The organism is Runella sp. SP2 (genome assembly GCF_003711225.1).
GTDB lineage: Bacteria > Bacteroidota > Bacteroidia > Cytophagales > Spirosomataceae > Runella.
Genome location: NZ_CP031030.1, coordinates 5,875,172 through 5,990,514 on the forward strand (window position 1 = coordinate 5,875,172; position 115,343 = coordinate 5,990,514).

The following is a 115,343-nucleotide window of genomic DNA, read 5'->3' on the forward strand; positions in this document are numbered from 1 at the left end:
GGGATTAAATCGGCGTCCATTCAGATAGATGGGCCACAAGCCTATGGTTATTTGCAATCAGAAAACGGCGTTCACCGTTTGGTGCGTATTTCGCCGTTTGATTCCAACGCCCGCCGCCACACTTCGTTTGCTTCGGTGTATGCGTATCCGTTGATTGACGACAGCATCGAAATCGAAGTAAACCCTGCGGATATTGAATGGGATACGTATCGTTCAGGAGGCGCTGGTGGACAGAACGTCAACAAAGTGGAAACGGCCGTTCGGCTTCGTCACAAACCTTCGGGCTTGATGATTGAGTGTCAACAAGAACGGAGTCAGCACCTCAACCGCGATTTGGCCATGCGATTGTTGAAATCGAAATTGTACCAGATTGAGGTTGAAAAACGAAACGCTGCCCGCGCCGAGGTGGAAGCTTCTAAAAAGAAAATCGAGTGGGGTTCTCAGATTCGTAACTACGTTATGCACCCTTACAAATTGGTAAAAGACGTCCGAACAGGCGTAGAAACCTCTGATGTTCAGGGTGTAATGGATGGCGACTTGGACGAGTTTATCAAAGCCTATTTGATGTTGCAGTAGTGGAGTAGTTACTCGGAATAGCACAGAAAAGCCCTGATGATGAGTCAGGGCTTTTCTGTGTAGAGGGTTGCTCACAACCCGACGACTCTCCCACTAAATAGCAGGGTCGGCAGGCGTGTTGGCGCGGTTATTATCTTTCTCAATCAACGGATATGGATAAAACGTGCGGGTGCGCTCTACTTGCGAAGCGGCATTGCCCGCCACAGGAGCCAAACGATTAAAACGACGGCTATCTTCCAATTTTAATCCCGATAAAAACAACTCAATACAACGCTGACGGTAGATTTCGGTCAGTAGTGCATCGGCGGTGTTTGCTCCTGAATAAGCAGGAAGCCCCGCTCCTATTCCCCACGCATCGGTTGTTTTGGTTAAAACAGCATTCAAAGCCGTAGTTGCGCCTACCAAATCGTTGGTACGGGCACTTGCTTCGGCTCTAATCAACTGAATTTCACCTGGTAAATACACAGGAATCGCGGCATTGTTGGCAGTAAAGAAACTGGCACGGCCTAAGTTAATACCTCCACTAGCAACCCCCGCTGGATTTGACAAGTAAAATGCCAAGCGCTTGTCGGCAGCAATAGGGCGAAGCGCTTCGGGTAAACCTAGCGTGGCGTTGACAGGCTCAGTCACGTTACGGTTCCCAAAGGTGTTGAAGAATAAGGGGTTCTGAGTGGCATCGTCAAAGTTAAATGACGATTTTTTGGTCAAATCTACCCTGTTTGCTGCGGCCAAGGCTTTTGCATTGTCGCCTACCATGAGGCTATAACGTGCAATCAACGCTTGAATGGTATTGGCCAAGTCTATCCCCGCCACAATCCGTGTAGTGAAAGTAGAAGAAACGGGCGTAGCAGTAAGCGTAGTAGCGGCGGTTTCGAGTGTGCGAATGGCTTCTTTTAAGGCTTCATCCCGCGTCACAAACACTGCATTATCGCCTGTGGCAACGGGGAGCTTTTCCCAGAATTGAGCGATAGTTCCCAACGCCAGTGCCCTAAAAATAGAAGCGTAGGCCGTAATGCCACTTTTGGTACCTGCATCTCCAGCGACCGTAGCTACGCTTTTTAAAACAAGGTCGGCATTGGCTTTTACCAATTGATTTTGTGCCCAAAGGTTACGCAAAATACCGTTGTTGGGCGTAACGTTGGCACCGCCAATCCGAAGCTGCTCCTCGTCGCCGTTACCCGCATTCAGCACCGTAAGTTCTTTGGTGGTAAGCCCACTTGCCGTAATGGCAGTGTAAAGAACCCCCGCGCGGGTGCTTGAGTAGCGGTATTGGAGCCCGTTGCAGAGGGTAATGAGCCCATTGATGTCGGTTGTTACTTGGGTTTCGCTGGCGGCGCTTGGGTTGAGGTATTCTTGGTCGCAGGAAGTGGCCGTCAGCATTGTCCCCGCCAAAAGTGTATATAAAATCGTCTTTTTCATTGGATTACAGGTTTCACGTTAGAAAGATAAGTTCAACTGGAGCTGGTACGTGCGTGGAATGGGGACGTTACCGAAGTCCACCCCGCGCAAAATGTCGCTGTTGTTACCTGCGTTTGTTTCAGGGTCAAAACCGTTGTATTTATCCCACGAAATCAAGTTACGACCCACGAGAGAAACACTCCAATTGCTGATTCCTTTGAATTTAGGAAGCTGATACGTAAGGGCTAATTCGCGTAATTTGGTAAAACCACCTTCATCGACGCGGTATTCTTCGATGTTGACTAATGAGAACACATAGCCACGTGGTAGTGTACCCAACATTTCGGCTTCGGCAATGTCGCCAATTCCTACGTTGTTGCGCGTACGCTTGTCAGCATTGAACACTTGGAAACCTTGAACGGCATCCAACAAGAAACGAAAACCAAGTTTTTTGTACGTCAAATTACCACTGAATGAGCCAGTCCATTTTGGGTTGGGATTGCCAATCACGGTACGAACAAATGCCCCCGAAGGTTGTCCATCAGCAGCTCGGCTAATGGTATATTTAGTAGGGTCGTTAGCATCTTGTGTTCCACGTTCGCGTTGAGGAAGGTTTTGCGACGTCAGGAGTAAACTTCCATCTGCATTTCTAGCATAAGGGAAACCATAGAAAACGCTCGCAGGTTGACCTTCAATCAAGAATACTGGCGCGCCTGCTGAGTTGCCGATGGTCAGTGTTGAAACCAACGGATTCCCTTGGTCAATGTCTAATACTTTGTTACGGTTTTGGTTGTAAAGAACGGTGAAATCGGCCGAGAAGTCTTTTTTCTTTACTGCTAAGGCGTTGAGGCTGATTTCAAAACCTTTGTTTTCCATCGTTCCTACGTTGTTCACAATTCCCGTTCCACCCGTAGAAGGAGCCAATTCGCGGTTGACAACCAAGTCTTTGATTTGTTGGTTATAGACCGAAATTCCCAAATTGAGTCGGCTTTTTAAGAAAGAAAGGTCGGCTCCCACTTCGATTTCGTCCATGCGTTCAGGACGAACGCGAGGGTTGGCCAAGGTAGCGCCAGGAATGATGGTGTTTTTGCCAAGGAAAGGAACAGGGCTAAACTGCCAGAAACGGCTGTAACTTCCAATTCCCGTCAAGTTACCCGCTTGTCCGTAGGACGCACGTACTTTAAAACCGTCCCAAATGTTGGCCAAGCTGCTATTTTTCCAAATATCAAGGTCTGAAACCACAAAACTACCGCTCAATTTAGGATAGGTTTGGTTGGTTTCGCTCGGAGAAAACTTCGACGAACGGTCGCGACGAACGGCAGCCGTAACGAAGGCTAAGTTTTTGTAACCCAAGGTCGCTTGTACAAAAAATCCACTCAAATTGTAACGGTCGAGGCCATAACCTGCCGTAACGGTCGTACTTGCCGTACCGCTTACGGTTTCGATGAAAGGCGCGGTGTTCAAACCACTGGCACGGGTAAAATCCGACTGGTAGAACTGGTAGTTGAAACCAGCAGCGGCGTTTAATTTGAGTGAACTGCTAAGTTCGGTTTCGTAGGTAGCGTTGATGTCGCTGTTAAACTGCGTGACGTTGTTGTTGGCGTTGGCCGCAAAACCATCGGGATAACGCTCCGCAGGAAGCCCCGCCACGGCTTGGTAAGGGTACGGCGGAATGTAGTTTTTACCCAATTGCCCGTACGTGTCCACCCCAACAACCCAGTCGATGCCAAGACCTTTGATAGGCGTAAGGTTCAATTGAGCATCAGCAATGGTGCGGCTGACGGCCTGCGTAAACTTCATGGTTTCCACGGTTGTGAGTGGGTTGACGCGGGTAGGCTCAACCGCCAACAAGTTGCCTGCGGCGTCGCGCTGGGTGATGTCGTAGATGTTGTTGGTGATAGTTACCGAGTTTATCGGGCTATAAAACACGTTTCCGTTGGCTTTTTCGTTGGAAAAGCTATTTGAATAATTCAAGCCCGCCGATAGTTTTGCCCAATTGTTAAGACGTTGGTCAACGCGCGCCCGCAAACTCGCCCGCCGAAAATCGACGCCCTTGACAATCCCTTCGTTTTTCATGTAAGAAGCCGACACAAAATACTGCGTACGGTCAGTTCCGCCCGAAATCGAAAGCGTATTGTCGTTGCCAAAACCCGTACGGAAGATTTGGTCGAAATAATTGTAGCGAGTTACGTCCACTAGGTTAGAGGCCAACAAAGAAGTGGCTCCATCGCGAACGATGCCCGTAGTCGTCATGGTAGGGTTGGCGGCACTTTGAGCTGCGCTAATTACCCCGATGGTGTGAAGACGCAAGTCTTTGAAACCAAATTGTTTACCCAAGGTAGAAATGAAAACGCCTTTGCGAAGCTCGTTGGAAGAAAAACTGGTCGTAAAGTTGATTTTTGGCGCGCCCGATTTCCCGCGTTTGGTCGTGATAATAACCACCCCGTTGGCAGCTCGTGAACCGTATTGAGCGGCGGCGGCGGCACCGTTGATAACGTTTAAAGACTCAATGTCACTGGGGTTAATATCGGCCAAACGGTTGGTACCGAGCGCAGTACTTGGCGCTTGGTTGCCGAGCGAAAGGGCCAACTGAGAAGCAGGCGACGTTTCGTTGTTAATGATTACACCGTCAATGACATACAGCGGGTCAGAACTTCCTTGAATGGATTTTACCCCGCGCAAACGCACCGTAATCCCTCCTGCGGGGTCGCCTGAGTTTTGGGTGATTTGTGCACCTGGGATTTTCCCTTGCAGGGCGCTCACGAGGTTGGGTGAGCCTGTTTTTTCAAGGTTATCCGCCTTAATGGTCGTAATTGCGTTACCGAGTTGTCGGCGCTCGGCCCGAATGGTAGAACCCGTCACGACGACTTCGTCGAGGTTCATTTGGTCTTCTCGAAGCGAAACATTGACAATCGACTGGCTCGAAGAAACCTCCCGTGTAACTGTGCTGTAGCCTACCGCGCTGAACGTGATTTTGACATTACCACTTACATTAAGCGAAAAATCTCCTTCTACATTGGCAGTTGTCCCGAGCGAAGTTCCTGCTACTTGTACCGTAGCGCCAGGGATTGGCTGACCATTGTTGTCAGTTACTTTCCCTTTGACGGCGTACGATTGGGCCCATCCATTGAGCGAAAAACAAATCGCTACAATTGCCACAATCGTCCGCATGAGTTCAGAACGAAAACGGTTCTGAATGATTTGGCCGTAATTGTTGTGAAGCATAAGTTATTAATTAAATGTTTATTTTTAAAATCGGCATAAAACCGCAATAAATAAACAATAAAAACAGCAAACTCCGTCATTTGTTTGGTGAAAAATATTTGTATCAGTAGAATAAAATGAAAAAATTTTAAGATTTTGGCGAAAATTTGAGCTGAATCAAAAAATGTCTCTAATTTTATTGCAACTTTTTGCGGATTTGATTTTATATTTTTTTGAACCATTATGCACCCAATTCAAACCCAAATGCTAAAGCGAGAACGACAGGCATTCATTATGAAACAAATCAATCTTCACAATCGGATATTGTCTGCCGATTTGGGATTGATGTTGAACGTTTCGGAGGATACCATCCGCCGTGACCTTAATGAACTGGCGGAGGCGGGCGAACTGGTGAAGGTTCACGGTGGAGCTTTGTCAAAATCGTACCATTACGATTATGCCCCGAGTACAACGTATGCTTTATCGGAAAAAACGGTCATCGCGCAAAAAGCCGCTACCCTCATCGAAGACGGAATGTTTGTTATTCTAGGTGGAGGAACGACCGTTAGGGAGTTGGCGAGGTTATTGCCTGTCGATTTAAAAGCTACTTTTTTTACCATAAGCCTGACAACCGCCCTTCAGTTGTGCGACCACCCGACGATTGACGTAATATTTTTGGGGGGAACGCTGGTCAAAAATTCGCAGATTAGCGTGGGAGGCGAAGTCATTAGCCGTCTCAATGAAATCAAGGCTGATTTGTGCATCATGGGTACCAATGCCATTGATACCGAATGTATTACGGATACGGATTTAGAGGCAGTTCAGGTGAAAAAAGCCATGATAAAAGCGTCTAAACGAAGTGCGGTGGTGACCATTAGTGAAAAACTGGGCAGTACCCAAAAACTTCAAGTGTGTGAGTTATCGGACATTGATTATTTGGTGACTGATTTGCCTGCCGATGCACCGCAGTTTTTAGGCTACCGCCGTGAAGGTCTGGTTATATTGTAGAATTTTGCCAAGATGCTCAGAGCCCTATTAATACATATTCGAGACTTTTGTTATCACTATTCTAAGAAACAAGGAGGCGAAAAGTTTGCGGAAGAAAATTACAAGTTACGTCTTTTGGGCTTTGTATTTATCTATTACATAGGTATTTTAGTCGTGTTAGGGAATATTGCCCACCACTATAATAAGATGCCTATCAACAAAAATTCCTCCTTTTCAGGGCGAATTTTCTTCTCACTGTTTTTCTTCCTCCTTCCTTCTTGGCTTCTACTAAAATGGATTTTAAAAACAGTGGAAGATTCCCCCATCAAAATTGATGTTTCGTTGGATGAGTACAGAAAAATACGAAATCGTGGTCTTTTTATTCTGGGATTTGGTTGTGTTTTTTGCTTGTCTTGCTTAGTACTACCCACTTATATTCGAGGGGGAAAAATACATGTTGGAAATTATGTAATTCAGAGAAAGTAAAGTAAATGCCTTCATTTTACGCTTTAGACGTATGCTATTCAAAGAAAAAAAGCGGAGGTTAATCCCTCCGCTTTCTTCGTTCTTCCCTTCGTGATTTGTTGAGTTGGCTAATGGCGTCTTTGGCTTCTTTGACTTGGCTCGATTTTTTCTCCCCTCGGTCTATCACCGTTTTGTAATACTCCCTCGCCGCTTCGTAGTCTTTTTCAGTTTCCGACATTTTTCCCAAGGCAATCAACGACGACAAATAATAGCCCGACGTAAACGCTTTGGCTTGAATTGAATAATTGACAGCCTGCAAGTAATACTCCTTGGCTTTTGGAATATCGCGGTGATAGTTGTTGTAATAATACGCCAAAACGTAGGCCGCATTTCGCCCGCTTACGGCTTCATATCCCGCCATCCCTTTGTCTATTTTGGTCAAAATACTCCTTGCGGCTTTTTCCGCTTCGGCGGTATTTCCCCGCACAAAAGCTGAGCGGAGGTAATAGCGTTCAAAATAGGGGTTGTCGGGGTAGGTTTCCCACGAGTATTTGGCCAAATCATACGCTTTGGCGTATTGATTTTCGTAGCTGTAAATCTGCAGTAAGAAATACCGTGCTTCGGTTCGGGTGTAAAAAGCGTTGTTTCCTACTTTTTCAAGTTGCTGAATACCAAGCTGTTTGTTGCCTTTAGGGAAAAGCCAAAGGATAGGTTTAAGCAACGGATAGTTGTCTGGAATCCATTGGGCAAAGTAATTGAACAACCCATCTCCAAACAGTAATTCGGGACTCAATTCACTTTTTCCTTCACATTTTTCCATGTATTTCAAGGCATTCTTCCCCGCAAAAGTCGCCCGCGACCAGTGTTTCCGTTCCGAGTGAATCCGTCCTTTGAACGCATACGCTGCGGCTAAGAAGAACGAAGGCTCGATTTTGTTTTCGCGCGCATCATACAGTTTTTCTGCCAACGTAATGCAAGTATCCATCAAGGCCAAGCAGCGGTCGTCGTAGCGAGTGTCTTCGGTGTTGGGCACAATTTTCCACCACTCGGCCAACCCCATCAAAAAATAGGGCATGGGGTGGTAGGGATAGCGGTAACGCAACCAACGAAATTCGGCGTCGGCTTCGGCAAATTTGAAGTTATAAAGTTTGTTAATGGCCTCAGTAGCTTCGATTTGTACGCCTGGATTGGAGAGCAACATATCGTACTTGCCATCAAAGTCGGAGGAGGCATAAAGTTGGGCATTGGCGGTAGTCGTACCTAAAAGTACCCAGCCAATGATACCGAATATCCAATATTTTAAGATGTTCTTTTTCATGGTCTATTATCTTTGCTGTGGATATTAACGTACAACTTCTCGTTACAGTTTATTCGTAGCGCCATTTTTTAAGTTTTTTTTAATATTTTTTTATCATGCTGACGGTCAAAGACAAAAAGTTTGTTCCATTTATCGAAAAACAACCACTCGAAGAGCGAATTGCGGAACTGGGGCGCGAAATTAACGAAGATTACCGAGACAAGAACCCTCTTTTTGTGGTCGTCCTCAATGGTGCTTTTATGTTTGCAGCCGAACTAATGAAAAGTGTGACCATTCCGTGCGAAATAACCTTTGTGCGCGTCTCTTCCTACTCCAAAACGCAATCAACGGGCGAAGTGACGGAGGTTCTTGGACTGAAAGAACCCATTCGCGACCGCCACGTGATTATCGTCGAGGATATTGTCGATACGGGACTTACGATGAACAAGCTTCTTTTTCAACTTTCGGCCCAGCGCCCCGAGTCGATTCAGGTAGCCACGATGCTCTTCAAACCCAAAGCCCTCAAAACGCCGCTGAGCGTCAAGTACGCTGCTTTTGAAATCGAAAACCGTTTTGTACTTGGCTACGGTCTTGATTATGAGGGTTATGGTCGAAATGTGGACGGCGTTTACGTATTGGCACCATAGCCTTTTTTCACTAAAAAACAGTTTCTTTATCAACACCTAACCAACCATTTTCTTCATGTCTGATTTCCAAATTTACCTTGGATTGGGGTTTGACCACATCACCGACCCCAATGGCTACGACCACATTTTATTTGTAGTAGCCTTGTGCGCTATTTATGCTTTTCGCGATTGGAAAAAAGTATTAGTACTTATTACTGCATTTACGCTGGGTCACTCGGTAACGTTGGCATTGGCAACGTTAAAGCTGATTACGTACCGTTCCGATATTATTGAATTGCTGATTCCCATCACAATTTTTGCCACCGCAGTTGCTAATTTTTCAGATACCAGCACAGGTGAATCAAAATCCCCCAAATTGCGGTACATCTTCGCGGCTTGTTTTGGCTTAATTCACGGCATGGGATTTTCCAACTATTTACGAAGCTTATTGGGTGAACAAGAAAGCATCGTTATGCCCTTGTTTTCGTTCAACGTGGGCTTGGAGTTGGGGCAATTGGTCATCGTGGCCATTGCATTGGGGATTGCCTCTTTGTTTATCGAAATCATTAAGTTGAAACGACTCACGTGGAATCACCTGATTTCGGGAATTGTGGCGGGAATGGCTTTGTCGTTGATTCTCAACAATGAGCTATTTCGTACACTGATGGGGCTTCCAGTGGAATAATGTCGCAAAAAAGGCCGTACGCGTCTATGCCTTGACCTAATTTTGATTGATTTACCTTATTTTTACTATTCAACTAACAACCAAGTACCAATGAGAAAACAGTTTATTTTTTACTGGCTTATGCTCAGTACGGGCTTACTATTTGCTCAGCCCCCTGCTGCGAACTACCATGCCAATTCGCGTTTTGAGCAATTAGGCGCTCAACTCCCTACTCCAAATACGACCCGTACGGCTTCGGGAGCACCTGGAAAAGATTTTTGGCAACAGCGTGCCGACTACGACATCAAAGCGGAATTGGACGATGAGCAACGCAAAATCACGGGAACCGAAACCATTACGTACCACAACTATTCACCCGATGAGTTGAAATTTGTTTGGTTGCAGCTTGATCAAAACTTATTTGCCAAAGGCTCAATCAATGCCCTTTCGCAGCACAATAGCATCCAGCCACAAATGTCGTCAAACGCTGTGCGTGGTTTAAATGCCCCAAGTTCAGTACGGACGAGCATTACTGGTGACAAAGAATATGATTTCAAAATCACAGCCGTGAAGGATGCAAAAACGGGTAAGCCGTTGGCATATACCATCAACAACACCATGATGCGCGTTGAGTTGCCTGCGAGCATCAAAACAGGCCAATCGTACGCGTTTTCGGTTGATTGGAATTACTTTATCAACGAATACTACGGCCGTGCGGGTTACGAGTTTTTTCCAAAAGATGGAAACTCTAACTACTTCATTGCGCACTGGTTTCCGCGTATGTGCGTCTATGACGACGTAAACGGTTGGCAACACAAGCAGTTTTTGGGCCAAGGTGAATTTACCTTGACATTTGGTAATTACAAAGTGGCTTTGACAGTGCCTAACGACCATATCGTAGGAGCTACGGGAGAATTGCAAAACGCGGCTCAGGTCTTGACTTCGGAGCAACAAAAGCGTTTGGAACAAGCTAAAACAGCTACTCGTCCTGTGTTGATTGTGAGCCAAGAAGAAGCTGAAAAAGCAGAAAAAGGAAAGCCAACGGGTAAGAAAACGTGGGTTTTTAAGGCCGATAACGTTCGTGATTTTGCGTTTTCTACGAGCCGCAAATTCATTTGGGATGCGATGCAAATCGACCAAGCGGGTAAGAAAGTAATGTGTATGTCGCTTTATTCAAAAGAAGGAAACCCGCTTTGGGGTAAATATTCTACCATGGTGGTAGCGCATACGATTAAGTCGTACTCAAAATATACAATTGACTACCCTTATCCAGTAGCCTACTCATGCCACGCGAGCGGCGGCGGGATGGAGTATCCGATGATTTCGTTCAACGGTGGCCGCCCAGACCCCGATGGTACGTATTCGGAAGGTGTTAAGTATGGTATGATTGGCGTAATTATTCACGAAGTAGGCCACAACTTTTTCCCAATGATTGTCAACTCTGATGAGCGTCAGTGGGGATGGATGGACGAAGGTTTGAATACATTCGTGCAGTATTTGACTGAAAAAGAATGGGACAAAGACTATCCAACGCGTCGCGGTGAGCCTCAGTACATTACTGATTACATGAAGCAAGGAACCGAAAACTTGGTACCAATCATGACGAGCTCGGACAACATCATGCAATATGGCCCTAACGCCTACGCAAAACCTGCGACGGGCTTAAATATCTTGCGTGAAACCGTCATGGGTCGTGAGCTATTTGATTATGCGTTCAAAGAATACGCGCGTCGTTGGGCGTTTAAAAACCCGACTCCTGCCGATTTCTTCCGTACGATGGAAGATGCCTCAGGTGTGGATTTGGATTGGTTTTGGAAAGGCTGGTTCTACGGCGTTGAGCCTGTTGACCAAGATTTAGTGGAAGTTGAATGGTTTGCCCTAGACACGCAAAACCCTGAAATTACCAAAGCAAGCGCCAAAAAAGAAGCGGAAGACAAACGTAATACCGTGGCTCGTCAGCGTGACAAAGATTTTATCAAAGAATCGGTGGTAGAGAAAAATCCTGACATGAAGGATTTCTACAACTCGTACGACCCATACAAAGTGACGGACGCCGACAAGAAGAAATACGAAAGCTACTTGGCAAGCTTAACGGCCGACGAGCGTAAATTGGTAGAGTCTGGCATGAACTTCTATACGTTGAAAGTGAAGAACAAAGGTGGTTTACCAATGCCTGTGATTGTAAAAATGCAGTTTGAAGACGGCACGGATTCGGTAGCGCGCTTCCCAGCGGAAATCTGGCGTTTGAACGACCAACAAGTATCTAAAGTCGTAACGACGAAGAAAAAAGTGGTTCAGTGGACATTAGATCCATTCCGTGAGATTGCCGACATCGACGAAGAGAGCAACAGCTTCCCACGTCAGCCAGCACAACCAACTCGTTTCCAGATGTTTAAAGGCGGAGGTTTTCAACGTGGTGGTTCTAACCCAATGCGTGAAGCGCAACAAGCTCAGCCGCCCAAAGCAGGTCAGCAAGGCGGCGCTAAAAACGACTAATATTTTTCAGATCTTAGACCTTCCAAGTTTTTGAAACTTGGAAGGTCTGGCCGAAAAAACTTGGAAAGTCTAGTCAAACTCAAGCGGGGAATAACGGGTTTTCAATAACCTGTTGTTCCCCGCTTTTTTGTGGCACAACATTTGCCCTGTTTTTTCAAAACTCAAAAATATGCCGAATAAACGCTGGATTCTTTGTGCTTGTATTGTCATTCTGGCAAGTTGGAAACCTTCTTTTGCTCAAAAAAAACTACGAATTGAAGCTAAAATAGTCAATGTAAAACCAATGCGGCTGATTTTGGCGCAGTATTTTGCAGGACAACAAATGCCCGTAGATACCGCTATTTTGGGAGCCGATGGCCGTGTAGTGTGGCAAACCGATGCCATTCCCGAAGGCGTTTGTCGGATTGTCGGATTAGGTCGAGGGCTTGATATTTTTGTGACAGGCTCGCAACAGTTTTCCTTTGAAGCCGATTATAAAGACCTGATTGCTAGTATTCGTTTCAAAAACTCCCCCGAAAATACCCTGTTTTTTGATTACCAACGAGAACTACGGCGGCGCTACCAAGCGGCATTGGCAGAGCGTCAGCGGATGGGGATAAAAGAGGACTCCGACCCGCGTTGGAAAAACCGTTTTCAAGAACTCAATCAACAAGTGAAAGATTTTGTTGACTCATTGTATCAAAAACACCCTACCTACTTGAGTACGCGTTTTTTGAAAAGTTATCAAGAACCTAACTTGCCTATTTTGCCCGTTCAGAAATTATCGGCCAAAGATTCTCTGTATTTGCGAAACTACGCTTGGGAGCATTTTTTTGATAATTCTTTTCTTTCGGATGAACGAATGGTTTATACATCGACCGTTCCTGCCCGCTTCGAACGCTTTTTGAAGGCGCTTCCTCAATTTGAAAAAGAACACCGCCGTAAGTTAGTAGAGGGGCTTATTGAGAAAACAAAAGGAACGACTGAGCTCCGCAAATACATCGTCGGTGGGCTTGCCCAAAAGGTTGAATTAACATCTAATCCAGATTTTGACCAGCTTTTTGAACAAATTGTGGATAACTATGTGGAAAACGATACAAAATTGTGGGATGCGAGCACTTTGCAGCGATTAAAAGAACTAAAATCCATAAAAGCCAATGTTGCTGTTGGTAACGCTTTTCCTAAAATTTCCCTTTCAACTTTGGATGGGAAGGCGCTTCATTGGGAAGATGTCCACAGTGACTACACTTTATTATTCTTTTATGACCCAGGTTGTACACATTGCCGAGAGGCTACGCCAGCGTTGGTGACAATGGCCAAACAATACGCCAATAAAATGAATGTAGTAGCCATTACGCTAGACCCCAACGAGGCGCAATGGAAAACCTTTATTAACGAATTTCAAACGGAAAGCTTCCTCAACGTGAGAGATGCAAGTCGTTCGATTGAGTTTCATAAACTAGGGGTCATAGAATACCCCACCATTTATCTGCTCGACCGAGACAAAAAAATAGTGGGGCGTTGGTTGAAAGTAGAAGAGCTTCCGTCTTATCTGGTCAGTCGGTAAGAAGCCGTGAGTTGAAGGCCGCTAAAACGCTGTTGGAAACGGCTATCTCGCAATTGTGCTTCTCCAGGCACAGCATACGCAATGTACATATCGCTCACGCCTTGAATGCTGGCCAAATAACGTACGCCAATCGAAAGTTTGTTCAGATTGAGCGCAACCCCTGCATGATAGCCAAACGCATAGCTGCGATAGGGTGAAAAAGTAAGTGGCGTTGAAGAATATTGCGACAAGAAATTTTTGAGGTTGCTGTCGTCAAACAATTGCAACGAAATGAGCGGCCCGCCCGTAAATTCCAAACGTTTGTGCTTGTAGCCTAACGAAAGCGGAATATCCAACTGTCCGTATTGGATGGAAGTTTTATTCGTGCTTCCTGTCGATTCTATTTCACCTCCTTTAATAGAAAGTAAAGCCTCTGCTTGTAAAAAGACATCCTCTGTGCTACGTACATACGCACCTACTACGTAGCCTGCTTTGCTACTTCCTTGGGTGGTTATGGTTTCGGGTGTAGCCGAGCTTGACGTCGCTCGACGCCCAAGAAAATCATCTCCTCTGAGCTGCGAAATCTGTAATCCCGCTTTTAATCCCCACTCTGCTCGTTGGGCGTTTGCCCCCAAGGCCGTCAAAACACAAAAAGCGGCAAGTAATCGTTTCATAAAACTCCTTTTTATAGTTTTAAAATAGATAAGTAATTTTCTAGTTTCAAAGTTCACTATCTTTTGCCCATAAATCCAACAAACGAATGAAAAAACACCTATTGGTCTTACTTAGCGTTCTTATTCAGTGTGCGTATCAAAGCCATGCGCAAGAAGTAGATATCTGTGTATATGGCGGAACTTCGGCGGGCGTCATTGCCGCTTATACTGCGGCCAAATCAGGAAAAAAAGTCCTTTTAATTGAGCCTAGTCGGCATTTAGGCGGCCTTAGTTCGGGTGGACTGGGTCAAACCGATATCGGAAATAAGTACGCAATTACGGGCGTGGCCCGCGATTTTTACCGTAAAATAGGCCAGCACTATGGTAAGTTTGAGCAATGGACGTTTGAGCCACACGTGGCCGAGCAGTTATTTAATGACTATATCAAAAGCGCTAACGTACCCGTTTGGCTCGAACATCGTTTAGTAAGAGTTCAAAAACAAGGAGAAAAAATTCAGGCCATTGAAGTAACTGCTTCCGAATCAAAAGGGGAAAAAGTACGTCTCGTAAAAGCTAAAATGTTTATCGACTGTACCTATGAGGGCGATTTGATGGCCCAAGCTGGAGTTAGTTACATCGTTGGACGTGAAGCCAATAGCCAATACAACGAAACCTGGAATGGGGTACAAATGCACGACAAGCACCAATTCCCTGAAGGCATTGACCCGTACAAAACTCCTGGTGATCCTTCAAGCGGATTGCTTTGGGGAATTTCTACGGAAGCACTAGCCCCAACAGGTTCGGGTGATAAGCTATTGCAAGCCTATAATTTTCGGTTGTGTTTGACCAAAGACCCTGTCAATCGAATTCCGATTACCAAGCCAGCGCGCTATGATTCAACGATGTATGAATTGTTGTTGCGACAAGTGGCCGTCGAGAAACCTGCGCACATCAACTGGGGGGTATTGCACATTGCTGATATGCCCAATTCAAAGACGGATATTAACAACAAAGGAGGTCTTTCAACGGATATGATTGGTATGAATCATTCGTTTGCCGAAGCGGATTTCCAAACCCGAAAAAAAATTATCAAAGAGCACGAAGACTACACCAAGGGATTTTTGTATTTCGTGGGTCACGACCCCAGAATGCCACAACATTTGCGTCAACAAATGCTCGAATGGGGATACCCCAAAGATGAGTACCTCGACAATAACCACTTTTCGCACCAAATCTACGTCCGTGAGGCGCGCCGAATGGTGGGAGATTACGTGATGACGCAGCATAATTGTGAAGGCCGAGAAATTGTGAAAGATGGTATCGGAATGGCGGCCTATACGATGGATTCACACAACTGCCAGCGGATACTTTTTAAAAACCCTACCACGGGAAAAATGGAGGTTCGTAACGAGGGCGATGTACAAGTGGGCGGTTTCCCCCCCTACCCGATTAGCTATCGATCCTTAATTCCTCGCAAATCGGAATGTCAAAACTTGTTTGTCCCCGTATGCTTGTCAGCGACGCACATTGCTTATGGCTCTATTCGGATGGAACCTGTATTTATGGCACTTGGGCAAGCGTCGGCGATGGCGGCAGTTCAGGCCATCAACAGTAAAAAGGCTATTCAAGAAATAGATGTAGAAACACTTCAAAGAACGCTAAAAACCAATCCACTTGTAGATGGTAGCCAGCCCGAAATTTTATTGGACAACGACGTCACTCCTACAAATATCCAAGTCGTTGGTGATTGGCAAACCCTGAAAACGGGAAGTAAGTATGCTGCTACGCAGTTGACAGACAACTCCCTTGGGAAAACAGTAAAATCAGTTCGGTTTACGCCCGAAATTCCCCAAAACGGAGAATACGAACTCTATATATACAACCCCAATCCAACGGGGGGCGGTGGCAACCCAGGCGATGCCCAAAATCAATCCAAAGCAAGCAAAACAAAGCTAAAAGTAAAGGCCGCGAACCAAGAGCGAGAATTGGTCATTTCGACCCGAGAACAAGTGAGCGATTGGATTCGAGTAGGGAGTTTTTCACTGGCCAAAGGGAACGGTAACTTTGTCGAAATAACCAACCAAGATACAGATGGTATCGTTGTCGCAGATGCGGTACTGTTTGTTCCGCAGCGCACAGTCAGACGATAGTCAGACTGTGCGATTCCTGCGTATCTGGTCTGACTATCGCCTGACCAAGATGGAAGCAGTCAGACTGTGCAATTCTTGCGTATCCGGTCTGACTATCGTCTGACCAAGGTGAAAGCAGTCAGACTGTGCAATTCTAATTCTTGCGTATCTGGTCTGACTATCGTCTGACCAAGGTTAAGACGGATCCAGCATTTTGCCCATAAACAAAATGGTATTAGACGTTTTTTCACTGATGACAAACATAAACGGACGGTCGGCGTGGTAGTAATTATTAGGCCCTACGGAGGTCAGTTCTATGCCAATCGTAGTGACAGCGGCAGCTTCCGTACCTTTTTCATCGACGGCCACAAAAGTATTTTGTTTTACAAATCCGACGTTTAAGCCACCCTTAGAACTAATTTTGGTCAAATCAGCGACACCAGGGATAAAAGCCGTCGGCATTCCCATGGTTTGAAGAACACTGTTTAGCTTTACTTCGTACTCTAAAGTAAACTTGGGTAATCCAATTTTAGCTTTTGGAATCTCTTTCATTGATTCTTGTAATTGTGTCCATTCGTTGGCCGAAAAATTGGCAATCAAATTAGCCACTTGATTGCCATCTTTAGGAACAATCACCGTCATGGTATATTGGCCATTGCCGTACGGAAGTTCATACGCAAAGTAAGTAGCACGAGTACCTACCCTGACATTGTCTTCCAAAAACATCATTTTCACGTTTTTCGTTTGGGTATCGGTCAGTTGGAACGGATAATCCGATGTTAGTTTTTCGGAGAAACTGGTTTTCCAATCACCCTTAAAATAGAGGGCATTCATCAAAAACATCACCATTTGTGGTTCGATGTTGTCCAGTACTTTTTTTATCTTTCCGTTTGTCTTGTCGCTGGCCCATTGGTTGAGTGGAGAAGCATCACTCCCTGTGTAAGAAGTGACGTCTGCTTTGAACCAAGATTTCATGGTATTTAGGAAATCTGTTTCTGGCTGAAACGTATTTCGATACCACACCGAATTGGCCAAGCCAAGCGTCACTTTAGGGTCGGCTTGTGGCAATGCTTCCATCAGTTTTTGGTAAATTTGGTTGGCCTCGGTCGTTGATATTCCGCTGAGTTTGAGCGTTTGCTGGATTTCGTCGGCCGTTTTTCCGTTGGCACCATTGAGTAGCATTCCGAGGGCTGTGTGCAAGCTCAAGGGAGACACAAAAACGTTTTTGCTTTTTTGAGCGGTTTCGTTGTTTAATGTTTTGAAAAACTCAAATGCAAATTCGTTGGTTTGGCTAGAAAACTTCGATGGGATGCCGATGGGAGTCACTTCATCAGAATTACTCGAAGAGGTGCAACCTAAGGCTGCCCAAAGTAAAAAAAGCGTGGCCGCAATGACCATGACACTTTGGAAAAAAGAAGGCGATTTCATGTTTGTTTCAGGGCTTAAGGCTCTCGTCATAGCAGTAGATTTTTTTGGTAAAAACTAGGACTATGACGCTGTTGAGGTAATAACGGTTGTAACCCCAAAAAAATTTTCAAACCCCGTGCAACCTTTCTATTTGTTTTTTGCATCTACCCATTGAAACAGCCTAAACATGGTGAAAATATTACAACTATTCACAAACGAGAGCCAATTGGTCAAAGCCTTACAAAAAGGCGATCCCAAGGCGCAGCGGTATTTCTACGAGAAGTACTCCGCTCGAATGTTGGCAGTTTGTGTACGTTACCTGACCGATCAGATGGAAGCTGAGGATGTAATGATAGAGGGATTTATGAAGGTTTTTGAACGAATTGACCAATATAAGGGAGAAGGGAGTTTTGAGGGGTGGATGCGTCGCCTTATTACCAACGAAGCTTTGATGCGTTTGAGAACGCGGCGCCACATTGAAATCGACATTGACGCCCCCGAAGTACACCAGCAGGTTCACTTTGAAGGTATTGAAAACAATCTAGAAGTGGAAGACTTGATGGCCATCTTGGCAAAGTTGCCTACGGGTTATCGGACGGTTTTCAACTTGTATGCCATTGAAGGGTATTCTCATGCTGAGATTGCTGAACAGTTAGGGATAAATGAAAGTACCTCAAAGTCCCAGTTGCACCGTGCAAGGGCTTTGTTGCAGCAAATGGTTTCTGAAGTAGAAGGTTTAAAATGGAAAGCTTAAAACACTAAAAATATGAAAAAGCATCCAGTTGATGAGTTGTTCTCGCGCAAACTTCGCGACGCTGAAATAACCCCTCGCGATGAAGCTTTTCAAAAGTTTCAACAAAGGTTACAAACCAAAGAGCGCCGAATAGGCTGGTGGCAACAAGGCCCTTGGCTGGCGGCGGCTGGCGTTAGCTTATTGCTTATGGCAGGCGGCGGCTGGTGGCTGATGAGCCAGCAGCCGAGTGAGTCAGATACGGTGGCATTGTCAAAGACACCTTCCCCAAAAATAGTTGCTCCTAACTCTAGCCAACACAGTGAGTCAAAAGTGATTATTGTACCGCCCACCGATGAATTGGCCAGTCTAGAAAAAAAGGTCAAAGCGGGAAGTCGTTCAGAAAGCCAAGTTTCTACTTTTTCGTCGGCAACGATACCTACCACGCCCAAGCGTGATATGAAGGCAAAAGAAGTAGTACAGCCGTTGGTGCAAGAAACACAAGTCGCGCAAGTGGTTGAAACAACGCCTGCTAGTGAGCCTGTAAAACAAATGAAAGTTGAAGAACCTACCAAAACTGTAGCATTGGCAAATGCCGTAACGGCTAAGCCAACTGAAAAAACGGTCGTTCTTCAACTTCCTGAATTGGAAAAAACACTCGTTGCAGCCAATGACCCACAAACCAACGTTGCGGCACCGAATACTGCAATGACCGATAATGATGTATTAGACAAACCTCGTAAATCGACAAGAATGGCGAAAGTCTGGCAACAGCTTAAAAATGCCAAAAACGGAGAAAAAGTCGATTGGGATGAGGTTGGTTTTCATCCAAACAAGCTCGTTGCCAAAGCAATAGGTAAATAACCCAGTAACAATATCAGACCGTAATGACAACTTCAATAATTAATATAGCCATGAAAAATGTAATAACAGCCATCGTTTTAACCGTAGTGACTAGCATTGCTGCCTACGCCGAAAAGTACACCGTTCAGGGAGATACGCTCATTGTTCAGTTTGGGAACAATACCCGACTCATTGTTCAAGCCAAAGACAAGTCGGAGATTCGTAACCTAAAACAGTACGACCTCAATAAAATCATTCGCGATTTGGGAGCTACGCTTGATTCCAGCGGTAAGGAAACTTACATTTATATCAACGGAGAAAACGGTCGTAAGTACTTAAAAGATACCGTTTTGGTAATCAGCCGTAAAGACGGAGAAGTGAAAATTTCGATTAATGACTCTTCGGCAGAAAAGAAGGAAGAAAAGTACGAAAAAGACAATGATGCGTCGTCTAGTCACGATGATGGTAAAATTACGAGAAGCGTCACTCGGCGCTACAAAAGCCCACGAAATGGGTTTGATGTACTCGTCGGACTGAACACCTACGCCCAAAATACGCCGCTTGCTTACAACAAGGAAGATTATGACTTGTTACCTTGGGGGTCGCGATTTGTAAGCTTGAGTTGGGTAAGAGGTGCGGCTATCAGCCGAGGAAGAGATGCCTCACTGGGGCTTGATCTGGGGGTAGATGTAGCGTGGTATAATTTGATGTTTGACGGAAACAATACCGTTCGTAAAGACGCCAATGCCATTAGCTTTCCAACGGCCTCAAATGACCTGCATAAGTCCAAACTCACGGCGGCTTACATCAACCTATCCTTGATGCCAACGCTGGCGATTCACCGAGGCCCTATTTCTTATTTGAGCGTTGGAATGTATGGAGGTTATCGACTCGATAGCTACACCAAAACCCAAGAGACTAGAAAAGGACGCTCGGAGCGAATTCACTCTAATTATTACCTTAATAATTTCCGATATGGTTTCGGTGCTGAGTTAGGCATTCGCCATTTTCCTGACCTTTTTATGCAGTATGACTTAGGTGAACTGTTTCAAACTAACAAAGGGCCTGAGGTGCGAATGATTAGTTTCGGTATTCGTTTATAGTGTTAAAAATTAGGTAATTACGATGCTTTTAAAGGTAATTTAGAAGCATCGTAATTATTTTTCTTGAAAAAAAGTTTGTTTTTTTTTGCCTAAAAATTTGAAGTGAATTAAAAATCGCATACATTTGCGACTCCAAAAACGACAACAAAGTCTTTTGGAAGTTTTTTGAAAATAAGAAGGGGGTGTACCAGAGTGGCCAAATGGGGCAGACTGTAAATCTGCTGACGTACGTCTTCGGTGGTTCGAATCCATCCGCCCCCACCTTTTTACATATAATACTAGCGGGAGTAGCTCATTTGGTAGAGCGGTAGCCTTCCAAGCTTCAGGTGGCGGGTTCGAGCCCCGTCTCCCGCTCAAAATGGAGTCGTAACTTGAAAAGTTGCAAACATTTACCTCACAGGATTTTGTCGCTCCATAGCAAGTTAATTGTTACTTGTTAATTGTTAATTGGAAGTTTTAACTACAAATAACTGTTAACGAATAACGATTAACTTTTTTGTTGAAAAGCCGTTATAGCTCAGGGGTAGAGCACTTCCTTGGTAAGGAAGAGGCCCGGGGTTCAAATCCCCGTAACGGCTCTGGCAGAAAAAATAGTTAACAATTAGGAGTTCTTTTCGCGGTAGTAGTGATAGCTATGGTCGTCATTTACCGTAAAACTCTGGACACTCAAGTTTTCTCTGTAAATCCATAATTAATACAAAACCAAATTTTAGTTAATAAAACAATGGCAAAAGAACAATTCGACCGGAGTAAACCTCACGTAAACGTAGGTACAATCGGTCACGTTGACCACGGTAAAACTACTTTGACTGCTGCTATCACCAAAGTTCTTTCAGAAAAAGGTTTGGCAGAAAAGAAAGATTTCTCGTCGATTGACTCCGCTCCAGAAGAAAAAGAGCGCGGTATCACTATCAACACTGCGCACGTAGAATATCAAACAGTAAACCGTCACTATGCTCACGTTGACTGCCCAGGTCACGCTGACTACGTGAAAAACATGGTTACTGGTGCTGCCCAAATGGACGGTGCCATCCTTGTAGTAGCTGCTACTGACGGTCCAATGCCACAAACTCGTGAGCACATCCTTCTTGCTCGTCAGGTAGGTGTACCTCAGTTGGTTGTTTTCATGAACAAAGTTGACATGGTTGACGATCCAGAGTTGTTGGAACTTGTTGAAATGGAAATCCGTGAGTTGTTGTCATTCTACGAATTCGACGGCGATAACATTCCAGTTATTCAAGGTTCAGCTCTTGGTGGTTTGAACGGTGACGCGAAATGGGTTGCTACTATCGATGCTTTGATGGAAGCTGTAGATAGCTTTATCCCAACTCCTGCTCGTGATACAGATAAGCCATTCTTGATGCCAGTTGAAGACGTGTTCACGATCACTGGTCGTGGTACTGTAGCAACAGGCCGTATCGAGCGTGGTATCATCAACTCTGGTGAGCCTGTAGAAATCTTGGGTATGGGAGCTGAAAACCTTAAGTCAACTGTGACTGGGGTTGAAATGTTCCGTAAAATCCTTGACCGTGGTGAAGCTGGTGACAACGTAGGTTTGCTCCTCCGTGGTATTGAAAAATCAGATATCCGTCGTGGTATGGTTATCTGTAAGCCAGGTTCGGTTAAGCCTCACGACAAATTCAAAGCTGAGGTTTATATCTTGTCAAAGGAAGAAGGTGGTCGTCACACGCCATTCTTTAACAACTACCGTCCGCAGTTCTATTTCCGTACAACTGACGTAACAGGTATCATCACTTTGCCAGCTGGCGTTGAGATGGTTATGCCTGGTGATAACTTAACAATCACTGTTGAGCTTATCAACTCAATTGCAATGGAAAAAGGTCTTCGTTTCGCGATTCGCGAAGGTGGACGTACGGTAGGTGCTGGTCAGGTAACTGAAATCCTTTAATCTAAAAGGGATACACCAACTATAAAAAAGGGAAGCTCGTATGGGCTTCCCTTTTTATTTTGTGATTAACTGAGTACATTGGCGTTCGTTTTCTCGGGTCAAATGATACCATTAAGGCTAGTTGTTATTGGGATACTATTGGGGTGGATGTGTACGATTACCGTTCGGGCACAAGTTCCTGTATTACATCTTACTGATAAAATGATAGATACAGAGCTGTGGAAGCATCCTGCGCTTCAGTATTTGGCCGATACTTCTCAAAAATTGACAGTTCAACAGCTACGAAAAGACACCTCTGTTTTCTTCAAAAGCCCACTGGGCATTTCTGCTGATTTAGGTTTTAGAGACCAAGATGTTTGGCTACGTTTTAAGGTAAAAAAACAAACAGATAGACAGATTCATTGGGTAATTTCAAATGATTATCCAATGGTGGAAGAGCTTGATGTGTTTGTTTTTAACGAACAAACGGGAGAAGTGAATCACCAAACCTTAAAAGAAGCTATCCCAGGCTATCAGCGAAATATCAATGTGCATCAGTGTGCCATTCCTTTAGAACTTGCTCCGAGGGTGTTGTATTCTGTTTATATCAAGTTACGTACAGGAGACGCAAAGAAAATTCAGTTTAGAGTTGCCGAAACGTATCATTTTTACGAGACCTATCTCGATGAACTCTGGTTTTGGAGCGGGCATTTAGGGTTTGTAATTTGCATGATTGTCGTGCAATTGGTATTTCTACTGGTAACCAAAGAGCGAAACTTCTTGCTTTATCTCCTCTTTTTAATGGGATATTTATTGGTGGCCATTGTAGGAGGATACGGAATCATCGACCAGCTATTGTGGCCAAATCACGTTTGGTTGAAAGGCTATAGTATTGTGATTGCCGTCGTCATCAGCAATTTTTTAGGGGTGTTGTTTTACGCCCATGCACTTCATTTGCGCGTATTAGCCCCTACCCTCTACAAGTTGATGCGAATAGATGCGATTGCGTCGGTGGTACTAAGCATTTGGATTTTCTTTTTTGAAGGACTTATCAGCCCCAATGTTTATTCGTGCGCTATAATCATTGTCTTTTTCTGTTTGGTCTCTATTTCCTGCATTGTGAGTTATCGACGAGGTAATCCTTCGGCGATTTATTACCTTTTCGGGACGCTTTCTTATTTTATTGGGGTAATAGTTGTCTTGCTTTGGACTTTGGCTTACTTGACACCCAATCTGTTTGTTATCAACGCCATGCACATTGGCAGTATGTTTGAAATGGTGTTTTTTATGTGGGCATTGGCGGATGATTATCGTCGAACGCGTGAAGAGCGAGAACAATCCCAAAAAGAGCTAATTCATACGCTACGAACCCAAAACGAGGAAATCTCGAAAGCTCAAATTAAAGGACAAACCCTTGAAAGAAAGCGGGTTGCTGCTGATTTGCATGACTCGCTTGGTGGGACGCTCTCGGCAATTCGTTGGACATTATCATCAATCAACTCTGAAAGTTTGACAGAGCAGGAAAAACATGTGTATGAGTCACTAGTAGAAATGACCAATGAAGCGCAGCAGCGGGTTCGGTTTTTGAGTCATAACCTCGTGCCCGAAAATTTAGAAGCAGATGGGCTAGCAATAAGCGTGGAGAAACTGACAGAAAAGCTTAACCGAAATAATAAAACGCGATTTAAAACCGAGATAAACCTCGATAAAAAGTACGATAAACAAGTCGAGTTTGAGCTATACAGCATTTCGTTGGAGTTGATTAATAACATTATCAAGCATTCAAGAGCGAAAGAAGCAGTGGTCCGTCTTTATGAACAAGACAATCACTTACACCTTGACATTGAGGACGATGGAGTAGGAATGCAGGATTACAATCACCAAGGAAAAGGCTTAGGAAATATTCAAGAAAGGATTTCGTCGCTCAGAGGCACGTGGCAGATTGAATCCAACGGAAAAGGAACTCATGCGTCGGCGCAAGTGCCAATCTCCTGATTTTTTGCTACTTTTGTACCTTTGCTGTCCCCTTATATGGCTGAAAAACGCAACTCTGCCCTTTTATTTATCTTTATAACGTTACTGATTGACGTAACAGGTATTGGGATAATTATTCCCGTCTTTCCTAAATTGATTACCGAGCTCATTCATGGTGATTTGTCCCAAGCCTCTCTATACGGTGGCTGGCTCACGTTTGCGTATTCGGTGATGCAGTTTATATTTTCCCCAATTTTGGGCGGTTTAAGCGACCAATACGGGCGTCGGCCTGTGTTATTAGCCTCTCTTTTCGGATTTGGAATAGATTACATCTTCTTGGGTTTTGCCCCGAGTATAGGATGGTTGTTTGTAGGACGCCTCATTGCTGGCGTTTTGGGGGCAAGTTTCACCACAGCAGGGGCGTACATTGCGGATGTGAGCCCACCTGAAAAAAGAGCCCAAAATTTTGGATTGATTGGCGCAGCTTTTGGTTTAGGGTTTATCATCGGCCCCATGCTTGGGGGGCTTCTTGGCCAGTATGGCGCCCGCGTTCCCTTTTTTGTATCGGCAGGCTTGGCACTATTAAACTGGCTATACGGGTATTTTGTACTACCAGAATCACTGCTTCCCGAAAACCGCCGTCCTTTTGATTGGAAGCGAGCCAATCCAGTGGGTTCATTGCGTCATTTAAAAAAGTATCCCATTATTTTTGGTTTGGTTATTCCACTGGTATTGATTTACATTGCAGGCTATGCTACGCAGAGTACCTGGACTTACTTTACCATGGAAAGATTTGGCTGGGATGAAAAATGGGTGGGGTATTCACTGGCATTTGTAGGAGTAATGGCTGCTCTTGTACAAGGTGGTTTAACCCGCACGATTATCCCCCGTTTGGGCAATACAAAATCCATTTATTGGGGATTAAGCGCCTACGGTATCAGCTTTTTTATGTACGCCTTTGCCAACCAAGGTTGGATGCTGTTTGCCATTACTATTTTGGCGGCATTAGGAGGAATTGCAACACCTGCGCTTCAAGCCATTATGTCAAATGAGGTGCCTGCCAATGAGCAAGGAGAGCTCAGGGGAGCGCTTACGAGTTTGATGAGCTTAACGGCCGTTGTAGGGCCAGTCATGATGACAAGCTTGTTTGCGTACTTTACCACTTCGGCTGCTCCTATTATTTTCCCAGGTGCGCCGTTTGCAATGGGTGGTGTTTTGACGCTCCTAAGTTTGATTTTAGTGAAACAAATTTTATCGCGTAAATGATTTTTTCTAAAAAAGATTGCAATTGAAAATTTTGTTTCATACTTTTGCAGTCCGATTTCAAGAAGTATTATATACACGGGCATAGTTTAAAGGTAGAACTAAGGTCTCCAAAACCTTCGGTCTGGGTTCGAGTCCTGGTGCCCGTGCAACTTTTGCGCAAAATGAACTCAATTGTAGAATTTGTAAAAGCCTCATGGGACGAGGTTCGGCACAATGTCACTTGGCCCAAGCTTAATGACCTTCAATCTAGTACAACACTTGTACTCCTCGGCTCGCTTATTTTTGCGGCAGTGGTAGGTCTCATGGACTTCCTATTTGAGAACGCTCTCAATTTCATTTATCAGTCATTCTAGGGCTTTGCCCCGGTTATCCAAACGTTGAGCAGGTATGAGTAATCTGAATTGGTACGTTATCCGGGCTGTGTCTGGTCAAGAAAAGAAGATTAAATCTTATCTTGAAAATGAAATCGTCAGACAGGGCCTTCAAGAAGCTATCCCCGAAATTTTAATTCCGACGGAAAAAATTGTCGAAATGCGTAACGGTAAGAAACGCATTCGTGAGAAGAACTTTTTTCCTGGTTATATCATTATTTCGGCCGATTTGGCAAAAGGAGAAACACATCACCTTATTACGACAATGCCAGGTGTATTGGGTTTTTTGGGAAATACCAGTGGTAACTCAAAAATACCAGTGCCGTTGCGTCAGTCGGAAATCAATCGGATTTTAGGTAAGGTCGAAGATGCGGTAGAGGAAGTTGAAGCGCCGAAAGTAAGTTTCTTGAAAGGCGAGAGTGTTAAAATTACCGATGGACCTTTCAGTGGGTTTATTGGGACAGTAGAAGAAATTTTTGACGACAAGAAGAAGCTCAATGTCGTTGTGAAAATATTCGGGCGTAGTACGCCCGTGGAGTTGGGTTACGCACAAGTCGAAAAAGAAAGCTGATTTTTCAGAATGTTGCCGGGAGTACGAGACAAAAAGCTTCCACGTTGTCTATCAGCCGTACGTCCGAACCGGTAACGCCAATTTAAACGTTTTAAAACGATGGCGAAAGAAGTAGCAGGTTACGTCAAACTGCAAGTGAAAGGTGGCCAAGCCAATCCTTCCCCCCCAATTGGACCAGCACTTGGTTCGAAGGGTTTGAACATCATGGAGTTCTGCAAGCAATTTAACGGTCGTACGCAGGACAAAATGGGTGTAATCTTACCCGTTGTAATTACGTACTACAAAGACAAATCATTTGAATTTGTTATCAAAACTCCACCAGCACCAATCTTGCTTTTGGAGGCTGCAAAAGTGAAAGTTGGTTCTGCTCAACCTAACCGTAAGAAAGTTGGTTCAGTGAGCTGGGATCAAGTAAAAACGATTGCTGAAACAAAGATGCCAGATTTGAACTGCTTTACGATAGAATCCGCAATGAAGATGATTGCAGGTACAGCACGTAGTATGGGGATTACAGTATCAGGTACAGCCCCTTGGGATAACTAATCACGAAGCGGACGTAAAGACATTTTGAACAATGGCAAAGTTGACTAAAAAAAGAAAAGAAGCTTTAGCGAAATACGATGCTAAAATCGAGTACTCGTTCGAGAAAGCTGCAGAAATTCTGAAAGACATCACTTATACGAAGTTTGATGCTTCAGTAGATATTGATGTTCGTTTGGGTGTTGACCCCCGCAAAGCAGACCAGATGGTTCGTGGCGTGGTGGCTTTACCACACGGTACAGGTCGTGAAGTACGTGTATTGGTACTTTGTTCGCCTGATAAAGAAGCCGAAGCAAAAGAAGCTGGTGCTGACTTCGTTGGTTTGGATGAGTTTATTCAGAAAATCGAAAAAGGATGGACTGACGTGGACGTAATCATCACAATGCCAACTGTAATGGCTAAAATTGGTCGTTTGGGTAAAATTTTGGGTCCTCGTGGCTTGATGCCTAACCCTAAGTCGGGTACAGTAACGTTGGAAGTTGGTAAAGCAGTAAAAGAGGTAAAAGCAGGTAAAATTGACTTCAAGGTTGACAAGTTTGGTATTATCCACGCTAGCATCGGCCGTGTATCTTTTGGTCCTGATAAAATTGCCCAAAATGCTCAAGAGTTGATTGCGACTTTAATGAAGCTTAAACCTTCTTCGGCTAAAGGTACTTACGTAAAAAGCGTACACCTCTCAAGCACAATGAGTCCAGGTGTCATCATCGATAAAAGCACGATTGCAGGAATATAATTATGACACGCGAAGAAAAAGCCGTTATCATAGAGGAACTCAGCGAAAAGTTCAAGGCGATTCCTTACTTCTATATTGTTGATGCCGCAGGCATGACAGTTGGAGAAACAAACAACTTACGCCGTAAGTGTTTTAACCAAGGAGTAGAATATCGCGTTGTTAAAAACACGCTGATTGCAAAGGCACTTGAAACACTAGATACCGATTATACGCCATTCAACGAAAGCGTTTTGACTGGTTTTTCTGGTATCATGTTTCACCCAGAGTCAGGCAAAGTAGCTGCTAAATTGATCAAAGAATTCCGTAAAGAATCAGGCAACGACAAATTGAAGCTTAAAGGTGCTTCGGTTGAGTATAGCCTATTCATCGGCGAAAATCAATTAGATACGCTATTGACCCTGAAGTCAAGACAAGAATTAATCGGGGAAATCGTTGGCTTGTTGCAATCTCCTGCGAAAAATGTCGTATCGGCATTGCAAAGCGGAGGCGGCAAATTGGCTGGTATCCTCAAAACCCTTTCAGAACGCGAAGGGTAATTCAAGTACTACATTTGAAAATTTGAGAATTAGTCAATGGACATTTTCAAATCTTCAGATTACTAAATTTTCAAATTCAAAAAAACTCGTAACAAATTTTAACATTACAATAAAATGGCAGATTTGAAAGCATTCGCAGAACAGCTTGTTAATCTTACAGTAAAGGAAGTAAATGAACTTGCTGCAATCTTGAAAGATGAGTACGGTATCGAACCAGCAGCAGCAGCTCCAGTAATGGTAGCAGCAGGTGGCGGTGGTGATGCAGCTCCAGTTGTAGAAGAAAAAACAGCTTTTGATGTAATCTTGAAATCAGGCGGTGCTGCTAAATTGCAAGTTGTTAAACTTGTAAAAGACTTGACAGGTCTTGGCTTGAAAGAAGCTAAAGAATTGGTTGACGGCGCTCCAAAACCATTGAAAGAAGGTATTGCTAAAGACGAAGCAGAAGCTTTGAAAAAGCAATTGGAAGAAGCTGGTGCTGAAGTAGAAATTAAGTAATTTCTGCGCTTAGCGCTCCCAAAACAAACGGAAATAGGCCTGACCTTGTGTCAGGTCTTTTCCTGTTTAAGTAAGTACCGCTGTTTTGGCTATTGAAAACAGCAACAGTTAGTCGAAAATCAGAATAAATGCAGTTAATCTGACATCTATCCACAATAGCGTTTCTTCTTTAATGAGTTTCTGCCTGAAACACTTCGCTACTCGTAGGGGCGATGCAAAGGGGCGAAATTCTAAAATCTACGAGGCAAGCTAAGTTTTTTGCAAACTAACTATTTGAGTCCCCGCGTTCAGTATCTTTAGAACGTCGCCTGGTTCTTATCCACCAAAAACTTGTAAAGCCTTGGTAACCAAACAAACTCCACGTAGAAGTTTTGCCCGGATTAAACCTGTTATTGATTATCCGGACTTCCTTGACGTACAGCTTCGCTCGTATCGCGAATTCGTTAATTTAGATACCGCAGCCGAAGAACGTCACAAAGAAGGGTTGTACAAAGTATTCCAAGAGAACTTCCCAATCTCTGATTCACGTGAAAACTTTGTCCTTGAATTCGTTGACTATGCACTAGATCCACCAAAATACTCTGTTAATGAGTGTATTTCACGTGGACTTACGTATTCGGTGCCATTAAAGGCAAAACTACGCCTAAAATGTAATGACGCCGATAACGAAGATTTTGAAACAATTGAGCAAGAAGTGTTCTTGGGAGCTATCCCATACATGACCGAAAAAGGCTCTTTTGTAATTAATGGAGCTGAACGCGTTATCGTTTCTCAGCTACACCGCTCGCCAGGGGTGTTTTTCTCAATGAGCAAGCACACCAACGGTACTAAATTGTACTCGGCACGGATTATTCCTTTTAAAGGGTCTTGGATTGAATTTTCTACGGACGTTAATAACGTGATGTATGCGTACATCGATCGTAAGAAAAAGTTTCCAGTAACTACCCTTCTACGGGCGATTGGCTTCGGTTCTGACAAAGAAATTCTTGATTTGTTTGAACTTTCAGAAGAAATCCCTGCTACTTCTGCCAGCTTGAAAAAAGCCGTAGGCCGCCGCCTAGCTGCGCGGGTACTACGTACATGGACAGAAGACTTCGTGGATGAAGATACTGGTGAAGTAGTATCAATCAGCCGTAACGAAGTGTTGCTTGAGCGTGACTCTCTTATCACGGCCGGTGACTTAGACGTGATCCTTGATTCGGGGCAGAAATCAATTATTATGCACCGTGAGGACATGAACATGGCCGATTATAATATCATTTATAACACTTTGCAAAAAGACAGCTCTAACTCAGAAAAAGAGGCTGTTGAGCAAATCTACCGCCAATTGCGTAACGCAGAAGCACCTGACGAACAAACCGCTCGTGAAGTAATTCAGAGCTTGTTCTTCTCAGATAAGCGTTATGACTTGGGTGATGTAGGTCGCTACCGTGTCAATAAAAAATTGCAATTGGATATTGCGATGTCAACGAAAGTATTGACGACGCAAGACATCGTTTCCATTGTAAAATACCTTATCGGTCTTATCAATGCCAAAGCCGTAGTCGATGATATCGACCACTTGTCAAACCGCCGTGTTCGTACGGTAGGTGAGCAATTGTGGGCACAATTTGGTGTTGGTTTGGCACGTATGTCTCGTACCATCAAAGAACGTATGAACGTTCGTGATAACGAAGACTTCAAACCAATCGACTTGATTAATGCACGTACGTTGTCGTCAGTAATCAACTCGTTCTTTGGAACCAACCAGCTTTCGCAGTTTATGGACCAAACGAACCCATTGGCTGAAATCACGCACAAGCGTCGTATGTCAGCTCTTGGGCCAGGTGGTTTGAGCCGCGAACGTGCAGGTTTTGAGGTTCGTGACGTTCACTACACGCACTACGGCCGTCTTTGTACGATTGAAACGCCTGAAGGACCAAACATCGGTTTGATTTCTTCGCTTTGCGTTTATGCAAAAACCAACAGCATGGGCTTCATCGAAACACCTTACCGCGTTATTAATGATGGTAAGTTGTCGAATGAACTTGTGTACTTGACCGCAGAAGAAGAAGATTCTAAATACATCGCCCAAGCCAACGCGTCGGTGGATGATAACGGAACCTTCTTGGTTGATAAAATCAAGACACGTTTTGAAGGTGACTTCCCAATGGTAGAGCCTGCGCAGGTGTCTTTGATGGATATTGCAGCAAATCAGATTGTATCGGTAGCGGCTTCGATGATTCCGTTCTTGGAGCACGATGACGCCAACCGTGCCTTGATGGGTTCAAACATGCAACGTCAGGCGGTGCCATTGCTCCGTCCACAGGCGCCAATTGTAGGTACAGGTTTGGAAGGCCGCGTAGCTCGCGACTCACGTGCTTTGGTAGTAGCCGAAGGCAACGGGATAGTTGAGTTTGTGGATGCAACTAAGATTGTCATTCGTTACGAACGTTCGTACGAGCAGCGTTTGGTAAGCTTTGATAGCGACATTGTAACGTATGATTTGATTAAGTTCCGTCGTACTAACCAAGATACTTGTATCAACCTTAAACCGATGGTTTTGAAAGGCCAACCGGTAGAGAAAGGTCAAATCTTGAGCGAAGGATACGCGACAGAAGGTGGTGAATTGGCACTTGGACGTAACCTCCTTGTGGCCTTCATGCCTTGGCAAGGCTATAACTTTGAGGATGCGATTGTGATTTCTGAGCGGGTAGTACGCGAAGATATTTTTACTTCTATCCACATCGAAGAGTATGACCTTGAAGTACGTGATACCAAACGCGGAGAGGAAGAATTGACAGCGGAAATTCCGAACGTAAGTGAAGAAGCTGTTAAAAACCTCGACGAAAACGGTATCGTTCGCGTAGGAACAGAAGTAAAAGAAGGCGACATTTTGATTGGAAAGATTACGCCAAAAGGCGAATCAGATCCAACACCAGAAGAAAAACTTCTCCGTGCCATCTTTGGAGATAAAGCAGGTGATGTGAAGGATGCTTCACGCAAAGCACCTCCGTCGATGAAAGGGGTAGTCGTAGATACCAAACTTTTCTCTCGTCCAGGCCGCGATGAGCGCGTAAAACAAAAAGATGAGTTGAAAGTGTTGATGAAGAGCTACGGACGCGACTTGAGCAAACTCCGTGAAGTGCTTATCGACAAAATGGTAGAATTGCTTGATGGTAAGACAGGTGCGGGAGTGAAGCACAAGTTTGGCGAAGAAATCATGAGTAAAGGCGTGAAATTTAGCCGCGTGAACATCATCAACAATATCTTCCCAGATAAAAACCCGTACCGTGACGAAGGCGGTTACGTTGTTCCAGAAGAAGTAAACCTTTTGGGTGACTTAATCATCGAAGGCTGGACGGACGACCCAACGACCAACAAGCTGTTGTTTGAGATGGTGAAAAACTATCAAAAACGCCGCAACGAAATTTCGGGACGTTTCAAACGTGACCGCTTTACGTTGGAAGTGGGAGACGAATTACCTGCGGGTATCGTAAAATTGGCGAAAGTATATATCGCTAAGAAACGTAAACTCAAAGTAGGGGATAAAATGGCGGGTCGCCACGGTAACAAAGGGGTTGTGGCTAAAATCGTTCGCGATGAAGACATGCCTTTCTTGGCCGATGGAACACCAATGGACATCGTATTGAACCCTCTAGGGGTACCTTCGCGTATGAATATCGGTCAGATTTACGAAACCATCTTGGCATGGGCAGGTCGTAAATTAGGCCGCAAATACGCAACGCCAATCTTTGATGGTGCTACCGAAGATCAAGTAGTTTCTGAATTGAATGAAGCAGGAATTCCTTCTTTTGGGCGTACACCACTTTATGACGGGCAATCGGGTGATAAATTTGACCAAGCAGTTACAGTAGGTATCATGTACATGCTTAAACTGGGTCACTTGGTGGATGACAAAATGCACGCTCGTTCGATTGGGCCATACTCACTTATTACGCAGCAACCATTGGGTGGTAAGGCACAGTTTGGTGGACAGCGTTTCGGAGAGATGGAGGTTTGGGCGCTTGAGGCGTTTGGAGCTTCTCACATCCTTCAAGAGATTTTGACAGTGAAGTCCGATGACGTAATTGGACGGGCAAAAGCGTACGAGGCAATCGTAAAAGGTGAAAACCTTCCGAAGCCAAATATTCCAGAATCATTCAATGTATTGATTCACGAATTACGCGGTCTTGCCCTCGAAATTACGATGGACTAATCAATGTTTGGGGTTTACTGTTTTGGATTTATGGTTGGTAATACAACGCTAAACTTGAGATAGTAAACTCTAAACCCTAAACAAAAATTTCACACAAATCATATCGAAAATGTCATTCAAGAAAAACAAGAAAATCAATAGTGACTTTTCGCGGATTACCATCAGTTTGGCTTCGCCAGAGTCTATTCTGGAAAGCTCATACGGTGAAGTAACGCAACCCGAAACCATCAACTATCGGACCTATAAGCCTGAGATGGGTGGACTTTTCTGTGAGCGTATCTTCGGCCCCGTAAAAGACTGGGAATGCCACTGTGGTAAATATAAGCGTATTCGTTATAAGGGCATTATCTGTGACCGTTGTGGGGTGGAAGTAACGGAGAAAAAAGTACGTCGTGAACGTATGGGACACATCGAATTGGTGGTGCCTGTTGCTCACATTTGGTACTTCCGTAGCTTACCTAACAAAATTGGTTATTTGTTAGGCTTGTCAACCAAGAAATTGGACCAAATCATCTACTACGAACGTTACGTAGTAGTTCAACCAGGTGTGAAAGCAGAAGATGGAGTCAACAAAATGGACTTCTTGACTGAAGATGAATACTTGGATATTATGGATCGTCTTCCACGTGAGAATCAACTTCTTCCAGATACAGACCCGAACAAATTCATCGCTAAGATGGGGGCTGAAGGACTAGAGTTGTTGTTGTCACGTACGCAATTAGACGAATTGTCTTACGAATTGCGCCACAATGCCGCAAACGATACTTCGCAACAGCGTAAAGCAGAAGCGTTGAAACGTTTGAAAGTCGTTGAAGCACTTCGCGACGCAAACACCCGCATCGAAAACCGCCCAGAATGGATGGTGATTCGGATGGTGCCAGTGATTCCACCAGAACTTCGTCCGCTTGTGCCTTTGGATGGTGGACGTTTTGCTACGTCTGACCTTAACGACCTCTACCGTCGTGTAATCATTCGTAATAACCGTTTGAAGCGGCTGATTGAAATCAAAGCGCCAGAAGTAATCTTGCGTAACGAAAAACGGATGTTGCAAGAAGCGGTTGACTCGCTATTCGACAACAGCCGTAAAGTAAATGCGGTACGTTCGGAAGGTAACCGTGCCTTGAAATCACTTTCAGATATGTTGAAAGGAAAGCAAGGGCGTTTCCGTCAGAACTTGCTTGGTAAGCGGGTTGACTACTCAGGTCGTTCGGTAATTGTGGTAGGTCCAGAGCTCAAATTGCATGAGTGTGGTCTTCCCAAAGACATGGCGGCAGAGTTGTTTAAACCGTTCATCATTCGTAAGTTGATTGAGCGTGGTATCGTTAAAACGGTAAAATCGGCAAAGAAAATCGTTGACCGCAAAGACCCCGTTGTTTGGGACATCTTGGAAAACGTATTGAAAGGCCACCCTGTATTGCTTAACCGTGCTCCTACCCTTCACCGTTTGGGTATCCAAGCCTTCCAACCTAAGTTGATTGAAGGAAAAGCGATTCAGTTGCACCCATTGGTATGTACGGCCTTCAACGCCGACTTTGACGGTGACCAGATGGCGGTACACGTACCACTAGGTCAAGAGGCTATTTTGGAAGCATCGTTGTTGATGTTGTCGTCGCACAACATCTTGAACCCTGCTAACGGAGCGCCAATTACCGTACCTTCACAAGACATGGTATTGGGTCTTTATTACGTAACAAAAGGACGTAAATCGACCCCAGAAGTGCCTATCGCTGGAGAAGGAATGACATTCTACGGTGCTGAAGAAGTAATCATCGCCCTCAACGAAGGAAAAGTGTCTAAACATGCGCACATCAAGTGCCGTGTGACTGTTCGTAACGAGGATGGTACCCTTGAGAAAAAATTGATTGAAACGGTTGCAGGACGTCTATTGTTCAACCAGTGCGTTCCTGAATCCGTAGGATATATCAATGAATTGTTGACGAAAAAGAAACTTCAACAAATCATTGGACACGTCTTCAAGATTGCGGGTAATGCACGTTGTGCACAATTCTTGGACGACATCAAGCAACTTGGTTTCCAAACAGCCTTCAAAGGTGGTTTGTCAATCGGTTTGGGAGATATTAAAATCCCAGATGTGAAATGGCAGCTCATCGAAGGTGCAAAAGAAGAAGTTCAAGGTGTGATGGATAACTTCATGATGGGTCTTATCACCGAAAACGAGCGTTATAACCAAATTATCGACGTTTGGACACGTACCAACACGAAATTGGCCAATACGCTTTTGACCCAATTGGAGAACGACCAACAAGGCTTTAACTCCGTGTATATGATGATGCACTCGGGAGCCCGTGGTTCTCGCGAGCAGGTACGTCAGTTGGGAGGTATGCGTGGTTTGATGGCGAAACCTCAGAAAAACCTTGCTGGGGGCGTTGGAGAAATCATCGAAAACCCAATCCTTTCAAACTTTAAGGAAGGTCTTGACGTTCTTGAGTACTTTATCTCTACCCACGGTGCGCGTAAAGGTTTGGCCGATACGGCCTTGAAAACAGCCGATGCGGGTTACTTGACACGTCGTTTGCACGACGTAGCTCAGGACGTGGTTGTGAACGAGGTTGACTGTGGTACATTGCGCGGTATCGAGATTTCGGCATTGAAAGACAACGAGGACATCGTTGAGCCATTGTCTGAACGTATCTTGGGACGGGTTTCTGTACACGATGTACTTGACCCACTTTCGGGTGAGTTAATTTTGTCATCAGGTCAGGAAATCACCGAAGAAATCGCGGCTCGTATCGACGAAACGAGCATCGAAACCGTAGAAATCCGCTCAGTATTGACTTGCGAAACCCGCAGTGGGGTTTGTTCAAAATGCTACGGACGTAACTTGGCGTCGGGGCGCATGGCCGAAATCGGTGAGTCGGTGGGGGTTATTGCCTCACAGTCAATCGGTGAGCCAGGTACGCAGCTGACACTTCGTACGTTCCACGTTGGGGGTACTGCGCAAAACATCGCCGTAGAAGCCAACATCAGAGCGAAATTTGAAGGTAAGATTGAGTTTGAAGATATGCGTACCGTAGAGTCAACGGATGCGGAAGGAAATCCAGTAACGATTGTAATGGGTCGTTCGGGTGAAATTCGCATCGTCAGCGAGTCAAACGGACAGGTATTGATTGGTAATAACGTTCCTTATGGAGCTACATTGCTTGTGAAAGAAGGTGAGCGAGTTACCAAAGGCCACGAACTTTGTAACTGGGATCCTTACAACGCCGTAATCTTGTCAGAATTTAACGGTTCTGCTCAGTACGAATCAATCGAAGAAGGTATCACTTTCCGCGAAGAAATCGACGAACAATCGGGCTTCCAGGAAATGGTAATCATCGAAACACGTGACCGTACCAAAAACCCAGGTATCTTGGTAAAAGGTAAGAGCCCACTCTTGACCGACGCCGATGAGAAGATTTACAACTTGCCTGTAGGTGCGCGTTTGGTAATCAAAGATGGAGCCAATGTAAAAGCAGGTCAGCCTTTGGCGAAATTGCCACGTACACTCGGTAAAACGCGTGATATTACGGGTGGTTTGCCACGGGTAACGGAATTGTTTGAAGCACGTAACCCATCTAACCCAGCGGTAGTTTCTGAAATCGACGGGGTGGTTATCTACGGAATTGTAAAACGTGGTAACCGCGAAATCAATATCGAGTCGAAAGACGGCACGCGTAAGAAATACCTTGTGCCTTTGTCGAAACACATCTTGGTGCAAGATGGTGACTACGTGAAAGCGGGTGAACCACTTTCTGATGGTGCCATTACGCCAAGCGACATCTTGTCGATCAAAGGGCCAACGGCGGTACAAGAATACTTGGTAAACGAAATTCAGGAAGTTTACCGTCTCCAAGGGGTGAAAATCAACGATAAGCACATTGAGTGTATTGTACGCCAAATGATGCAGAAAGTTGAAATCATGGAAGCTGGAGATACCAACTTCTTGGAAATGCAACCCGTAGATAAGTGGACATTCCGCGAAGAAAACGACCGTGTTCTTGACATGAAAGTGGTAGAGGATTCGGGCGATTCTGAAAACGTGAAGCCAGGGATGTTGATTTCGGCGCGCCGTTTGCGTGACGAAAACTCTACCCTCAAGCGTCGTGATCAGCGTTTGGTAGTGGCACGCGATGCCAAAGCAGCCGTTGCACAACCAACCTTGATGGGTATTACGCAGGCGTCGTTGGGTACCGAAAGCTTTATCTCAGCCGCGTCTTTCCAAGAGACGACCAAAGTGTTGAGCGAAGCGGCGGTACGCGGAAAACGCGATACCCTCGATGGCTTGAAAGAAAACGTAATTGTAGGTCACCTTATTCCAGCAGGAACGGGTGTACGCCGCTACCAGAAAAACATCATTGGTTCGAAAGAAGAACTCGAAACCGTGACCGAATCACGTGAGCGTAGCAGCTCGCGTCGTAGCAAACGTGAATTAGCAAACTAACAGGTTTCCCCGTGAGTTTATAGAAGAAAACGCCCCGACTTCGGTTGGGGCGTTTTTGTTTTTGGCCGCTTACACACTATTTTTTCGATTGCTGCCGTTTTTTAGTTCCTTTGTTCCCCAAACGACGATTATTTACGTATGAAGAAATTACTTTTTGTTTTCTCCCTCGCTTTCATTTGTTGTACCTCACTTTATGCCCAAGACAATAACTATAACTTGGTGCCATTTCCTGCGCAGTTCAACGGCGGCGACGGGCAGTTTGTGGTGAATGGGCAGACCAAAATTATTGTCACCGCCAAAGATGCTTTACTGAAACCCATTGCGCAATCGTTGGCTAGTGCGCTTAAAACAGCCTCGAAATTGAATTTGGTGGTTGCGCCCGCCGCTCCCCCGACGGCAACCAACACCATTTTTATTCGTTTGAACAAAGCCTTGGGCTTAGGAAACGAAGGGTACAAATTGGTGGTAGGAAAAGAACGCGTGATTCTGGAATCGGCGACGCCACAAGGAGCTTTTTACGGTTTACAAACCCTCCTTCAACTGCTGCCCACGGCGGTATTTAGTCCTACTCCCGTCGAAAACGTCGCGTGGGCAATGCCCGTTTGCCAGATTCAAGACCGTCCCCGCTTTGTGCACCGAGGGTTGATGCTCGACGTAGCGCGTCATTTTATGCCTGCTTCGTTTATCAAAAAATACATCGACCTACTAGCCCTGCACAAAATGAACGTGTTGCACTGGCATTTGACCGATGACCAAGGCTGGCGCATTGAAATAAAGAAGTACCCTAAACTCACGCAAGTGGGCTCAAAACGCAAGGAAACGCTTGTGGGGCACTACTCAGAAAATTACCCTCAGAAATACGACGGAAAAGAATACGGTGGGTTTTATACCCAAGCCGAAATCAAAGACATTGTAAAGTACGCTCAGTCGAAATACGTCACGATTATCCCCGAAATCGAACTGCCAGGGCACGCAACGGCGGCGTTGGCGGCTTACCCAGAATTGGGTTGTGAGCCTTCAAAAAACTACCAAGTGGGCACCAAATGGGGCGTGATGTACGACGTGTTTTGCCCCACAGAAAAAACCTTTACCTTTTTGCAGGACGTGTTGACGGAAGTAATGACGCTTTTCCCCAGTAAATACGTACACATTGGCGGAGACGAATGTCCAAAAGACGCGTGGAAAAAGAGCACGTTTTGTCAAGAATTGATAAAAAAACAAGGCTTGAAAGACGAACACGAGTTGCAAAGTTACTTCATCAAACGCATTGAGAAGTTTGTCAACTCCAAAGGAAAAAGCATTATTGGTTGGGATGAGATTTTGGAAGGTGGAGTCGCGCCCAACGCTACGGTGATGAGCTGGCGGGGCACGGCAGGAGGCATCGAAGCGGCCAAACAAAAGCACAATGTCATCATGACGCCGACGACCTACTATTACCTCGATTATTACCAAGGTAATCCTGCCAAAGAACCGTTGGCAATTGGCGGGTATCTGCCCATCGAAAAAGTATATGGCTACGACCCCGCCGACGGCTTTGATGAGGCGTCTAAAAAATACATTTTGGGGGTACAAGGAAACTTATGGACGGAATACGTGCCAACACCCGAACAAGTAGAATACATGACGTTTCCTCGGGCTACGGCCATTGCGGAATCGGCTTGGATGCCTTCGGGCGTCAAAAACTTTGAGGATTTTGCGATGCGTTTGAAGGAACATTTAAAACGATTGGATTACCTCAAAGTCAATTATTCAAAACGTATTTTGGACGTTCGGGCGGTGACGCAGTTCAACAACCAAGGGCAGTTGCAGGTGCGTTTGGATAAATTGGATTCGGACAGCAAAACCTACTACACCACCGACGGCAAGCAGCCTACGACCAGCTCGACGGAATACACCATGCCGATAACGTTGGACAAAATCACGACGATTAAGGCTATTACGACCGCTGGCGCTACTTTTGAGGAAAAGTTCTTTGTGCACCGCGCCAAAGGAAAACCTTACAAATACGCTGCTGCTCCTGCCGACTGGGCCGACCCTGATAAAAAGAAATTGACCGACGGGCAGGTAGCACAAAGCCCTCAAAACAGCGCGGAATGGGTGCAGATGTCGGGTAAAGATTTGGAAATTACGATTGATTTAGGCGAGGTAAAACCCGTGACCAAAGTGTCGGCCAATTTCTTGAAGCTGATTTTGTACAACATCTTCCCTCCTACTTCGGTGGAAATTGGCCTCTCGCGCGACGGCGAAAGTTTCAAAGAAGCCTTGGCGCAGCCTGTGACGTACCAACTGGAAGGCGGATGGCAAATTTTACCCGTGGTTGCCGACTTCAAAACGGCGCGGGCGCGGTACATTCGAGTACGGGCTAAAAATGCAGGAAATGCCCCCGCAGGTCATCCAGATGCAGGCCGCCCCACGACCATAGCGATGGACGAAGTGGTGGTAGATTAAAAAATTAAATAAATAGACATACCCAACAAGAAAGGCGCTGTACCCACAGCGCCTTTCTTGTTGGTGGGAGTATTCTTCCCGTTCACGCGGGTTTTTAGGCACTTTGTCCTAAAAAAGTCTTATTTTTTTAAACAAAAACGTAGGTTTGCCTCGTTTTTATAACGAAAAAGTACAAATGTAAACTTCTTCTTTTATCAATTAACAAGTAACGGTGGCTTGCCACTTATTGTCAGCTATGAAACATATCTTTAGTATTTTGCTGTGGTTGGGGATGGCCACGTGGGCGTACAGCCAAGAAAAACGAACGATTAGCGGGTACATCAAAGACGCCTCCAACGGCGAAAGTCTGATTGGGGTATCGGTCTATGTTCGGGAAATAGGAAACGGAACCGTGACCAACGACTACGGCTATTATGCCTTGAACCTGCCAACGGGCGTCTCTTACACGCTGGTCTTTAATTACATTGGCTACGAAAAAGTAGAAAAAAAAGTGACACTTACTGACGATTTGAAGCTCAGTATCGAACTCAAAGACGAAAGTGTGAAGCTGCAAGAAGTCGTTGTCAAAACCACTAAAGAAGACGAAAATGTCAAGAACATTGAGATGTCGGTCAATAAGGTGGAAATGAAAACCATTCGCCAAATGCCCGCCCTGCTCGGGGAAGTTGATTTGGTGCGAAGCATTCAGTTGCTCCCTGGAGTGACAAGCGTGGGCGAAGGAGCCAGCGGGTTCAACGTCAGGGGGGGAAATATTGACCAAAACTTAGTCTTGCTCGACGAAGCACCTGTCTTCAATGCGTCGCACTTGTTTGGGTTTTTCTCAGTGTTTAACCCCGATGCAGTCAAAGACGTAAAACTGGTTAAAGGCGGGATTCCTGCGCAGTACGGTGGTCGTATTTCGTCGATTTTAGACGTGCGTTTGAAGGAAGGAAATGCCAAAAAACGGGAAATCAACGGTGGAATTGGGACGATTTTCTCCCGTTTGAGTTATGAACAGCCTTTTGCCAAAAGCAAAGGCTCATTCATTGTGGCAGGGCGTCGTTCGTACATCGACGTATTGGCGAAGCCGTTCTTGAACGGAGATTTAAAAAACTCACGTTTTTATTTCTATGACCTTACGGCCAAAGCCAATTACCGCATTGATGACAAAAATACGGTCTTTGCGTCGGGCTACTTCGGACGCGACGTTTTTGGGGCGGACTTTGGTTTTGAATGGGGAAACCAAACTGCAACGGTCCGCTGGAACCACGTTTTTAACAACAAATTGTTTATGAATGCCACTGCATTCTATTCAAATTATGACTATGGTTTAGAATCGGACCGTAATAATACGAGCAAAAGCGGGGATAAATTTAAGTGGAATTCGAGCATTAAGACGTGGAGTATGAAGCCTGATTTTACGTACTATCTTACGCCTAACAATACGGTTACTTTTGGTGGACAGTACATCAATTACACCACCAAACCTGGCACGGCAACGGCGATTTCGAGTGGTGAAGAACGAAACATTAGCTTGGACCCACGTTATGCCGACGAATCGTCTTTGTACATCGGAAATGACCAAAAACTCAACGAATGGTTGTCGTTTCAGTACGGAATTCGGTATTCGTATTTCCGAAATCTAGGCCCAGGGACGGCCTATGAGTTTTTAGAAGTAGTGAAAGGCGACCGAAAACTCCCTATTTCGGAGAAAAAATACGAATCGGGTGTGATAAATACGTATGGCAATTGGGAACCCCGTTTTTCGACCAAAATAGAGTTAAATTCTTCTACTTCCATCAAGGCAAGTTACAACCGAACGGCTCAGTACTTGCATTTATTGTCAAACACGGCAGCAAGTTCGCCGTTGGATGTGTGGACGTTGAGTTCCAAAATCATTAAGCCTCAACTAGCCGACCAAGTGGCACTGGGCTGGTTCCAAAACTTCCAAGAGAACATGTACGAGGCGTCGTTGGAGGTGTATTACAAGAAGCTCCAAAACCAAGTTGATTATGTTGCCAACTCCGATTTGTTGCTCAATACGTACCTCGAAGGTGACTTGCTTTTTGGCAATGGTCGGGCGTACGGGGCAGAAGTTTACGTGAAAAAAAATCGTGGTAAGTTGACGGGTTGGTTGAGTTACACCCTTGCGCGTACCGAACGTAAAATCGAAGGCATCAACAACGACAATTGGTTTCCTGCGCGTTTTGATAAAACCCATAATCTCTCGACGGTGGTGTTGTACCAACTCAATGACCGTTTGAGTTTCTCGGCCAATTTTGCCTTCAATACGGGTACTCCCGCCACTTTCCCAACCAATCGTTTTGAGTGGGGAGGCTGGACATTGCCGCAAAATGTGGACAACAGCCGCAACGCTGCCCGTATCCCCGCTTATCACCGTCTCGATTTAGGTGCGACGCTCAAATCGAAGAAAAAGCTCTTCGGCAAAGGCCAGGGCGAGTGGGTGTTGAGTATTTATAACGTCTATAATCGTCGTAATCCGTTTTCGATGTATGTGCGTCAAAATGAGGATAATAACCTCAAAACCGAAGCCGTTCGCTACGCGGTGATAGGCTCGGTGGTTCCTGCCATTACGTACAACTTTAAATTTTAATCGCCATGAAAAAGAATACGCTTCATACTTTTTTGACATATACTACCCTCGCATTTTTGACCGTAACGACCCTCACGAGCTGCGAAGATGTGGTGGACTTAGACGTAAAATCAGGCCCACCACAGCTTGTAGTAGATGGATGGGTGACCAACCAACAAACCAGCCAATCCATTCGTCTGACGGAGTCAGCGGGGTATTTTGATAACAGCCCCGCAAAACCAGTCCTCAACGCGACTGTGACTGTTTCTGACGATAAAGGCCAAGTTTTTAACTTTATTGACCTTAAAAAAGATGGTAACTACGTGTGGAAGCCAACGTCTGCCAGCGATACCATTGGGCGGGTAGGACGAACCTACACTTTGCGCATCAAAATGGGTACCGAAGAATATACGGCAGTAAGTAAGCTCAATCGAGTGCCTAAAATTGATTCAGTGACTTATTTCTTTGATAAATTACCGATTGCTCCTCCCGATGACGCCCCTCAAGAAGGCTATACAGCGGAGTTTTTTGCCCGTGACCCAGCGGGTGCGGGAGACTGTTACTGGATAAAAAGCTACAAAAACGGTAAGTATTTCAACAAAACGACCGAAATCACCATCGCGTACGATGCTGCGTTCAGCCCAGGCGCGAATAGCGACGGTTTGCGCTTTATTTTGCCCATTCGTCGGGCCATTTCTCCTGAGTTTTACAAAGAAAAAGACACGGTCAAAGTAGAGCTTTGCAGCATTCCGTTGGAAGGGTATTATTTCTTAAATCAAGTACGGACTGAGTCAAATAACCAAGGACTTTTTGCAACAGCTCCGTCCAATATTTATAGTAATATACAAAATACCAATCCAACGGGGCGTAAAGCGTTAGGCTTCTTTGGCGCGTCGGCGGTTAGTACGTTCACCGAAGTGATTGACGCCAAAAAAGCAAAACCCAAAGACGGAAACTAGACACTAACAGACAACACCTTCGGAAAGGCGGAGGGTTTGGGTAACGCAGCTTGGGATTTCGTAAGGATAATGAGAAACGTAAATGAGCGTTTGCTCTTGCGAATCACAGACGGCGTTTACAACCTCCTTAAAATGCTCTACGGCGGCAAAATCTAGCCCTTGGCAGGGTTCGTCTAAAATTAGTAGCGGTGGATGTTTCACCAACGCTCTGGCCAATAAAACGAGGCGTTGTTGTCCTTTGGAAAGGTTTTTAAATAATTTATCAAGTAATGAACCCACGTTGAGCCATTCGGCAACGGCGTGGGTTTGTTGTATTTGGTCTTCCGTTAATTTTCGGAAATACACCCCCGTAGCGTCAAAAAAGCCCGAAGCAATGGTTTTAAAAACAGTGGTTTCTTGGGGGAAATACAAATGAAGTTCGGGAGAAACGTGTCCAATTTTGTTTTTGACGTCCCACATTGACGGCCCGCCTCGTTTGAGGTCGAACAAATCATAATCATTGGCAAAACGTTGAGGATTATCGGCGGTCAAGATACTCAACAGCGTCGATTTCCCTGACCCATTGGGGCCAACGAGTGCCCACTTCTCCCCTTTTTTGATTTGCCAATTGACGTTATTGAGTACTTTTTTACCACTGTAAGTAATGGTGATGTTACGCAAGTTGACCGCCAATGAAAAATTGTACGTTGGAGAAATAGGAACCACTTCGCGGGGCTGAAACGTCGCTTTGTCGGTTTCTGAAAGCGATTCTTCTTCCGAAATAATTCTCCCTTCTTTCAATCGAACCACGTGGCTGACGCTTTGGGGAATTTCTACTGAGGAAGTAACCAACACAATGGTAACGCCTGCTTCTTTGAGGTGCGCAAGGGCGTTTCTTAGTACTTCGCGCGAGTGGACGTCCAAACCCGAAAATGGGTTATCCAAAAGCAATAATTGCGGTTTTTTGAGCAACGACCGCGCCAAAAGCATCCGCCGAGTTTCGCCGTTGGACAAAGTCACAAAATGACGGTCGAGCAGGTGGTCGATGGAAAGCAACTGGCAAGTGGCAAGTAAATCAGCTTCGCTGATGGTGTTTGGCGGAAGTATTACCGAATGGTTGTCAACGGTTCCTACGGGTTTGAGCTGATTGGTCAGCACTTCACGGACGGTGGGTGCCACTTCTGCTTCGTGGCTATGAAAACGCTGCTGATAATACTGTGCAGCGGATTTGATGATGCGATTGAAAGAGTAATCAGACGGAACAAGCTCGGCCACTTTTGAGAGTAACACATCGCCGTAATCGTGGGTCAATTTTCCGCGCCAAATGGGCCATTTTCCTGCCAAAACCTCTAATAATGTGGATTTTCCGCTTCCATTTTCTCCGATGATGGCCCATTGTTCACCCGTTTGAATGGTGAGCGAAAGGTCGGATAAAACAACGGTGTCGTAGCGACGAACAAAAGCGTTTTGGAGTGTAATCATGAACTTTGTCAAAGTTTGAGATTTGGACAAAGTTAGTAGTCTAAATACTTTATATTTGCTTAAATCTATACTTTATGGAATCACTTTTTGTTACCGAGCGCATTAAAGAGCTCCTTCCGAAAATCAAAGCCTTCATTGAGAGTGAGTTATACCCACTCGAAACCCCCGAATACCTTGCCCATGACTTTTCGCACGTTGAGCCGATTCTTCAGCAAAAACGTCAGTTGGTCAAAAAAGCAGGTCTATGGGGACTGCACTTGCCCGAAGAAGACGGCGGGCTAAACCTCACGCTTTGCGAATTTGGGCAAATCAGCGAAGTGCTGGCCAGTTCGCCTTTTGGGCATTTTGTATTCAACACCCAAGCCCCCGACATTGGGAATACCGAACTGATGCACAAATACGCTCCCACGCACTTGAAAGAGCAGTATTTAAAGCCATTGATGGACGGAGAAATCCGTAGTTGCTTTAGCATGACGGAGCCCGAATTTGCAGGGTCAAATCCTACGCGCATGGGTACGATGGCAGTCAAAGATGGGGACGATTACGTGATTAATGGTCACAAATGGTTTACCAGCAGTGCCGACGGCGCGGCCTTTGCCGTGGTGATGGCCGTGACCAATCCCGATGCCGCTCCACACAAACGAGCCAGCCAAATCATAGTTCCGATGGATACGCCTGGGGTAAAATTAGTACGTAATATCCCCATCATGGGCCACGCAGGCGATAGCTGGGCGAGCCACGCCGAGATGTTGTACGAAAACGTTCGGGTGCCTCAGTCAAACCTAATTGGCACTGAAGGGACAGGGTTTTTATTGGCGCAAGAACGCCTCGGTCCTGGTCGGATTCACCACTGTATGCGTTTTATCGGAATTGCCGAGCGAAGTTTTGATTTGATGTGCCGCTATGCCGCTAGTCGAGAAATGGAAGAGGGAGTTATGTTGGGTGAAAAGCAATTTATCCAAGGGTTTATTGCCGAAAGCAGGGCCGAAATCGATGCCGCACGTTTGCTCGTATTGCGCACGGCCAAACACATTGATGAGCGGGGTGCAGCGGCTGTAAGGGACGAAATTTCGATGATTAAGTTTTTTACCGCCAACATGATGCTTCGGGTGATTGACCGCGCCATCCAGACCCACGGTGGGTTAGGCATGACCAGCGACGTTTTGCTGTCGTACTGGTACGCCCACGAGCGAGCAGCACGTATCTATGACGGAGCTGATGAAGTCCACAAAACCGCACTGGCAAGAGGTATTTTGAAAGGCTATGGCCTCGATACCCGTAAAAAATAAATCATTATTTTACTTCCGATAGCAGTGGGCTGTGCGTAAGCGGTAGCGATAAGAAAAAGGAAGTGCCGACTCCGTCTTCCGTTTCAAACCAAATATTCCCCCCCGCGTGTTCTACGCCTCGTTTGGCAATGGCCAAACCGAGGCCAGAGCCGCCTTGTTTGGTGCTGAAGTTGGGTAAAAATACCTTTGGACGAATGGGTTCGGGAATCCCGTTCCCGTTGTCCTGAACTTCAATATAAACGTTGCCTTCGTCGGTACGGAGTCGTAGCGAAATCTCAGGACGGCGGCCTTCGGGCACGGACTGAATGCCGTTGATAATGAGGTTGGTGATGATACGCCCAATGAGCTGTCGGTCGCCCATGACATTGACCCGCTGTACTCGAATATCTCGTTGCAGGGTGATTTTTGGGTCGTCAGAATACAAATCGGCGGCTTTGTTGAGGACAGACGAAATTTCAAACAACTCGTTTTTAGGCAACGGCATTTTGGCAAAATCCGAAAACGACGTGGCAATGTCACTGATATTGTCGATTTGGTCGATGAGTGATTCAAACGTCCGCCGAATTCGCTCGCTTTGGGGCATATTGGGCGGTAAATCACGCAGCATCGTTCGCTGAAGTTGCTGAATCGTCAACTTCATCGGGGTCAGTGGATTCTTGATTTCGTGCGCTACTTGCTTGGCCATTTCCCGCCAAGCCGATTGTTTTTCGTTTTTGGCCAACTCTTCTTTGCTTTCGCTGAGTTTTTTGAGCATATCGTTGTACGACTTCACCAACGTCCCGATTTCATCGTCTGATTTCCAATCTACGGGCTCGTTGAGCTGGTGTAAATTGATGCGACGAAACTTCTGCGTCATAAGTCGGAGTGGTATTGTTAAAAGGTTAGATGCCCAGTAAGACAGCACCAAAAACACCAAAAACATAATGGCAAAAACGCTCAAAATCGTCGAAATAACTTCAATAATTTGGCGATCTAACTCAGGTTTTGAATCAAAATGCGGAATACTAAGTACACCTAACGGTTTACTATTGCTACTGGCTCGCACGGTCACGTAGGCCGTACGGTATTGTTTTTTTCCCAACGATTCATCCAACAAAACTTCATTTTCGCGGTCTTGAATGAGGTGAATATAGGCGTCAGGGTTAATCCATTTTGAAAGTAGTTTGCTTTCGTAAATGAGCGGTTTGGTGGTCATAAACAACGTCCCATTGTTTGAGAAGAAATTGATGTCAACGTTGGCATCGCGGGCTATTTTTTCCAGTTCTTCTTTGAGGGCATCTTCGCTTCTCCCCCCCCTCAAGTGTTCTTCCAAATACTGTACAAAATTGGTAGCAATGTTTTTGGTACTAGAGAGGTAAGCGCTTTCTTGATTGTTGAAATAGTTGGTACTGATGACGCTCAAGGTAATGAGTACAATCAATATCAAAGGCAAAAAGAAAGCGACATTGAGTAAGATTTGGATTTTGGTCGTATAACTGATTTTCAGCCGTCGGAATCCATATTTGAGCGCATAAACGGCAATAATACAGATGACATACAGCACCAATACCAAGTACAAAAACGAAAAGTTGGAAGTCAGGCTTTTGAATGGATACGACTTTGACGATACCACCACATAACGTTTGTTTTTGTCTCGGCTTCCTACGTGTTTGTAATCGTACAAAAGGAGACCCGTATCAAAAAGTGTGGAATTATCTAGTACCGCTAGGGGCATTTTACGGTCGTAATTGTAGCTGCCCGAGCTGAACATAAGCTCCTTTTGGGCGTCATAAATAGCGTAACTATATTGTCGTGTTTCGGGAGTTGGAACAAACTTTTTGTCCATCAACAACTCTGGATACACATTTTTGGGTTGGTCTTCGCGGGGGTTTAGATTGAGCACGACCCACCCCAGCAAGAGCGAATCTTGCCGAATGTCAATCAGGCTGAGGTATTGTTTTTTGAAGTTATTGACAAGGTCATTGATAAAAAACAAGGAAGGATAGTTGGTCTGGTACTTCACTTGTCGATACGGGTGAGTGTAATCATCGAAGTTGAGGGCATCAAACGTATTATCAAGAGGCTGCCCATCGGCTTTGAACGAAAGTACCTCAATGTCGTATTTGTCAAAATATTTATCTAAGTGAATACTTTTTACTTTTCGCTGAATACGCTCGCGAGAGAGAATGGTATCACTGATAAATGTTTCTTGAATATCTACATCTTTGCTAATGGCATCTTTGGCACGGTCGAGCAAAAACTCGCCAAAAGGGTCGTTCTCGGCGATGATTTTTTGCCCAAATTCCTTCTTGTTTGTGATGTCTTTGCGGTCTTCTTCGGTATAAACGACGTAGGTTGTCACCAACGCCCAGAAGAATGCCCCCGTGAAATAATAAATGGTGGTGCGATACCGAAACGAATAGAGAATTCGGGGAAACCGTGAGAAATAAAGTACAATAAAATAAACGGCGTGAATCCACAAAACCCAGGTAAGCTGGCCGTCAAAAAGCCACAAAAGTAGTACAAAAACACCACAACTCAGCAAAAAAATGAGCGTTCCTTGAACGCGATTTTTTGGATTGAAGCGGATAAATAAACTAACAAATAAATGCGTTCCAAGGAAGTAAATGCTTGAAATACAGATAAATATAATGATACAGACAATCTTGAGGAGCGAGAATGAAATGCTCAAGGTGATGTCGAGGGTAAACTGCGATTTTTCGTAAATATTCTGCAATTCAGAAAAACATCCGTAAAAGACCCAAAAGCTAAGAAGGACAAATAGTCCCGAAAGCAGTACTTTGGGAACGCCCGAAATACGAAGTAAACTTGAGTAAATTTTGGAACGGAAATAAAAATCTGCCAAGTACAACACCAACAGAAAAACGACGATGGAGTTCAGCAGCAAGTCGCCCAAGGATGGAGCAATAGGCGAAGAAGCGTAAAATTTAGGATTAAAAATATCGTTCTCGTAAAACACAAACGGAACTCCAAAATACAGCATTCCAAGCCGTAAAAGCATCAAATACAGGGCAAGCAAGACAAAAGCGCGCTCATAATGACGCTCGCGGCTCCATCGGAGTATCCAACGGATGACGTGAACCCCCAAAAAGAAGATACACAATGCGCCCCAAATAATGCTGTTGACGGGAGTCGTCTGGTTATAGGTCTCAAATTTTGGGGGGGTAATTGAGAACAAGAAATGAGTGTTTTTGTCGAGGACATTGCTGTAAATAGGCCCCAAGCGCGTTGAAATCTGCTGAGGGTCAATCGAAAATAGCTCGGTATTGTAGCCCGACTGAAAGTAGTTATTTTTGTTTTTATAGTGGCTGTATAAATTAATCACCGAAACGACATCAAGGCGGGTGTCATTCTGAACTAACTGCCGCCGACTTACCAGAAACTTCCCTTGTTCAAAGGTAACTAGCTGGGTTTGGGCAATTTTACGAATTGATTCATATTCGGGAATAAAACGATAGTCGGACCAAAAAACCAGTTGCCCATTTTGGAATATGTAATAGGGATATTTGGTTGGATGACGAAAGGCAGAGAACTGACGAGAACTGTTTTGGGAGGCAATCGTCATGATTTCTCCTAATTCTTTGTGGGAGAGATCCAGTTCTTGTTTTACGCGTTCTTTGACAGCCGAAAAATATTTTTCCTCTGATGCTCCTAATGCGCCTCTCTCAAATACAAAAAACGATAGCAATGCCAACAGAAAAGAAGCAAAGGCCAGAAAAGCAAAAATATGTCGTTTAACTTGCTGCACGAACGTTAAAGATAGGGTTTGAGTTTATCCACAACCCTCCCTAAAATCGTGCCAAAAGTTACTTTTATCAAGAAGTATTAATAACTATCTCGCTGTCAGCTAATTATTTTACGACCGTAAAGCCTGCCCCATTGTCAGTTTCTTCAAAATCGACTTCCGTGCCTATGACATACATTAAGTGGCGTTTGTCGATGATTACTTTGATGGCGTCAATGTCATATACTTGGTCGTGTTCGGTAGGTGTATCAAAGCCTAACAAAAATTGCCCAACGCATCCACCACCTTTCATTCCAACGCGCAGACCGTAGCTGTCAGGTATTTTATTGGCCGTAAGGGTGTCAATAATTTCGCGTTTTGCCGTCTCTGAAATCCGAATAGGTTGAGCGTTTGCCATGTTGTTTTGTACGTTTGTCGCTACCCGACGCACTATTTTGGTGATACTTTGCGTTCTTTGCGGGAATAAACCTTGTGTAGGTAATCAAACAACAAATCAATGGAAATCGTCACCGACTTATTGAAAATTATTCTTCCATCGGCATTGGTGCTGTATGCCATGTACCTAACTGTAACGGCATTTTTGAAAAAACAATTGACCGAAAAAGAGGTAGAGTTACAACGTAAAAACGTAGAGATTGCGTTGCCGATTCGTTTGCAAGCATACGAACGAATGTGCTTGTTTTTGGAGCGAATCACGCCCAACAACCTACTCATTCGTACCAACGGAGTAGCTACGCAAGCCATTGAATTTCAGCAAATTCTTCTGCATGAGGTTCGAGAAGAATTTAACCATAACCTATCGCAACAAGTGTATATGAGCCACGATGCGTGGGAGCACGTTCGTTCGGCACAACAAGAAGTAATTACGCTTATTAATCAAGCCTCCGCAGAAGTAAAACCTGACGCCGCGCCGATTGATTTATCGAAAAAGATTTTTGAAAAAATCGTTCAAGAAAACCGAAACCCAACGGCATTAGCGCTCAAGTTTATCAAGAATGAAATTCAGCGGGAGTTTATGTAAAACGGGGTAACATAACCTCTCGAAAGTTCAACCTCTCGAAAGTTTTAAACTTTCGAGAGGTTAGCTAGCTAGCTAGCGAGTAACCCATAACTTTTGAGAGACGCGGCCTCGGTCAGGCGTTTGGTACGTCATAAAATAAAGCCCATTTTCCAGGATTTTATGAGGCCGAATCGTAAGGCTATTGTTAGAAGTTGCCTGAATATCAAACGGAATTTCTTGTCCCAACATCGTTATCAGTCGCAAACGGTCAAGCTCAAGATTATCAAACTGTAGGCGGACACTGCTCCCATCCGATGGGTTTGGATAAATAACAAACTGCGTTGCCTCGGCCTGAGGACTAACAGCTATAATTTTTGAATAATCCGACGTGCCGTCTTTGTCCACTTGCTTGAGTCGGTAATAATTGACGCCAGGGAGTGGTGCTTCATCCAAAAAGCTGTAATTAATAACTTGACGAGAGTCGCCTGCGGAGGTGAGTTTCCCAATCGTAGCAAATTCTTTTAAATCGGTACTTCGCTCCACGTTGAAATGGCTACTGTTGATTTCGAGCGCTGTTGCCCAAGAAAGTCGTACCCGTTCAGCTTCCGCTTTTCCTCGAAAATACATCAATTGTACAGGGACAATATTTGACCACGAAAGACTTGACAAGAAGATACTTTGGGTACTAAGTGCACCGTTTCTTGCGTCACTTCCACTGCCATAGGTGAGTGTAAAACGTTTTACGCCGCTATTACGAAAAGTGACGGTTGCACGGGTTGTATCTAAGGGGTCGGTATTGAAACCAGATAATACTTTAATGTGTGATGCTGTCCCGTTAGACAAAAAGGCAGTATTGGGGTTATAAGTAATTGTGGGTAAAATCCCCGCATTTTTGTCATCGTAAGCTTCAATAGCCACGCGATCTTGGTAATTACTAAAGCTCAACTCACGGTCAATTCCCAATAAAGCAAACGATAAGTTTGTGACGGGGTCGCTAAAAGTGAAAGAAATCGTGACGACCTGCGTACGGCTTCCGAGGTTCATACTCAACCACAGCCCCCGCGAGTCACTACGTGGAGTATTATTGTTAAAACGGTTGATAGCTCCTTGAATGTTGGCTGTTACGGTCACGGCAGGTGTACCTAAGTTGGTAAAAGTATGTGACAATGACCCGTCGGGAAGCCATTTGGTGGTTTCTGATTCCGACGTTAGGTCAACAAAGCCCTGCCCGAACGAAAGTTGAGTGCAAAGTACCGCCAACAAAATCAATAAACCCCTCATAAATCGTAAACAGTTACACATTCTCGTTGTTATTTTGATTCTACAAAATATATACGTAAGAAATGAAACAAAGATAGTTAAACTTTGTAAAAAAGTTACATTAAGCTTTCTTACAATTCATTAGCAAACTCAATTGCCTTTCTCAAGGCGGCTAGTTTGTTATTCACTTCTTGCATTTCAGAGGCAATATTTGACTTGGCTACAACTCCCATGCCAGCTTGGTAAAACAACGTATTGTTTTTACTCAAAAATGTACGAATCGTAATGCAGTGGTTGAAGTCGCCGTTGAAACTAATATGCCCAAGTGCGCCACCATAAATGCTACGATTGGTACGTTCGAGTCGATTAATGATGGTCATGGCGTTGTGTTTGGGTGCTCCCGAAAGCGTTCCTGCGGGGAATGTATCTGCCACAAGTTGAAGCGGGTTTACTCCTTCACTCATCTTGCCTGTTACTTTCGAGACAAGGTGAATGACGTGCGAGAAAAACTGAGCTTCTTTGTAGGTTTCTACTTTTACCACGTCGCAGCTACGACTCAAATCATTACGCGCAAGGTCAACGAGCATCACGTGTTCGGCCGTTTCTTTGGGGTCAGCGGCGAGTTGACGGGCTAGTTCGGCGTCTTTTTCGTCGTCGCCAGTGCGGCGGAATGTTCCTGCAATGGGGTGGATTTCGGCGTGGCCGTTTTTGATAAAGATTTGTTTCTCGGGCGACGAACCAAACACTTTGTATCCGCCAAAATCGAAGAAAAACAAGTAGGGTGAAGGGTTCACCGAACGCAAAGCACGGTAAACGTTGAACTCGTCACCTTCAAATTTTTTGCTGAACCTTCTTGATGGAACAATCTGAAAAACGTCGCCGCGCAAGCAGTGGTTGATGCATTGTTGGATGATACCCTCCATTTCGGGGTCGGTTACGTTGCTCTGCTCACTTTCTTGGGCTTTAAAGCGGAATGTAGCCATTTTTGGCGCTTTTACAATCATTTCGAGCGAGTCTAAGTCCATACCCATCGACTTGCTATGATTCGCGTCGTCGCGCGTTACGCCGTAATCGTGTTCAAAAAGATATACTTCGTCTTTGAAGTGGTTGAAGGCAATTACAAATCGATATACCCGATAAACCATTTGCGGAATGGCATTGTCAGGGGTTTTTTCTTGAATCTCAATGTCTTCAAAATACTCAACCGAATCGTACGTAATATGCCCAAACAAACCTCCATTGATAAAAGGGTGCTCGTTTTTAGGCGCGTCGAAGCGGTGGATAAAATCATGCAACTTTTGCATGGCCTGTTTACGATAAGGCAAAGGAAATGTTTCTTCACTTCCGTCAGGAAAGGTTTGAGTAACAACATCTTCGTCGATGACAAAAGAAGCAACGGGGTCGCAAGCGATGACGCTAAAGCCGTGTTCCATGCCGTGATACTCCGCGCTTTCGAGCATGACAGTGTAAGGAAACTTATCGCGAAGTTTGAGATAAACGCCCACGGGCGTAAGCATGTCACCTAGCAATTTTCTGCTTTGGGTACTGATTTTGAAGGTAGTGTCGGTGGTTGTCATGTATCATTTGAGATTGAGGTGCATAAAAATAAAAAGCCCGCTGTTTGATGAACAGCGGGCTTTTTTTGGTAAAAAAGTGAGCATAGTGCTATCTGTTCATCTCGGAAAAGAAGAACGCCACCACCAGCTTGTATTTTTTACGTTTGGATTCATGTCACAAAAGTACAATCGTGTTTTTAAAAACCAAATTTTTATTTTGAGAGGTGTTGAGAACCCTTATTTTTTCTTGTAGAAGTTATAGATGACCGATACCTGTAACGTGCGGTTGTAGAGCGACTCGGTGGAAGTGCTCGAAATATTGGTAAAACCGTGTACGTAGCGAAGGTTGAGGCTAAAGTCTTCGGCCATGTCCATAAAATCAAAGCGAAGCCCAGAGCCTAAACTAAACTCATTTTTACGAAGGGGAACAATCGTGTTTGGGTTATGAAGCAAGTAGCTAATTTCGGGAGCTACTTCCAACGTAAGACCTTCGGTGATGGTATAGCCCACCGTTGGTACAAAACTTCCGTAGTTAAAGTTATTGCGAACTACCTGAAACTCACCTTTAAACGTTCCTCCGCGTACAGAAAGCTGTACTTCTGGCTGGAATACCCATTTTCTATCGGGCGTACGATAACGAAAAAAGACGCCCAAATTAGGGTGTGATTGGCGTTTGAGGCTATAAATAAAGTTTGGAGAATAGGTACTTCGCGCAATGTTCAAACCTGCCTTTACCCCAAAATGTGGTTTAAGATAGAGTGTTTGGGCCGAAGCACCGAAGGTTAAAAACGCGAAAAAAAGTAATAATTTGTGTTTCAAATTCATTGTGATAGTTAATTAAATAGTCTTCTAATTCAAGCTAGGGTCGGTTGGATAATGTGATTTGACCCTATACTCGCCTCCCATTCGTCTCAAAACTGCTCTCCACAGCTGTTCGGAAGGAGTGTCAAATAAAAATGATGGCTCGGCATCGGCCACAATCCACGCATTTTGGTTTATTTCTTCCTCCAGTTGTCCTCCCGACCAGCCTGAATACCCAATGAAAAAACGTATATCTTGCTCGGTTATTTTGCCAACGTTGAGAAGGCTTACAATTTGTTCAAAATCACCACTCCAGAAACAGTTTTTGCCTACTGGAATGGCATCTTCAATAAACGGGAGTTGGTGTAAAAAATGCAAGGTGTTTTGCTCGACAGGCCCGCCCAAATACAAAGGAAGGTTGTTGACAACGGGCTCGCGCAAAACATCGTTCAAACTCAGATTGGTGGTTTGATTCAAAATCAGCCCAAACGTACCTTGCTCGTTGTGCTCACACATGAACACAACACTTCGCTCAAAATTGGAGTCTCCTAAGAAGGGTTCTGCAATCAAAAGTTTTCCTGTAGTGGGCTTTTTTATTGGCACAGTCTTCGTCTGTTTGTGAAATAAGACCTTTCAGAAGACAAAAATAAGGTTTTTTCTTGGCTACTGAATAGGCATTGGGGGAACTAAGTCAGTAAAAAAATAAGTAGTCGTGATGGCGGTGCCTTCGGCGGTGGTATAATGGTACGTTTTTTCGACCGTTTCGCCGATGTGAAAACGGATTGATTCTGAAAAATAGGGAGCGTCAAAAACAAAGGTGTGAAACTCCCCATTTTCGCCGCAAGGGTCGATGTGTGAAGGTAAATCTTTGACAAAATCGGCATCCAACACCCGTCCGCAAAACGATTTGTCAAGCACATCGCCATTGACACTCACGACGATAGTTTGGAACCCTTTGGCCCAAAACTCGTTCAATAGTTCGAGTGAATCCCGTTTCCATAAGGGAAAAACGCCCGTTAGTCCCAGTGGACGCAATCGCTCTTCGCGGTGTTGTCGAAGGTCTTCCAAAAAAATATCACCAAAGACCGAATGAGTTATGCCCGATGCTACCAAAGGCGTCAATGTCTCAGCCATACGGTGGTGGTATTCTTCCATCGAAACGGTTTCGGGCAGTCGAAGCTTGACAAGCGGCAGCCCTATGGCTTTTGCTTGCTGGTCAAGAAGTTCTTCTCGCACACCGTGCATCGACACCCGCCCATACGCTTCATTGACCGTCGTCAGTAGCTGCGTTACTTCCATGGTGGGGTGTTGCAAAACGTGATAAAGAGACAAAGCAGAATCTTTGCCTCCTGACCAGTTCATGAGGGTTTTGTGTTTCATTTAACCACTGATAATTGTGGAAAACGAACTTTGAGTAATTCAAAGCTTCCAAAGAAAAGCGCACCGTAGGCAAGTGTACCTGCTAGGAAATTGCGCATAAAAGGGAAACCTTGTGCCAATGCTTGTTGTAGCCCAGCCCAGTCGCGACTGAGGGGTAGCTGCGTACGAATGTCAGTTCCGCCGCTTAACCAGACCGTAAAATCAGACAAAATCCAATGAGTGATGGCTGCCGCAATGCTGGCCGCTATAACGTTTCTGAGGCTCACTTTTTTTAAGAGCACATTGCCAAGGAGGACTATTAACGCAAAAGTACCATATACCCAATACCAGCCGTCGTAAATAAAACCATACTGGCCGCCATAAATCACGTTATTGATGACCATATCGCTGATAAAAAGGGTCAGAAGGGGAAAAAATAAGGCTTTCCCGCGCTGCGAAAAATAAGCACCCGCAAATAGCCCCATGGCTCCAATGGGTGTGAAGTTGGCGATGGCTGAGGGCTGTGCTACGTTGATAATGCGAATCAACGCAAGGGCAAGAATGAAGCACAGCAGGGTCGTAAAACGAGGATTGATTGATTGTTTCATATTTTTTTGATAAATGGTATAGAAAAAAGGGAAACCCTCTCTTCGGCCTTATCAAAACAAGGCAAAAGAGAGGGTCAGCAAAGTCGCTCTTTAACTGAAGACTACAGAGAAATCGATCAGTATTCGTCTTCGTTGAAGAAGAAGTCGTCTTTGGTAGGGTAATCTGGCCAAATCTCCTCGATACTTTCGTAGGGTTGACCATCGTCTTCAAGTTCTTGAAGGTTTTCAACTACTTCTAACGGTGCTCCTGTGCGAATAGCAAAGTCAATTAATTCATCTTTTGTAGCGGGCCAAGGCGCGTCTTCTAAATAGGAGGCTAGTTCCAATGTCCAATACATACTCTCTTCCTTTTATTGGTTCTAAAATAGGTTAATTATCCTGTCGAATTGTGAAAATCCAACGTTTTTGGGCTGGAAATTGTTGCGAAGGATAGTATTTTTTTTGAATATGTCAAGAAGTTTTTTTTAAGTCCTGATAATCAATAAATTACTTTTATGCCATGATAGAATTCTTGCGCTTGGTAGTCCTTGCGAAGCGGGTGCCCATGCCAATCGTTGGGAAGTAGAATGCGCCGCAAGTCGGGGTGGTTTTCAAAGAAAATTCCGACCAAATCGTACGTTTCTCGTTCGTGCCAATCAGCCGTTCGCCAAATGGAGGATACCGAAGGTACCTTGGGCGGTGTGCCATCAGCAGGGCGCTCAGCGATGACTTTGATGGCTAAATTATGCTCATACGGAATCGACGTCAAATGATAAATTACTTCCATCGTGTTGGCAGCTGGGCCGTTGTCGATGCCCGTAATACAGGCTAAATAATCAAAAAACAAACGTTCGTCATTGGCCAAAAACTGACACAGTTCGAACAACTGGCTTGCCTGAATTTGCACAATGGGTTGGTTGGCTTTTTGGTTGACGACCGAAAACGAATCTATCCCAAACTGTTCGGTTAGTACCTGCGTTATTTCTGAAAATGTCATGAGGGTAAGGCTCAATTAGGCTACACGTTTTCTTTTTCTATTTCGAGCAAAAGCGTAGGTGCAAGTGGGTGTTCGTTGCTAATTTTTTCCTGCAATTTCAAAAACCCACCAATCAATGCCTCGGGGCGCGGTGGGCAGCCTGGCACATACACGTCCACAGGGATGATTCTATCTACTCCTTTCACGACGTGGTAGCCATGCTCCCAGTAAGGCCCGCCGCAGTTGGAGCAGCTTCCCATCGAAATCACGTAGCGAGGTTCGGGCATTTGCTCATAAAGGCGTCGGATTCGGTCGGCCATTTTGAACGTTACGGTGCCTGCCACAATCATTACGTCCGACTGGCGAGGCGAAGGCCGTGGAAAAATTCCGAAACGCTCAAGGTCGTAGTTGGACGCGTACGAGGCCATCATTTCGATGGCGCAACAGGCCAATCCAAATCCCATCGGCCAGAGCGACGAAAGCCGCGACCAATTGAGTAAGTCTTCGACGCTGGTGACAATCACCCCGCCATCTCCTGTTTTGAGTCTATTGTTCTGTAAATCCATGCTACGCGTTATCGGAGTGCTAAACTTTGACAAAGTTAGGTAAAACGTTGTGAAAGTTAGACGGACTGTGGTTCAAATTGGCCGTTGGCAAGGGTAAAAAATTGACTTTGAATGGCTTGTCGCTCGGTGAGGTAGCTGTTGTAATGAGGATAAAACCGCAACCGCTCGTCGATGGTTTGGTCGTGGACTCCCTGCAAGCCAAGCATCAACTCACAACCTTCGCGCACGGCAAAGTTGCCGCCGTCTTGGGCTGTGATGTAATCAACAAGCTTGTTTTTGATGACGTACTGCTGAAAAAGCGGGTTGCCTTTGTGGCGTATCAGAATCCGCACGCCACACTGCTCGGCGATGGATAAATCGAGGGCATCGTCAAAAAAGAAGGCTACTTCGCTGGCTTTCAGTCCTCGGCTGCTCATAAAATGTTCAAGTGCTTCGATTTTGTGCTTTATCCGAAAATAACAAGCATGGTAATGTTCTCGCTGCACAAGTTGAAACGACAGCAAATTTCGTTCACCCGAAATGACGGCCGTGTAAGGCATAGATGCTTGCGAAAGCCACCAGCCAAAACGCAGGAGGTTGGTTCCCATGGAGTCAACTTCGCTGAAATTACTGCTGCCTTGTTCGTTTTTGGTGCCGTCGTTAAAGACGCCGTCCCAGTCAAAAATAAAAGCTTTGATCGACGATAGTTTTTCTGCCAATTCAGAAACTGGCGTAATAAATTCTCCCCCAAGTTGGGTAAAAATAGCGCTTATGTCAGAAATCATAAATAAAAAAGTACTACAAAAACTCTGTTTAACAATATTTTGAATCGGTAGTTGTATCTGTAATAAAAACCCAAGAACTTGCGTTCGTTATTCAAACTAAAAAACCAATCTCGAAATGAAAAAAGTAAAAGTAGTGCTTTTCATGACATTTTTGTCGCTTCAACTCTTCGCGCAAGGAAATCCAGATGCTTGTCTAGGGACATGGTTGACAGGTTCTAAAAAGGGACACGTCCAAATCTACAAACAAGGTGACAAATATTTTGGTAAAATTATTTGGCTCAAAGAACCCAACGATGAGGCTACAGGCAAACCAAAGTTGGACAAAAATAACCCAGACGCACAAAAGAAATCGCGCCCTATCTTGGGCATGATTAATTTGAACAACTTTGCTTATGATGGCGACAACGTATGGGAAGGTGGTAAAATCTACGACCCTGAAAACGGAAAAGAGTACAGTTGTAAAATGAAATTGGTGAGCGCTAATCAGCTCGACGTAAGAGGGTTTATTGGCGTATCACTCATCGGCCGTACTGATACTTGGATAAGAGTTAAATAAGGAATGAACAATATCGGAGTAAATGGTTGTTGAGAAAGAAAAACCTAAAACAACGAACTCGTGAATACGCTTTTTCCTGTTTTTTTGAAACTAGAACAACTTCACGTACTCATCGTAGGTGGTGGGTACGTGGGGTTGGAAAAACTAACGGCCGTTTTGGCCAATTCTCCCCAAACGCAAGTAACGCTCATTGCTCCCGAAATCCGCGAAGAAATTAAAGAATTGGCGGCTGCTCACCCTAGTGTTGAATTGATTTATAGTCGTTACGAACCACATTTTCTAGAAGGTCGCGATATTGTGATTGTCGGTACCAACGACAAAGCGGTCAATCACCAAGTACAACAAGATTGCAAAGCTCGTAAGATTTTGGTCAACGTAGCTGATACGCCCGAGTTGTGTGATTTTTATTTGAGTTCGGTCGTGAAAAAGGGTGATTTAAAGATTGCAATTTCTACCAACGGAAAGTCCCCAACCTTCGCCAAACGCTTTCGAGAGGTGTTAGAAGAGATTTTGCCCGATTCGCTGCAAGCAACGTTGGATAATTTGCAACAAATCAGAAATAAGCTCAAAGGAGATTTTCAGGATAAACTCGAAAAACTCAATGAAATTACCAACGTGATGAAATAGTGCTTAGAACAGATTTAGTGAAAAAGCCTTGTCTTTGAAAACAAAGAAATAGAGCAATCCAAACAAGATGAGGTAGCTGATAATGAGCCACTTCTTCTTTTGTTCAAATTCATCGTGGTGGTGGTAGTAATCGTAATACATGGACGCGGAGAGGCCAAAAATCATGAAAAACCCACACATAACGGCGCAGTGGATGCGGTACGCCACAAATTCGTGGAGAAAACTTGCTCCCAACAAAATGTAAAGAAGCCACATACCAAAGCCTATACGGTACAAATAGACGCTCAAACGGCGGTCGTTTTTGATGTCAAAAAGTTTATCTAACATAATTCGGAAGGCTGTTTTTTAGTAAAATTAGTTAGTTTTGTCATAAAAGTCAAGTTTCTACGAACCCTATACGTTCATGCCATTAAAAGTCTTGGTGATTCGGTTTTCTTCCATTGGTGACATTGTGCTGACGACACCCGTGATACGATGCCTCAAAACGCAACGTTCTGATATTGAACTCCATTACGTAACCAAGGCTTCGTATCGGTTTTTGATTGCCGATAATCCTTACATTGACAAAATCCACGTGTTGGAAGAAAGCCTTTGGGGGCTTATCGGGAAGCTACGGCAAGAGAAGTTTGATGTCATCATCGATTTGCACAATAACCTCCGTACCCTCCAATTAAAAACGGCGTTGGGAGTCGAATCGTATAGTTTTAATAAGTTAAACTGGGAAAAATGGCTGTTTGTCAACCTTAAAGTAAAGGCCATGCCCAGCGTACACATCGTCGATCGGTACCTTGATGCCGTCCGAAAGTTGGGAGTCGTCAACGATGACCGAGGGCTAGATTATTTTATTCCTTACAAAGACATCATTGAACCCGATTGGTTGCCCATCACGCACCAACATGGCTACGTCGCCTATGCCATCGGCGGGCAACATGAAACCAAAAAACTACCCTTGGAACGGATGATTGAGCTTTGTCAGAAAATCAGCTATCCGATTGTGTTATTGGGGGGAAAAGAAGATGCCGACAATGGAGAAGCGATTGAGCGGGCGTTGGGAAAAGAACGGGTGTATAATGCGTGCGGCAAATGCAATTTCAACCAGTCGGCGTCGCTGGTGCAGCAATCGAAACTGGTTTTTAGCCACGATACGGGTCTGATGCACGTGGCGGCGGCTTTCAAGAAAAAAGTATATTCGATTTGGGGTAATACCGTCCCCGAATTTGGGATGTATCCTTACCAAACCAACTTTGTAATTCTGGAAAACCGCCAACTTGATTGCCGCCCGTGTTCTAAAATTGGCAATAAACGCTGCCCCAAAGGACACTTTAAGTGCATGAACGAGCTTTCGTTTCAGTTTGAAATCAAAGAGCTTAAACCACAGCAGCGGCCATAAGGCGGCCAATCAGCGCGGTGATTTTTTCCAAGCCTTCGGCGTCCACTTCTGAAAAATCATTGAGCTGGTCACTGTCAACATCAAGCACTATCACTACTTCGCCGTTAACACCAAAAACGGGCAACACGATTTCTGATTTTGAGGCCGAACTGCACGCAATGTGCCCAGGAAACTGCTCAACGTCAGGTACAATGATGGTTTCGCGGCGGGTATAACAAGCACCACATACGCCCCGATGATACTGGATACGGGTGCAGGCAATGGGGCCTTGGAAAGGGCCAAGTACCAGTTGCCCGTTTTTAGCGATATAAAACCCTACCCAAAAAAACTGAAATGCCTCTTTGAGCGCTGCCGCAATGTTGGCAAGATTGGCAATGAGGTCAGTTTCTCCTTCCACAAGGGCTTCAATTTGTGGATAAAGGTGCTCATAAATAAGAGCGCGGTCGGTTGTTTGCGGAAGATGAAGTGTTTCGGCCATCCGTTGATATTCTTTACATTTGTGGTTGTTCGACGTTTACTTTAACCCCTATTGACGTGTTTTGGCAAGCCACCTCCAAATTTATTCTAAAGAATCGTACAGTACTACTGGGTTTGGTGGTGCTGCTGACAGGTTTTATGGGGTTTCAAGCCTCCAAAGTTCGACTTTCTTACGAATTGGCCAAAATTTTACCTGCCTCAGATCCAAATTTTCAGCTTTACGAGGCATTCAAAGCAAGGTACGGTGAAGATGGAAATGTGCTTGTGATGGGCGTCGCAACCAACCAAATGTTTCAGCAGGAAGTATTTAGCGATTGGTACGAACTCAATCAAGCAATCAAAAAAATTGAGGGCGTGAAGGAGGTAGTTTCTAACGCCAGTTTGAGGGAAATTGTGCGCAACGATAGCCTGAAACGCTTTGATTTTGTCCCTATTGTCGCTCAAAAACCCCGTTTACAGTCGGAAGTTGACTCAATACGGCTCAAAATCAACCGATTGCCTTTTTACCAAGGCTTTATTGTCAGCGAAGACGGAAAGGCGCATTTGATGGCCATAACCCTCGACCAGCAAAAACTCAATGATGAAAGTCGGGGGGAATTATTGGAAGCTATTTTAAAAGCAACGGCTGTCTTTGAACGAAAACATTCTCTTAAAGTGCATTTGTCGGGGTTGCCTTACATCCGTACCGAATTTTCGGCCAAAGTAAGCCGTGAAGTTGTGATGTTTACTGTTTTGGCAGTGCTGGTAACGGGTTTGATTTTGATGTTTTTCTTTCGGTCGTGGTGGGTGATGCTGATTTCCTTGGGAGTGGTGCTGATGGGGGTTGTGTGTAGCGTAGGCTACATGGTGTTGTTTGGGTACGAAATTTCGCTGTTGACAGGGCTAATTCCCTCGCTCATGGTGGTGATTGGGGTGCCTAATTCCATTTTTTTGACCAACAAATACCACGAAGAGTTTGGCAAAACCAAAGACAAGTCGCAAGCTTTGGCAACGGCGGCGGAGAAAATTGGAGAAACCACCTTTTGGGCCAACATTACTACCTCCATTGGGTTTGGAGTATTCTATTTGACGGGCAGTAAATTGCTGGAAGAGTTTGGATTGATAGCATCTTTGAGCGTGATGACAATGTACATGATTTGTTTGGTGTTGATAACCATTTTGTACAGCTATCTTCCTGCTCCCAACGCCAAGCACCTTGCGCGTTTGGAAGAAAAATTTATCAGCCGTTTTTTACAAAAAGTAGATGGTTTAGTAAAAAATCGACGTCGGTTCATTTATCTGACGGTGAGCGTTTTAGTGCTGGTGTCGGCGTATGGATTAAGTCGAATCACGGCGATTGGCTTCATTGTAGATGATTTGCCAGAGAATGATCCGATTTTGACTGATTTACAATTTTTTGAACGTCATTTCCACGGCGTCATGCCTTTTGAGGTAAGCATCGACACGGGGCGGCCTGGGAGGGTATTTGCGCCGCAGACATTGACCAAAATACGGCAGATGCAAAAAGAATTTGCGACGCACCCTGAGTTTACCAAGCCGTTGTCGTTGGTCGAAGCCATCAAGTTTATTTATCAAGCCTATCGTGGCGGAGACCCCAAGTATTTCGTGCTTCCAGGGGCGCTGGAGTTGAATAAATTGGCCGAATATACGGGGGCGACCAAAGGGACGGAAGCTAGTTTTGGAAGTTTTATTGATACGACGCGCCGTTATACGCGGGTGAGTTTTCAAGTGGCCGATATTGGTACCAAACGCATTGATGCCTTGTACGACCTGCTTCAACCCAAAATTGACAGCATTTTCAACATCAACCCTGAGACAGGGACGTGGCTTGACAAAGAAGACCGATACGAAGCCCAAATTACGGGTAACAGTGTCGTGTTTACCAAAGGCAATGATTATTTGCTTCAAAATTTGGTCGAAAGTACACTATTGGCCATTGGGTTGATTTCGGTACTGATTGTCGTTTTGTTTGGAAATTGGCGAATGATTCTGATTGCTGTCATTCCTAGCTTGGTTCCGTTGGTGATTACGGCGGGCATTATGGGTTTTGCAGGAATTCACCTTAAACCCTCAACAACGCTTATTTTTAGCATTGCTTTTGGGCTTTCGTCCGATGGAACGATTTACTTTTTGACCAAATACAAAGACGAATTTCGTAACAAAGGCCGAACTGTTGCCGATGCCGTTTCTCAAACGATTCAGTTTACTGGAATCAGTATGTTTTACACGGCTATTATACTCTTCGTAGGATTTGTTATTTTTACAGCTTCTACGTTTAAAGGCACAGTGGCGCTGGGAATTTTGGTTTCGATTACCTTGTTAATGGGAATGTTGTCCAATTTAATCCTTCTCCCTGCGTTTTTGTTATGGATGAATAAAAAAATAACCCAATGAAAATACTTTTTAATATCATACTCATCTTCATTATGTTGGTGGCTTTTGTCCCTGCGTTCCGCCGCTTTTTGTTTTGGCTGTTGGTGGGGCGTCAGTTGGTCAAAGAACAACGTAAAAATTCTCCAGCGGCCCAACAACGCCGCGAGGGGGAGATTAGGGTAGAGAAAAAACCTTCCAATTCAGGAACGTCGCGTTTTGAAGGTGGCGAATATGTGGACTACGAGGAAGTGAAAGACTAACCCTTTGGATGTATTATGTGGGACTGGCTTTCTTTGGAGTGGTTTACGTTGGCAAAACTACGCGCATTTTCGTGGACACATCCGTACTATTTGTACGGTATTTTGGCCATTCCCGTGGCATTTTGGCTACGAAATGTGTTTCATGCAGGGTCGGTTCAACGGCTGGGAATTACATTTGTCGATAAAGATGCGCCTAGAAGCTGGTCGGTGGCGCTGCGGTATTTATTTCCTCTAACTGGCTTTCTTGCCCTGAGTTGTTTATTAATAGCGCTTGCGCGTCCTCAGCTAATCAATACTTTGACCGAACGAGATGCTGAAGTGATAGACATCATGTTGGCTTTGGATATTTCGGATTCGATGTTAGAAAAAGACTTGCCCCCCAACCGCTTGGCATCGGCCAAAAGCGTTGCCAAATCGTTTATTGGCGGTCGTTTGCAAGACCGAGTGGGGTTGGTGGTGTTTGCGGGAGAAGCAATTACGCTTTGTCCGCTTACCAACGACTACGAACTGATTTATGGTTTTTTGGAGGAAGTCGATCACCGCATGATTACAGTGGCTGGAACGGCCGTGGGGAGTGCTTTGGCCGTATGTATCAACCGATTGCGGGAAAGTCTAGCCAAGTCAAAAGTTGTTATTTTATTGAGTGACGGAGAAAATACCGCAGGGAATCTCGACCCAACCACCGCCGCGCAACTTGCCAAAGCCTTTGGCATACGGGTTTATACTATTGCTGTTGGTAAACCATTTATTAGCAGGGCCGTACGCGATTCTGTAGGAACAAAGCTGGTGCATTCGGTAGCCGACGAGGCCATGCTCAAGACCATTTCTTCTACCACCAATGGCCATTTCTATCGAGCTACCGACAATACCACGCTTGCACAAGTGTTTCGCCAAATTGACCGATTGGAACGAGTCAATGTCAAAAATCGACGTTACCAAGAAGTCAAAGATTATTACCGAATTTACCTCAACTGGGCGATTACCTTCTTTTTATGCCTACTGCTGCTCAAGGCCACTTTCGTCGCCAATGTCTTGGAAGATTAATTGTCCACCACTGCTGCTACTGCCACTTGGGTTTTGCTTGCCCTAGCAATAGGGTCAGGTACTCCGTCGGGGTCATTGGAGGCTGTTCCTGAGGTTGGAATATTTATCCCTTTGATTAAAAGTAAACCCGCTACGTGGGGTGCCGCCATAGAAGTGCCCGAAAGAATGGCATAACGGCCATTGGAATAAGTGGAAAGAATACGAACCCCGTAAGCAGCGACATCCACGGCGTCGTTGCCATAATTGGAAAAGCTCGCAAAACGCCCCGTACTATCTACCGCTGACACCGTGAAAATATTGCTGTGATTAAGTCTCGCGGGTGAAAAACCGCTGGCAAGCTTGGCGTCGTTTCCTGCGGCAATGGAAAACAAAATCCCTAAATTGGCGGTAGCCTGTACTTCGCGGTCGAGGGTGGTTGAAATACCTTCTAAACCCAAACTCATATTGACGACATCGCCCGCTTTGCCATTTTGGCGGATGTAAGAAAGCGCCGAAATCACACTCGAGAGTCGCCCTTCGCCCAACTGGTCTAGTACTTTGAGTGCCACTATTTTGGCACCTGATGCAACGCCCATTACCCCCAAGGTGTTGTTTTTCGCCCCAATAATTCCCGCCACGTGGGTACCGTGTCCGTTGTTGTCTTCGGCAGTCGTGATGCCGCTGATGAACGATTGACTGCGTTGGGTGTCGATGTTGAGGTCAGGATGGTCGAGGTCAACGCCCGTATCAATAATCCAGACGGTTTTGTCTTGGAAGTTTTCTCCGTTGCCATACCCTGTTTTTCTAACGTTCCAAGTAACAGACGTCGCACTTACCACTTCCAAACAAGAACATAAACCAACTCTTCGGTCGGGTTCAATGAGTTCAATGCTGGGGTCAGTTTGTAAGGAATGAACTTCTGTTGGGGTGAGGCTGGCAAAAAAGCCCTCGCGGTGTCCTTTGAAGGTAGTACGAATAGCTTTTGAAGAAAGGTTATATTTCTTACGCAGTTGGTCAGAAAGGTTGGCTATTCGAGCAGTGGTGCTAGATGTGCTAGAAACTTCTTTGAGCGTAATAATGTATTCACCCTCAATGATATCGCCACTGGTGGCGGAAGCAGTCACTAAACAATCAGCCGCAGGTGCCGTTGACGTAATTTCACGCTGACAGCTTGCAAGTCCTACGAAAGTAAGGAGTACGATTACTTTTTTCATTCTGTGTTAAGACGGGTTGGTTAAGAAAAAAGTAAACGTAATGGGTCATAAGGAAGCGCTACGAAGGGGTGAACGAAGATTGGTAAGTTGTTTGAAAAGTAACGCAGTTGTCGCTCAAAAATTGTTGTATAAACAAAAAGCGGCCGCACTTCGATGGAGAAATGCTGCCGCTTTTGAAGCCTAAGACGTGCTTATTTTTTAGCTTTAGCCGCGTCTTTTTCTTTGTACTCTTTGTTAAGACCTTCTACGATTTTCTTGGTTACGTCAAGGCTAGCATCGGCAAACAAAATGCCGCCACCTTTGCTGTAGCCCAATACAAACTCGTAGCCACTTTCTTTGTTGTATTTTTTGATGTAATCGAAGATGTTGGTATAAAACTCTTCTGTTTTCTTCAAACGTTCTTCTTCCAGTTTACGAAGTTGCTCATCGCGGTATTTCGTAATGTCTTGCTCTTCTTTGCCTAACTGCGCTTGCGCTGCTTGAGCTTGGTCTTGCGAAAGAGCTCCTTGCTGGGCACGTTGTTGGAAGAAAGCCACTTTATTTTGGAAGGTGCGTCCTTTGTTAGCTAGGTCGTTTTCCAACTGAAAGCCTTTGCTTTCAAACTCTTTTTGAAAGTCTTTGTAATAATCATAGTTTTTGAGAAGCGAATCAGCTTGCACATAAACGATTTTTTTGCCTTTTGCGGCATCAGGAGTGCTACTGCTATCTCCCCCTGAGTGATGTTGGAAGTGTTGGTATCCCAAAAAAACGACGGCCAAAGTCAAAACTGCATTCCAAATAAGTAGTCCGTTTTTCACTGTAAAATTGTTTTAAAGTTTTTAAAAGTTAATCGTAAACAAGTCCCTTTCATCGTTAAATTTGTAAAGAGTTGATTTCCAAAAATTTACTTTAAAATGAAAGCAGATAGTTCCAATGGTGACAAAAATAGAAAAAACCATTCCCTTAAAAAAACTTTCGCTCACCAAAAGGGCATTTGCCTTTATGGTGAGCGAACAGACTCTTAGTATCTGGTTGTTATTTCTTCCAAGCCAAGGCGTTGATATGTTGTCCTACTTTCTTTCCTTCTTTTAGGCCAGTGTCGTTGTCTTGGAAGGTATGAATACCGCCGAGAAAACGCGAATAGGCTGATTCAGAGGCGGCTTCTTGGAACGATTTAAAGCTACGTGCTTTAAAATCAACGTTTCTTTTGGTGTCTTTTACCCGTTTTACGTGGGAGTCATCTACAAATGCAAATGAAGTTCCGAAAAGACCTTCAAGCGCTACTGCCGAAGCCGACGACTGCGTGGCATGGCCTGAGGCATAGCCAGGAAACGGCGGGGCTGGCCAGAACGGCACCCAACTGGGGTCAATCGCACGGCGTACAAAGGTATAAGGGCGTTCATTGTTGAACATGTACTTACATTTCCAGCAAATGATAAAAGCGTCGGCTACTGCAATACCTGTGCGGGCCAATGCTTCTGCGGCTTTGTCTAGTTTAACATTACTGGTTTTAATGGCAATTTTTGCGATATTATATGAGTGACCAGGAGGCGTAAATGTCTCGCTTGGATCATCGGCCCACCATATTGAGATTTCCTTTTCGGTTTGGGTGAGGCTAATGTTTTTCTTGTAAACGTCGTAGTATTGCTGGAAATAAGGCGAATTGACTTGCGTCGAAATCGTCAAAGGCGCAGGAGGCGTTAAGAGCCCATTGGCCGCGATGAATGTACGGTTTTGACCCCAATACGGTAGCATCGGGATGGTGCGTCCGTTTTCGGTTGGCTGCCACGACCCTGGAAAAACAGGAACTTTGTAGGTAGCGGGGAAATTACGGGTAAATCCTTCATGCCCACCGTCGGTTTTAGACCAGTCAAAAATGGCCTTTCCGATGGCATATCCAAATGCTTCCGAACGCTCTACAATGGCTTGACTGCTACTGGCAATGAGCTCATTACGAAGTACTGTCCCGAGCGAATCAATTTTCTTTTTGGCTGCGTCGTTGGCAGTGGGCCAAAGGTTTTTAGCCATATAAATTTGAGCTGCATTGGCGCTGGCTGCCCAGTTGTATTCTTGATTAGCTTCGGGGACGGGTAAGTCGGTTAAACCGTTCAGTTGTTTAACCAACGAACGATTGTCTTTCATCCCAGGGACGACGGCTTCGTACATGGCTACCCCAGCATACCCTAAGGCGCGTGCGGCCACAGGTGGCGTAAATCCAGTGCTGTTTTGCGTAAGGACTAGGTCCATTTCGGCCCATTTGGTGGCTACGTCAGCACTGTAGGTTTCGGTTCCTTTTGAATTGGCAGTAGGTTCGACGGGTTCTTGAGAAGCGTCGCGACAACTATATATCGTCAGAGCAACCAACGCGGCGACCGCTGTGGGTAATTTTCTTCTGAGCGACCTGAAAAATAGACTGTTTTTCATACTTATTCGTCTTTAATAGGTAAGGCGTATAACGAAGAAGTGTATATCAAAAACAATGCCAAACGAAATAAACGTTTGGCAAAGAGGGGATTAAATACAATGTAAGTGTTTATTGTACTAGTGGAAATGTACCTTCTGCGTGTTTATATGCCATTTCGACGTAGTGAGCGGCACTTTCAAGAAGTTTTTTGGCATAGGTTTCGGGAAGTTGCTTGATGATTTTTCCTGGTGTACCAACAACCATCGAAAAATCAGGGATTTCCATGCCCTCAGTCACAAGGGCATGGGCTCCGATGATGCAAAATTTTCCAATTTTGGCGTTGTTCAGAATCGTTGCGCGCATTCCAATCAACGAGCCATCGCCGACAATTGCGCCGTGTACAATTGCACCATGCCCCACCGTGACATCTTCCCCAATGATGGTTGGAGAACCAAAATCAGCGTGAAGAACGGCCGTGTCTTGGATGTTGCTACGGGCACCGATGTTGATTTTTTCCACATCGGCACGAATCACGGCTCCGTACCAAACCGATGCGCCTTCGCCGAGGGTTACTTGGCCCATGACACAGGCAGTAGGAGCAATAAACGCAACGCGACTCATAACATTGTCGATTTATAAATGATTGGAAATGACTTCCTTAATGTCATTAATGATTTTTTTTGCAAGATGGTTGGCCGTAGATTCCGTTTCTGATTCAGAGTAAATCCGAATGATGGGCTCGGTGTTAGATTTGCGCAAGTGAACCCACTCTTTGTCAAATTCAATTTTTACACCGTCGATGGTATTGACGGGGTTTTTGGCGTACTTCTGACTAATTCTTTCAAGCACCTTGTCCACGTTGATGTCAGGTGTGAGCTCAATTTTATTTTTAGAAATAAAATAATTGGGGTAGGTACTTCTAAGGATAGAGATTGATTTTCCGAAATTAGCCAAATGGGTTAGGAACAGTGCAATCCCAACAAGGGCATCGCGGCCACTGTGTAAAGCTGGATAAATAACTCCTCCGTTACCTTCGCCACCGATGACGGCATTTTGTGCTTTCATTACTTCTACCACATTCACCTCTCCTACCGCAGCGGCAAAATACTGTGCTCCTGCTTTGAGGGTAATGTCGCGGAGGGCACCCGTCGATGATAAGTTAGAAACCGTATTGCCGAGGGTATGTTTCAATACATAATCGGCTACAGCTACGAGGGTATATTCCTCCCCAAAAGGAGTGCCATCTTCGCAAATCAAAGCCAAACGATCGACGTCGGGGTCCACAACGATACCTAAGTCGTAGTGGCCGCGTTTGAGTTCGCTACTGATTTCGATTAAATTTTCAGGAAGAGGTTCGGGATTGTGAGCAAAATTTCCCGTAGGCTCGCAGTTGATGAGTTTGATGTTTTCCTTTTTTACGCCCAAAGCTTCCAACAACATCGGCACGGCAATCCCCCCCGTTGAGTTTACGGCATCGACCGCGATTTTGAAATCGTGCGCTGCAATGGCCTCTTTATTGACCAATGGCAAGTCAAGAATCAACTCAATATGTTTCTGAAAATAAGTGTTATCTGTTCGGTAGCTTCCTAATTTGCGAACATCGACAAAGTCAAAATCTTCGTTTTCGGCCAGTGCTAATACATCGGTCCCATCTTGGCCCGAAATAAATTCGCCCACATTGTTGAGGAGTTTAAGGGCATTCCATTGAATCGGGTTATGGCTTGCCGTGAGGATAATACCTCCTGCGGCATTTTCGAGCGGTACGGCAATTTCTACCGTGGGGGTGGTTGAAAGCCCTAAGTCGATTACTTCAAACCCAATGCCTTGAAGGGTAGAGGCCACAAGCTTAGAAACCATTTCGCCCGAAAGGCGCGCATCGCGACCAATCACAATGCGTAAGTTATTAGGCTGAGAGCGTTTAAGCCAAGTTCCAAAAGCTGCTGAAAACTTTACAACATCAATAGGTGTAAGCGAATCCCCCGTCTTACCTCCAATCGTACCACGAATCCCCGAGATTGATTTTATTAGAGCCACTTTAATTTATTTTTTTTACTGTCGTATGATGGTGTCAAAAGTAGTAATTTTTGGTCATAAACAGCTGCTTCTTGCAAAATCCAACGACTTTTACGAAGTTCGCCCTTCAATCTGTTTAACACTCTAATTTTTACAAGATTATGCGTAAGTGGCTCTTTCTTGTGATTTTCTTCCTGATTCTAGGTGGAATTTTCTATTATGTAACATTTGGTTATTACAGCGACGGTACGCGCGTAGGTTCATTGGTGAAGTTGAGCCGTAAAGGATACGTTTTTAAAACTTACGAAGGTCAGTTGATGGTAGGTGGAATGTCGGATGGAACGGGGACATTTAATTCGACCACTTGGGATTTTTCGGTCGATGGAGACAATGAAGCCGTGGTAAATGCTCTAAACGAGTCACAACGGACAGGGCAGCGGGTATCGCTTCACTACGAAGAGAAGTTTTTTAAGCTTCCTTGGAATGGAGATACTGAGTATTTTGTCATTTCGGTGGAGTTAATTCCTGCCCCAAACGTTCCTCGACAGGTACTACCCACGCCACAGCCTGAACCGCAAACGGCTCCAGTGGACACTACCAAAGCGATTTAATTTATTGACTAAAAAAATACATTGTCGAGGCAGCAGCGCTTCGACAATTTTTTTCTATATGCGTTTACACTGGCTTGGAGTATTTATTGTGTTGATTGCAGGGTGGGTACTGGTTCATGACATAACCGCCTGGAAGGATGTTGAATTTGGAGATGAAACGACCTATTTGGGCTCGGGTCTGACGTTTTCTGTGCCATTTATTGGAGGAGTCCAATGGGGCCCGTTGTATGCTGCTTGGTATGCTTTCTGGCATTTGTTCATTCCCGATAGTCTCGATTTGTACTATGCCAATTGGGCTATTTTGAGCGTTTTGGCGGGCTTTGTCGCCTTTTTGTGGTTTCGCTCTTTGAAGGTATCCGTGGCAATGAGCGCATGGTTGGCGGTGCTGTTTTTATTTTCCAACCAAAACCTTCCGCTTAATCCTAAAATTTCTATCGCTCCCTTTTGCCTCATTTTGGGCGCACTTGCGCTGGTTCATTTCAACGCATGGCCTCAGTACGTGCGCTTTTTGGTGATGGCATTCACAGGTTTGGTTTGCTCCTACATTCGCCCCGAATTTTACGTGTCGTTTCTCTGCGCGATGGTCATTGCGTTGGGCTGGTTGTGGAAAGAAGCGCCCGATGGCAAAATTCAATGGTTGCCTTTGGGAAGTTTTGTCGTAGCTTCTTTGGTGTTACACTTGCTCTTTGGTAATCCCTTATTTGGGGCAGACGACAGCCGTAGCACAGTAGCGTTTCAGCAACATTTTGTGGTAAATTACAGTGCATGGAATCATCAGCCTGAGCCTAGTACGATTGAGGCGCAGTTAAAATTATTTCACAAAGTGCTGGGAGATGATGTGCAAACTTTTACCGATGCAGTCAAAAAACAGCCTAAATGGGCGTTTAAACACGTTTTTACGAATATTACACACAGCCTAACGGCCAACGTAAAAAATGCAGTGGATACGTTTTACCAAACCCTTTTTCGTGGGTGGTATTCGCGCTGGCGAACGGCTTTCGTAGGTCTGATTGTCTTGATTTTTGCGGGTTGTGTGGATTACCGTCGTACTTTTCAAAACTTTCAGAAAACCTCAGTCGATTTTTGGGGTTTTATAGGAGTGCTGGTGTTGCTGTTGCCCTCGCTTGTAGCGACCGTGTTGATTTACCCGCGTACGCATTACTTAGTATTTCATTTGATTCTCATTTTCTGGTTATTAGCTCAAGTTGTAAGACGAATTGCGCTGCGTGATTTTTCGTTTTTTGGCCAACTTCCGCAGGGAACAGTGGCCTTAGCCGCTTTAGGAGTATTTGTGGGAATTCGGTATTTATCTTATTCACAACCTCTCCCCACTCCCATTGCTGACAATGTTCGTTTTATCAAAGCCATTCAGCCTACAGCGCGCTTACGCGTTCTTGAGCGTGATTGGTATCGGGTTTTCCTGAAAGAGGAATCTGATTGGATTCACGTGGAAGAATACACTTCGGGTAATTTTACCGACTTTGTAAAAGCTAAAAACATCAATTTTATTTTGATGACCCAAGATATGCAAGCGTATTTTGCCAAAGATGCTGGTTTTCAAGAGTTTTTGCAAAATCATGCTTCATTAGGATTTGAAAAACGTTTAACCAATTCAATAGGAGATTATTTACTCATCAAACAAACCCTCAAACCATGAAAAAGTGGATTCTTTTGTGCGTTGTGGCCTTGCAACACACCGTCTATGCCCAAGTTGATTGGGTGAAAGAAAATTACACCAAAACCGAATACGACATTCCTGTGCGTGATGGGGTGAAACTGCACACCATCGTTTATGCGCCCAAAGACGCGTCGGCTTCTAATACTTATCCGTTTTTGATGCAACGGACGTGTTACAGTGTAGCACCTTACGGAGAAGGCAAATTCCCTGGTCAGCTAGGCCCCAATAAATTCTTGATGAAAGACAAGTACATCTTTGTCTATCAAGACGTTCGTGGACGCTATATGAGCGAAGGAAAGTGGACAAACATGACGCCGCAAATTCCTAACAAAACCCAGCCCACGCAGGTGGACGAATCGTCGGATACGTACGATACGATTGATTGGTTAGTGAAAAACATTGCTAATAACAATGGCCGCGTCGGTCAGTGGGGTATTAGTTACCCTGGGTTTTATACCGTTGCGGGAGCATTGAGCCAACATCCTGCCCTCAAAGCCTCGTCACCCCAAGCGCCTGTTTCAGATTTCTTTTTTGATGATTTTCACCATAATGGCGCATTTACGCAAGGTTATTTCTTGACGTTTCCTGTGTTTGGGATTCAGCACGAAAAGCCAACCACGGCGCACTGGTGGATGCCACAGATGATTCAGGAGAAAACCAAAGACGGCTATCAGTTTAACCTTGATTTGGGTTCACTCAAACATTTTGACAAGTATTACAAAGACAACTTCTTCTGGCACGAACACAAAGACCACCCCAACTACGACGAGTTTTGGCAGAAACGCAGCATTATTCCGCATTTGAAAAACGTGAAACACGCTGTGATGACGGTAGGAGGCTGGTTTGATGCCGAAGATTTGTACGGGCCACTGACGGTGTATAAAACCCTAGAAAAAAATAATCCCTCGACCTACAACACGCTGGTGATGGGGCCTTTTGGCCACGGTCGTTGGTCTGCCGAAACTGGTCATACGCTGCACAGCAATGTGTATTTTGGGGATAGTGTTGCCACATTTTATCAACGAGAAATTGAGAGCACGTTTTTTAAGCACTTTTTGAAAGGCGCGGGCGACGGAAAAACGGGTTTGCCCGATGCGTATTTGTTTGATACTGGCAAAAAGCAATGGGATAAATTTGAACGTTGGCCTGCCGCCGCTGCCGAAAAGAAAACCTTGTATTTCCACGCCAATGGTAAATTGTCGTTTGAAGCGCCTACCCAAGCAGCCTCAACAACAGCCTACATCAGCGACCCGCTCAAGCCAGTGCCGTACATAGAAGACAATACCGAAACCATGGGCTTCACGCCGTTTAATTACATGTCGGAAGACCAGCGTTTTGCGGCGCGCCGTACAGATGTGTTGACGTTTCAGACCGAGCCACTTACCGAAGATGTAACCCTGGGAGGGGAAATAATGGCCAAACTCAAGATTAGCACGACAGGCTCGGATGCCGACTTTTTTGTAAAGCTAGTTGATGTTTATCCTGGCGACGAACCTAATCATGCTTTTATGCCTAATAAGAATGTGATTTTAAGCAATTATCACCAGATGGTACGTAGCGAAATCATGCGCGCGCGCTTCCGAAATTCGTTTGAAAAACCCGAAGCTTTGGTGCCCAATAAAGTGACCGATGTGAACTTCCGTTTGCAGGATGTACTGCATACTTTTAAGAAAGGACACCGTATTCAGATCCAAGTTCAGAGCACCGCTTTTCCACTTTTTGACCGAAATCCTCAAAAATTTGTGCCTAATATTTACGTTGCAAACGACTCAGATTTTATCAAAGCAACGCACACAGTTTATCACCAAAAAGGCGCTTCAAGTGCCGTTGAAGTGCAGATTTTGCGCTAGAATTGGTATATTTCTATTGGGATATAAAAACAAACCAAATTTGTAATTCGCTGTTAATCAGTCAATTTTAATTTTATTTTTTTGGAGGGTATAATAGAAGCCATTAAATTTGTATTCTATTATACCCTACTCATAAGTGAATTTATTATGTCGAAGAAGCCCTTTGCTGGGCTTCCTCTTGATGATTGTATCCATTACTCACACCTTTTCTCAAGGCAACATTAGTTTCAAAGTAACTGAAATAATATGCCCTAAAGTGTGCGAGGGAGAAAGCCGTTATCGAATTGTTTTCAGCTTGATAGATGCTGAAATCAGTACGAACAAAGGCCGTATTCAAAATGATACCATCGTGGACATTGACCCTAGTTTTGACTATAAAGTAGTGGTGACAATTCGACCAAAAGACACCACCGCGCTCGCCCGCCAAGAAGTAATTCCGCTCCCTATTTGCGACCCCATTTTACCCGATGCTCCCTTGGTAATTAGTCAAAGTACCTGCGAAGGGCAGCCTATTCCTCCCCTAATTGCGTTCCCAAAGGACAATGAAACCGTCGATTGGTATGATAAACCAACGGGTGGGACATTGTTGGCAAAAGGAATATTACAGTATATTCCCACTAACTCTGGTATGTATTATGCCGAAACCCGCCGCCTTGATTCTGGATGTAAAAGTTTGGGTCGTACACCTGCACGTTTGGACATTCAAAGGACGATGTGCATTCCGATAACCGTCAAAAAAGTAAGGCGGTAATTTTTTTTGCTTTTAGGGGAAAACAAACCTCCTTTCCCCATGAAAGCACTTCTCTGCAAACAGTACGGAACCCCCGATAGCCTCCTCGTTGAAGACATAGCACCACTGACTCCCAAGGCAGATGAGGTGGTTATTATGGTCAAAGCCTGCGGGGTTAATTTTCCCGATACGCTTATTATTCAAGGAAAATACCAGTTTAAACCAGCGTTTCCTTTTTCGCCTGGGGGCGAGGTGGCAGGAGTGGTTAAAGAAGTAGGAGAAGGCGTAACGCACCTCAAAGCTGGAGATGATGTTTTTGCCATGCCAGGCTGGGGCGGATTTGCGGAAGAATTGGTAGTTAAAGCCAATCGAGTATTTCGGATGCCCCCTAAAATGGATTATAAAGTGGCTTCTTCGCTGATGTACACCTACGGAACGTCGTATCATGCCCTGAAAGACCGCGCCCAACTGAAAGCGGGTGAAACGCTGCTCGTACTTGGGGCGGCAGGTGGTGTGGGATTGGCAGCGGTTAATTTGGGTAAAATCATGGGGGCAAAGGTAATTGCAGCCGCATCGAGCGAGGAAAAATTGGAACTGTGCAAATCGTACGGTGCTGATGCCGTGATTAATTATTCAAAAGAAGACCTGCGCGAACGCCTAAAAGAAATAACGGGTGGTGGTGTGGACGTGATTTACGATCCTGTAGGGGATAAATATGCCGAACCTGCCCTCCGAGCGATGAACTGGAAAGGACGATATTTGGTCGTTGGTTTTGCCGCAGGACAAATACCGTCAATTCCCCTCAATTTGGCACTGCTGAAAGGCTGCGCTATCGTTGGGGTGTTTTGGGGGGCTTTTGCAGAGAAAGAGCCTAAAGCCAATTTTCAAAACATTACGGAGTTGTTTCAATGGTACCAAACGGGCGAACTCAAACCCCATATCCAAAAAACCTATTCGCTCGAAGAAGCCCCGCAAGCGCTGTACGATATGCTTGAGCGCCGAGCGATGGGTAAATTGGTCGTTGTTCCGTAGTGTGTAGGGGTTGTGAGCAACCCCTGTGTTATTTCAAAATAATACTCTTTCCTGTCTTAGCAGAGCGGACGGCAGCATCCAAAATCTCAACCACCACTTGGTTGATTTCAAGCGAAGATAAATCTTTCTTAGGAGCAATTTCGCCTTTGATGACGGCGCCAAAGTAAGAAAATGGGTCGTTGTAAGGTGCTGAGAGTGGGGTAAGTGCTTGTAATTTTTCGGGGGCGTCGCGTTGCGCGCCGTCTCCTTGCCGAACGCGCATTTGGAGGGTTTTGTCACAGATGACGTACCCTTTTTGTCCATAAATTTCGATGTCTTTGCGATCAAAAGGCCAGTTCCACGAAGCCTGAATGACGGCTTGAGCGTGCGGATAGGTAAGAATAATGGTGGCCTCGTCATCGACTTTGGGGTAAATAGCAGGTTTGATTTGTTGGGTAATGGCCGTGACCGACAGCGGGCGTTCGCCCTGCATGAGCCACGTCATTAGGTTGGCACCATAGCACCCAAAATCAATGATGGCTCCTCCCCCATTCATCACGGGGTCGGTGAGCCACGATAAAAAGTCTTCGGAACAACCAATTTCTCGGGGGCCTTTGTGCCCGTCGTGAACCACCACCTTCCGAATTTCGCCCAACGCATTCTGTTCTTTAATCATCCGATAGGCTTCTTGGTGGCTGGCGTACCAAGTTGTTTCAAAGTTGGTCAACAACTGAATTTTATGCTTTTGGGCCAGCTTAACCATGACCTCGGCGTGTTCCCGATTCACGGCCAACGGCTTTTCAACCATCACATGAATGCCTTTTGGCGCGCAGATTTCGACCACTTGTTTGTGTTCGTAAATGCTATTAAAAGCACAAACGGCTTCGGGTTGCGTGGCGGCAATCATGGCTTCGAGCGACGGATACCACAGTTTTTCCGACAATTTATAGCGTTTCAGATAACGCATGGCCAAGTCGCGATTAGGCTCGGCCACTCCCACGATTTCGACATCCCCTTTGTCGGGGCGACTCAGAATCTGATGAACGTGATCGTGGGTAAATCCAGCGATGCCTAGCCGAAGCGGTTTGGCCTCTACCAATAAACTACTAATGAGCAATAGGACAAAAATGGAGAGCGATTTCATAGGAGAAGGGTGTTTGTAGTAAAAGAAGGTTGATGTCAAAACTCCCCATTTTTGTCATAAAAAAAGCGAGTAACCTCCGAAGAAGCACTCGCTTTTAAATACAAAACCAAAATTATTTAGGCAACCACTTCGAGGCCAGCGCGATAGACGCCTGCGTCGAGTTTGGAGCGCATGTTGTCAAAAGCTTTTAAAGTGCGCTCTACGTCTTCGAGCGTGTGAGCCGCAGTAGGAATCAAACGCAAGATGATTTGCCCTTTTGGAATTACAGGATAAACGACGATAGAGCAGAAAATACCCATGTTTTCGCGCAAATCGCGCACCATGTTGGTCACTTCGGGAAGACCGCCTTGAAGACCCTGCATAAACACGGGCGTCACAGGAGAGGTCGTTTCGCCAATGTTAAACCCAAGATCGCGGAGACCATTTTGAAGGGCATTGACAATCGTCCAGAGTTTTTCGCGAAGTTCGGGATGCGCTTTGATGAGCTCCAAACGCTTACGACCCGCTTCCACGTAAGGCATTGGCAGGGCTTTGGCGTAGGTTTGTGAGCGCATGTTATACTTGAGGTACATGATAATGTCTGGATCATCAGCCGCGATAAATCCACCGATGGCGGCCATTGATTTGGCAAACGTCGAGAAGTACAAATCGACTTCTTTGGCTACGCCAAAAAGCTCGGCTACTCCGCCTCCGTTGGCGCCCATGGTTCCAAAACCGTGCGCATCGTCCACCAAAAGGCGGAAATTATATTTTTTCTTCAATTCAACGACTTTGTCGAGGCTACCTACTTTTCCTGACATTCCAAAAACGCCTTCCGTAATGACAAGAACGCCACCGCCTTTTTCTTCGGCCAATTTGGTGGCACGAACGAGGTTTTTCTCCAAGCTTTCCATGTCGTTGTGGTTAAACTTGTAGTATTGCCCCATTTTGGCTTTGTGCAAACGGATACCGTCAATCAAGCAAGCGTGCGCTTCGGCATCATAGACGATAACGTCGCGGTGGTCGCAAACACACTCAATGACCGACATCACTCCTTGGTAGCCATAGTTGAGCAAAAATGCTTCTTTTTTGCCAACAAACTCCGCCAATTCTTTCTCGAAAATCTCGTGTAAATCAGAGTTACCCGACATCATACGGGCGCCCATTGGATACGCCAATCCCCATTTTTCTGCGCCTTCGGCATCGGCCTTACGAACTTCTGGATGGTTGGCCAAACCGAGGTAGTTATTCAAACTCCAGTTGAGAACGTCCATTCCACGAAATCTCATATGTGGACCGATTTCCCCTTCTAGCTTTGGAAATGAAAAATAGTGGTGGCTATTAAGGGCTTTTGCGGCCGCCCCGATAGGTCCCCAGTTACTACGTAGTTTCTCGAAAATATCCACTTAATTATGCTATTTTTAGAGTTAAATACAGCTTTTAAATAAATTTTGTACAAAAATAAAAATTCCTTACTCAATTTCAAAGAGTTAGGGGCGTTACTGATGCCCAATACCCGCGTCTGAATGAAGAAACGAACTCGCAAAAATCCAATTTGTGAGTTGTGTTTCACTGAAAATTAATGTGATGAGCGGTGAACCAACCCGCTTGGTTTCTCTTAAATTTGTAGCAACTTACATTCACTTATTTTAAACCACATAATACGATTAATCATGGAAGACCAATTGAAAAATGCAGCCGAACAAGCCAAAGCCAAAGCGCAAGAATTAGCTTCTGAGGCACAAGAAACATTTCAAGAGTTGAAAGAAGAAATCACGGAGAAAATACAAAGCGTTGACGTAGAAGCCTTGAAAGCGCAAGCGGCAGCAAAAGCGGAAGAAATGAAAGCTGAAGCTGAAGAAGCACTTGCCGAAGCCAAAGCCAAAGCGGAAGAGTTGGCAGCCGAAGCGCAAGAAAAATTTGAAGACCTCAAAGAAGAAGCGGGGGAAGCGCTCGACAAAGCAACAGGGTTTATCAAAGGACTTTTTGGCGGAAGCGAAGAAGAGAAAAAATAGTCAGCTGCTTTTTAGAAATACAAAAAAGGGAAGCCTAGGCTTCCCTTTTTTGTGTGTTATTGAGGCTCATCTCGTGTACAGGGATCTGTAATGAACGAACGTGGATGTAGTAAAACAAGACGGTCATCCACGGAAAAAACAAAAACTGACCCGCGTTGAGGTTGGACTCAAAGTAAGGTATAATCATCAACGATGGCAGAAAAACAAAGTACGGACTATCGTAGCGCACATAGACCCAAAAGGCGTTGATGGCATAAAAAATTAAGAAAAAAAGAAAGGAAAGAAGGCCGCCTGAAAATAGGATTTCGAGGTACGAATTGTGCGAAGCTAAATCGGTATGAACATCGGCATATACTTCCAATCCTGCTTTGAAATTATCAAATCCAAAACCTGTCAATAAAACGCCAGGGTCATTGGTAAATACTTCAAAAGCTTTTTGAGCCAACTGAAAACGGATTTCTCCGCGTTGGCGGCGTATTCCTGCGTATTTTGAACGCAAATTGACGACCGAGTCGGGGCTCATCACAATGTAGTATGCAAAGGCCAATATACAAGTGAGAGCTGCTGCTTTGAGATAAATGGATATTTTTCGGTTACGGGCAATCAGCACCGCAGAAGACAACGCCAAACCCGCGTAACTGCTTCGTGACCCCGTTAGTACAATTCCCCAAAGTGTCAGAAAGGCGATGAAAAAAAAGAGGTATTGCATCCATTTTTTCATGGGGCTGTTGGCGTAAAGATCAAAACTCGACACAATAAAAAGGGTGCAAGCCCAACCGATTACGTTGGCTTTATACACCCCGACGTATTGGCCATAGACATTGGTAGCTTGGAAAGCGACACCAGTGACGAGCATCATTGCGACGGGATAAAAATACGCTAAACTAAAAACTTGTAACAGCTTGATTTTGGCCTCGTCTTTGGAATAATGCTTGAAAAGATAGACGACGAAGAAATTGGTATAAATCAAGAATGGAATCCAAGCAGACAGCCGCTGAAAACTCCAAAAGACATCGACGCTAAAGGGCAGAACGATTACATTGAGGCCAATGAAACCATAAAGTACCCAGTTTTTTTGCTGATTAAAAATGTATTTTATCTGGCCCTGCGCAAACAAAATCCCGAGTAAAGAAACAATTACTAAGCCTGTACGAAGCAATTTGGCCGCTTGAAATGCTCCTCCCCTCAATCCATACCCGTAAATGACCAAGAAGGTATTGAGGAAATACATCACCAAGTGCCAATCCAAGTGTGCCTTGTTTCGAAAAATCCTTCGCCATTGCATAGTTTATCGTTCGGTGTCAATCAGTGTACGTTGACTACCGACTCAAGCATTTGCACAAAGTTGCGTAACATTTCGTCTTTGGAAAACTTTTGGATGAATTTTCGGCCGTTTTCGGCTTTTTTTAGCCGCAATTGGGGACTTTCGATGCATTCAACCAAGGCGGTCGTTAAACTTTCTACATTGCCCGATTCGATTAACCAACCGTTATTGCCGTTGTCAACCACCTCAGGAATTCCTCCAACGCGCGAACTTACGACCGAAATTCCGTGGGCAAGGGCTTCGATGTTGGCAACACCAAATGCTTCGGTATAAGATGGTACGCAAAAAATATCGTGGCTGCGTAGTGCTTCATAGACGCGCGCCTGAGGCTGTGGGCCTTGATAGTCGAGTTGGACGTTGGAAATGTTCTCAAAAAACGAACGGACTTGGCTGGCAAACCAAGGTTCGGGGCCAATAACGGTCAACAAAAAAGAATACTGTGGGAGGTTTTTGAGTGCCGCCGCTACCAAAGGCAACTGCCCCACCAAATAATCAGCTTTCACAAACAGCACCTTGATGGGACTCCCAAAAGCGCGTTGGGGGTTGAACTCAATACCGTCGAGTGGAATGGTTTTATATAGCTTCGTTACTTTCGGCGCGGGCAATTGGTAGGTTTGGCGGATACGTTCTTGTAAAAACTCCGAATTGGCAATCACGAGTTTATGTTTTTGGGCCGATAAACGCTCAAATTGCTGAAACATAAATCGTTTGAGCCACAGAGATTTCCACTCAAAGTTTCCCCAGTGGGCGAGCATGTTTTTTTCGTCGTTGATCATCCCCACGGTGGGTTTTTCAGAAACCAAGCTCGCCCAAGTTCCATTGAAAGAATTGATGTAAACCAGCACGTCAAACTCAAAAGACTTCTCTAACGCTTTGACGTGGCGATAATAGATAAACCATCGTAGAATTTGTCCAAGCGGCTTTAACAGACGCGGAATTTTGACGGGCACTTTGTGAACATAGCGAAGCGAGGCAAGCCGCTCGTCAGACACATCCTCGGTCAAAATCCGTAGCTCATGTTCAGGAAAACGCTCGTTGATTTCGAGAATACTATTCGCAAATCGGACGGGCCCGTTCGTTACATTTTCAAAAGCATTGGTACAAAATACGATTTTCATGCGGTTTTTCGAGCTATATATACCCTTTCTGTGGGTGAGATGCCATAGCGTTTGTAATCAATGGTTTGGATAAAAGTATCGTCCTCCACACTAAACCCTTGGGCGCGCAAGCGGTCGGCATAATCAGCGCCGTAATACCACCGTTGGTCGTGGCCGTGATACAATTTTTGTTTTTCTTCTTTGGTCAATCGGGCATCCGAAAATGAGGTTGGAAAATCCTTGTTGATGGGGTCGTGAAAAACGGCGTATCCATCGGGTTTAAGTACGCGCAGTACTTCACGCATGGCTTTCGTGTCATCGGGAACCATCACCAAAATTCCAATCGCAATTACTACGTTGAACGTATCATTGTCAAATTTAATGTCATCAATCGACATTACATGGTCGGGCTTTACGGTAATGCTACTCGTAAAAGACGTCATGTAGTCGGCCGTGACGTAGTCGATGTACGGGGATGCTTTGATGCTGGGAATCAGGCAGATGTCTGGTGCAAAGTGCAGCACTTTTTTTCGGGGAGCAGAGAAAAAACCAATACGGTCGCGGAGGGCTAAAAAAATGTAACGATGTCGCTCAAGCGACTTACAATTGGGGCAATAGGCATTTGTCCGATACCGAAAAGGCATAAAAGCCCGATAACGGCTCTGACAAATAGGGCATTCCACCTCATCTCCAAGCCGATAAGGAATACTCCGCCACTGCAATCGTAGCTGATTGAGCTGATAAATGAGGTTTTGTCGAAGCAGGGTTTTTAATTTTTCTTTCATAGGGTAACAAGTAAGGTCAGGTCGCGGTAATTGGTTGAATCAGCAATGGCAAAGTTTTGATTGCCAACCGCTTGGAGGGGTAACTCGCGGGCGATTTGCAAACAATGGGGGAGTTGGGAGGGTGTTTCAAACAGAAGTGTGGATTGGTGCGCTAACATCCGCGCGGTAGCGTCGGTTTTTAGCGTAACGATGGGTTTACGAAACGAGAGCGCCAAGTCAATCGAGCCAGAATGATCGATGCGAATAAACGGCAACACAACCACGTCGGCGGCGTTGAAAAATACTTGGACTTCGTCGTCTTGAATGAAACGGTGGTGGAGATGTATAGAGGAGTTGGCTTGGGCAGCCTTCTCAATAGGTTCAAAAAAAGTGGCGTCGTAACTTTTGCCCGCAATCAACAAGCGGTCGTTGGGGCGAGCAATTTCAGCAAAAGCGTCGATTAAGTTGCTAACACCTTTGTAAGGTTTGATTTCGCCAAAAAACAAATATACAAAATCGTCATCGTTAAGATTCAGACGTTTTCGACATTCGTTTTTAGAAAGGGTATTGGGGTAATAAAAATGATACGGCAAATCCTGAATCACCTTTACGCGTTCGGGTTGGAGCGAAAAACGCTCAATGGCAGCTTGGCGAGTTTCTTCCGAATAAACCCTGATTTGGTGGCATTTTCTGAGAAAAAGCCCATAAATACGGCGTTCCCAACGAAGCCAAAGTCCAGCGTGGTTTTGTAGGTTGTGCAGTGTATGCACAAAACGAACATTGAATAGGTAGCGTGCGGCCAAAATTTCGGCGACAAAAATGGACGATTTGAAGTACGTCCACAAGCGAGATTTACCAAGAATAAAACTGTGTACCCAATCGTAGTAAATTACGGTGGGGTGATGCGCAAAAATAGCCCTTAGCGTACTTCCAATGGTATATTTTTCTCCAATAACCACGTCAAACCCTTCTTGTCGAAAATAACGAACCAACTGATACTGAAAGGGATTTTCAGGGCCAGCATCGGGTAAAACGACGACTTTGAGTGGGTCAGAGGTCAAGAGAAACGCTAGATTAGGTCTTGTAAGGAACAAAAGTACAAAATGTGCATAGAAAAAGAGGTAAATTTTCTTTTGTAAAAACGTTCTTTTTATATCTCAATTTGTTTGTAAACTTAGTTTTTTCCGCATGAAAAAGACCATTTTTGTATCTTTTTACCTTCTTATGAGCTGGGTGGCGTTAGGCCAACCCGCCGAACGGTTTTATAAAGTGGTGGTGGCTCCCGATCACTTCGACTGGACGTACAAAACGGGCGAAAATGTGAAGTTTACTATTTCTGTCCTCCAAAATGGAAATTTGGTAAAAAATGCCCGCATTCGCTACGAAGTTGGCCCCGAAAAAATGGAGCCGACCAAAAAAGAAACCCTTTCACTCCCCACAGGCTCGCTGACGGTAGAGGCTGGCACGATGAAAACGGCTGGTTTTCTGCGCTGTATCGCATTTGCAGAAATCGATGGGAAAGAATACAAAGGGCTGGCGACGGCGGGTTTTGACCCACTGAGTATTCAGCCGACGGTGGATAATCCCTCGGATTTTGATACATTTTGGATTAACGCAAAAGCAGATTTGGCCAAAATTCCTTTAGACGCTAAAATGACGCTTTTGCCCGAACGCTGCACAGAAAAAGTAAATGTGTATCACGTAAATATTCAAAATTTCCGAATGGGTGCGCGCCTTTATGGGATTTTGTGCGTTCCCAAAAAAGAAGGAAAATATCCCGCATTGCTTCATGTACCAGGTGCGGGTGTGCGCCCGTATGGCGGAGATATTGCCAATGCCGAAAAAGGAATCATTACGTTGCAAATCGGCATCCACGGCATTCCAGTGACGATGGAGCCTACCGTTTACACCGATTTAGGGGCAGGCGCATTTAATGGTTACTGGGCGTATAACATGGACGATCGCGACCGTTTTTATTACAAGCGGGTATATTTAGGCTGTGTGCGTGCCAATGATTTCTTGACGAGCTTACCGCAATACGACGGTTCAAATTTGGCCGTGACGGGCGGAAGCCAAGGCGGGGCGTTGTCGATTGTGACAGCAGGGTTAGATAACCGTGTCAAGTGGTTAGGGGCGTTTTATCCAGCGTTGTCAGATGTGACGGGATACTTGAAAGGGCGTGCGGGAGGGTGGCCGCATTATTTTGATAAAAACACGATTGCGTTTGGTAATAAACCCGACAAAATCGCGACGATTGGCTACTATGACGTCGTAAATTTTGCGCGAAGAGTCAAAGTGCCAGGGTATTACTCGTGGGGATTCAACGACGAAACCTGCCCGCCAACGTCCATGTACGCGTCCTACAACGTTATTTCGGCTTCCAAAGAGTTGTTTTTAGCCCTTGAAACAGGACACTGGACCTACCCCGAACAAAACGAACGAATGACGGGCTGGTTGGTGAATAAATTGACTGGGAAATAGAGATTTATTGGTATAAAACAAAAACGGCTTCGAGTGATCCCGAAGCCGTTTTTTGTTGGTGTTAGAGAGAAAATATTACTTATTAAGGAGTTCGTCGAAAGTCAATGAAACGTAGTACATCGAGCCGACGGTCGGATTACCCCATCCTGTGGTATATTGTTTACCGAGAATATTCGAGCCTCCAATTTTTAAGATAGATTTGAGGCTTGCGAGTTTTTTGCTCACTTGAGCGTCAAGTGTTCCGAAGGCAGGAATCGTAAGTTGATTACTGTTTTGAGGTAAGCGAGCTAAGGTAGGTTGAATTAAGTCTGTCCAGTCAAATTCTGATTGGTGTCGCCACACAATGTTAAAGCCCCACCCAGAGTTTCTAAAGTTACGATTTCCAAAATTCAAATTGTAACGATACTTGGGCGTATTAAAGTCTAACTGAAACCCATCGCTTAGTGAGTTGACGTTCTTCTTTCCATCAAACATTTTTACGCCACCCGCATTGAGCGTATTATTAGAAATATTACCCCCGATTGTAAAGTTTTTAGGCAAGATATAATCTATACCAATACCAAACCCGTGGGTTTTGATATCACCAGTATAACTGGTGGACATGGAAATGATTTGCGGGATAGCTGCATTACGAAGCAAGACACCACTTTTGTAATTTTTCATTGTGGTATTATAGTAATAAGCATCCACTAACACTTTCTTGGCAATCATTGATTTATATCCTAGTTCGAAGCTTATAGCACGTTCTGGCTTAAACTCTGGGAAATTCCACGCTTGCCCTGTTACTATGTTGGTAGAACCACCCCCTTCACGGAGTTTATAATTATCCCAAAGAGCAGGAAGGCCACCAATCAAGAGCGATACAGGGGTATTGAGGTTGATGTACTGATTTTGATTGGTTGGAATCCGAAATCCTGTTTGGTAAGATGCACGAATGTTATGGTTTTTATTCACAGTATAAACAGCCGAGAACCGAGGGCTCCATTGGCCTGCAAAGTTTTCGTTTTTATCATAACGAACAGACCCTGTAAGTTTTAGAACATCTTTGATGTTTTTACTCATTTGTGCGTATCCCCCAAACTCATTGATGCTATACTCACTACCATCCGATTTTTTCAAGAATAACGTTCCGTTTGAGTTAAGAGCATACTGTCTGAAATTACCCCCCACAATAATTTCTAACACTTTAGGGTCAATTACCTTGTTGAAATTATACATGGCTTCAGCGTGGTAAAGACGTGTTTTATCCACAAATAAAGCACCGTTAGGAATAGCATTCGCTTTGACTTGGTCAGCGATTTGGGCAAAACGAGGGTCGCCAGGAAGTACGCGCCCCTGATCGGCCACCCCTCTTGCGGCATTGTGGAAAGCACCCGCGTTGTTATTGACTGCTCCCAAGGCCGTTGCATAAGCTGCCTGCGGAGTTTGGCCTGCTTGTAATGCCGCTTGGAAAGCAGGAACAAATGTTTGGAATGCACCACCAGCATAGGTCAAGGCATATTGGGGGTACCAACCTTGGGCTAACCCAGCGAGGCCCGCTGATGCAGGCGGAACGCTTGGTTTCCAGGCTTCGTTGATGTAAGTTCCTAAAAGCCCAGCGGCGTAGGTATCTCCCGAGTTTTCGGCAGTTACGTATCCACGAACGAAGAAGTTTGACCCTCTAAGCTCTGCTTTGTACAACCCCATTGTAAAGTTTTTAAGCTGGTAGCGGTCAGAAGAAGTATAAACAGTAGAACCAGAACCCCAGTTTGCTTGAATAATGGCTTCGACTCTGTCGTTAATTCTGTAATGGAGGGCAGCGTTTAATTTTAGGCTTTTGGTGGTATAATCGACCAAATCAAATTCATTATAACCCGTTCTTGATACTGCAACGTTGGGCAACAAAATGTCATTGATAAGTTGTGAAGCTGGAATTCTTGTCGCAGCGGCAAATTGATTGACACCACCTACCAGTTGCGCTAGAGGGGCGCTTATGGCATTAAGCTGGGCAAGTGGTACCCCGAGAAGTTGGGTGAAAGTAGGACGTAAACTTGCTAACCCAGCCCCGCTTGAGTTTTCATCACCGTATATATTGACACCATCATATCCAGGATTAGAACGGCTGCCATTGGCGGGTGTAGTTCCACGAAAGCTTTGGTCTCGGTAATCATTTACTTGCCAATCTTGAGCGGTAATGTACCCTACATTTAACTTGAACGCAAATTTGTTATTAAAGGCTTTGGCATAGCGAAACGCAACGTCATAAAAAGGAGTAGTTTTGGTAGAGCGGTTATCAGCACTCATAATACCCATTTTTGCTGAGGCACTAGCACCCTGATAAAGGAATGGACTTTTACTGTTCATTAACAATAAACCATTAATAGCATTGGGGCCATATAATGCTGACGCAGCTCCTGGGAGTAGTTCGACACTTTCTAAGTCGAGCTCTGAGATCCCCACAATATTACCAACCGAAAAATTTAACCCTGGGGCTTGGTTGTCAATTCCATCAATGAGTTGCACAACGCGGCTGTTACCGTTGCCAGTAAAACCCCGAGTATTCACGGAAGTAAACAATAACGATTGGGTACTTACCTCCACTCCTTTTAAATTCCGAATGGCATCATAAAAATTAGCAGAAGGGGTTTCACGAATACCTCTGATGTCCATTTTCTCGACCGTAACAGGCGATTGTAGAACGCTTTCTTCTACCCGCGATGCCGATACCACTACTTCTTGGCCTAGCATTACTTGCTCTTTGAGCGAAACTTTGATGTCGGAGCGGTCGCCAGTTACTTGTATTTCTTGGCTTTCGTATCCCACTGAGGACACGACCAAAGCAAAAGGTGTGGGAGTGCTTGTTGTAAGAGAAAAATTGCCTTTGGAGTCGGTGATGGTACCAATTACTTTTCCTTTTACCTGAATACTTACTCCCACTAAGCCTTCACGCGTATTTGCATCGGTGATATTTCCCGATAATTTGGTTTGTGCCAGCAACGTACCTGCACTGACTAACCATGCCGTTAAATAAAACACGGCATTACGTAGTGATTTACTCATAGGTTTTTAATTGGTTTTAGATTGCTCTTGTGATAATTTTACTGCGTAATATTCGCTCTTTTAAAGATAATTTACAATTTATACTTTGTATATTCATATCATAAAAGTGTTATGCACGCATAATTATTTGAAAAATACAAAATGGACTTTTTGAAAAAACGCTTATTTTGGACAATTGCGGGAATAATTGGTATATATCATGCCGCAGAAGCACAGGTTATTTTGCGAAATTCGTACAGTGTTGGAACGGTTCCGATTGCGCCAGATTATTCTCTTACAACGAGCTGGGCAGCACTGCCTACTAAAAAAGATGCCGCCGACAACTTGCCCCTAAAATCGAAAGAACTAGTAGATGGACAAGCCGAGGCAAAAGCGGATGTGTTCTTCATTCACCCCACTATTTATACGCAAAAACCCGCAGAAGCCACATTTGAATGGAATGCTGACATCAACGATGCGGCGCTGAATAAAAAAGTGGATGAGTCCACAATTCGGAACCAAGCTTCGATTTTTAATGGTTCGTGTCGGGTCTATGCGCCGCGTTATCGGCAAGCGCATTATTATTCTTTTGTTACCCCAAATCAAGAAGACAGACAGCGAGCGCTTGATTTGGCCTACGCAGATGTCAAAAAAGCGTTTGAATATTATTTAGCACAATACCACGAAGGACGCCCTATTGTCATCGCTTCACATAGCCAAGGTACGCTGCACGCAAAACGCCTGCTCAAAGAGTTTTTTGATGGCAAACCGCTCCAACAAAAGCTCGTTTTTGCGTATCTGGTGGGCGACATTGCAGGGCCACCTGCGCAGCCCAACGAATTTGAATTTATTAAACCTGCGCGTTCTGCCGAAGAAGTAGGTGGTTTTGCGTCTTGGCATACGTATTTACGCGACTATTTCCCCGAAAAGTACCAAACGTACCATTTTTCGACGGCTGTTTGTACCAATCCTCTTACTTGGCGATTAGACGAAACTTATGCCCCTAAAAGTCTGAATAAAGGAGGTGTTGGTTTACGGTTTACCTTCCAGCCTCAGCTGGCTGATGCCCAAGTCCACCAAGGGCTTTTGTGGATACACAAGCCTTACGTCAAAGGGCGGTTTTTGTTACGCACCAAGGTTTGGCACAGCGCCGATATGAATCTTTTTTGGCAGAGCATCCGAGAAAACGTAGCTTTGCGTATAGAAAATTATTGGAAGAATGCGGGAAAGTAACGCGCTAACGACTTCAATGACAACTATTCATCTTATTTTGACTTTAGATTAATGAATCAACATACATACGTCATCATCATGGCAGGAGGGGTCGGAACACGCTTCTGGCCTTTTAGCCGCAACAACAACCCAAAACAGTTTCATGATGTTTTGGGGACGGGTAAAACATTACTCCAGCAAACAGCAAGCCGTTTTGAGGGTGTTTGTCCCGATGAAAATATCTACATCGTTACGAGTACTGAATATTATCAATTGGTCAAAACACAGTTGCCGTTTTTGAGTGATGACCAAATCTTGCTTGAACCCAACCGCCGCAACACCGCGCCGTGCATTGCGTATGCGTGTTATAAAATCGCGGCCAAAGACCCGCAAGCAACGGTGGTTGTCGCCCCTGCTGATCACATTATCTTGAAAGAAGAAGTATTCAAAGAAAAAGTCAGATTGGCCCTCGACGTGGCAGCCCAAAGTGAGGTGTTGATTACGTTGGGAATTCAGCCTACGCGCCCCGATACGGGCTATGGCTACATTCAGTATTTGCCTTCGGAAGGGTTGGTGAAAAAAGTGAAGACATTTACCGAAAAACCGCAACTTGAAATCGCCGTTAAGTTTTTGGAAAGTGGTGATTTTGTGTGGAATGCAGGGATTTTTATTTGGGGGGTGCGTTCTATTATCAAAGCATTTGAAGCGCACTTGCCTGAGGTAGCGGAGGTGTTTGCCGAAGGGAAAAGCGATTATTATACCGACGCTGAAAAAGGGTTTATTGAAAAAGCGTACATGCTTTGCAAAAATATTTCCATTGACTTTGGTATCATGGAAAAAGCAGAAAATGTATTTGTTGTTTTGAGCGATTTGGGTTGGTCTGATTTGGGAACGTGGAAGTCGATGTACGATATTTCGACCAAAGATGAAGAACGAAACGCGGCAGACGGAAAACTGATGCTTTACGATACCAAAAATTGCATTATCAAAACCCCTAAAGATAAACTAGTGGTGGTGCAGGGATTAGAAGGGTACATTGTCGCTGAAAACGACGGTGTACTTATGATTTGTAAAATCGATGAAGAACAGCGCGTGCGGGATTTTGTAGCCGATGCCAAAGCGCTTGGAAATCAATATATCTAGTAAAAAAACCTCCCGAAAGTTCAAAACTTTCGGGAGGTTCAAAACTTTCGGGAGGTTGACCCTTAGGCTTCTTGTAAAATAGCCGTTACTTCAATTTCAATCAAGTATTCGGGGGCAATGAGTTTGCTAATTTCTACCATCGTCGTACAAGGACGAATCTCTCCAAAAAACTCTCCGTGCGCACGTCCGTACGTTTCCCATTGCGCAATATCTGTCACAAATAGACGGGTTCTTACCACATCTTTGAGTGAAGCGCCTGCTTGAACGAGCACTTTCTCGATTTTTTCAATGATAAATTTGGTTTGGCCATAGGCATCTCCGACGGCTACGGGGCCATTTTCATCGGCGGCAACTGTACCCGTGACTTCAATAATGTTTCCGATACGTACTGCGCGGGAATAGCCAATAATAGCTTCCCAAGGGGCTCCAGTGGAGAGGTTTACTCTTTGTGACATTCGTTTATGTATGATTGATGGGTAAAAAAATTACTCGTTTTTAGCGCCACCCTGCTGACCTGCTTTTGGCGGCTGGGCCTGCTGGGCTTCACGCATTGGGTTAGAGCCTCCACGTTGGAAACCACCCCCTTTGAATAGTTGGAAACGCGTTGGTTGCGTTGGCTGACGTGGGAAGCTGTTGCTCTCTTCGTCGATGTCGGCAATTTCACGGAATGGGTCTAACGTCCACTGAACCACTTTCTTTTTCGTGGTAATAACTTTCGACACTTGTTGGTCGTTCAAACGCCAGATTTCCGCTGGGAAGCGCGCTACCGAATCCGTGCCGTCTTCAAACTGCATTTTTACAATCACGGGCATTGGCAAACCTCCTTTGTTTTTCACTTTCAAGGTATAGAAATTCATCCCTGATTCGACCAATTTGCGCTCATCGGGTGTTAAGCTTGCCAAGTACGTTTCGTATTTCTTTTTATCAGCGTCCGTCACTTTGTAAGGGTCGTACGAGTTGTAGAAATCCTTCATGTCAGGATTTTTCTCTACCACTGACTCCTTGATGAAGTCCTTATCGCGCTGACGAGCAATTGTTTCCCGCTTACTGTTGGCTACTGCTCGCTGTTCCGCTTTGGTGATTTCAGGGTTTTGCGTGTCAAGGGCAAACCATTCTACTTCTACCAAATCTTGGTCAACGGGCTCAGTGCCGTAGAACCAGCCTTTCCAAAACCAATCTAAATCCACGCCCGAAGCATCTTCCATTGTACGGAAGAAATCGGCAGGAGTTGGGTGTTTAAACTTCCAGCGGTTGGCGTATTCTTTGAACGCATAATCGAACAATTCACGTCCCATAATTGTCTCGCGCAAAATATTCAAACCAGTCGCAGGTTTGGTGTAGGCATTTGGACCAAAGCCCATGATGTTATCAGAACTCGACATGATAGGTACCTGTTTGCTTTGCTCGGTACGCATGTATTCGGTGATATTTTGAGGCTCAGCCACGTCTCCACCGAGGTTACGATCCCATTCTTTGGTAGTTAAATACTCCATGAACGAGTTTAAGCCTTCGTCCATCCACGACCATTGGCGCTCGTCAGAGTTCACAATCATTGGAAACCAGTTGTGCCCTACTTCGTGGATAACCACCTGAATCAAAAAGTTTTTGATTCCTTCCGAATATGTTCCGTCAGCATCGGGTCGAGCTCCGTTGAATGAAATCATCGGGTATTCCATCCCTCCCACGGGGCCGTGTACCGACTGCGCAACTGGATATGGATAGTCGAAGGTGAATTTTGAGTACGTTTTTACCGTATGCGCCACCAACATGGTTGAATATTGTCCCCAAAGCGGATTGGCTTCTTTAGGGTAAAACGACATGGCCAATACTTTTTTGCCGTTGAGTTCTACGTTCATGGCATCCCAGATGAACTTACGGCTACTAGCAAAAGCAAAATCACGGACGTTGTCGGCTTTGAATACCCAGGTCTTTTTACCATTAGGTTTGTTGGCTTCGTTTTTAGTTGCTTCGTCTTGGCTGACAACCAAAACGGGCTTATCGAACGTGGTGCGCGCTTTTTCTAAGCGCTTCAATTGCTCCGATGAAAGAATTTGCGAAGCGTTTTGAAGCTCACCACTCGCACCTACGATGTGGTCGTTAGGGACAGTAATCGCTACTTTATAATTTCCGAATGGCAAGGTAAACTCGCCTTGACCCAAAAACTGCTTGTTTTGCCAGCCGTTTACGTCGTCATACACGCAAGCACGCGGGAACCACTGAGCGATTTCGTAAATGAAGTTGCCATCTTTGGCAAAAAACTCAGCGCCACCGCGAGCACCTTGGGCAAAGCGAAAATCGGTGATGTTGAAGTTCCAATCAATCTGAAAACTGACCGATTGACCCGAACGAATAGGAGCGTTAAGGTCGATACGCATCATGGTTTCATTGATGCGATAACGGAGGGCCTGCCCCGTTTTAGGATCTTTCACCGCCGTAATTTTATGACCGTAATCCTTGTCAATCATCGAACGGGTCATGGACGTAGCAGGCATTCCTTTTTCGTTGATAGAGCTCGTCCGCGTCTGATTGGCCATGGAGTTTTTGGCAAAAAGGTTCTGGTCAAGCTGAATCCACAAATAACGTAGCTCATCGGGTGAGTTGTTGAAATATGTTACTACTTCTGAGCCCGTAAGGCGTTGTTTTTCATCGTCGATTTCGGCTTTGATGTCATAATCAACGCGGTTTTGCCAATATTCCTTTCCTGGCGCTCCCGATGCGGTGCGGTAGGTGTTGGGAGTTGGCAGGGAAGTTCCCATTTGTTCAAAACGGGAATTGGCGTGGTAGTTGGCGGCGGGGGGTTGTGCGATAAGCGGCGAAAGTGCACCAAATAGGTAGCACAATAGCAGGACAAAAAACTTATTCATTGGGGTTTGTTGATTGAGTTAAGTCGGTTAATGATTTCTCTTTCTGAAATGGATGATTGTTCACTTTTGTCGTAAATGCTTAGTAAATAAACAGTTTCGTCGATGATTTTAGCATACGTTATTACTCGCGCACCTGCGCTTTTACCCTTGTTTTTGGATTTGATCGGAATACGAATCTTATAGCAGTCCTTACCAATAGCAGTGCCTTGAAGAGGGTTTTCTTCCAGTGTTTCTATCAGGGATAAATAATCGTACTTTAAAGAATGATATTTTTTAGACAAGCGTTTAAGCTCCTTTTCAAAGTCTTGAACGGCTATAATTTTAAAGCTCATCGAAAAGTTCTCTAGCTGTTTTTAACTTAATCTTCCCTTGAGCGTGAAGTTCTGCTTGGCGGAAAGACCGTTCGAGGCTATCCAAAAACTCCTCTTTGGTAGGTGGTTGGTCGCTGTCATCATCTTCTATTTTTACTTTTGCTTTGACGGCCTTGGCCATTTCTAAAAACAAATTTCGATGACGCTCTTTCGTTTCTATAATGATTCGCATGACTTGAGCTGTTTACTGACCAAAAGTATGAAAATATTTTTTACCTCGGTAATGTCTTGTACAACACAAAACCAATTGCGGCAAAAATGATATTAGGCAGCCATACCGCCACGATAGCAGGAATAGTACCGGATTCGGCAATCCCTTTGGCCAACATAAAAAACAACAGATAGACGAAGGCCAATATAAACCCAAACGCAATTTGCAACCCTGAACCACGGCGGCTTTTTCGGGCCGATACAACTACTCCGATGATGGTCAGGATGATAAAGGCAAAGGGGTGCGTAAAGCGGGTGTATTTTTCGAGCAAATAAGTCTCGACCCCGTCGGCTCCGCGAAGTTTTAGCAAATCAATATAGTCATTGAGTTGTGTTAGCGTTAGCTCTTCGAAACGATTTTTATCATTTTCAAAGTCTTTGGGACTGAGGTTCAGCGTGGTGTCAATTTGTGTCCCTTTGGTGATGGTTTCGGTCAGGCCGTCGATTTTCCGAATTCGATAATCGTAAACCGTCCATTTTTTCTTTTTAGGCTCCCAAACGATGCGGTCAGAAGTAAGTTTTTCTTTCAGTTGATTGCCTTCGATGCGTTCTAGTGTAAACTTATATCCCGTTAGCGAAGCGTTGTTGTAACTCTCAAGGTAAGCATACAGTTTAGGAGCTACTTTAATGTGGAAGTTGCGCTGATTGAAATAATATTGGTCTTCGATGTATTTGTATTCAAACCCCAATCGGATTTTGTTAGCTCTAGGAATGACCCAGCCTACCATGTAAAACGTAAACAAAGCCAACATGGCCGAACCAATAAAATAAGGAACCAACATCCTTAGAAAACTTACCCCGCTACTAAAAATGGCAATGATTTCGGTGCGAGCTGCCATCCGAGCCGTAAAGAAAACGGTGGCAATAAATACCAACAGTGGGCTAAGGTAGTTGGCGTAGTAAGGAATCAGATTGGCGTAATAGTCAAACAGAATCTCGCTCGCAGGCGGGTTGAACTTACGGAAGTTGTCGATTTTTTCGGTGAAGTCAATCACGCAGATAATAAGCAACGTGATGAGCACCGTAAAAACGTAAGTAATGAGAAAGTTTTTAAGAATATAACGGTCTAATAGTTTCATGATTTATAATCAGAGTACATTTGATAGCTTTCTAAAAAAGCATTTAAGAGGTTCTCCCGTTCGGTGTTATTTCTATGGATTAGAACAGCTCCTAAAATAACAACATCGTCTAATGAAAACGAAAAATCGTACTTTTCGAGGTCAGTAGTACGGAATTTTATAAACCATTTATCAAAGACTCTTTTTCGTGCAAACTGTTTTTTATCGATACTCTCGCAAACATAAATCAGCACATTTTGATGATTTTCGAAGAAATTGGATAAAAAATATAAAATCGTCGAAGGGACTCTTGCGTCAACAGGCAGTTCTTTGAAACTAAATTCTAACAATTTTGCGACCCTTTTTGTTAATGATAGATGTGTTACCTTTACTCAATTCTTGATGAATTTCGTTTTTATCACTCATCATTTTTCGTACAGTTTCTTCTAAACTGCTTCCTTTAGGAATATTGATTTTGATTTCCATGGTGCTTGCAGTTGTATAAATCTTTGATTCTATTTACTAAACCATGCTGACTACTATTTAGCAAGTGTGGTTTTCTTGTTTTACACAAAGCTACTAAAATAATAAAACCGCTCGTAATCAACGAGCGGTTTTTAGATTATTTAACGCTTAAACTTCGAAAGTCCAGAATCGAGAAATTGCACAAATTCTTCGGTGCTTGCGTAGCCAATGGGCTTGGTGAGTAGCTCACCTTCGGGGCTGATGACGCAGTAAAAGGGCTGAGCGTTGTTGTTAAATTTCGTAATTTGCAAATCCGCGTTTTTGTCACCGATGGTTGTTTTTTCGCGCTTATCGTAAGTTGATACAAACTGTTGTTCTTTAGGAAGTTCGGTTTTGTCATCCACGTAAAGCGAAGCAATCACAAACTCTTTCTTGAGGCGGTCCAGCACTTCGGGTTGCGGCCAAACGTTGGCTTCCATTTTGCGGCAGTTGGCGCAATTGAAACCTGTAAAATCAACAAATACAGGTTTGCCTGCGGCTTTGGCTTGGGCCAAGGCTTGTTCGTAATCAAAAAATCCTTCAAGGCCATGTGGTAAGTGAGGTTTGCTGCGGTCAAGTTTGGCCGTATTTCCCGTACTTGTTCCACCAACGGCGTTGGTCAAGAAAAAGTCTTGAGTTTGTTCAGGAGGCAACCAGCCCGACAATGCCCGAAGAGGCGCTCCAAACATCCCTGGAAGCATATATACTACGAAAGCGAAAGTCGAAGACGAAATCAATAAGCGCGGAATCGTTACTCCTTTTACAGGAGAGTCTTTGTCCATGCGAAGTTTACCAAGTACATAAAAACCAATGATGGTGAACAAAACAATCCAAATCGCGAGGAAAATTTCGCGGTCAAGCACATTCCAGCGGTAAGCTAAGTCAATGTTACTCAAAAACTTGAGTGCCAATGCAAACTCCAATAACCCAAATACCACCTTAAATTCGTTGAGCCATCCACCCGATTTGGGAAGGCTTTTCAAGAATTTCGGGAACATGGCTAAGCCCGTAAACACCACGGCGAAAGGCATTGAAAAAGCAATCATCCCAAGCACAGGACGCATCACTTCGTTGCCTTTGGAGGCCAAAATAAGGAGCGAACCTGCAATGGGTGCTGTACACGAAAACGAAACCACAACGAGTGTAAGGGCCATGAAGAAAATTCCGATAAGGCCGCCTTTATCGGCTTGTTTATCGACATTATTCACAAATGAACTTGGCAACACTATCTCAAATAGACCCAAAAACGACAAACCAAATAAGATAAATACCACAAAGAAAATGGCGTTGGGCGCCCAGTGGGTACTGATAAAGTTGGCGGCTTGTGCTCCTCCAATGCGTGATACTAAGAAACCCAGTAAGGTAAAAATAGAAACGATGGAAAGGCCATACAACAAAGCCTTGCCAGTGCCGTGCTCTTGTTTGGTAAAATAACTCACCGTCATCGGCATGATAGGATAAATACATGGCATGAAAATAGACGCCAAACCTCCCAAGAAACAAGCTAATAAGAAACTCCACAACGACTCTTCTTCGGCGGGTTCTGGGGTAGTTGTCGTTTCTGAAGATTCAGCAACTGCCCCAGACGTTGTTTCTGGAGCGGTAGTTGGTGTTGCGGCAACAGTATTGCTGTCTTTGGTGGGAGTTGCCGTAACTTGCTCGATTGGCTGGCCTGCTACGGGCTGAGTTGTAGTAGCGGCCGCAGCGTCGGCAGCTACTTTAATATCGGTAATTTTAAAATCAGCACTTCCCATGGTGCAGAGCCCATCGTTTTGGCAAGTTTGATAATCAACTGCTACTTCGATTTGCGGGTTGGCCTTGAGAATCTTTACTTTTTGTACAAAAGAACCCGTGCCTTCTGCGACGCTTGTATTGCCTCCCCAAACCTCTTCGTAAAAGTTGTGAAACCCAACGGGTTTTATTTTACCTACCAATTGATACGTATCATTGGGCTTGAACTTAAACTCAGTAGGATTTGGGCCATCCTTTACCTCAAATTCGGTCGAGTACAAATGCCAAGTGGGATCGATAGCCGCAATGAACTTAATTTCGACAACGTCTCCTACTTTTACCTCTTTTTTAGGCGATTCGACATTCCATTTTGCGTGATTTTGGACTTGCCCAAAGGTGGTGAGGGTCAAGAGTATTAAAAGAGCACTGATTACACTTTTCATAAAATACGTTATAGATAACGGTTTGTTTTACTTAATTTTTTGCAACGACTTGGCGTTTACCTTTCGTATAACTTCGTTTCGTTTAAACTTTACGCGCCAGACCGCCAAATGTGTGGCATCTTCCCCAAAACATTTGTGACAAATGCTACTTTGCAGCGAAACGGGCGCATTATATACCAGTACCGTGTCGCCTAACTTTTGAATATTTGGGATTTGCGAGAGTTTGTTTTCCGCATTATATACGTACGCATCAAGAACTTCTTTTTCTTTGGCCGACAATGCGGGGTTTTTGAGGTCTTTTGTACCTAAGAGGTTGATTTCTGCGGTATATAACTTTTCCAATGAGTCTATTTGTGGCAACTTTTGCAATTGGCAAAAAGCCACAGCATCTGAAGGGGATTTCGCTAGGGAGTTTTCGAGGTTTGCTTGTGCTTGTTTTACAATTCTTTGGCCCCAGTCATCCACAATAGTCACGACTTGTTGGGTCGTAACGCGTTTGATTTGCATACTTTTTACCTTCTCAACGGCTTCTTTGGAGCCATTGACACGCCTTTCCATATTGCAACTAACAAATAATAGACCAATGAACGCTACGAGCGTAAACGACGAGGGATAATTCACAAAGAGATGGATTTAGAATACAAAATTATCTTTATTCTGATGTAAAGCCAAAACGCCTCAGCAACTGGTTTGGTTCAGAAAAAAGCGTTACGAAAGCCGTATTTGTTGATAATATATGTATAAAGTGCAATTTCTTTTGGCCATTACCCCTGCACTACAAACAAGTATTTTGGAGCTGCTTGATATTTAAAATTACAACTATTTCTTCAAAACCTACTATTTTGGTAACGTTCCCGATAACGATTGCATAAAAAAATCCGTAAAAAGCCACCCTAAGTTTAATTATAACTTCCTATATTTCAATTAACAAGTCAACTACCCAAAAAGTACGTCTTTTAATGTTTCTTAAAAAAAGACAATTTTAAATAGGAAATAAGATGAACAGTGCTCTAATTTCAATTAATCCCTCTGATAAAGTACCTAAGTACAAGCAAATTGTGCAATCGGTGATGCGGGATATTGAAAGAGGGGTTTTGAAAAAAGGAGATCAGCTGCCGTCGATAAGCGAACTGAGTATTGAGTATTTGTTGGCTCGTGACACGGTAGAAAAAGCGTACCGCGAGCTGCGGGCGAAGGGGCTTATCACATCGGTACAAGGAAAAGGCTATTATGTGCAGTCGGATAGTGATAAGAAAATTAAAATACTTTTGATTTTCAATAAATTAAGCTCTTATAAGAAGATAATTTATTACTCATTCTTAAAAGCGCTTGGCGATACTGCGATTGTGGATTTGCAGGTACACCATTACAGTGCAAGTCGTTTCCAGGAAATCATTGAGCAAAATTTGGGTGCTTACAACTATTACGTGGTCATGCCGCATTTTACCCAAGACCTCGATAAAGCTGGTTATTTGGATACGTTGAAAAGCATTCCGAAGAATGAGCTGGTGTTGTTAGACCGAGATATTCCCGAACTGACTTCTAATCCACTGAGCATTTATCAGCGTTTTGATAAGGATATTTTTGAAGCGTTGGAAAATGCCAATGATTTGCTCTTGAAATACTCAAAAATAGCCCTGGTTTTTCCGTCGGACGGAAATTATCCCGTGGAAATTGTACAGGGCGTGAGAAATTTCTGCATCAATTACCATAAAAAATTTGAAGTAAAGGATACCATTAACGACGAAATACTGGAGACAAAAACGGCCTACATCGTCGTAGAAGAAAACGACTTGGCGGAGTTAGCCAAAAAAGTAAAACAGGCAGGATATACGCTCGGCAAAGAAATAGGTTTGATTTCGTTTAATGAAACGACACTCAAGGAGTTGCTAGGAATCACAGTCGTCAGTACCGATTTTGAGACGATGGGACGTACAGCAGCTTCGCTTTTGTTGAACAAACAACGAATAAAAGTAAAAAACCCATTTTACATGATTCGGAGAGGATCTTTGTGATGTGGAGAGGGTTGCTCACAACCCGACGGTTTCTGAGAGGGTCGAATATTGTGCTAAGGGTTGCTCACAACCCGCCTGAAAAGAGAATAAGAATTTTTACTGAGAGGAACAGATGGTTTTTAAACAGCCCGTAAAATTTTACGGGCTGTTTTTTTTATCTCCAATAGTAGCGCACTCAAAACAACATCTATTGATGAGCTAGTTGGTTTTTAAGCAGAAGGTGGGTATTATAACTTCACAACTTCGGTGCCTGCCAAGAGAAAACAGCCCAAGCCAAAGTCTTCGTAATCGGGTTGTTTGTCGTAGCTGAGAGGTTGGCCATCTTTGGGCTCTTTTCCCGTGCCTTGCACCCAGCCTAAAAAGCCGTTGGGATGGACACATTCTTTTAGCATGGCATTCATGGCCTTGGCAACGACGGGCTGGTACGTTTTCTTGTCCAAAAGACCAGTACGCATTCCCCACGCCATTCCATATACAAAAAGAGCCGTACCAGTAAGTTCTTTACCTCCAAAATCCGTTTCGTCGGTTAGGCTTACGTTCCAGTAGCCATCGGGGCGCTGGAGGGCAGACAGGGCTTTCATCATTTCGAGGTACGTTTTTTGGTATTCTTCGCGGTGAGGGGCGTTTTTGGGCATAATGTCGAGTACCCGTACCAAAGCTGCTACTACCCAGCCATTCCCGCGCGACCAATAGCAGTTTTTACCTGCGGGGGTTTTGTACGGTGGGTCAAAGTCCTTATCGCGCCACCAAAGCCCTTCGGCAGGGTTGTAAAGCCCCTTGTCGCCGTGCTGGTTTTTGGTGAACAAATACATATCGTACATTTTTTCGTAGTAGCGATTGTCGTCATAAATTACCCCCAACTTGGCAAAAACGGGCATCGCCATTTGCAGGGCATCCACCCACGACCAGTCATCTTTCTTTTCGCTGTTGACTAGGTTGTCCATGCAGGCTTTGATGTCGCGGATACGTTCCTCTTTTTTATCCATGAGGTAGAGGTCAATGTAGGTTTGTCCGCAGCATTGGTCATCGCCGTTGCGGGTAGTAATGCCATTCCGAAGTCCCCATTTATGGACTTCTCCCCACGAAATAGCATAGTCGAGGTACTGTTTTTGAGGGTCAATTTGGTAAAGCGCCATGAGTCCCTCGTAATAAACGCCACGGGTCCAGATATTGCTGGGGCGTGTACGGTCTTTTCCTACAATAGGTTTTCCCACATCCGACCATTTGTTCATAAAATACGCATTGGCCGAGGTCATGGCTTTTAAGAGGTCTTTCTTTTTGGGCAGTTTTTGGGCAAAAACAGCGGTTGTTACCCACAAACTACAGCAAATGATAGTTATATATTTCACGTTAATGGTTTGATTTTCATTGTATTGAAAAAAAGACTACTACTTCTTCTGTAGCAACTGTACCGAACTGTCGTTAATCTCAAATTGCTTGTTTTTCAGTAAATTAATTACTTCTGCCCCCGCCAAAATCACGGGGCCATAGCCGTGAGCAGCAAATGGACTGATGGGACGGTGATAATAAAAAGCGGGGTCAAAGCCCATACCTGTACCTACACACGTACCCTCTACCTGACCTTTTTCATTTACTTTGGTCGCGACGGCGTTCCAGCCTAGCAAGGCCATGGGAGCATACGCAAGGCCATCAATCCAGCCTTTGTTGATGGCGTGCGCGATGGCATAGGTATAAATAGCGGTCGCTGAAGTTTCTAAATAAGAATCTTCGCGGTCGAGCAATTGGTGCCAAAAACCAGAACCTGATTGGTACGATGCCAAGCCTTTGACGTGCGCTTTTAACAAGGCGATGATTTCAGGGCGGGCAGGATGGTTTTCTGGCAATACGTCGAGTACTTCTACTTTGGTAAGAAGCCCCCAGCCGTTGGCACGAGCCCAGTGGAATTGTGGATGCTCAGTCATGCCTTCTACCCAGCCGTGCATATATACGCCTTTTTCTTTATTGAACATTCGCTTTGCAAACTGCAAAATTTGCTTGGCGGCTTCGTCGTAGTATTTTTTGTCGCCTGTGAGTTTTCCCATTTGGGCTAAGGCAGGTACTCCCATAAACAAATCGTCGAGCCAAAGCGTGTTAGGTTGCGGGCGATTTCGAGCGAGTGTGCCGTCGCTGAGGCGGTGTTCTTTGGTTAAAATATAATTGATGTGATTGTCGATAAGTGGGCGTAGGTTAGACGTGTTTCCACCGCGCGTTGCTTTAATCATAGCCGCACACATGGCACCGCAATCGTCGAGGGCATGTGGCGTTAATAAGCCGCGAAGTGGTCCTTTTGTTCCCCAGTCGGCGTGCTCTTCGGTCGTTTTTTTGAAGTAAGGAGCGGCATTGGCGATAAACTCCAAGCGTCTGTCCACGTACTCTTTATAGCGGCCGTCGCCCGTGATTTGACTGGCCAGAAGCATAGCACCGTAGGTAACACCCCACTCGTAGCTGACCAAGCGAAAATCTCCTTTTTGGAGGGCGGTATTTTCATCAATTTTTGACAAATCACTGACGGTTTCGCCCGTTTTGGAGTTGACAAATGCAGTAGGGGTGACGTTATTCAAATATCCATGAATACGGTCTAACGTCCCCTTGATGTCGTTGGCTTTTGAGATTCCGTAGGGGACAGGGTAGTCGGGTTGAAGCAAATGCAAAGGCGTGTTGGAGTCGTTGGCGTTGGTTACGTTTCGTTGGGCCGATGCAGTTATCGAAAAACAAGCCGCAAGAAGCGTGGAAGCGGCAAGCGAGCGGAAGATAGCAGGTTTCATAAGTAATAGGTTTGGTACAAAATTGATAAAGTTTGGGTTTACAACATTCCCGTACCCACCTGTGAAAGAAAAAGATACAAGAAATAGCACGCCCAATGTATAGCTGTACTTGGTGAAAACTTTATTTTTGCAAATCTACTGTAACTCTTGGTATGCTCACTGCCCTACTCATAGACGATGAACAAAACAGCACTGATGTGTTGGTATATGACTTACAGCACTTTTGTCCTGAGGTTTCGGTAGTAGCTACGTTTGAAAACCCTGCGGACGCCATCGGGTTTTTGAAAGAACATTCCGTAGATGTGGTGTTTTTGGACATTTCGATGCCCGAAATGAGTGGTTTCGACTTTCTGGAGGCGCTTCCTTCGGTCGGTTTTGAGATTGTGTTTGTGACGGCTTACGAAGAATTTGCCTTGGCGGCCTTTGATTTTTATGCCCTCGATTATTTGGTAAAACCCGTGGCTCCCGAAAAACTAACTCGGGCGGTGGAGCGGTTGTTGACAAAGAAAAAAGAAAATCAGAAGGTCGATTACGCTAATATTCAGGCGCTTTTGGGTAATTTGACCCTGATGCAACAAGACTCGACCTCGATGGCAATTCCGACTCAAGAAGGCTACGAAATCCTCAAAACGGGCGATGTGGTTTTGTTAGAAGCCGACGGAAGTTATACCAACGTTGTGCTCAAAACGGGAGATACAGTGCTGGTTTCTCGAAATTTGAAGGATTTTGAGCGAATGTTACCCCTTCGGAAATTTGCTCGTATTCACCATTCGTATATTATCAACATCGACTACATCAAAAAATACCAAAAAGGCGACGGTGGGGTTGTGACCATGACCAACGGAAAGGCACTGTCGGTGTCGCGTGCTAACAAAGCTAAATTGTTGACGCTCATTCGGGGCGATTTCTAACCGACCGCTCGTGAACAATTGTAGTTTTTGGTAGGATTTTACTGCTTTATTCTAAAACTTCGTGGCCTACAGTTTGTAACCTATGGGGCATTGGCGAAATTGGTGGATGGCCGTTTGGGCCTTTTGGCTACCGTTGTACGCAGCGGGGCAAAACACCGTGCGCCTTGATTCCTCGCTTGCGTTGCCCTTTGATCTTACTTCGGCAGTTTCGGTTTGGATTGATTCGACGGGAGAGGTTGCCGACGAACAGGCCATGACTGAAGGGCAGTTTACCCCGCTGAAAACCACAACAATTCCTCGGCTGCTGCAAAAAGAAGTACATTACAGTTATTGGGTACGGTTGACCCTCCAAAATGCAACGTCGGTGCCGCAAGAGCTGCTTTTGACGTTGGGCAATTTTTACGAAACAACGCTCTACGAACGCAGTCCAACTGCACAAACCCTCTATCAACGATATACCTCTCAGCGCTTACTTCCTTCAGAGCGATTGTACCGGTACGACCATCGGTATTTTCCCCTCCATTTTTCCCCTCACCAGTCGCGCTATTTATACGCCAAAATTCGTGCTCTGACGGGAAAGCCGTTTGAGATAAGGCCGTTTTTGTACAGCTACGAGGCTGAGGCCAAAGAACGCGTGAAGGGCCTGTACGACGATTATTTTCCGATGGCAGTCAACCACGAATTGATGGCAGTTTTGGCGTTTTTAACCGTTTTTTTTCTGTTCCAATGGGTCTTAAATCGCCAAAGGTATTTGCTGCTTTACTCCTTTTACCTCATGTCAATGTGGGGGTTTGCGGCCTATGGTGCTTCCTATTCGTCGTACGTGGTGGATTACATCAGCTATGTACCTTTTCTGCGTTTTACGTTGCAACAAAACTTCTACATCCTGCTGACGCTGTTTACACACACCTTCTTTTTGTTTGAAATTTTGGGGATGAAAAACTGGCCGTCGAGTTGGACCAAGCGCTATTTTGAACGTTTGTTTTACGTAGTAGGAGGTCTGCTGGCGATTGAGCTAGTGCTTACGGTGGTGTATCGCCGCCTCGACCTTGAGACCAATTTTCATCAATTGTGCCAATTTGCGTTACCCGTCCTTAATGTGACGAGCCTCGTGTTGCTTTGGGCCACCAAAGAGCGCGTGTCTTGGTTCATCAAGTTGGGGGCATTGGTGATGGTGATCGGAACCACTATCGGCTTTGCATCGGTCGCGTTGGGATGGGCGCCCATGAGTTCGATGCTGCTCACGCACTACCCAAACGTCTATTTCAATTACGGCGTACTGATTGATATTTTGTTTTTCTCGTTGGCAACGGGGGAAAAAATGGTGCAAGTTCAGCGCGAACGAAATCGGTTGCTGCAAAATTATGCCCTCTCGGAACTGACGACGTTGCGCACGCAAATCAACCCGCATTTTTTGTTCAATAGCCTCAACTCCATCAAAAGTTACATCATTAAAAATAAAACGCAGGAAGCCGCAGCTTACCTTACCGATTTTTCGGTATTGATGCGCGAGATTTTGGACAAAAGCCGCGAACAGTTTTTGCCGTTGGGGCAAGAATTGGAAATCATTCGACAATACTTGTTGTTGGAGCAACGTCGTTTTAGCCAGCCTTTTCAAATCGACATACAAATCGACGAAGCCATCGACCTCGACGCTGTTCAAGTACCTGCCTTTTTGTTACAACCTTTTGTAGAAAATGCCATCAAACACGGTTTTAAGCGGCTGGAAAGAGAGGGTTGTGTTTGGGTGAAAGTCAGTAGTTTAGAAGATGGCATCGCAATAATCATCGAAGACAACGGCATTGGCCGAGACAAAGCCGCAAAACTTCGTTTGGCATCGGTCAAGCACCGTTCAATGGGCCTCTCGTTGGTTGAAAACCGTTTGCGATTGTTGCGCGAAATCTACCATTGGAACATCGATCTAACAATAGAAGACGTTGTGCCTTCAACGGGTACGCGCGTAACCTTACGTATTCCCTTTTTTGATTAAAGCATAAGCTGGGAGTTACAAACCCAAAGCTGCGAGTTATGGTCGTAACTACGTCAGTGGTGAACTAGGGGTTGAAATGAGCCTTGTTTTTCTGTCTTTTTGGAAAAACAAAACGGCTTTTACTTCTCCCTTTATGAAAACATCGTTTACACTTCTTTTGATGGCATGGGGTATTGTGGTAAGTAACGGGTTGACCTACGCCCAAAGTACCGAAATCCGCCCAGGGGTGATTTTGCCACAGATGACCACCGCCCAACGCACTGCGTTATCGGCCACCAACGGAATGTTGGTTTTTGACACCAACACCCAAAGTTATTGGTTGCGAAGCAATAACACTTGGACAGAACTACCCAAAACAGCCTCCAGTACCAGCTACTGGGAGCAATCAGGGGCAGCAGGCAATGAAATAAGAAATACCAACTCAGGAGGGTTCTGGTCAGCAAATTCGACAGCAGTAACCACATCAAATCCTGCTACTGCTCCCGTCAGTGGAGCAGGGACTCGCCTTATGTGGATACCTTCACGATCGGCTTTTCGGGTAGGTACAGTAGATGGTACGCAATGGAATACCTCTAACATAGGTTTATTTTCAACTGCTATAGGGTCTAACACAACGGCGATTGGGAGCTATGCAACGGCTATTGGTAATAATACAACAGCCAGTGGATATGCCTCCACTGCTATGGGATTTAGTGCAGTAGCGAATGGAAGCAGTTCTGTTGCCATGGGTTTTGAAGCACGTGCAGATGGGAATGTATCTACTGCAATGGGTGGTGGTACAGTGGCCACGGGAGATAATTCTACTGCTATGGGATTTGCAAACGTAGATGACCCTAATGGTTTATTGATGCTGGGGAATGGGGTTAATAGTGTTCAAAGAAAAACGGTCTTGGTTGTCAGAAGAGACAACAGCATGGGATTGGGAGATTTTGGTGCCGCTACCAATACGTTGGCTACTTTACACGTAAATACGTATAAAAATGTCAGTACGGGTCGTGTTACGGTGTTGTATCCTACCATTGCTACGCCCTCCAACTTTCCCACCTCGACGGCAGAGCTTTCTATTTATGCCTCTCAGGGGATTTTTTCGGCAACCTACATTGGTTCAGCCCAAAATGTGGTGCTGTCGGATGCCCGCATCAAAGAAGTGGAAGGTACCTCAGACAATGCCCAAGACTTAGCGACCTTGCGTCGGTTGCGCATCACGGATTACCGCATGAAAGACCGCTACGTATGGGGCGACCGTGCGTTTAAAAAAGTGATTGCGCAGCAAGTAGAGGAAGTATATCCGCAGGCGGTACGTCGTCAGACTTCGTTTATTCCTGATATTTATCAAGCAGCGTCGTTGGAAAATGGTTTTGTGAAACTTGCAGGCCACACGCTCAAAGCAGGCGAACGGGTGAAGTTGATGATGGATAACCGCGAAGAAATAACGGAAGTACTGGAAACCAACGAAACAGGATTTAGGATTGGGGGTTCGGTACCATCCACGACGGTGTTTGTCTATGGCCGCGAAGTGTCCGATTTTCGCACGGTGGACTACGAAGCCCTCTCGATGCTGGGAATCAGTGCCATACAGCAATTGGCCAAAGAAAACGATACGCTCAAAAAGGATTCCGAAGAACTCAAAAACCGCCTCAGCCGCTTAGAAGCGCTTGTTGAAAACTTGGCTACGGCGGAAGCCACTACTAAAACGGGGAAATGAAACCTTTTTGGAGTGACTTCTTTTGGAATGCTAGTAACCTTATCCTAGATGAAATAGGTTGACATTACATCAGTATAATTCTTCTCTTTTTTTTACATCGATACCACAATGAGACACGTATTTTTATTATGCGCTCTTATCGGCGCTACTCAACCTGCTGCTTGGGCACAACGTAATTATCTTTTTACAACGGCTCAAACGAATACTGTCAGCAATTACAGCGTCCTTGATTTGCCAGAGTTGAATGGAAAACCCAACGCTGTTTTTTCAGTGAGAACTAACGATGCTGCTAAAATACTAAATCCACATCCCGTCGGGGTTTGGTACACAGGGCAAAAATGGAGTATTTTTAATCAAGACCGAGCTCTTATGCCACCAGGTGTTACCTTTTTAGTAACACTTTCAGAACGGGCCTTTGTCTTGAAATCAGACCCAGAGAACACACGTGGAGCTGAACTTTTGGTTAATCAGGTTCCCTTAAATGGCAATGCGGACGCGAAATTCTCGATCACCCAAAACTGGAATCCAGATGGTATAGGGGGTACTTATAATCCAAGCGATATTGAAGCACGTTTTGATAGAAGCTTGGGAAAATGGGTACTCTTTAATAAATCAAGTACTCCTATTCCTGCGGGTGCAGCGTTCAATATTGTGGAATTGTTCGATGGAGAACCATCTTTAATGCAAGGCACTACAAGCAATGCGGCAACGAACAAACCCGAACCTTTGGTGTCCACAACCAGCAGTGTGGGAGCAGATCCAGCTATTTATCAATTCTTATCAAGTAACCGATTACAATATCCCTCTGTTAAGCAAGTCCCCACGTTACGAAAAACATTTAACGAAGACGGTTTTACCATCAAAGAGATGACTAGTATGAGTTACTTGGTCGAAAATACGGTATTTAATCCGCCTGCGGATGTTTTATATGCTGGGTCAGTGATTCAGTCTGAACCCTATTTCAAGGATAACCTACTCTATCCCGTTTCAAAACGAACAACTCCAGGGACAATCACAGTAGTAGGAGGTAACGGCCCAGGAAGCGGTAGCTATAGTTTGAAGTTGACCGAAAATTCACTACAAGCCTATAAAGACGGATTAGCTCAAATTTTGCGAGGCATTAATCTAACAAACTCCGTAGGGAGAACTCAATTCTTCTTCAAAAGCTGCCGTTCGGTAGAACAGGGAATGGTCAATCTTGGTATCAATTTTAGAGTCAATAACTTTAGTGGAGCGGCGGGCCTTAACAGTAAAAATAGTGTTGAAAAATCCTACGTTGTGGGCTTGGTCAAACAGGTCTATTACTCAGTCTCCTATCGACCCGATAATGACCTAACCAATCTTTTTCCTAGGCCAACTACCTTGACAGAGTTACGAAGCGAAGGGTTTGTAAGCAATACAAACCGTCCAGTTTATATTTCTCAAGTGGATTATGGGCGAATGTTTTTGTTGGTTGCGGAAAGTGAAGCAAGCTCAGATTCCCTTCGTATGTTTTTGGAAGCTAATTATCGAGGGGCGACGGTACAAGCGGGTGGTCGTTTTGATTATAATTCATTCAAGAGTCGTAACTCCGTGAATATTACGGTGTTTAGTGTAGGTAGCAACGACGACTCGAAACTGGCTGACGATATTACTGAACAAGCATTTAGAACTTTTTTACGAGGAGGAGCTACGGCCTCTTTAAGTAACCCCGGGGCACCTATTGCATTCAATGTAAGAGACTTTTTTGGAGGAGCTCTTATACCAACCTCCATTACAGCTGAGTATAGCGATGTAATGGGTCGTGCCACTCCCGAAACCTACGTTTATTTTGTTAAGCCAGGTGAGCAGGGGGGACAAAAAAACAAAACAAACGATGGTCGTCAGTTGGTGCTACAACGAGGGGATGTTATTAGTATAACCGCCACAGGAAGAGCTAAACATGGGCCTTGGGCGGCATGGGAGGATAAAGGCCCCGACGGGCAGGCCAATGAAGCAACTGATCCTACAGACCCTATGCCTTGCGGTGCTAATCAACTCCAACGTACCCGCCTTTGTGAATGTAACCGTTTTGCCATCATCTGTAACCTCCCTGACTTAGCTACTACCAAAAAAATTTGGACCTGTGTGGGAAGCGGCTTTCCCGCTAAATCAGTCGAAACAACCATGACAGTCCCCCTTAATTTTACATTCAACGATTTTAATACCAATGATGGCTATGGCGAGGGCTATACTATAACAGTGACGAGGATTCCTTATGAACAGATTATCAAGGAACGTGTGTCAGAAAAGTCGTCTCAATAACTATTCATTTCTAAAACGGAAAACAATGAAAACTTTATTCCTCGTCGTAATTACAAGCTGTTTTGTTCTAGGAAACGCACTTGCACAAAAGACACCTTCACCGTCAAATAACAAACAAGGTTCGAGTAGTAGTACTCAAAATAATGGAGATAAACTTCCTCCTGTGCAGCAAACTGGTAACACTTCTAGTTGGGGCGGCAGCAACAATGGAGGAAGTAAACCCTCGTCAAATTCAAGCAGTACAACCAGCAGCAATAGCGGCAGTTGGAGCAATAACAATTCGGGTTGGGGCAATAACAACGACGGAGGAGGTAAATCCTCGTCAAATTCAAGCAGTACAACCAGCAGCAATAGCGGCAGTTGGAGCAATAACAATTCGGGTTGGGGCAATAACAACGACGGAGGAGGTAAATCCTCGTCAAATTCAAGCAGTACAACCAGCAACAGTAGCGGCAGTTGGAGCAATAACAATTCGGGTTGGGGCAATAACAATAAGGAATCGGAGAACTCTTCAATGGGAAATGAAGAAAGTAATTCAAAGAGAGGGAATAATAATAGAACTAATTCCAACAGTGCTAACACTATATTTCATTGGAACGTACCACAAGGTTTCCTAAACAATCGGAATTGTCAATTATCATGGTCTTGTTATGGTTCACTTTTAAGTTCAGTTCGTAACAATCGCACAATTACAGAAAGGGAATTTGTCGAGCGTTTAGCAGGAGCTTATCCAATTTCTTTTGCTCGAAGAATGCCTCTGCATTATAATTCAATAAGTACAATGGCTCAACTATCAGGTTTTCAGTTCAGATACATCGAAAATATTCAGACGACAGAAGCTTTTAATAGCCTACTAACGATTGCTCGTGGTACATCAAATCCAATTCTACTGCTAACAATCCCACCTAATCCAGATGTATCTCAAACAGCTATGATGATTTTTGGTATTGCGGGAAGTGGGACAATTAATGATACGCTCTTTAGTGTGTTTGTCAACAATGAGTTTACGAGAGCCCCTGGTTTTTTCCAAGAAATAACATCAGGGATAGGGCCAAATCCTGTTGTTATTCTTTACTAGGCCAGAATACAGCATTGGTAAATAATCCACCACTCACATGAAAAACTATTCATCCATTTTTACGCTCGCTTTCTGGGGTTGGTGCGTGGCACTTACTTCGGCCGTTGGACAAGTAACCACTTTGCCAAATTCTATCGGAATTGGCCCAAGTACCAACCCCGCCATTCCGCTGCACATCAACAAATCGGGCGAAGTTATGCGCATTGACGGGGCTTCTAATCCTTTTGCAGCCTATTACAACAATGGCCTTCTGAAAGGGTACGTACAAACCACCCCGACCACGCTTACCATAGGAACGTCTAATACTACCTCCGACTTGGAATTTCGTACCAATACCCTTTCGCGGATGCTTATCAGCGGCAGTACTGGCGACATTACGATGAGTAGTAGGCTCAATGCAGGTTCGGGACTTCGCCTCACGGGGCCGTTGGTGGTGTCGGGGTCGTCGGGAGCGGTCGGCCAAGTGTTGATGACGTTAGGAAATACCTCGCCGATGTGGGTTGATGTTGTTCAAAACCCTCAAGTGGGCTTTGAAGCTACCTATTCGTCGTCGATTACCCTTGCTCATAATACAGAAAACGTACTTTCGGGTTTTACTGAAAACTGGGACGATGGGTCTATGTTGAATCCTTTGGCGGGAGAAATAACCATACCGTCCTCGGGATTGTATCGTTTTGAATGCAAACTGTCATTAGGTCGGGTGGGAAACAACCCTGCCATCGAACAAGGCAAACTCCGTTTTGCTCTCTATCAAAACGGGACGCTCATTCGCCAAATGCACTTTGATTACAAAATCAATGGACTAGGATTGGCAGTGGCACATCAGAATTTTGTAGAGTCGGTAAAGTTAAGCCAAGGGGATAGAATCGTCTTTAGCATTGTACAAACCAACGAAAGCACTACGCCAATTCTTTTGTACGTAAATGGTACGGGCGGAGATACTCAATTTAGGGGCTATAAAATATATTAAACCATGTCTCTGTTTCCACTCACCGACCGCACCCAATTGTTGCTGGAAGACATCCTGTACTTTGAGGGTGAAGGCAATTATACCTTTGTCTATTACCGAAATCGGCCTGCTGTGTTGCTTTCTAAAAGCATTGGTTTCTTAATGGAGCGCCTACCCGAAGGGATGTTTATACGCATCAGCCGCAAATACGCTATTCACAAAAATGCCGCCAATAGCTTGCAATTCGAGCAAGGAGAACGAGAAGTAACGTTTTTTGAGAGTATCACTTTGACGGTTTCTCGGCGACGGTGGCGTGAGTTTAAAAAAACGGTGGGTACCAAACCCATTCGTCTCAGAAAATAGCCGTAAAAATGAAAAAGCCATTCTCTCCGTAGTGGAAAGAATGGCTTTGTATAAAATAGAACTTCTTATGCTTCTACCATGCAAGCCCCTACGGTTACGTTAGAGGTTTCGTCAATCAAAATAGCCGCTCCGTTGGCACGGTTGGTTTGATAGGCGTCGTAAGCGATAGGCTTGGCTGTGCGGAGAACAATTTTAGCTACATCGTTGAGCTTGAGGCTTTCGATGTCTTCCAATTGGTCGTAATTGCTAATATCCACGCGGTATTCGATGCCTTTTACCGAACAACGAACCCGAGTCGTACCGTGTTGAAGGGTGTATTTATTGCCAACTTTTAGTTCTTTGCGGTCGTCCATCCAACAAATCGTTGCTTCTACGTCTTGACTAAGGACGGGTGAGTTGCCTGTGCCACTGATTAAGTCTCCACGGCTAATGTCAACGTCGGTTTCGAGTAATATTGTCGCTGATTGAGGCGCCGAAACTTCCTCTACTTCTTGACCATATACTTCAATTTTAGCGATTTTCGACGTTTGTTCAGACGGGAAAACCGTAATGGTATCGCCTTTGCGGAATACGCCACTCTGTACACGTCCTGCATAGCCACGGTAATCGTGTAGTTCCTCGGTTTGAGGACGAATAACGTACTGTACCGAGAAACGAGCGTCGTTGAGGTTCAAGTCGTGCTGTACATCTACATTTTCCAAGAAATGAAGCATGGTTTCGCCCGTGTACCAAGGCATGGCCTCCGACTTATCCACAATGTTATCCCCTGCCAAGGCACTCACAGGGATGATTTTGAGGTCTTTGATGGCCAATTTGTCGGCGAGTTTTTGGTATTCTTGCGCAATTTGCAAGAACGTATCTTCCGAATACCCCACCAAATCCATTTTATTGACAGCCACCACAATATGCGGAATGCCCAACATCGACGCAATCAGCGAGTGACGGCGAGTTTGTTCAACGACTCCTTGGCGGGCATCAATCAAAATAATGGCCAAGTCAGCATTGGAAGCACCCGTCACCATGTTGCGGGTATATTGAATATGCCCTGGGGCATCAATACTGATAAACTTACGGTTAGGTGTTTGAAAGTACTTGTAGGCGACGTCGATGGTAATGCCTTGTTCGCGTTCTGAGCGCAAGCCGTCGGTCAGCAGCGCAAGGTCGATTTCGCCATCTCCGCGTGTTTTGCTGGCTTTTTCCACGGCTTCCATTTGGTCAGCCAAAATGCTTTTTGTATCGTAAAGCAAGCGTCCGATGAGGGTACTTTTCCCGTCATCAACACTACCTGCGGTTATAAATCTTAGAATGTCCATAAGCCCCTAAATCCCCAATGGGGACTTTTTTTATTGGTTTTAATACTAATCTGTGCTGAGGGTTGCTCACAACCCGAATATCGAGTACAAAGTGTCGAGGTGAGAGTGCAGAGTGTCGAATAAGTTTTTTCATTCGACATTCTGCACTCAAAAATTCGACATTCTAAAAATATCCTCCCTTTTTGCGGTCTTCCATGGCCGCTTCGGTCTGCTGGTCGTCGATACGTGTTTCGCCGCGTTCGCTGATGCGCGTCGCCTTGATTTCGGCCACTACTTGTTCAATGGTACTGGCTTCTGATTCAACGGCAGCCGTACAAGTCATGTCGCCTACGGTACGGAAACGGACGGTTTTGGTAACAATCACGTCGGAGTCGTCTTTATAGATAAAATCGGCGTTGGCGAGCAAGTTTCCGTCGCGCAAAATCATTTCGCGTTGGTGCGAGAAATAGATGCTTGGAAGCGGAATTTTTTCGCGCTCAATGTACGCCCACACGTCCAATTCGGTCCAGTTAGAGATAGGGAAACAACGGACGTTTTCGCCTTTGCTAATTTTTCCGTTGAACAAATTCCAAAGTTCAGGACGTTGGCGTTTAGGATCCCACTGACCAAACTCATCGCGGAAGGAGAAAATGCGCTCTTTGGCGCGGGCTTTTTCCTCGTCGCGGCGAGCACCCCCGATACAAGCGTCGAACTCAAATTCTTCGATGGTATCGAGCAACGTAAAGGTCTGTAGCCAGTTGCGGCTGGCATTTTTACCAGTTGGTTCTTTTAAGCCTTTGGCTTTGATGGTATCTTCTACTTGGCGAACAATCAATTTAGCTCCCACTTCATTGGCCATCCAATCGCGGTATTGAGTTGCTTCGGGGAAGTTGTGGCCTGTATCGATGTGAACCAAGGGGAAAGGAATTTTGCCTGGCGCAAACGCTTTTTGGGCAAGGCGAACCAGCGTAATCGAATCTTTCCCGCCCGAAAACAACAATGCTGGACGCTCAAATTGACCCGCTACTTCACGCATGATGTAGATGGCTTCCGATTCGAGTTGGTCTAGGTAATCCTGACGTTGGGCGTCGGAGGATAAACTTTGAATATTTGACATGATGTATCGTGTCTGAATTGGATAATTTACGTTTAAATCGACGAGTGTTTGGCTATCTGGCGTGCAACCCGCACTCTTTTTTACTTTCGTCTTCCCACCACCAACGACCTGCGCGGAAGTCTTCTCCTTCGAGAATGGCGCGGGTACAAGGGGCACAGCCGATGCTCACAAACCCTTTGTCGTGCAGCGGGTTATACGGAACATTGTGGGCTTTGACGTATTGCTTTACCTCGTCAAAACTCCAAGCGAGCAAAGGATTGTATTTGAACAACTCATGTCCTCCGTCCCACTCAATGGCTTGCATTCCTGTACGGTTGTTCGACTGCTCCGCACGGATACCTGTTACCCATACTTTTACACCTTTGAGCGCACGATTAAGGGGCTCAACTTTACGAATAAAACAACACTCTTTGCGGTTTTCGATGGATTCATAAAAGCTAAGTGGGCCTTTTTCGGTCAATAATTTCTCAACGCCTGCGCTTTGGGGGAAATATACCTCCAGCTTCGTGTCGTAGCGATTGTTGGTTTTTTGCAGTGTCGTGTAGCTTTCTGGAAACATCCGCCCCGTATCAAGGGTAAAAATGCGAATGTCGATGCCGTTGGCCAAAATCATGTCCGTAATGACTTGGTCTTCGTAGCCCAAGCTACTCGAAAACGCCACTTGTCCAGGAAAAAGCTCCGACAAAAGGCGAAGAGTTTCGACTTCTGTTTTACCTTCAATTTGGTGTAGCAACGATTCGGTACTATGTGTTTCGGTGGGTGTCATGGTAATAACTATATTTTTTCAGCGAGTACTTCTGCACTTACTATGGCTGCTTGTGAAAAGTCTTCAATCAAATCTTCTATAGACTCCAACCCAACT

At 44.9% G+C, this 115,343-nt stretch carries 96 protein-coding genes and 4 tRNA genes (2 of these 100 running past the window's edge); 53 read left to right on the forward strand and 47 right to left on the reverse strand.

The genetic code is table 11. The features are described 5' to 3' along the window. Window positions 1-576, forward strand: a protein-coding gene (gene prfB, locus DTQ70_RS23640) for a peptide chain release factor 2 (protein WP_122933084.1) (it extends 502 nt beyond the left edge of the window). Within the gene, window positions 1-576 belong to an annotated coding region that runs on past the window's edge; the region does not span the whole gene. A 93-nt stretch (window positions 577-669) separates the two neighbouring features. On the opposite strand, the gene DTQ70_RS23645 is transcribed toward prfB, so the two are convergent. Then, window positions 670-1,995 carry a RagB/SusD family nutrient uptake outer membrane protein gene (locus DTQ70_RS23645; protein WP_122933085.1) on the reverse strand — a complete coding sequence of 442 codons (1,326 nt, stop codon included), beginning with the start codon at window positions 1,993-1,995 and terminating at the stop codon, window positions 670-672. Between the two features lie 18 nt (window positions 1,996-2,013). Further along, window positions 2,014-5,199 carry a SusC/RagA family TonB-linked outer membrane protein gene (locus DTQ70_RS23650; protein WP_122933086.1) on the reverse strand — a complete coding sequence of 1,062 codons (3,186 nt, stop codon included), beginning with the start codon at window positions 5,197-5,199 and terminating at the stop codon, window positions 2,014-2,016. 243 nt (window positions 5,200-5,442) lie between these two features. Between DTQ70_RS23650 and DTQ70_RS23655 the strand changes: the two genes are divergently transcribed. Next, window positions 5,443-6,186: a DeoR/GlpR family DNA-binding transcription regulator gene (locus DTQ70_RS23655; protein ID WP_164490177.1), complete on the forward strand. Its 744-nt coding sequence runs from the start codon at window positions 5,443-5,445 to the stop codon at window positions 6,184-6,186. 523 nt (window positions 6,187-6,709) lie between these two features. Here the strand turns inward: DTQ70_RS23655 and DTQ70_RS23665 are convergent. Further along, complete coding sequence (locus DTQ70_RS23665) at window positions 6,710-7,948, reverse strand: lipopolysaccharide assembly protein LapB (protein ID WP_122933089.1); 1,239 nt, start codon at window positions 7,946-7,948, stop codon at window positions 6,710-6,712. 95 nt (window positions 7,949-8,043) lie between these two features. Here DTQ70_RS23665 and hpt point away from each other — a divergent pair, with 95 nt between their 5' ends. From hpt to DTQ70_RS23685, 4 genes are all read left to right on the forward strand, one after another. Next, on the forward strand, window positions 8,044-8,574 hold the full coding sequence (gene hpt, locus DTQ70_RS23670) for a hypoxanthine phosphoribosyltransferase (protein WP_028522369.1): 531 nt from the start codon (window positions 8,044-8,046) through the stop codon (window positions 8,572-8,574). 55 nt (window positions 8,575-8,629) lie between these two features. Next, window positions 8,630-9,238: a HupE/UreJ family protein gene (locus DTQ70_RS23675; protein ID WP_122933090.1), complete on the forward strand. Its 609-nt coding sequence runs from the start codon at window positions 8,630-8,632 to the stop codon at window positions 9,236-9,238. Window positions 9,239-9,328: 90 nt separating this feature from the next. Continuing rightward, on the forward strand, window positions 9,329-11,713 hold the full coding sequence (locus DTQ70_RS23680) for a M1 family metallopeptidase (RefSeq protein WP_122933091.1): 2,385 nt from the start codon (window positions 9,329-9,331) through the stop codon (window positions 11,711-11,713). 169 nt (window positions 11,714-11,882) lie between these two features. Beyond that, window positions 11,883-13,259 (forward strand): TlpA disulfide reductase family protein, encoded by a 1,377-nt coding sequence (locus DTQ70_RS23685; RefSeq protein ID WP_164490178.1) that lies wholly within the window; start codon window positions 11,883-11,885, stop codon window positions 13,257-13,259. Here the strand turns inward: DTQ70_RS23685 and DTQ70_RS23690 are convergent. Continuing rightward, a complete protein-coding gene (locus DTQ70_RS23690) occupies window positions 13,241-13,912 on the reverse strand; it encodes an outer membrane beta-barrel protein (RefSeq protein ID WP_122933093.1) in 672 nt (223 codons plus the stop codon). The genes DTQ70_RS23685 and DTQ70_RS23690 overlap by 19 nt on opposite strands. Window positions 13,913-13,998: 86 nt before the next feature. On the opposite strand from DTQ70_RS23690, the gene DTQ70_RS23695 reads away from it, so the two are divergent. Further along, a complete protein-coding gene (locus tag DTQ70_RS23695; protein ID WP_122933094.1) occupies window positions 13,999-16,041 on the forward strand; it encodes an FAD-dependent oxidoreductase in 2,043 nt (680 codons plus the stop codon). Window positions 16,042-16,215: 174 nt separating this feature from the next. Here the strand turns inward: DTQ70_RS23695 and DTQ70_RS23700 are convergent, their stop codons facing one another. Beyond that, on the reverse strand, window positions 16,216-17,448 hold the full coding sequence (locus DTQ70_RS23700) for a serpin family protein (RefSeq protein WP_122934536.1): 1,233 nt from the start codon (window positions 17,446-17,448) through the stop codon (window positions 16,216-16,218). A 166-nt stretch (window positions 17,449-17,614) separates the two neighbouring features. Between DTQ70_RS23700 and DTQ70_RS23705 the strand changes: the two genes are divergently transcribed. The 21 genes from DTQ70_RS23705 to DTQ70_RS23805 all read left to right on the forward strand — a co-directional run bounded on the left by DTQ70_RS23705 (window position 17,615) and on the right by DTQ70_RS23805 (window position 43,095). Continuing rightward, the gene (locus DTQ70_RS23705; protein WP_122933095.1) at window positions 17,615-18,181 is read left to right on the forward strand and encodes an RNA polymerase sigma factor; all 567 of its coding nucleotides are present in this window, start codon (window positions 17,615-17,617) and stop codon (window positions 18,179-18,181) included. A 12-nt stretch (window positions 18,182-18,193) separates the two neighbouring features. Beyond that, complete coding sequence (locus DTQ70_RS23710) at window positions 18,194-19,021, forward strand: hypothetical protein (RefSeq protein ID WP_122933096.1); 828 nt, start codon at window positions 18,194-18,196, stop codon at window positions 19,019-19,021. A gap of 50 nt (window positions 19,022-19,071) precedes the next feature. Next, on the forward strand, window positions 19,072-20,103 hold the full coding sequence (locus DTQ70_RS23715) for an outer membrane beta-barrel protein (protein ID WP_164490179.1): 1,032 nt from the start codon (window positions 19,072-19,074) through the stop codon (window positions 20,101-20,103). 178 nt (window positions 20,104-20,281) lie between these two features. Beyond that, window positions 20,282-20,364 (forward strand) — tRNA-Tyr (locus DTQ70_RS23720). Window positions 20,365-20,384: 20 nt separating this feature from the next. Beyond that, window positions 20,385-20,457: transfer RNA gene (locus DTQ70_RS23725), tRNA-Gly, on the forward strand. A gap of 152 nt (window positions 20,458-20,609) precedes the next feature. Further along, window positions 20,610-20,681: transfer RNA gene (locus DTQ70_RS23730), tRNA-Thr, on the forward strand. Window positions 20,682-20,827: 146 nt separating this feature from the next. Next, complete coding sequence (gene tuf / locus DTQ70_RS23735; RefSeq protein WP_028522379.1) at window positions 20,828-22,012, forward strand: elongation factor Tu; 1,185 nt, start codon at window positions 20,828-20,830, stop codon at window positions 22,010-22,012. A gap of 147 nt (window positions 22,013-22,159) precedes the next feature. Further along, a complete protein-coding gene (locus tag DTQ70_RS23740; protein ID WP_164490180.1) occupies window positions 22,160-23,986 on the forward strand; it encodes a 7TM diverse intracellular signaling domain-containing protein in 1,827 nt (608 codons plus the stop codon). Between the two features lie 36 nt (window positions 23,987-24,022). Beyond that, window positions 24,023-25,231: a TCR/Tet family MFS transporter gene (locus DTQ70_RS23745; protein ID WP_122933099.1), complete on the forward strand. Its 1,209-nt coding sequence runs from the start codon at window positions 24,023-24,025 to the stop codon at window positions 25,229-25,231. Between the two features lie 75 nt (window positions 25,232-25,306). Continuing rightward, a tRNA-Trp gene (locus DTQ70_RS23750) sits at window positions 25,307-25,377 on the forward strand. A 15-nt stretch (window positions 25,378-25,392) separates the two neighbouring features. After that, window positions 25,393-25,584, forward strand: a complete 192-nt coding sequence (gene secE / locus DTQ70_RS23755) for a preprotein translocase subunit SecE (RefSeq protein WP_122933100.1) — start codon at window positions 25,393-25,395, stop codon at window positions 25,582-25,584. Window positions 25,585-25,618: 34 nt separating this feature from the next. Beyond that, complete coding sequence (gene nusG, locus DTQ70_RS23760) at window positions 25,619-26,173, forward strand: transcription termination/antitermination protein NusG (RefSeq protein ID WP_028522383.1); 555 nt, start codon at window positions 25,619-25,621, stop codon at window positions 26,171-26,173. Between the two features lie 99 nt (window positions 26,174-26,272). Next, on the forward strand, window positions 26,273-26,716 hold the full coding sequence (rplK, locus tag DTQ70_RS23765) for a 50S ribosomal protein L11 (protein ID WP_122933101.1): 444 nt from the start codon (window positions 26,273-26,275) through the stop codon (window positions 26,714-26,716). Between the two features lie 31 nt (window positions 26,717-26,747). Next, a complete protein-coding gene (rplA, locus tag DTQ70_RS23770; protein WP_122933102.1) occupies window positions 26,748-27,446 on the forward strand; it encodes a 50S ribosomal protein L1 in 699 nt (232 codons plus the stop codon). Between the two features lie 2 nt (window positions 27,447-27,448). Next, on the forward strand, window positions 27,449-27,982 hold the full coding sequence (rplJ, locus tag DTQ70_RS23775; RefSeq protein ID WP_122933103.1) for a 50S ribosomal protein L10: 534 nt from the start codon (window positions 27,449-27,451) through the stop codon (window positions 27,980-27,982). Window positions 27,983-28,096: 114 nt separating this feature from the next. Beyond that, window positions 28,097-28,477 carry a 50S ribosomal protein L7/L12 gene (gene rplL, locus DTQ70_RS23780; protein WP_028522387.1) on the forward strand — a complete coding sequence of 127 codons (381 nt, stop codon included), beginning with the start codon at window positions 28,097-28,099 and terminating at the stop codon, window positions 28,475-28,477. Between the two features lie 340 nt (window positions 28,478-28,817). Further along, window positions 28,818-32,675, forward strand: a complete 3,858-nt coding sequence (gene rpoB / locus DTQ70_RS23785) for a DNA-directed RNA polymerase subunit beta (RefSeq protein WP_122933104.1) — start codon at window positions 28,818-28,820, stop codon at window positions 32,673-32,675. A gap of 109 nt (window positions 32,676-32,784) precedes the next feature. After that, a complete protein-coding gene (gene rpoC, locus DTQ70_RS23790; protein ID WP_122933105.1) occupies window positions 32,785-37,116 on the forward strand; it encodes a DNA-directed RNA polymerase subunit beta' in 4,332 nt (1,443 codons plus the stop codon). 138 nt (window positions 37,117-37,254) lie between these two features. Further along, window positions 37,255-39,564, forward strand: a complete 2,310-nt coding sequence (locus DTQ70_RS23795; protein ID WP_122933106.1) for a family 20 glycosylhydrolase — start codon at window positions 37,255-37,257, stop codon at window positions 39,562-39,564. A gap of 235 nt (window positions 39,565-39,799) precedes the next feature. Continuing rightward, a complete protein-coding gene (locus DTQ70_RS23800; RefSeq protein ID WP_122933107.1) occupies window positions 39,800-42,157 on the forward strand; it encodes a TonB-dependent receptor in 2,358 nt (785 codons plus the stop codon). A gap of 5 nt (window positions 42,158-42,162) precedes the next feature. Continuing rightward, window positions 42,163-43,095, forward strand: a complete 933-nt coding sequence (locus DTQ70_RS23805) for a DUF4249 domain-containing protein (RefSeq protein WP_122933108.1) — start codon at window positions 42,163-42,165, stop codon at window positions 43,093-43,095. A 3-nt stretch (window positions 43,096-43,098) separates the two neighbouring features. On the opposite strand, the gene DTQ70_RS23810 is transcribed toward DTQ70_RS23805, so the two are convergent. After that, the gene (locus DTQ70_RS23810; RefSeq protein WP_122933109.1) at window positions 43,099-44,556 is read right to left on the reverse strand and encodes an ATP-binding cassette domain-containing protein; all 1,458 of its coding nucleotides are present in this window, start codon (window positions 44,554-44,556) and stop codon (window positions 43,099-43,101) included. 74 nt (window positions 44,557-44,630) lie between these two features. Here DTQ70_RS23810 and DTQ70_RS23815 point away from each other — a divergent pair, with 74 nt between their 5' ends. After that, window positions 44,631-45,845 (forward strand): acyl-CoA dehydrogenase family protein, encoded by a 1,215-nt coding sequence (locus DTQ70_RS23815; RefSeq protein ID WP_122933110.1) that lies wholly within the window; start codon window positions 44,631-44,633, stop codon window positions 45,843-45,845. Window positions 45,846-45,849: 4 nt separating this feature from the next. On the opposite strand, the gene DTQ70_RS23820 is transcribed toward DTQ70_RS23815, so the two are convergent. Together DTQ70_RS23820 and DTQ70_RS23825 are read right to left on the reverse strand one after the other, a co-directional pair. Then, on the reverse strand, window positions 45,850-49,593 hold the full coding sequence (locus DTQ70_RS23820) for a PAS domain-containing sensor histidine kinase (RefSeq protein WP_122933111.1): 3,744 nt from the start codon (window positions 49,591-49,593) through the stop codon (window positions 45,850-45,852). Between the two features lie 103 nt (window positions 49,594-49,696). Then, window positions 49,697-49,987: an iron-sulfur cluster assembly accessory protein gene (locus DTQ70_RS23825; protein WP_122934537.1), complete on the reverse strand. Its 291-nt coding sequence runs from the start codon at window positions 49,985-49,987 to the stop codon at window positions 49,697-49,699. A 99-nt stretch (window positions 49,988-50,086) separates the two neighbouring features. Here DTQ70_RS23825 and DTQ70_RS23830 point away from each other — a divergent pair, with 99 nt between their 5' ends. Further along, window positions 50,087-50,611, forward strand: a complete 525-nt coding sequence (locus tag DTQ70_RS23830) for a hypothetical protein (protein ID WP_122933112.1) — start codon at window positions 50,087-50,089, stop codon at window positions 50,609-50,611. 72 nt (window positions 50,612-50,683) lie between these two features. Here the strand turns inward: DTQ70_RS23830 and DTQ70_RS23835 are convergent, their stop codons facing one another. From DTQ70_RS23835 to DTQ70_RS23885, 10 genes are all read right to left on the reverse strand, one after another. Further along, window positions 50,684-51,871: a T9SS type A sorting domain-containing protein gene (locus DTQ70_RS23835; RefSeq protein ID WP_164490181.1), complete on the reverse strand. Its 1,188-nt coding sequence runs from the start codon at window positions 51,869-51,871 to the stop codon at window positions 50,684-50,686. A gap of 110 nt (window positions 51,872-51,981) precedes the next feature. Next, on the reverse strand, window positions 51,982-53,427 hold the full coding sequence (locus DTQ70_RS23840; protein ID WP_122933114.1) for an anthranilate synthase component I family protein: 1,446 nt from the start codon (window positions 53,425-53,427) through the stop codon (window positions 51,982-51,984). Between the two features lie 216 nt (window positions 53,428-53,643). Continuing rightward, window positions 53,644-54,231, reverse strand: coding sequence for an outer membrane beta-barrel protein (locus DTQ70_RS23850; RefSeq protein ID WP_122933116.1), 588 nt, complete (start codon window positions 54,229-54,231; stop codon window positions 53,644-53,646). Between the two features lie 24 nt (window positions 54,232-54,255). Continuing rightward, window positions 54,256-54,810, reverse strand: coding sequence for a YqgE/AlgH family protein (locus tag DTQ70_RS23855; RefSeq protein WP_122933117.1), 555 nt, complete (start codon window positions 54,808-54,810; stop codon window positions 54,256-54,258). Between the two features lie 60 nt (window positions 54,811-54,870). Continuing rightward, a complete protein-coding gene (locus tag DTQ70_RS23860) occupies window positions 54,871-55,587 on the reverse strand; it encodes a diphthine--ammonia ligase (RefSeq protein ID WP_229599999.1) in 717 nt (238 codons plus the stop codon). Further along, window positions 55,584-56,174: a DUF6580 family putative transport protein gene (locus DTQ70_RS23865; protein ID WP_122933118.1), complete on the reverse strand. Its 591-nt coding sequence runs from the start codon at window positions 56,172-56,174 to the stop codon at window positions 55,584-55,586. Before DTQ70_RS23865 ends, DTQ70_RS23860 begins: the two co-directional genes overlap by 4 nt. Before the next feature lie 116 nt (window positions 56,175-56,290). After that, complete coding sequence (locus DTQ70_RS23870) at window positions 56,291-56,512, reverse strand: DUF2795 domain-containing protein (RefSeq protein WP_013927448.1); 222 nt, start codon at window positions 56,510-56,512, stop codon at window positions 56,291-56,293. Window positions 56,513-56,652: 140 nt separating this feature from the next. After that, window positions 56,653-57,150, reverse strand: a complete 498-nt coding sequence (locus tag DTQ70_RS23875; RefSeq protein WP_122934539.1) for an NADH-quinone oxidoreductase subunit C — start codon at window positions 57,148-57,150, stop codon at window positions 56,653-56,655. Window positions 57,151-57,170: 20 nt separating this feature from the next. Further along, on the reverse strand, window positions 57,171-57,695 hold the full coding sequence (nuoB, locus tag DTQ70_RS23880; RefSeq protein ID WP_028522406.1) for an NADH-quinone oxidoreductase subunit NuoB: 525 nt from the start codon (window positions 57,693-57,695) through the stop codon (window positions 57,171-57,173). Window positions 57,696-57,751: 56 nt separating this feature from the next. Further along, window positions 57,752-58,459, reverse strand: coding sequence for a phosphatase (locus DTQ70_RS23885; RefSeq protein ID WP_122933119.1), 708 nt, complete (start codon window positions 58,457-58,459; stop codon window positions 57,752-57,754). Between the two features lie 115 nt (window positions 58,460-58,574). Here DTQ70_RS23885 and DTQ70_RS23890 point away from each other — a divergent pair, with 115 nt between their 5' ends. Next, window positions 58,575-59,015, forward strand: a complete 441-nt coding sequence (locus DTQ70_RS23890) for a DUF2147 domain-containing protein (protein ID WP_122933120.1) — start codon at window positions 58,575-58,577, stop codon at window positions 59,013-59,015. 60 nt (window positions 59,016-59,075) lie between these two features. After that, window positions 59,076-59,642 carry a bifunctional precorrin-2 dehydrogenase/sirohydrochlorin ferrochelatase gene (locus DTQ70_RS23895; RefSeq protein WP_122933121.1) on the forward strand — a complete coding sequence of 189 codons (567 nt, stop codon included), beginning with the start codon at window positions 59,076-59,078 and terminating at the stop codon, window positions 59,640-59,642. A 3-nt stretch (window positions 59,643-59,645) separates the two neighbouring features. On the opposite strand, the gene DTQ70_RS23900 is transcribed toward DTQ70_RS23895, so the two are convergent. Continuing rightward, window positions 59,646-59,969 (reverse strand): hypothetical protein, encoded by a 324-nt coding sequence (locus DTQ70_RS23900; RefSeq protein ID WP_122933122.1) that lies wholly within the window; start codon window positions 59,967-59,969, stop codon window positions 59,646-59,648. A gap of 76 nt (window positions 59,970-60,045) precedes the next feature. On the opposite strand from DTQ70_RS23900, the gene DTQ70_RS23905 reads away from it, so the two are divergent. Beyond that, on the forward strand, window positions 60,046-61,032 hold the full coding sequence (locus DTQ70_RS23905) for a glycosyltransferase family 9 protein (RefSeq protein ID WP_122933123.1): 987 nt from the start codon (window positions 60,046-60,048) through the stop codon (window positions 61,030-61,032). Here DTQ70_RS23905 and DTQ70_RS23910 read toward each other — a convergent pair. Beyond that, on the reverse strand, window positions 61,010-61,510 hold the full coding sequence (locus tag DTQ70_RS23910; RefSeq protein WP_122933124.1) for a GAF domain-containing protein: 501 nt from the start codon (window positions 61,508-61,510) through the stop codon (window positions 61,010-61,012). The two genes, DTQ70_RS23905 and DTQ70_RS23910, sit on opposite strands and share 23 nt — an antisense overlap. Window positions 61,511-61,566: 56 nt before the next feature. On the opposite strand from DTQ70_RS23910, the gene DTQ70_RS23915 reads away from it, so the two are divergent. From DTQ70_RS23915 to DTQ70_RS23925, 3 genes are read left to right on the forward strand one after another with little or no spacing between them, the layout of a single operon-like run. Next, window positions 61,567-63,903: an RND family transporter gene (locus tag DTQ70_RS23915; RefSeq protein WP_229600000.1), complete on the forward strand. Its 2,337-nt coding sequence runs from the start codon at window positions 61,567-61,569 to the stop codon at window positions 63,901-63,903. After that, the gene (locus tag DTQ70_RS23920) at window positions 63,900-64,142 is read left to right on the forward strand and encodes a DUF4834 domain-containing protein (RefSeq protein ID WP_122933125.1); all 243 of its coding nucleotides are present in this window, start codon (window positions 63,900-63,902) and stop codon (window positions 64,140-64,142) included. The genes DTQ70_RS23915 and DTQ70_RS23920 overlap by 4 nt, the downstream gene beginning before the upstream one ends. Before the next feature lie 15 nt (window positions 64,143-64,157). Continuing rightward, a complete protein-coding gene (locus DTQ70_RS23925; RefSeq protein ID WP_122933126.1) occupies window positions 64,158-65,186 on the forward strand; it encodes a VWA domain-containing protein in 1,029 nt (342 codons plus the stop codon). Here DTQ70_RS23925 and DTQ70_RS23930 read toward each other — a convergent pair. The 5 genes from DTQ70_RS23930 to glmM form a co-directional block, all read right to left on the reverse strand. Next, on the reverse strand, window positions 65,183-66,379 hold the full coding sequence (locus DTQ70_RS23930) for a S8 family serine peptidase (RefSeq protein WP_122933127.1): 1,197 nt from the start codon (window positions 66,377-66,379) through the stop codon (window positions 65,183-65,185). The two genes, DTQ70_RS23925 and DTQ70_RS23930, sit on opposite strands and share 4 nt — an antisense overlap. 191 nt (window positions 66,380-66,570) lie before the next feature. Further along, a complete protein-coding gene (locus DTQ70_RS23935; RefSeq protein ID WP_122933128.1) occupies window positions 66,571-67,176 on the reverse strand; it encodes an OmpH family outer membrane protein in 606 nt (201 codons plus the stop codon). A 217-nt stretch (window positions 67,177-67,393) separates the two neighbouring features. Next, the gene (locus DTQ70_RS23940; protein WP_122933129.1) at window positions 67,394-68,782 is read right to left on the reverse strand and encodes a vanadium-dependent haloperoxidase; all 1,389 of its coding nucleotides are present in this window, start codon (window positions 68,780-68,782) and stop codon (window positions 67,394-67,396) included. 109 nt (window positions 68,783-68,891) lie between these two features. Then, window positions 68,892-69,383, reverse strand: a complete 492-nt coding sequence (locus tag DTQ70_RS23945) for a gamma carbonic anhydrase family protein (protein WP_122933130.1) — start codon at window positions 69,381-69,383, stop codon at window positions 68,892-68,894. A 12-nt stretch (window positions 69,384-69,395) separates the two neighbouring features. Then, window positions 69,396-70,796: a phosphoglucosamine mutase gene (gene glmM, locus DTQ70_RS23950; protein ID WP_122933131.1), complete on the reverse strand. Its 1,401-nt coding sequence runs from the start codon at window positions 70,794-70,796 to the stop codon at window positions 69,396-69,398. 140 nt (window positions 70,797-70,936) lie between these two features. On the opposite strand from glmM, the gene DTQ70_RS23955 reads away from it, so the two are divergent. The 5 genes from DTQ70_RS23955 (at window position 70,937) to DTQ70_RS23975 (ending at window position 76,676) form a co-directional block, all read left to right on the forward strand. After that, window positions 70,937-71,386 (forward strand): hypothetical protein, encoded by a 450-nt coding sequence (locus tag DTQ70_RS23955; protein ID WP_028522420.1) that lies wholly within the window; start codon window positions 70,937-70,939, stop codon window positions 71,384-71,386. 58 nt (window positions 71,387-71,444) lie between these two features. Continuing rightward, window positions 71,445-73,043: a hypothetical protein gene (locus DTQ70_RS23960; RefSeq protein ID WP_122933132.1), complete on the forward strand. Its 1,599-nt coding sequence runs from the start codon at window positions 71,445-71,447 to the stop codon at window positions 73,041-73,043. Continuing rightward, window positions 73,040-74,914 carry a CocE/NonD family hydrolase gene (locus tag DTQ70_RS23965; protein ID WP_122933133.1) on the forward strand — a complete coding sequence of 625 codons (1,875 nt, stop codon included), beginning with the start codon at window positions 73,040-73,042 and terminating at the stop codon, window positions 74,912-74,914. The genes DTQ70_RS23960 and DTQ70_RS23965 overlap by 4 nt, the downstream gene beginning before the upstream one ends. 136 nt (window positions 74,915-75,050) lie before the next feature. Further along, entirely contained in the window at window positions 75,051-75,665 is a 615-nt protein-coding gene (locus tag DTQ70_RS23970) for a hypothetical protein (protein WP_164490182.1), read from the forward strand. Window positions 75,666-75,704: 39 nt separating this feature from the next. Continuing rightward, complete coding sequence (locus DTQ70_RS23975; RefSeq protein ID WP_122933135.1) at window positions 75,705-76,676, forward strand: NADPH:quinone oxidoreductase family protein; 972 nt, start codon at window positions 75,705-75,707, stop codon at window positions 76,674-76,676. A gap of 28 nt (window positions 76,677-76,704) precedes the next feature. On the opposite strand, the gene DTQ70_RS23980 is transcribed toward DTQ70_RS23975, so the two are convergent. Continuing rightward, window positions 76,705-77,799 carry a Gfo/Idh/MocA family protein gene (locus tag DTQ70_RS23980; RefSeq protein WP_122933136.1) on the reverse strand — a complete coding sequence of 365 codons (1,095 nt, stop codon included), beginning with the start codon at window positions 77,797-77,799 and terminating at the stop codon, window positions 76,705-76,707. A gap of 116 nt (window positions 77,800-77,915) precedes the next feature. Next, on the reverse strand, window positions 77,916-79,184 hold the full coding sequence (locus DTQ70_RS23985) for an aminotransferase class I/II-fold pyridoxal phosphate-dependent enzyme (protein WP_122933137.1): 1,269 nt from the start codon (window positions 79,182-79,184) through the stop codon (window positions 77,916-77,918). A 267-nt stretch (window positions 79,185-79,451) separates the two neighbouring features. Here DTQ70_RS23985 and DTQ70_RS23990 point away from each other — a divergent pair, with 267 nt between their 5' ends. Further along, window positions 79,452-79,793, forward strand: coding sequence for a hypothetical protein (locus DTQ70_RS23990; RefSeq protein WP_122933138.1), 342 nt, complete (start codon window positions 79,452-79,454; stop codon window positions 79,791-79,793). A gap of 34 nt (window positions 79,794-79,827) precedes the next feature. Here the strand turns inward: DTQ70_RS23990 and DTQ70_RS23995 are convergent, their stop codons facing one another. From DTQ70_RS23995 to DTQ70_RS24010, 4 genes are read right to left on the reverse strand one after another with little or no spacing between them, the layout of a single operon-like run. Beyond that, entirely contained in the window at window positions 79,828-81,078 is a 1,251-nt protein-coding gene (locus DTQ70_RS23995) for an O-antigen ligase (protein ID WP_122933139.1), read from the reverse strand. A gap of 20 nt (window positions 81,079-81,098) precedes the next feature. Then, on the reverse strand, window positions 81,099-82,235 hold the full coding sequence (locus tag DTQ70_RS24000; RefSeq protein WP_122933140.1) for a glycosyltransferase family 4 protein: 1,137 nt from the start codon (window positions 82,233-82,235) through the stop codon (window positions 81,099-81,101). After that, the gene (locus tag DTQ70_RS24005; protein ID WP_122933141.1) at window positions 82,232-82,999 is read right to left on the reverse strand and encodes a methyltransferase domain-containing protein; all 768 of its coding nucleotides are present in this window, start codon (window positions 82,997-82,999) and stop codon (window positions 82,232-82,234) included. Before DTQ70_RS24005 ends, DTQ70_RS24000 begins: the two co-directional genes overlap by 4 nt. After that, complete coding sequence (locus DTQ70_RS24010; protein ID WP_164490183.1) at window positions 82,996-84,039, reverse strand: glycosyltransferase; 1,044 nt, start codon at window positions 84,037-84,039, stop codon at window positions 82,996-82,998. Before DTQ70_RS24010 ends, DTQ70_RS24005 begins: the two co-directional genes overlap by 4 nt. Before the next feature lie 127 nt (window positions 84,040-84,166). Between DTQ70_RS24010 and DTQ70_RS24015 the strand changes: the two genes are divergently transcribed. After that, entirely contained in the window at window positions 84,167-85,459 is a 1,293-nt protein-coding gene (locus DTQ70_RS24015; RefSeq protein ID WP_122933143.1) for an acetylxylan esterase, read from the forward strand. Window positions 85,460-85,534: 75 nt separating this feature from the next. Here DTQ70_RS24015 and DTQ70_RS24020 read toward each other — a convergent pair whose 3' ends face one another. Next, window positions 85,535-88,498, reverse strand: a complete 2,964-nt coding sequence (locus DTQ70_RS24020; RefSeq protein ID WP_122933144.1) for a TonB-dependent receptor — start codon at window positions 88,496-88,498, stop codon at window positions 85,535-85,537. A 150-nt stretch (window positions 88,499-88,648) separates the two neighbouring features. On the opposite strand from DTQ70_RS24020, the gene DTQ70_RS24025 reads away from it, so the two are divergent. Continuing rightward, window positions 88,649-89,710: a DUF3089 domain-containing protein gene (locus DTQ70_RS24025; protein ID WP_229600001.1), complete on the forward strand. Its 1,062-nt coding sequence runs from the start codon at window positions 88,649-88,651 to the stop codon at window positions 89,708-89,710. A gap of 51 nt (window positions 89,711-89,761) precedes the next feature. Continuing rightward, entirely contained in the window at window positions 89,762-90,832 is a 1,071-nt protein-coding gene (locus DTQ70_RS24030; protein ID WP_122933146.1) for a mannose-1-phosphate guanylyltransferase, read from the forward strand. A 62-nt stretch (window positions 90,833-90,894) separates the two neighbouring features. Here DTQ70_RS24030 and DTQ70_RS24035 read toward each other — a convergent pair whose 3' ends face one another. From DTQ70_RS24035 to DTQ70_RS24070, 9 genes are all read right to left on the reverse strand, one after another. Next, the gene (locus tag DTQ70_RS24035) at window positions 90,895-91,287 is read right to left on the reverse strand and encodes a RidA family protein (RefSeq protein ID WP_028522434.1); all 393 of its coding nucleotides are present in this window, start codon (window positions 91,285-91,287) and stop codon (window positions 90,895-90,897) included. A gap of 30 nt (window positions 91,288-91,317) precedes the next feature. After that, on the reverse strand, window positions 91,318-93,696 hold the full coding sequence (locus tag DTQ70_RS24040) for a M1 family metallopeptidase (RefSeq protein ID WP_122933147.1): 2,379 nt from the start codon (window positions 93,694-93,696) through the stop codon (window positions 91,318-91,320). Then, the gene (locus tag DTQ70_RS24045; RefSeq protein WP_122933148.1) at window positions 93,693-94,028 is read right to left on the reverse strand and encodes a type II toxin-antitoxin system RelE/ParE family toxin; all 336 of its coding nucleotides are present in this window, start codon (window positions 94,026-94,028) and stop codon (window positions 93,693-93,695) included. The genes DTQ70_RS24040 and DTQ70_RS24045 overlap by 4 nt, the downstream gene beginning before the upstream one ends. Continuing rightward, window positions 94,018-94,239 (reverse strand): hypothetical protein, encoded by a 222-nt coding sequence (locus DTQ70_RS24050; RefSeq protein ID WP_122933149.1) that lies wholly within the window; start codon window positions 94,237-94,239, stop codon window positions 94,018-94,020. The genes DTQ70_RS24045 and DTQ70_RS24050 overlap by 11 nt, the downstream gene beginning before the upstream one ends. Window positions 94,240-94,279: 40 nt before the next feature. Continuing rightward, window positions 94,280-95,356 carry an LptF/LptG family permease gene (locus tag DTQ70_RS24055; RefSeq protein WP_122933150.1) on the reverse strand — a complete coding sequence of 359 codons (1,077 nt, stop codon included), beginning with the start codon at window positions 95,354-95,356 and terminating at the stop codon, window positions 94,280-94,282. Then, window positions 95,353-95,685, reverse strand: coding sequence for a DUF6169 family protein (locus DTQ70_RS31350; protein WP_409050420.1), 333 nt, complete (start codon window positions 95,683-95,685; stop codon window positions 95,353-95,355). Before DTQ70_RS31350 ends, DTQ70_RS24055 begins: the two co-directional genes overlap by 4 nt. Beyond that, complete coding sequence (locus DTQ70_RS30860) at window positions 95,672-95,821, reverse strand: hypothetical protein (protein WP_164490184.1); 150 nt, start codon at window positions 95,819-95,821, stop codon at window positions 95,672-95,674. Before DTQ70_RS30860 ends, DTQ70_RS31350 begins: the two co-directional genes overlap by 14 nt. Window positions 95,822-95,961: 140 nt before the next feature. Continuing rightward, window positions 95,962-98,013 (reverse strand): thioredoxin family protein, encoded by a 2,052-nt coding sequence (locus DTQ70_RS24065; protein WP_122933152.1) that lies wholly within the window; start codon window positions 98,011-98,013, stop codon window positions 95,962-95,964. A gap of 27 nt (window positions 98,014-98,040) precedes the next feature. Further along, complete coding sequence (locus DTQ70_RS24070) at window positions 98,041-98,634, reverse strand: hypothetical protein (protein WP_164490185.1); 594 nt, start codon at window positions 98,632-98,634, stop codon at window positions 98,041-98,043. 377 nt (window positions 98,635-99,011) lie between these two features. Between DTQ70_RS24070 and DTQ70_RS24075 the strand changes: the two genes are divergently transcribed. After that, a complete protein-coding gene (locus tag DTQ70_RS24075) occupies window positions 99,012-100,028 on the forward strand; it encodes a GntR family transcriptional regulator (RefSeq protein ID WP_122933154.1) in 1,017 nt (338 codons plus the stop codon). A gap of 227 nt (window positions 100,029-100,255) precedes the next feature. Here the strand turns inward: DTQ70_RS24075 and DTQ70_RS24080 are convergent, their stop codons facing one another. Both DTQ70_RS24080 and DTQ70_RS24085 read right to left on the reverse strand, forming a co-directional pair. Then, window positions 100,256-101,377 (reverse strand): glycoside hydrolase family 88 protein, encoded by a 1,122-nt coding sequence (locus tag DTQ70_RS24080; RefSeq protein WP_229600002.1) that lies wholly within the window; start codon window positions 101,375-101,377, stop codon window positions 100,256-100,258. Window positions 101,378-101,416: 39 nt separating this feature from the next. Then, a complete protein-coding gene (locus DTQ70_RS24085) occupies window positions 101,417-102,793 on the reverse strand; it encodes a glycoside hydrolase family 105 protein (RefSeq protein WP_229600003.1) in 1,377 nt (458 codons plus the stop codon). A 152-nt stretch (window positions 102,794-102,945) separates the two neighbouring features. Between DTQ70_RS24085 and DTQ70_RS24090 the strand changes: the two genes are divergently transcribed. The 7 genes from DTQ70_RS24090 (at window position 102,946) to DTQ70_RS24125 (ending at window position 112,072) form a co-directional block, all read left to right on the forward strand. Next, entirely contained in the window at window positions 102,946-103,704 is a 759-nt protein-coding gene (locus DTQ70_RS24090) for a LytTR family DNA-binding domain-containing protein (protein WP_122933156.1), read from the forward strand. An 82-nt stretch (window positions 103,705-103,786) separates the two neighbouring features. Then, a complete protein-coding gene (locus DTQ70_RS24095) occupies window positions 103,787-105,694 on the forward strand; it encodes a histidine kinase (protein WP_122933157.1) in 1,908 nt (635 codons plus the stop codon). Window positions 105,695-105,827: 133 nt separating this feature from the next. After that, a complete protein-coding gene (locus DTQ70_RS24100; RefSeq protein WP_164490186.1) occupies window positions 105,828-107,399 on the forward strand; it encodes a tail fiber domain-containing protein in 1,572 nt (523 codons plus the stop codon). A 108-nt stretch (window positions 107,400-107,507) separates the two neighbouring features. Further along, window positions 107,508-109,682: a thiol-activated cytolysin family protein gene (locus tag DTQ70_RS24105; protein WP_122933159.1), complete on the forward strand. Its 2,175-nt coding sequence runs from the start codon at window positions 107,508-107,510 to the stop codon at window positions 109,680-109,682. A gap of 25 nt (window positions 109,683-109,707) precedes the next feature. Beyond that, the gene (locus DTQ70_RS30865) at window positions 109,708-110,760 is read left to right on the forward strand and encodes a hypothetical protein (RefSeq protein ID WP_164490187.1); all 1,053 of its coding nucleotides are present in this window, start codon (window positions 109,708-109,710) and stop codon (window positions 110,758-110,760) included. A 37-nt stretch (window positions 110,761-110,797) separates the two neighbouring features. Continuing rightward, window positions 110,798-111,730, forward strand: coding sequence for a hypothetical protein (locus DTQ70_RS24120; protein WP_122933162.1), 933 nt, complete (start codon window positions 110,798-110,800; stop codon window positions 111,728-111,730). 3 nt (window positions 111,731-111,733) lie between these two features. After that, complete coding sequence (locus tag DTQ70_RS24125) at window positions 111,734-112,072, forward strand: LytTR family DNA-binding domain-containing protein (protein ID WP_122933163.1); 339 nt, start codon at window positions 111,734-111,736, stop codon at window positions 112,070-112,072. Window positions 112,073-112,137: 65 nt separating this feature from the next. Here the strand turns inward: DTQ70_RS24125 and DTQ70_RS24130 are convergent, their stop codons facing one another. From DTQ70_RS24130 to DTQ70_RS24145, 4 genes are all read right to left on the reverse strand, one after another. Then, window positions 112,138-113,385, reverse strand: coding sequence for a sulfate adenylyltransferase subunit 1 (locus DTQ70_RS24130; protein ID WP_122933164.1), 1,248 nt, complete (start codon window positions 113,383-113,385; stop codon window positions 112,138-112,140). A 163-nt stretch (window positions 113,386-113,548) separates the two neighbouring features. Then, complete coding sequence (gene cysD, locus DTQ70_RS24135) at window positions 113,549-114,481, reverse strand: sulfate adenylyltransferase subunit CysD (RefSeq protein WP_122933165.1); 933 nt, start codon at window positions 114,479-114,481, stop codon at window positions 113,549-113,551. Between the two features lie 52 nt (window positions 114,482-114,533). After that, on the reverse strand, window positions 114,534-115,247 hold the full coding sequence (locus tag DTQ70_RS24140) for a phosphoadenylyl-sulfate reductase (protein WP_122933166.1): 714 nt from the start codon (window positions 115,245-115,247) through the stop codon (window positions 114,534-114,536). Between the two features lie 8 nt (window positions 115,248-115,255). Next, window positions 115,256-115,343 carry the final stretch of a PLP-dependent aspartate aminotransferase family protein gene (locus DTQ70_RS24145; RefSeq protein WP_122933167.1) on the reverse strand. It continues 1,103 nt past the right edge of the window, so 88 of the gene's 1,191 nt are visible here — the last part of the coding sequence; the start codon falls outside the window, past its right edge; it ends in the stop codon at window positions 115,256-115,258.

What these genes read in the sequence shown, in the direction of transcription:
- DTQ70_RS23645 (WP_122933085.1), bottom strand. Translation starts at nt 1,995, where the DNA reads ATGAAAAAGACGATTTTATATACACTTTTGGCGGGGACAATGCTGACG.
- DTQ70_RS23650 (WP_122933086.1), bottom strand. Translation starts at nt 5,199, where the DNA reads ATGCTTCACAACAATTACGGCCAAATCATTCAGAACCGTTTTCGTTCT.
- DTQ70_RS23655 (WP_164490177.1), top strand. Translation starts at nt 5,443, where the DNA reads ATGCTAAAGCGAGAACGACAGGCATTCATTATGAAACAAATCAATCTT.
- DTQ70_RS23665 (WP_122933089.1), bottom strand. Translation starts at nt 7,948, where the DNA reads ATGAAAAAGAACATCTTAAAATATTGGATATTCGGTATCATTGGCTGG.
- hpt (WP_028522369.1), top strand. Translation starts at nt 8,044, where the DNA reads ATGCTGACGGTCAAAGACAAAAAGTTTGTTCCATTTATCGAAAAACAA.
- DTQ70_RS23675 (WP_122933090.1), top strand. Translation starts at nt 8,630, where the DNA reads ATGTCTGATTTCCAAATTTACCTTGGATTGGGGTTTGACCACATCACC.
- DTQ70_RS23680 (WP_122933091.1), top strand. Translation starts at nt 9,329, where the DNA reads ATGAGAAAACAGTTTATTTTTTACTGGCTTATGCTCAGTACGGGCTTA.
- DTQ70_RS23685 (WP_164490178.1), top strand. Translation starts at nt 11,883, where the DNA reads ATGCCGAATAAACGCTGGATTCTTTGTGCTTGTATTGTCATTCTGGCA.
- DTQ70_RS23690 (WP_122933093.1), bottom strand. Translation starts at nt 13,912, where the DNA reads ATGAAACGATTACTTGCCGCTTTTTGTGTTTTGACGGCCTTGGGGGCA.
- DTQ70_RS23695 (WP_122933094.1), top strand. Translation starts at nt 13,999, where the DNA reads ATGAAAAAACACCTATTGGTCTTACTTAGCGTTCTTATTCAGTGTGCG.
- DTQ70_RS23700 (WP_122934536.1), bottom strand. Translation starts at nt 17,448, where the DNA reads ATGAAATCGCCTTCTTTTTTCCAAAGTGTCATGGTCATTGCGGCCACG.
- DTQ70_RS23705 (WP_122933095.1), top strand. Translation starts at nt 17,615, where the DNA reads ATGGTGAAAATATTACAACTATTCACAAACGAGAGCCAATTGGTCAAA.
- DTQ70_RS23710 (WP_122933096.1), top strand. Translation starts at nt 18,194, where the DNA reads ATGAAAAAGCATCCAGTTGATGAGTTGTTCTCGCGCAAACTTCGCGAC.
- DTQ70_RS23715 (WP_164490179.1), top strand. Translation starts at nt 19,072, where the DNA reads ATGAAAAATGTAATAACAGCCATCGTTTTAACCGTAGTGACTAGCATT.
- tuf (WP_028522379.1), top strand. Translation starts at nt 20,828, where the DNA reads ATGGCAAAAGAACAATTCGACCGGAGTAAACCTCACGTAAACGTAGGT.
- DTQ70_RS23740 (WP_164490180.1), top strand. Translation starts at nt 22,160, where the DNA reads ATGTGTACGATTACCGTTCGGGCACAAGTTCCTGTATTACATCTTACT.
- DTQ70_RS23745 (WP_122933099.1), top strand. Translation starts at nt 24,023, where the DNA reads ATGGCTGAAAAACGCAACTCTGCCCTTTTATTTATCTTTATAACGTTA.
- secE (WP_122933100.1), top strand. Translation starts at nt 25,393, where the DNA reads ATGAACTCAATTGTAGAATTTGTAAAAGCCTCATGGGACGAGGTTCGG.
- nusG (WP_028522383.1), top strand. Translation starts at nt 25,619, where the DNA reads ATGAGTAATCTGAATTGGTACGTTATCCGGGCTGTGTCTGGTCAAGAA.
- rplK (WP_122933101.1), top strand. Translation starts at nt 26,273, where the DNA reads ATGGCGAAAGAAGTAGCAGGTTACGTCAAACTGCAAGTGAAAGGTGGC.
- rplA (WP_122933102.1), top strand. Translation starts at nt 26,748, where the DNA reads ATGGCAAAGTTGACTAAAAAAAGAAAAGAAGCTTTAGCGAAATACGAT.
- rplJ (WP_122933103.1), top strand. Translation starts at nt 27,449, where the DNA reads ATGACACGCGAAGAAAAAGCCGTTATCATAGAGGAACTCAGCGAAAAG.
- rplL (WP_028522387.1), top strand. Translation starts at nt 28,097, where the DNA reads ATGGCAGATTTGAAAGCATTCGCAGAACAGCTTGTTAATCTTACAGTA.
- rpoC (WP_122933105.1), top strand. Translation starts at nt 32,785, where the DNA reads ATGTCATTCAAGAAAAACAAGAAAATCAATAGTGACTTTTCGCGGATT.
- DTQ70_RS23795 (WP_122933106.1), top strand. Translation starts at nt 37,255, where the DNA reads ATGAAGAAATTACTTTTTGTTTTCTCCCTCGCTTTCATTTGTTGTACC.
- DTQ70_RS23800 (WP_122933107.1), top strand. Translation starts at nt 39,800, where the DNA reads ATGAAACATATCTTTAGTATTTTGCTGTGGTTGGGGATGGCCACGTGG.
- DTQ70_RS23805 (WP_122933108.1), top strand. Translation starts at nt 42,163, where the DNA reads ATGAAAAAGAATACGCTTCATACTTTTTTGACATATACTACCCTCGCA.
- DTQ70_RS23810 (WP_122933109.1), bottom strand. Translation starts at nt 44,556, where the DNA reads ATGATTACACTCCAAAACGCTTTTGTTCGTCGCTACGACACCGTTGTT.
- DTQ70_RS23815 (WP_122933110.1), top strand. Translation starts at nt 44,631, where the DNA reads ATGGAATCACTTTTTGTTACCGAGCGCATTAAAGAGCTCCTTCCGAAA.
- DTQ70_RS23825 (WP_122934537.1), bottom strand. Translation starts at nt 49,987, where the DNA reads ATGGCAAACGCTCAACCTATTCGGATTTCAGAGACGGCAAAACGCGAA.
- DTQ70_RS23830 (WP_122933112.1), top strand. Translation starts at nt 50,087, where the DNA reads ATGGAAATCGTCACCGACTTATTGAAAATTATTCTTCCATCGGCATTG.
- DTQ70_RS23835 (WP_164490181.1), bottom strand. Translation starts at nt 51,871, where the DNA reads ATGAGGGGTTTATTGATTTTGTTGGCGGTACTTTGCACTCAACTTTCG.
- DTQ70_RS23840 (WP_122933114.1), bottom strand. Translation starts at nt 53,427, where the DNA reads ATGACAACCACCGACACTACCTTCAAAATCAGTACCCAAAGCAGAAAA.
- DTQ70_RS23850 (WP_122933116.1), bottom strand. Translation starts at nt 54,231, where the DNA reads ATGAATTTGAAACACAAATTATTACTTTTTTTCGCGTTTTTAACCTTC.
- DTQ70_RS23860 (WP_229599999.1), bottom strand. Translation starts at nt 55,587, where the DNA reads ATGAAACACAAAACCCTCATGAACTGGTCAGGAGGCAAAGATTCTGCT.
- DTQ70_RS23865 (WP_122933118.1), bottom strand. Translation starts at nt 56,174, where the DNA reads ATGAAACAATCAATCAATCCTCGTTTTACGACCCTGCTGTGCTTCATT.
- DTQ70_RS23870 (WP_013927448.1), bottom strand. Translation starts at nt 56,512, where the DNA reads ATGTATTGGACATTGGAACTAGCCTCCTATTTAGAAGACGCGCCTTGG.
- DTQ70_RS23875 (WP_122934539.1), bottom strand. Translation starts at nt 57,150, where the DNA reads ATGACATTTTCAGAAATAACGCAGGTACTAACCGAACAGTTTGGGATA.
- nuoB (WP_028522406.1), bottom strand. Translation starts at nt 57,695, where the DNA reads ATGGATTTACAGAACAATAGACTCAAAACAGGAGATGGCGGGGTGATT.
- DTQ70_RS23885 (WP_122933119.1), bottom strand. Translation starts at nt 58,459, where the DNA reads ATGATTTCTGACATAAGCGCTATTTTTACCCAACTTGGGGGAGAATTT.
- DTQ70_RS23890 (WP_122933120.1), top strand. Translation starts at nt 58,575, where the DNA reads ATGAAAAAAGTAAAAGTAGTGCTTTTCATGACATTTTTGTCGCTTCAA.
- DTQ70_RS23900 (WP_122933122.1), bottom strand. Translation starts at nt 59,969, where the DNA reads ATGTTAGATAAACTTTTTGACATCAAAAACGACCGCCGTTTGAGCGTC.
- DTQ70_RS23905 (WP_122933123.1), top strand. Translation starts at nt 60,046, where the DNA reads ATGCCATTAAAAGTCTTGGTGATTCGGTTTTCTTCCATTGGTGACATT.
- DTQ70_RS23910 (WP_122933124.1), bottom strand. Translation starts at nt 61,510, where the DNA reads ATGGCCGAAACACTTCATCTTCCGCAAACAACCGACCGCGCTCTTATT.
- DTQ70_RS23920 (WP_122933125.1), top strand. Translation starts at nt 63,900, where the DNA reads ATGAAAATACTTTTTAATATCATACTCATCTTCATTATGTTGGTGGCT.
- DTQ70_RS23925 (WP_122933126.1), top strand. Translation starts at nt 64,158, where the DNA reads ATGTGGGACTGGCTTTCTTTGGAGTGGTTTACGTTGGCAAAACTACGC.
- DTQ70_RS23930 (WP_122933127.1), bottom strand. Translation starts at nt 66,379, where the DNA reads ATGAAAAAAGTAATCGTACTCCTTACTTTCGTAGGACTTGCAAGCTGT.
- DTQ70_RS23940 (WP_122933129.1), bottom strand. Translation starts at nt 68,782, where the DNA reads ATGAAAAACAGTCTATTTTTCAGGTCGCTCAGAAGAAAATTACCCACA.
- DTQ70_RS23945 (WP_122933130.1), bottom strand. Translation starts at nt 69,383, where the DNA reads ATGAGTCGCGTTGCGTTTATTGCTCCTACTGCCTGTGTCATGGGCCAA.
- DTQ70_RS23955 (WP_028522420.1), top strand. Translation starts at nt 70,937, where the DNA reads ATGCGTAAGTGGCTCTTTCTTGTGATTTTCTTCCTGATTCTAGGTGGA.
- DTQ70_RS23960 (WP_122933132.1), top strand. Translation starts at nt 71,445, where the DNA reads ATGCGTTTACACTGGCTTGGAGTATTTATTGTGTTGATTGCAGGGTGG.
- DTQ70_RS23965 (WP_122933133.1), top strand. Translation starts at nt 73,040, where the DNA reads ATGAAAAAGTGGATTCTTTTGTGCGTTGTGGCCTTGCAACACACCGTC.
- DTQ70_RS23975 (WP_122933135.1), top strand. Translation starts at nt 75,705, where the DNA reads ATGAAAGCACTTCTCTGCAAACAGTACGGAACCCCCGATAGCCTCCTC.
- DTQ70_RS23980 (WP_122933136.1), bottom strand. Translation starts at nt 77,799, where the DNA reads ATGAAATCGCTCTCCATTTTTGTCCTATTGCTCATTAGTAGTTTATTG.
- DTQ70_RS23990 (WP_122933138.1), top strand. Translation starts at nt 79,452, where the DNA reads ATGGAAGACCAATTGAAAAATGCAGCCGAACAAGCCAAAGCCAAAGCG.
- DTQ70_RS23995 (WP_122933139.1), bottom strand. Translation starts at nt 81,078, where the DNA reads ATGCAATGGCGAAGGATTTTTCGAAACAAGGCACACTTGGATTGGCAC.
- DTQ70_RS24000 (WP_122933140.1), bottom strand. Translation starts at nt 82,235, where the DNA reads ATGAAAATCGTATTTTGTACCAATGCTTTTGAAAATGTAACGAACGGG.
- DTQ70_RS24005 (WP_122933141.1), bottom strand. Translation starts at nt 82,999, where the DNA reads ATGAAAGAAAAATTAAAAACCCTGCTTCGACAAAACCTCATTTATCAG.
- DTQ70_RS24015 (WP_122933143.1), top strand. Translation starts at nt 84,167, where the DNA reads ATGAAAAAGACCATTTTTGTATCTTTTTACCTTCTTATGAGCTGGGTG.
- DTQ70_RS24020 (WP_122933144.1), bottom strand. Translation starts at nt 88,498, where the DNA reads ATGAGTAAATCACTACGTAATGCCGTGTTTTATTTAACGGCATGGTTA.
- DTQ70_RS24030 (WP_122933146.1), top strand. Translation starts at nt 89,762, where the DNA reads ATGAATCAACATACATACGTCATCATCATGGCAGGAGGGGTCGGAACA.
- DTQ70_RS24035 (WP_028522434.1), bottom strand. Translation starts at nt 91,287, where the DNA reads ATGTCACAAAGAGTAAACCTCTCCACTGGAGCCCCTTGGGAAGCTATT.
- DTQ70_RS24040 (WP_122933147.1), bottom strand. Translation starts at nt 93,696, where the DNA reads ATGAATAAGTTTTTTGTCCTGCTATTGTGCTACCTATTTGGTGCACTT.
- DTQ70_RS24045 (WP_122933148.1), bottom strand. Translation starts at nt 94,028, where the DNA reads ATGAGCTTTAAAATTATAGCCGTTCAAGACTTTGAAAAGGAGCTTAAA.
- DTQ70_RS24050 (WP_122933149.1), bottom strand. Translation starts at nt 94,239, where the DNA reads ATGCGAATCATTATAGAAACGAAAGAGCGTCATCGAAATTTGTTTTTA.
- DTQ70_RS24055 (WP_122933150.1), bottom strand. Translation starts at nt 95,356, where the DNA reads ATGAAACTATTAGACCGTTATATTCTTAAAAACTTTCTCATTACTTAC.
- DTQ70_RS30860 (WP_164490184.1), bottom strand. Translation starts at nt 95,821, where the DNA reads ATGGAAATCAAAATCAATATTCCTAAAGGAAGCAGTTTAGAAGAAACT.
- DTQ70_RS24065 (WP_122933152.1), bottom strand. Translation starts at nt 98,013, where the DNA reads ATGAAAAGTGTAATCAGTGCTCTTTTAATACTCTTGACCCTCACCACC.
- DTQ70_RS24075 (WP_122933154.1), top strand. Translation starts at nt 99,012, where the DNA reads ATGAACAGTGCTCTAATTTCAATTAATCCCTCTGATAAAGTACCTAAG.
- DTQ70_RS24085 (WP_229600003.1), bottom strand. Translation starts at nt 102,793, where the DNA reads ATGAAACCTGCTATCTTCCGCTCGCTTGCCGCTTCCACGCTTCTTGCG.
- DTQ70_RS24090 (WP_122933156.1), top strand. Translation starts at nt 102,946, where the DNA reads ATGCTCACTGCCCTACTCATAGACGATGAACAAAACAGCACTGATGTG.
- DTQ70_RS24095 (WP_122933157.1), top strand. Translation starts at nt 103,787, where the DNA reads ATGGGGCATTGGCGAAATTGGTGGATGGCCGTTTGGGCCTTTTGGCTA.
- DTQ70_RS24100 (WP_164490186.1), top strand. Translation starts at nt 105,828, where the DNA reads ATGAAAACATCGTTTACACTTCTTTTGATGGCATGGGGTATTGTGGTA.
- DTQ70_RS24105 (WP_122933159.1), top strand. Translation starts at nt 107,508, where the DNA reads ATGAGACACGTATTTTTATTATGCGCTCTTATCGGCGCTACTCAACCT.
- DTQ70_RS30865 (WP_164490187.1), top strand. Translation starts at nt 109,708, where the DNA reads ATGAAAACTTTATTCCTCGTCGTAATTACAAGCTGTTTTGTTCTAGGA.
- DTQ70_RS24120 (WP_122933162.1), top strand. Translation starts at nt 110,798, where the DNA reads ATGAAAAACTATTCATCCATTTTTACGCTCGCTTTCTGGGGTTGGTGC.
- DTQ70_RS24125 (WP_122933163.1), top strand. Translation starts at nt 111,734, where the DNA reads ATGTCTCTGTTTCCACTCACCGACCGCACCCAATTGTTGCTGGAAGAC.
- DTQ70_RS24130 (WP_122933164.1), bottom strand. Translation starts at nt 113,385, where the DNA reads ATGGACATTCTAAGATTTATAACCGCAGGTAGTGTTGATGACGGGAAA.
- cysD (WP_122933165.1), bottom strand. Translation starts at nt 114,481, where the DNA reads ATGTCAAATATTCAAAGTTTATCCTCCGACGCCCAACGTCAGGATTAC.
- DTQ70_RS24140 (WP_122933166.1), bottom strand. Translation starts at nt 115,247, where the DNA reads ATGACACCCACCGAAACACATAGTACCGAATCGTTGCTACACCAAATT.